This window comes from Helicobacter suis (genome assembly GCF_902196135.1).
In the GTDB taxonomy this organism is placed as follows: Bacteria; Campylobacterota; Campylobacteria; order Campylobacterales; family Helicobacteraceae; genus Helicobacter; species Helicobacter suis_A.
In genome coordinates, this window is the sequence record NZ_CABIKE010000005.1 from 1 (window position 1) to 99,305 (window position 99,305).

The 99,305-nt window shown below is 40.5% G+C and carries 102 protein-coding genes, 2 tRNA genes and 5 pseudogenes; 63 read left to right on the forward strand and 46 right to left on the reverse strand.

Going from position 1 to position 99,305, the window contains the following annotated elements:
* Window positions 1-257 precede the first annotated feature (257 nt).
* Together G6Q06_RS04030 and G6Q06_RS04035 are read left to right on the forward strand one after the other, a co-directional pair.
* The gene (locus G6Q06_RS04030; RefSeq protein ID WP_240329205.1) at window positions 258-1,751 is read left to right on the forward strand and encodes a DEAD/DEAH box helicase family protein; all 1,494 of its coding nucleotides are present in this window, start codon (window positions 258-260) and stop codon (window positions 1,749-1,751) included.
* A 14-nt stretch (window positions 1,752-1,765) separates the two neighbouring features.
* Window positions 1,766-2,443, forward strand: coding sequence for a hypothetical protein (locus tag G6Q06_RS04035; RefSeq protein WP_163565807.1), 678 nt, complete (start codon window positions 1,766-1,768; stop codon window positions 2,441-2,443).
* A gap of 45 nt (window positions 2,444-2,488) precedes the next feature.
* Here G6Q06_RS04035 and G6Q06_RS04040 read toward each other — a convergent pair whose 3' ends face one another.
* From G6Q06_RS04040 to ppsA, 3 genes are all read right to left on the reverse strand, one after another.
* On the reverse strand, window positions 2,489-2,971 hold the full coding sequence (locus G6Q06_RS04040; protein ID WP_163564519.1) for a KdsC family phosphatase: 483 nt from the start codon (window positions 2,969-2,971) through the stop codon (window positions 2,489-2,491).
* A 126-nt stretch (window positions 2,972-3,097) separates the two neighbouring features.
* On the reverse strand, window positions 3,098-3,661 hold the full coding sequence (locus G6Q06_RS04045) for a hypothetical protein (protein ID WP_240329207.1): 564 nt from the start codon (window positions 3,659-3,661) through the stop codon (window positions 3,098-3,100).
* Window positions 3,654-6,071, reverse strand: coding sequence for a pyruvate, water dikinase (gene ppsA / locus G6Q06_RS04050; protein ID WP_163533372.1), 2,418 nt, complete (start codon window positions 6,069-6,071; stop codon window positions 3,654-3,656). Before ppsA ends, G6Q06_RS04045 begins: the two co-directional genes overlap by 8 nt.
* A 184-nt stretch (window positions 6,072-6,255) precedes the next feature.
* On the opposite strand from ppsA, the gene G6Q06_RS04055 reads away from it, so the two are divergent.
* The 9 genes from G6Q06_RS04055 (at window position 6,256) to G6Q06_RS04090 (ending at window position 16,393) form a co-directional block, all read left to right on the forward strand.
* Window positions 6,256-7,986, forward strand: coding sequence for a DUF262 domain-containing protein (locus G6Q06_RS04055; protein WP_163565808.1), 1,731 nt, complete (start codon window positions 6,256-6,258; stop codon window positions 7,984-7,986).
* Between the two features lie 124 nt (window positions 7,987-8,110).
* Window positions 8,111-10,546 (forward strand): hypothetical protein, encoded by a 2,436-nt coding sequence (locus G6Q06_RS04060; RefSeq protein ID WP_163565809.1) that lies wholly within the window; start codon window positions 8,111-8,113, stop codon window positions 10,544-10,546.
* An 18-nt stretch (window positions 10,547-10,564) separates the two neighbouring features.
* Window positions 10,565-11,044: a type ISP restriction/modification enzyme gene (locus tag G6Q06_RS04065; protein ID WP_163565810.1), complete on the forward strand. Its 480-nt coding sequence runs from the start codon at window positions 10,565-10,567 to the stop codon at window positions 11,042-11,044.
* A 415-nt stretch (window positions 11,045-11,459) separates the two neighbouring features.
* Window positions 11,460-12,035 carry a cytochrome c3 family protein gene (locus tag G6Q06_RS04070; RefSeq protein WP_163565811.1) on the forward strand — a complete coding sequence of 192 codons (576 nt, stop codon included), beginning with the start codon at window positions 11,460-11,462 and terminating at the stop codon, window positions 12,033-12,035.
* A gap of 10 nt (window positions 12,036-12,045) precedes the next feature.
* Entirely contained in the window at window positions 12,046-14,547 is a 2,502-nt protein-coding gene (locus G6Q06_RS04075) for a molybdopterin guanine dinucleotide-containing S/N-oxide reductase (RefSeq protein ID WP_163565812.1), read from the forward strand.
* Between the two features lie 102 nt (window positions 14,548-14,649).
* Window positions 14,650-14,781 carry a hypothetical protein gene (locus G6Q06_RS08845; protein WP_275896950.1) on the forward strand — a complete coding sequence of 44 codons (132 nt, stop codon included), beginning with the start codon at window positions 14,650-14,652 and terminating at the stop codon, window positions 14,779-14,781.
* On the forward strand, window positions 14,768-15,259 hold the full coding sequence (locus G6Q06_RS08545; RefSeq protein ID WP_240329211.1) for a Mobile element protein: 492 nt from the start codon (window positions 14,768-14,770) through the stop codon (window positions 15,257-15,259). The genes G6Q06_RS08845 and G6Q06_RS08545 overlap by 14 nt, the downstream gene beginning before the upstream one ends.
* Complete coding sequence (locus G6Q06_RS08550) at window positions 15,243-15,956, forward strand: RNA-guided endonuclease InsQ/TnpB family protein (RefSeq protein WP_240329213.1); 714 nt, start codon at window positions 15,243-15,245, stop codon at window positions 15,954-15,956. Before G6Q06_RS08545 ends, G6Q06_RS08550 begins: the two co-directional genes overlap by 17 nt.
* Before the next feature lie 152 nt (window positions 15,957-16,108).
* Window positions 16,109-16,393 carry a hypothetical protein gene (locus tag G6Q06_RS04090; protein WP_163533260.1) on the forward strand — a complete coding sequence of 95 codons (285 nt, stop codon included), beginning with the start codon at window positions 16,109-16,111 and terminating at the stop codon, window positions 16,391-16,393.
* Here G6Q06_RS04090 and G6Q06_RS08555 read toward each other — a convergent pair.
* The 5 genes and pseudogenes from G6Q06_RS08555 to groES all read right to left on the reverse strand — a co-directional run.
* Window positions 16,366-16,503, reverse strand: a pseudogene (locus G6Q06_RS08555) (GIY-YIG nuclease family protein); the annotation flags it as partial. The gene G6Q06_RS04090 and the pseudogene G6Q06_RS08555 overlap by 28 nt on opposite strands.
* Window positions 16,504-16,507: 4 nt before the next feature.
* Complete coding sequence (locus G6Q06_RS04095; protein ID WP_163565813.1) at window positions 16,508-17,407, reverse strand: DNA adenine methylase; 900 nt, start codon at window positions 17,405-17,407, stop codon at window positions 16,508-16,510.
* 28 nt (window positions 17,408-17,435) lie between these two features.
* On the reverse strand, window positions 17,436-18,446 hold the full coding sequence (locus tag G6Q06_RS04100; protein WP_240329051.1) for an NADPH dehydrogenase: 1,011 nt from the start codon (window positions 18,444-18,446) through the stop codon (window positions 17,436-17,438).
* A 114-nt stretch (window positions 18,447-18,560) separates the two neighbouring features.
* Window positions 18,561-20,210 carry a chaperonin GroEL gene (gene groL, locus G6Q06_RS04105; protein WP_163533262.1) on the reverse strand — a complete coding sequence of 550 codons (1,650 nt, stop codon included), beginning with the start codon at window positions 20,208-20,210 and terminating at the stop codon, window positions 18,561-18,563.
* A 59-nt stretch (window positions 20,211-20,269) separates the two neighbouring features.
* On the reverse strand, window positions 20,270-20,605 hold the full coding sequence (groES, locus tag G6Q06_RS04110; protein WP_163533263.1) for a co-chaperone GroES: 336 nt from the start codon (window positions 20,603-20,605) through the stop codon (window positions 20,270-20,272).
* 178 nt (window positions 20,606-20,783) lie between these two features.
* Between groES and dnaG the strand changes: the two genes are divergently transcribed.
* From dnaG to G6Q06_RS04130, 4 genes are all read left to right on the forward strand, one after another.
* Entirely contained in the window at window positions 20,784-22,484 is a 1,701-nt protein-coding gene (gene dnaG / locus G6Q06_RS04115) for a DNA primase (protein ID WP_240329214.1), read from the forward strand.
* Window positions 22,481-23,539 carry an argininosuccinate synthase domain-containing protein gene (locus tag G6Q06_RS04120; protein ID WP_163565814.1) on the forward strand — a complete coding sequence of 353 codons (1,059 nt, stop codon included), beginning with the start codon at window positions 22,481-22,483 and terminating at the stop codon, window positions 23,537-23,539. The genes dnaG and G6Q06_RS04120 overlap by 4 nt, the downstream gene beginning before the upstream one ends.
* 11 nt (window positions 23,540-23,550) lie before the next feature.
* On the forward strand, window positions 23,551-24,411 hold the full coding sequence (locus tag G6Q06_RS04125; RefSeq protein ID WP_163565815.1) for a DUF5718 family protein: 861 nt from the start codon (window positions 23,551-23,553) through the stop codon (window positions 24,409-24,411).
* Between the two features lie 103 nt (window positions 24,412-24,514).
* Window positions 24,515-24,877 carry a serine protease gene (locus G6Q06_RS04130; protein ID WP_163499754.1) on the forward strand — a complete coding sequence of 121 codons (363 nt, stop codon included), beginning with the start codon at window positions 24,515-24,517 and terminating at the stop codon, window positions 24,875-24,877.
* Here G6Q06_RS04130 and selD read toward each other — a convergent pair.
* Window positions 24,874-25,830: pseudogene (gene selD, locus G6Q06_RS04135) on the reverse strand (selenide, water dikinase SelD); the annotation flags it as partial. The gene G6Q06_RS04130 and the pseudogene selD overlap by 4 nt on opposite strands.
* Before the next feature lie 163 nt (window positions 25,831-25,993).
* Here selD and G6Q06_RS04140 point away from each other — a divergent pair.
* The 3 genes and pseudogenes from G6Q06_RS04140 to G6Q06_RS08565 all read left to right on the forward strand — a co-directional run bounded on the left by G6Q06_RS04140 (window position 25,994) and on the right by G6Q06_RS08565 (window position 26,876).
* The gene (locus tag G6Q06_RS04140) at window positions 25,994-26,461 is read left to right on the forward strand and encodes a hypothetical protein (protein WP_163565096.1); all 468 of its coding nucleotides are present in this window, start codon (window positions 25,994-25,996) and stop codon (window positions 26,459-26,461) included.
* Window positions 26,359-26,589: pseudogene (locus tag G6Q06_RS08560) on the forward strand (FkbM family methyltransferase); the annotation flags it as partial. The gene G6Q06_RS04140 and the pseudogene G6Q06_RS08560, both read left to right, overlap by 103 nt.
* A gap of 65 nt (window positions 26,590-26,654) precedes the next feature.
* A complete protein-coding gene (locus G6Q06_RS08565; protein ID WP_240329049.1) occupies window positions 26,655-26,876 on the forward strand; it encodes a hypothetical protein in 222 nt (73 codons plus the stop codon).
* A gap of 171 nt (window positions 26,877-27,047) precedes the next feature.
* On the opposite strand, the gene G6Q06_RS04150 is transcribed toward G6Q06_RS08565, so the two are convergent.
* From G6Q06_RS04150 to fliW, 10 genes are all read right to left on the reverse strand, one after another.
* Entirely contained in the window at window positions 27,048-27,818 is a 771-nt protein-coding gene (locus G6Q06_RS04150; protein WP_205435860.1) for a hypothetical protein, read from the reverse strand.
* Between the two features lie 141 nt (window positions 27,819-27,959).
* A complete protein-coding gene (locus G6Q06_RS04155; protein ID WP_163534326.1) occupies window positions 27,960-30,326 on the reverse strand; it encodes a hydantoinase B/oxoprolinase family protein in 2,367 nt (788 codons plus the stop codon).
* Window positions 30,327-30,335: 9 nt separating this feature from the next.
* The gene (locus G6Q06_RS04160) at window positions 30,336-32,477 is read right to left on the reverse strand and encodes a hydantoinase/oxoprolinase family protein (protein WP_163533268.1); all 2,142 of its coding nucleotides are present in this window, start codon (window positions 32,475-32,477) and stop codon (window positions 30,336-30,338) included.
* A gap of 9 nt (window positions 32,478-32,486) precedes the next feature.
* Window positions 32,487-32,906 (reverse strand): acetone carboxylase subunit gamma, encoded by a 420-nt coding sequence (locus tag G6Q06_RS04165; protein WP_163533269.1) that lies wholly within the window; start codon window positions 32,904-32,906, stop codon window positions 32,487-32,489.
* A gap of 9 nt (window positions 32,907-32,915) precedes the next feature.
* Window positions 32,916-34,826 carry a hydantoinase/oxoprolinase family protein gene (locus G6Q06_RS04170; RefSeq protein ID WP_163565816.1) on the reverse strand — a complete coding sequence of 637 codons (1,911 nt, stop codon included), beginning with the start codon at window positions 34,824-34,826 and terminating at the stop codon, window positions 32,916-32,918.
* Between the two features lie 53 nt (window positions 34,827-34,879).
* Window positions 34,880-35,497: a 3-oxoacid CoA-transferase subunit B gene (locus G6Q06_RS04175; protein ID WP_163565817.1), complete on the reverse strand. Its 618-nt coding sequence runs from the start codon at window positions 35,495-35,497 to the stop codon at window positions 34,880-34,882.
* Window positions 35,498-36,193 (reverse strand): CoA transferase subunit A, encoded by a 696-nt coding sequence (locus tag G6Q06_RS04180; protein WP_163565818.1) that lies wholly within the window; start codon window positions 36,191-36,193, stop codon window positions 35,498-35,500.
* A 14-nt stretch (window positions 36,194-36,207) separates the two neighbouring features.
* Complete coding sequence (locus G6Q06_RS04185) at window positions 36,208-37,383, reverse strand: thiolase family protein (protein WP_163565819.1); 1,176 nt, start codon at window positions 37,381-37,383, stop codon at window positions 36,208-36,210.
* Between the two features lie 111 nt (window positions 37,384-37,494).
* Entirely contained in the window at window positions 37,495-38,265 is a 771-nt protein-coding gene (gene proC / locus G6Q06_RS04190; protein WP_240329215.1) for a pyrroline-5-carboxylate reductase, read from the reverse strand.
* The gene (gene fliW / locus G6Q06_RS04195) at window positions 38,258-38,662 is read right to left on the reverse strand and encodes a flagellar assembly protein FliW (RefSeq protein WP_163565090.1); all 405 of its coding nucleotides are present in this window, start codon (window positions 38,660-38,662) and stop codon (window positions 38,258-38,260) included. The genes proC and fliW overlap by 8 nt, the downstream gene beginning before the upstream one ends.
* A 128-nt stretch (window positions 38,663-38,790) precedes the next feature.
* On the opposite strand from fliW, the gene bamD reads away from it, so the two are divergent.
* The 5 genes from bamD to G6Q06_RS04220 are packed head-to-tail and all read left to right on the forward strand — an operon-like array spanning window position 38,791 to window position 43,721.
* Complete coding sequence (gene bamD / locus G6Q06_RS04200) at window positions 38,791-39,432, forward strand: outer membrane protein assembly factor BamD (RefSeq protein ID WP_163533275.1); 642 nt, start codon at window positions 38,791-38,793, stop codon at window positions 39,430-39,432.
* Window positions 39,433-39,440: 8 nt separating this feature from the next.
* Complete coding sequence (gene lon, locus G6Q06_RS04205; protein ID WP_205435861.1) at window positions 39,441-41,831, forward strand: endopeptidase La; 2,391 nt, start codon at window positions 39,441-39,443, stop codon at window positions 41,829-41,831.
* A complete protein-coding gene (locus G6Q06_RS04210) occupies window positions 41,831-42,664 on the forward strand; it encodes a prephenate dehydrogenase (protein WP_163565820.1) in 834 nt (277 codons plus the stop codon). Before lon ends, G6Q06_RS04210 begins: the two co-directional genes overlap by 1 nt.
* A gap of 7 nt (window positions 42,665-42,671) precedes the next feature.
* On the forward strand, window positions 42,672-42,938 hold the full coding sequence (fliQ, locus tag G6Q06_RS04215) for a flagellar biosynthesis protein FliQ (RefSeq protein ID WP_163533277.1): 267 nt from the start codon (window positions 42,672-42,674) through the stop codon (window positions 42,936-42,938).
* 9 nt (window positions 42,939-42,947) lie between these two features.
* The gene (locus G6Q06_RS04220; RefSeq protein ID WP_163565821.1) at window positions 42,948-43,721 is read left to right on the forward strand and encodes a UDP-N-acetylmuramate dehydrogenase; all 774 of its coding nucleotides are present in this window, start codon (window positions 42,948-42,950) and stop codon (window positions 43,719-43,721) included.
* An 8-nt stretch (window positions 43,722-43,729) separates the two neighbouring features.
* Here G6Q06_RS04220 and G6Q06_RS04225 read toward each other — a convergent pair whose 3' ends face one another.
* The 4 genes from G6Q06_RS04225 to rpoD all read right to left on the reverse strand — a co-directional run bounded on the left by G6Q06_RS04225 (window position 43,730) and on the right by rpoD (window position 48,816).
* Window positions 43,730-45,088: an FAD-dependent oxidoreductase gene (locus tag G6Q06_RS04225; RefSeq protein WP_163565087.1), complete on the reverse strand. Its 1,359-nt coding sequence runs from the start codon at window positions 45,086-45,088 to the stop codon at window positions 43,730-43,732.
* A gap of 62 nt (window positions 45,089-45,150) precedes the next feature.
* Window positions 45,151-46,467 carry an SH3 domain-containing C40 family peptidase gene (locus G6Q06_RS04230; protein WP_163565086.1) on the reverse strand — a complete coding sequence of 439 codons (1,317 nt, stop codon included), beginning with the start codon at window positions 46,465-46,467 and terminating at the stop codon, window positions 45,151-45,153.
* The gene (locus G6Q06_RS04235; protein WP_240329047.1) at window positions 46,460-46,921 is read right to left on the reverse strand and encodes a low molecular weight protein-tyrosine-phosphatase; all 462 of its coding nucleotides are present in this window, start codon (window positions 46,919-46,921) and stop codon (window positions 46,460-46,462) included. Before G6Q06_RS04235 ends, G6Q06_RS04230 begins: the two co-directional genes overlap by 8 nt.
* The gene (rpoD, locus tag G6Q06_RS04240) at window positions 46,921-48,816 is read right to left on the reverse strand and encodes an RNA polymerase sigma factor RpoD (protein ID WP_205435862.1); all 1,896 of its coding nucleotides are present in this window, start codon (window positions 48,814-48,816) and stop codon (window positions 46,921-46,923) included. The genes G6Q06_RS04235 and rpoD overlap by 1 nt, the downstream gene beginning before the upstream one ends.
* A 154-nt stretch (window positions 48,817-48,970) precedes the next feature.
* Here rpoD and tatB point away from each other — a divergent pair, with 154 nt between their 5' ends.
* From tatB to G6Q06_RS04310, 14 genes are all read left to right on the forward strand, one after another.
* Complete coding sequence (gene tatB, locus G6Q06_RS04245) at window positions 48,971-49,381, forward strand: Sec-independent protein translocase protein TatB (RefSeq protein ID WP_163533281.1); 411 nt, start codon at window positions 48,971-48,973, stop codon at window positions 49,379-49,381.
* Window positions 49,374-50,090 (forward strand): twin-arginine translocase subunit TatC, encoded by a 717-nt coding sequence (gene tatC / locus G6Q06_RS04250; protein WP_163565085.1) that lies wholly within the window; start codon window positions 49,374-49,376, stop codon window positions 50,088-50,090. The genes tatB and tatC overlap by 8 nt, the downstream gene beginning before the upstream one ends.
* On the forward strand, window positions 50,077-51,102 hold the full coding sequence (queA, locus tag G6Q06_RS04255; RefSeq protein ID WP_205435863.1) for a tRNA preQ1(34) S-adenosylmethionine ribosyltransferase-isomerase QueA: 1,026 nt from the start codon (window positions 50,077-50,079) through the stop codon (window positions 51,100-51,102). The genes tatC and queA overlap by 14 nt, the downstream gene beginning before the upstream one ends.
* The gene (rsmG, locus tag G6Q06_RS04260) at window positions 51,099-51,638 is read left to right on the forward strand and encodes a 16S rRNA (guanine(527)-N(7))-methyltransferase RsmG (RefSeq protein WP_163565084.1); all 540 of its coding nucleotides are present in this window, start codon (window positions 51,099-51,101) and stop codon (window positions 51,636-51,638) included. The genes queA and rsmG overlap by 4 nt, the downstream gene beginning before the upstream one ends.
* Window positions 51,632-51,835 (forward strand): PP0621 family protein, encoded by a 204-nt coding sequence (locus G6Q06_RS04265; RefSeq protein WP_163565083.1) that lies wholly within the window; start codon window positions 51,632-51,634, stop codon window positions 51,833-51,835. Before rsmG ends, G6Q06_RS04265 begins: the two co-directional genes overlap by 7 nt.
* Complete coding sequence (locus tag G6Q06_RS04270; RefSeq protein WP_240329046.1) at window positions 51,835-52,248, forward strand: hypothetical protein; 414 nt, start codon at window positions 51,835-51,837, stop codon at window positions 52,246-52,248. Before G6Q06_RS04265 ends, G6Q06_RS04270 begins: the two co-directional genes overlap by 1 nt.
* Window positions 52,249-52,257: 9 nt before the next feature.
* Window positions 52,258-52,345, forward strand: a tRNA-Ser gene (locus G6Q06_RS04275).
* A 174-nt stretch (window positions 52,346-52,519) separates the two neighbouring features.
* The gene (gene ureA, locus G6Q06_RS04280; protein WP_163533286.1) at window positions 52,520-53,230 is read left to right on the forward strand and encodes an urease subunit alpha; all 711 of its coding nucleotides are present in this window, start codon (window positions 52,520-52,522) and stop codon (window positions 53,228-53,230) included.
* A 14-nt stretch (window positions 53,231-53,244) separates the two neighbouring features.
* Window positions 53,245-54,954 (forward strand): urease subunit beta, encoded by a 1,710-nt coding sequence (ureB, locus tag G6Q06_RS04285; protein WP_163533287.1) that lies wholly within the window; start codon window positions 53,245-53,247, stop codon window positions 54,952-54,954.
* A gap of 192 nt (window positions 54,955-55,146) precedes the next feature.
* Window positions 55,147-55,734 carry an AmiS/UreI family transporter gene (locus G6Q06_RS04290; protein WP_163499020.1) on the forward strand — a complete coding sequence of 196 codons (588 nt, stop codon included), beginning with the start codon at window positions 55,147-55,149 and terminating at the stop codon, window positions 55,732-55,734.
* Window positions 55,735-55,745: 11 nt separating this feature from the next.
* Window positions 55,746-56,270 carry an urease accessory protein UreE gene (locus G6Q06_RS04295; protein WP_163565822.1) on the forward strand — a complete coding sequence of 175 codons (525 nt, stop codon included), beginning with the start codon at window positions 55,746-55,748 and terminating at the stop codon, window positions 56,268-56,270.
* Between the two features lie 7 nt (window positions 56,271-56,277).
* Window positions 56,278-56,973, forward strand: coding sequence for an urease accessory protein UreF (locus G6Q06_RS04300; RefSeq protein ID WP_163534312.1), 696 nt, complete (start codon window positions 56,278-56,280; stop codon window positions 56,971-56,973).
* A 23-nt stretch (window positions 56,974-56,996) separates the two neighbouring features.
* Window positions 56,997-57,596, forward strand: a complete 600-nt coding sequence (gene ureG, locus G6Q06_RS04305; RefSeq protein ID WP_006565067.1) for an urease accessory protein UreG — start codon at window positions 56,997-56,999, stop codon at window positions 57,594-57,596.
* Between the two features lies 1 nt (window position 57,597).
* Window positions 57,598-58,413, forward strand: coding sequence for an urease accessory protein UreD (locus G6Q06_RS04310; RefSeq protein ID WP_163565823.1), 816 nt, complete (start codon window positions 57,598-57,600; stop codon window positions 58,411-58,413).
* Between the two features lie 9 nt (window positions 58,414-58,422).
* On the opposite strand, the gene G6Q06_RS04315 is transcribed toward G6Q06_RS04310, so the two are convergent.
* The 4 genes from G6Q06_RS04315 to G6Q06_RS04330 all read right to left on the reverse strand — a co-directional run bounded on the left by G6Q06_RS04315 (window position 58,423) and on the right by G6Q06_RS04330 (window position 61,742).
* Window positions 58,423-59,184, reverse strand: coding sequence for an NAD-dependent epimerase/dehydratase family protein (locus G6Q06_RS04315; protein ID WP_163565824.1), 762 nt, complete (start codon window positions 59,182-59,184; stop codon window positions 58,423-58,425).
* 137 nt (window positions 59,185-59,321) lie between these two features.
* Window positions 59,322-59,888: an elongation factor P gene (efp, locus tag G6Q06_RS04320; RefSeq protein ID WP_163533292.1), complete on the reverse strand. Its 567-nt coding sequence runs from the start codon at window positions 59,886-59,888 to the stop codon at window positions 59,322-59,324.
* A gap of 9 nt (window positions 59,889-59,897) precedes the next feature.
* Window positions 59,898-60,821, reverse strand: coding sequence for a class II fructose-bisphosphate aldolase (locus G6Q06_RS04325; RefSeq protein ID WP_163565825.1), 924 nt, complete (start codon window positions 60,819-60,821; stop codon window positions 59,898-59,900).
* Window positions 60,822-60,833: 12 nt separating this feature from the next.
* A complete protein-coding gene (locus G6Q06_RS04330; protein WP_205426677.1) occupies window positions 60,834-61,742 on the reverse strand; it encodes a peptidylprolyl isomerase in 909 nt (302 codons plus the stop codon).
* A 109-nt stretch (window positions 61,743-61,851) separates the two neighbouring features.
* On the opposite strand from G6Q06_RS04330, the gene G6Q06_RS04335 reads away from it, so the two are divergent.
* Window positions 61,852-62,571 carry an EI24 domain-containing protein gene (locus G6Q06_RS04335; protein ID WP_163565826.1) on the forward strand — a complete coding sequence of 240 codons (720 nt, stop codon included), beginning with the start codon at window positions 61,852-61,854 and terminating at the stop codon, window positions 62,569-62,571.
* Here the strand turns inward: G6Q06_RS04335 and crcB are convergent.
* From crcB to G6Q06_RS04350, 3 genes are read right to left on the reverse strand one after another with little or no spacing between them, the layout of a single operon-like run.
* A complete protein-coding gene (crcB, locus tag G6Q06_RS04340; RefSeq protein ID WP_163533295.1) occupies window positions 62,568-62,945 on the reverse strand; it encodes a fluoride efflux transporter CrcB in 378 nt (125 codons plus the stop codon). The two genes, G6Q06_RS04335 and crcB, sit on opposite strands and share 4 nt — an antisense overlap.
* A 34-nt stretch (window positions 62,946-62,979) precedes the next feature.
* Window positions 62,980-63,639: a uroporphyrinogen-III synthase gene (locus tag G6Q06_RS04345; RefSeq protein WP_163565827.1), complete on the reverse strand. Its 660-nt coding sequence runs from the start codon at window positions 63,637-63,639 to the stop codon at window positions 62,980-62,982.
* The gene (locus G6Q06_RS04350; protein ID WP_231102802.1) at window positions 63,639-63,953 is read right to left on the reverse strand and encodes a rhodanese-like domain-containing protein; all 315 of its coding nucleotides are present in this window, start codon (window positions 63,951-63,953) and stop codon (window positions 63,639-63,641) included. Before G6Q06_RS04350 ends, G6Q06_RS04345 begins: the two co-directional genes overlap by 1 nt.
* Before the next feature lie 180 nt (window positions 63,954-64,133).
* On the opposite strand from G6Q06_RS04350, the gene G6Q06_RS04355 reads away from it, so the two are divergent.
* From G6Q06_RS04355 to G6Q06_RS04365, 3 genes are read left to right on the forward strand one after another with little or no spacing between them, the layout of a single operon-like run.
* Window positions 64,134-66,944 carry an FAD-binding and (Fe-S)-binding domain-containing protein gene (locus G6Q06_RS04355; protein ID WP_163565828.1) on the forward strand — a complete coding sequence of 937 codons (2,811 nt, stop codon included), beginning with the start codon at window positions 64,134-64,136 and terminating at the stop codon, window positions 66,942-66,944.
* Window positions 66,925-67,611 (forward strand): di-trans,poly-cis-decaprenylcistransferase, encoded by a 687-nt coding sequence (locus G6Q06_RS04360; RefSeq protein ID WP_163533298.1) that lies wholly within the window; start codon window positions 66,925-66,927, stop codon window positions 67,609-67,611. The genes G6Q06_RS04355 and G6Q06_RS04360 overlap by 20 nt, the downstream gene beginning before the upstream one ends.
* 6 nt (window positions 67,612-67,617) lie before the next feature.
* Entirely contained in the window at window positions 67,618-68,289 is a 672-nt protein-coding gene (locus G6Q06_RS04365) for an HAD family hydrolase (RefSeq protein WP_163565849.1), read from the forward strand.
* Here G6Q06_RS04365 and G6Q06_RS04370 read toward each other — a convergent pair.
* Window positions 68,261-69,925, reverse strand: a complete 1,665-nt coding sequence (locus G6Q06_RS04370; RefSeq protein ID WP_163565850.1) for an ABC transporter ATP-binding protein/permease — start codon at window positions 69,923-69,925, stop codon at window positions 68,261-68,263. The genes G6Q06_RS04365 and G6Q06_RS04370 overlap by 29 nt on opposite strands.
* 174 nt (window positions 69,926-70,099) lie before the next feature.
* Here G6Q06_RS04370 and G6Q06_RS04375 point away from each other — a divergent pair, with 174 nt between their 5' ends.
* The 10 genes and pseudogenes from G6Q06_RS04375 (at window position 70,100) to G6Q06_RS04415 (ending at window position 74,536) form a co-directional block, all read left to right on the forward strand.
* Window positions 70,100-70,696: a peroxiredoxin gene (locus G6Q06_RS04375; protein ID WP_163533299.1), complete on the forward strand. Its 597-nt coding sequence runs from the start codon at window positions 70,100-70,102 to the stop codon at window positions 70,694-70,696.
* A 137-nt stretch (window positions 70,697-70,833) separates the two neighbouring features.
* Entirely contained in the window at window positions 70,834-71,403 is a 570-nt protein-coding gene (gene gmhA, locus G6Q06_RS04380) for a D-sedoheptulose 7-phosphate isomerase (protein ID WP_163565829.1), read from the forward strand.
* The gene (locus G6Q06_RS08740; RefSeq protein ID WP_275896951.1) at window positions 71,396-71,521 is read left to right on the forward strand and encodes a hypothetical protein; all 126 of its coding nucleotides are present in this window, start codon (window positions 71,396-71,398) and stop codon (window positions 71,519-71,521) included. Before gmhA ends, G6Q06_RS08740 begins: the two co-directional genes overlap by 8 nt.
* Window positions 71,522-71,785: 264 nt before the next feature.
* Window positions 71,786-71,896: pseudogene (locus tag G6Q06_RS08570) on the forward strand (zinc ribbon domain-containing protein); the annotation flags it as partial.
* 86 nt (window positions 71,897-71,982) lie between these two features.
* On the forward strand, window positions 71,983-72,207 hold the full coding sequence (locus G6Q06_RS04390) for a hypothetical protein (RefSeq protein WP_163534085.1): 225 nt from the start codon (window positions 71,983-71,985) through the stop codon (window positions 72,205-72,207).
* A gap of 115 nt (window positions 72,208-72,322) precedes the next feature.
* Window positions 72,323-72,493, forward strand: a complete 171-nt coding sequence (locus G6Q06_RS04395; RefSeq protein WP_163534086.1) for a hypothetical protein — start codon at window positions 72,323-72,325, stop codon at window positions 72,491-72,493.
* Window positions 72,490-73,074 carry a hypothetical protein gene (locus G6Q06_RS04400; RefSeq protein WP_163534087.1) on the forward strand — a complete coding sequence of 195 codons (585 nt, stop codon included), beginning with the start codon at window positions 72,490-72,492 and terminating at the stop codon, window positions 73,072-73,074. The genes G6Q06_RS04395 and G6Q06_RS04400 overlap by 4 nt, the downstream gene beginning before the upstream one ends.
* Window positions 73,075-73,078: 4 nt before the next feature.
* Window positions 73,079-73,609, forward strand: coding sequence for a hypothetical protein (locus tag G6Q06_RS04405; protein ID WP_163534088.1), 531 nt, complete (start codon window positions 73,079-73,081; stop codon window positions 73,607-73,609).
* Window positions 73,610-73,813: 204 nt separating this feature from the next.
* Entirely contained in the window at window positions 73,814-73,987 is a 174-nt protein-coding gene (locus G6Q06_RS04410) for a hypothetical protein (protein WP_163534089.1), read from the forward strand.
* Window positions 73,988-74,200: 213 nt separating this feature from the next.
* Window positions 74,201-74,536 (forward strand): hypothetical protein, encoded by a 336-nt coding sequence (locus tag G6Q06_RS04415; RefSeq protein WP_163534091.1) that lies wholly within the window; start codon window positions 74,201-74,203, stop codon window positions 74,534-74,536.
* A 390-nt stretch (window positions 74,537-74,926) separates the two neighbouring features.
* Here the strand turns inward: G6Q06_RS04415 and G6Q06_RS04420 are convergent, their stop codons facing one another.
* Both G6Q06_RS04420 and G6Q06_RS04425 read right to left on the reverse strand, forming a co-directional pair.
* On the reverse strand, window positions 74,927-75,064 hold the full coding sequence (locus G6Q06_RS04420) for a hypothetical protein (RefSeq protein ID WP_163534092.1): 138 nt from the start codon (window positions 75,062-75,064) through the stop codon (window positions 74,927-74,929).
* A complete protein-coding gene (locus G6Q06_RS04425) occupies window positions 75,061-75,456 on the reverse strand; it encodes a hypothetical protein (RefSeq protein WP_163565830.1) in 396 nt (131 codons plus the stop codon). Before G6Q06_RS04425 ends, G6Q06_RS04420 begins: the two co-directional genes overlap by 4 nt.
* 56 nt (window positions 75,457-75,512) lie before the next feature.
* On the opposite strand from G6Q06_RS04425, the gene G6Q06_RS04430 reads away from it, so the two are divergent.
* Entirely contained in the window at window positions 75,513-76,280 is a 768-nt protein-coding gene (locus G6Q06_RS04430; RefSeq protein ID WP_163565831.1) for a phage protease, read from the forward strand.
* Here the strand turns inward: G6Q06_RS04430 and coaE are convergent.
* From coaE to ggt, 3 genes are read right to left on the reverse strand one after another with little or no spacing between them, the layout of a single operon-like run.
* A complete protein-coding gene (coaE, locus tag G6Q06_RS04435; protein WP_163565851.1) occupies window positions 76,277-76,894 on the reverse strand; it encodes a dephospho-CoA kinase in 618 nt (205 codons plus the stop codon). The two genes, G6Q06_RS04430 and coaE, sit on opposite strands and share 4 nt — an antisense overlap.
* The gene (locus tag G6Q06_RS04440; RefSeq protein ID WP_163565832.1) at window positions 76,855-77,616 is read right to left on the reverse strand and encodes a spermidine synthase; all 762 of its coding nucleotides are present in this window, start codon (window positions 77,614-77,616) and stop codon (window positions 76,855-76,857) included. Before G6Q06_RS04440 ends, coaE begins: the two co-directional genes overlap by 40 nt.
* Window positions 77,617-79,284 carry a gamma-glutamyltransferase gene (gene ggt, locus G6Q06_RS04445; protein WP_205435876.1) on the reverse strand — a complete coding sequence of 556 codons (1,668 nt, stop codon included), beginning with the start codon at window positions 79,282-79,284 and terminating at the stop codon, window positions 77,617-77,619.
* An 80-nt stretch (window positions 79,285-79,364) separates the two neighbouring features.
* Here ggt and dnaX point away from each other — a divergent pair, with 80 nt between their 5' ends.
* Genes dnaX through G6Q06_RS04465 form a run of 4 tightly spaced genes read left to right on the forward strand, consistent with a single transcriptional unit; the run spans window position 79,365 to window position 83,181 of the window.
* The gene (gene dnaX / locus G6Q06_RS04450) at window positions 79,365-80,774 is read left to right on the forward strand and encodes a DNA polymerase III subunit gamma/tau (protein WP_163565852.1); all 1,410 of its coding nucleotides are present in this window, start codon (window positions 79,365-79,367) and stop codon (window positions 80,772-80,774) included.
* Window positions 80,774-81,196: a tRNA (adenosine(37)-N6)-threonylcarbamoyltransferase complex ATPase subunit type 1 TsaE gene (tsaE, locus tag G6Q06_RS04455; RefSeq protein WP_163565834.1), complete on the forward strand. Its 423-nt coding sequence runs from the start codon at window positions 80,774-80,776 to the stop codon at window positions 81,194-81,196. The genes dnaX and tsaE overlap by 1 nt, the downstream gene beginning before the upstream one ends.
* Window positions 81,189-81,911, forward strand: a complete 723-nt coding sequence (lptB, locus tag G6Q06_RS04460; protein ID WP_006564056.1) for an LPS export ABC transporter ATP-binding protein — start codon at window positions 81,189-81,191, stop codon at window positions 81,909-81,911. The genes tsaE and lptB overlap by 8 nt, the downstream gene beginning before the upstream one ends.
* A gap of 1 nt (window position 81,912) precedes the next feature.
* Window positions 81,913-83,181 (forward strand): RNA polymerase factor sigma-54, encoded by a 1,269-nt coding sequence (locus G6Q06_RS04465; protein ID WP_163565835.1) that lies wholly within the window; start codon window positions 81,913-81,915, stop codon window positions 83,179-83,181.
* Window positions 83,182-83,248: 67 nt separating this feature from the next.
* On the opposite strand, the gene flhB is transcribed toward G6Q06_RS04465, so the two are convergent.
* The 4 genes and pseudogenes from flhB to G6Q06_RS04485 form a co-directional block, all read right to left on the reverse strand.
* The gene (gene flhB, locus G6Q06_RS04470; RefSeq protein WP_163565836.1) at window positions 83,249-84,316 is read right to left on the reverse strand and encodes a flagellar biosynthesis protein FlhB; all 1,068 of its coding nucleotides are present in this window, start codon (window positions 84,314-84,316) and stop codon (window positions 83,249-83,251) included.
* Window positions 84,306-84,881, reverse strand: a complete 576-nt coding sequence (locus tag G6Q06_RS04475; protein WP_163565837.1) for an NTP transferase domain-containing protein — start codon at window positions 84,879-84,881, stop codon at window positions 84,306-84,308. The genes flhB and G6Q06_RS04475 overlap by 11 nt, the downstream gene beginning before the upstream one ends.
* Window positions 84,875-85,699, reverse strand: a complete 825-nt coding sequence (locus G6Q06_RS04480; RefSeq protein WP_163565123.1) for a DNA-methyltransferase — start codon at window positions 85,697-85,699, stop codon at window positions 84,875-84,877. Before G6Q06_RS04480 ends, G6Q06_RS04475 begins: the two co-directional genes overlap by 7 nt.
* A pseudogene (locus tag G6Q06_RS04485) lies at window positions 85,656-86,200 on the reverse strand (DpnII family type II restriction endonuclease); the annotation flags it as partial. The pseudogene G6Q06_RS04485 and the gene G6Q06_RS04480, both read right to left, overlap by 44 nt.
* A gap of 330 nt (window positions 86,201-86,530) precedes the next feature.
* Between G6Q06_RS04485 and hisS the strand changes: the two are divergent.
* Window positions 86,531-87,841 (forward strand): histidine--tRNA ligase, encoded by a 1,311-nt coding sequence (gene hisS, locus G6Q06_RS04490; RefSeq protein ID WP_163565838.1) that lies wholly within the window; start codon window positions 86,531-86,533, stop codon window positions 87,839-87,841.
* Window positions 87,838-88,830: an aspartate-semialdehyde dehydrogenase gene (gene asd / locus G6Q06_RS04495; RefSeq protein WP_163565839.1), complete on the forward strand. Its 993-nt coding sequence runs from the start codon at window positions 87,838-87,840 to the stop codon at window positions 88,828-88,830. The genes hisS and asd overlap by 4 nt, the downstream gene beginning before the upstream one ends.
* On the opposite strand, the gene G6Q06_RS04500 is transcribed toward asd, so the two are convergent.
* The 5 genes from G6Q06_RS04500 to rpsT are packed head-to-tail and all read right to left on the reverse strand — an operon-like array spanning window position 88,814 to window position 92,154.
* Window positions 88,814-89,320 (reverse strand): DUF2147 domain-containing protein, encoded by a 507-nt coding sequence (locus G6Q06_RS04500; protein WP_006564589.1) that lies wholly within the window; start codon window positions 89,318-89,320, stop codon window positions 88,814-88,816. The genes asd and G6Q06_RS04500 overlap by 17 nt on opposite strands.
* Before the next feature lie 8 nt (window positions 89,321-89,328).
* A complete protein-coding gene (locus tag G6Q06_RS04505; RefSeq protein ID WP_240329218.1) occupies window positions 89,329-89,823 on the reverse strand; it encodes a YhcH/YjgK/YiaL family protein in 495 nt (164 codons plus the stop codon).
* A gap of 54 nt (window positions 89,824-89,877) precedes the next feature.
* The gene (locus G6Q06_RS04510) at window positions 89,878-90,807 is read right to left on the reverse strand and encodes an ACP S-malonyltransferase (RefSeq protein WP_240329219.1); all 930 of its coding nucleotides are present in this window, start codon (window positions 90,805-90,807) and stop codon (window positions 89,878-89,880) included.
* Window positions 90,808-90,817: 10 nt separating this feature from the next.
* Window positions 90,818-91,876, reverse strand: coding sequence for a peptide chain release factor 1 (gene prfA, locus G6Q06_RS04515; RefSeq protein WP_163565840.1), 1,059 nt, complete (start codon window positions 91,874-91,876; stop codon window positions 90,818-90,820).
* A gap of 2 nt (window positions 91,877-91,878) precedes the next feature.
* Window positions 91,879-92,154: a 30S ribosomal protein S20 gene (gene rpsT, locus G6Q06_RS04520; protein ID WP_163533842.1), complete on the reverse strand. Its 276-nt coding sequence runs from the start codon at window positions 92,152-92,154 to the stop codon at window positions 91,879-91,881.
* Between the two features lie 80 nt (window positions 92,155-92,234).
* Here rpsT and glmM point away from each other — a divergent pair, with 80 nt between their 5' ends.
* The 3 genes from glmM to G6Q06_RS04535 all read left to right on the forward strand — a co-directional run bounded on the left by glmM (window position 92,235) and on the right by G6Q06_RS04535 (window position 94,153).
* Window positions 92,235-93,566 (forward strand): phosphoglucosamine mutase, encoded by a 1,332-nt coding sequence (gene glmM / locus G6Q06_RS04525; protein ID WP_205435879.1) that lies wholly within the window; start codon window positions 92,235-92,237, stop codon window positions 93,564-93,566.
* A 41-nt stretch (window positions 93,567-93,607) separates the two neighbouring features.
* Entirely contained in the window at window positions 93,608-94,018 is a 411-nt protein-coding gene (gene lspA, locus G6Q06_RS04530) for a signal peptidase II (protein ID WP_240329225.1), read from the forward strand.
* A gap of 60 nt (window positions 94,019-94,078) precedes the next feature.
* Window positions 94,079-94,153: transfer RNA gene (locus G6Q06_RS04535), tRNA-Val, on the forward strand.
* A 76-nt stretch (window positions 94,154-94,229) separates the two neighbouring features.
* Here G6Q06_RS04535 and G6Q06_RS04540 read toward each other — a convergent pair.
* Window positions 94,230-96,080, reverse strand: a complete 1,851-nt coding sequence (locus G6Q06_RS04540) for a methyl-accepting chemotaxis protein (protein ID WP_240329222.1) — start codon at window positions 96,078-96,080, stop codon at window positions 94,230-94,232.
* Window positions 96,081-96,398: 318 nt separating this feature from the next.
* Here G6Q06_RS04540 and G6Q06_RS04545 point away from each other — a divergent pair, with 318 nt between their 5' ends.
* Both G6Q06_RS04545 and G6Q06_RS04550 read left to right on the forward strand, forming a co-directional pair.
* Window positions 96,399-98,435, forward strand: coding sequence for an HsdM family class I SAM-dependent methyltransferase (locus tag G6Q06_RS04545; protein WP_163565842.1), 2,037 nt, complete (start codon window positions 96,399-96,401; stop codon window positions 98,433-98,435).
* A gap of 229 nt (window positions 98,436-98,664) precedes the next feature.
* Window positions 98,665-99,305, forward strand: a 641-nt coding sequence (locus tag G6Q06_RS04550; RefSeq protein WP_163565843.1) for a restriction endonuclease subunit S, incomplete at its 3' end; no start/stop codon positions are given.

The following is a 99,305-nucleotide window of genomic DNA, read 5'->3' on the forward strand; positions in this document are numbered from 1 at the left end:
CCTGCAAGCTTAAGCTAAGCCGATCATTGCGTTAGAGGATTTGTACTAAACCCTGCTTTAAGCGCAGGGAAGTATCAAGCATAGAAAAATCTTAGGTCTTATAAAACTTTCTTAGAGGGGCGTTTTTTATCCCCTTTAATAGAGGCCTAAATGATGGGAGTGGTGAACTTGATAGAGAATGTGGCGCGGGCAATCCAGCTACAGATGGCATAAAAACAGCCTATCTATGGGAAAAAATCTTACAAAAAGATAGCTTATTGCATTTGATCTTACAGATGATTAAACCGGGGGTAAAATCAGGTGCTGTGATTTTTCCTAGATACCACCAATTAGATGTAGTGGGAAAATTATGCCAGATTGTGCAAAAAAAGGGCGTGGGAGGGCGTTATTTAATCCAGCATAGCGCAGGTAGTGGTAAGAGTAATTCTATTGCATGGCTAGCTTGTAGCTTAGTAAATTTAAGCAAACAAGAAAAAGTAATTTTTAATAGTGTATTAGTCATTACCGATCGCATCATCTTAGATCGCCAATTACAAGACACCATTAAAGGATTTTGCTCTAAGAAAGGGGTTGTAGAGACTATCACACAAGGGAGTAGACAACTTAAAGAAGCCGTATCTGAGGGTAAGAAGATCATCATCAGTACGATTCAAAAATTCCCCTATATCTTAGAGGATATTCCTAGCATGCGTGATAAAAATTTTGCCATTATCATAGATGAGGCACATTCTTCTCAAGGGGGCAAGCATGCCCAAAGTCTTGCTAAAGCCACAGGGAAGGGCCAAGATCAACAAGAAGATCAAGAAGATCAAGACATGGAGGCATTTTTAAACAAGGCAATTCAAGCTAAGAAGTTCCAACCTAACGCCTCTTACTTTGCCTTTAGCGCCACGCCTAAGCCTGAAACTTTAGAGCTTTTTGGCATGCAAACAGAGAAAGGATTTATTCCTTTTCATCTGTATTCTATGAAACAAGCCATTGAAGAGGGATTTATTTTAGATGTACTGACTCACTACACCACTTATAAAAGTTATGCCCAACTTGTATCTAAAATCCCAGGGAATCCACACTATGAGAAAAACCCGGCTCTTAAAAAACTTAAGCGTTTTGTTAGGAATCACCCCAAAAGCATTGAGGCTAAAACAAAGGTGATGCTTAATCATTTTTATAGCTGTGTACACACCAAAATTAAGGAGCGGGCTAAGGCTATGGTGGTTACAGATTCGCGCAAGAGTGCTCTTGAATATTTTAACGCTTTTCAAGCACAATTAAAGCAAGAAAATCGCCCACATGAAGCTTTAGTGGCCTTTTCAGGGGAGATTAACTTAAACAAAGAAGTTTACAGCGAAGCTAATTTAAATCACATGTCAGAAACACACACGCCTAAGGCCTTTGAAAAAGATACATACCGCTTTTTAATTGTGGCAGATAAATACCAAACCGGATTTGATCAACCCTTGTTACACACAATGTATATAGATAAAGTCTTAAGCGGTGTGGGTTGTGTACAAACCCTCTCGCGTTTAAACCGCACACACCCAGATAAAAAAGACACTTGTGTTTTAGACTTTGCTAATAATGCTCAAGAGATTATTAAAGCCTTTGAACCTTACTACAAACAAAGCTCTCTAGCAGAACCTAGTGATTTTAATGAGCTTTTTGATCTTAAAACGCATTTAAATAATTATGAGGTATACACAGAAAAAGAGTTAGAAGATTTTAATTTAGCTCTCTTTAACAATGCCCCTTAGATCAAATCCATGCCATGTTAGATGTAATGGCACAACGCTACAACGCCTTAGAACAAGATTTGCAACAAGAGTTTTATAGCAAGGTAAAAGCTTATATCAAAGGATACGAATTTTTAGTACAAATTCTGCCCTTTGAAGACATCTCTTTGGAAAAACTCTTTAGATTACTTGTATACCTCATTAAAAAATTACCAAGAGATAAAAATCTAGATGATGTTACCCAAGTAGTAGCGCTTGAGGATTATCGTCTGCAAAAAGAACAAAAGGCTAAACTAACACTCACAGAGCCAGTAGAGCTAAAACCCTCTAAGATAGATAGCTCTAAAAAAACCCCACAAACTCAGGAAGAAAAGCTTTCAGAAATTTTAGAGATTTTCCATAGAGAACAAGGAATTACCCTAGATGAGAATACCAAACAAGCTAAAGCTAAAACCCTAGATAACATTTTAAATAAGATGCGTTCAGATCTAACTTTCTTAGACAATCTCAAGCATGCCGATTCACAAAATAGACAAATTTCTTTTCATGATAAGTTTAAAGAACAACTCCCTAACTTGGCTGAGAAGGATCCACAACTTTATACAATGATTGTAAAAAATCTAATTGCAGAAAATCCAGATTTTAAAGACCCTATTTTGCAAAATCTCTTAAAAGTCTTTGAGGAGGGGTTGGAAGGCTTGGGGGTTAATTAGAGTTAAGACAGCTACAAAAGTTTAACAGCCAAATAGATAGCCAATTTATGATTGGGGATATTGTAAAATCAAATCAACCCACTCTCTTACCGCTCCCTCCCCTCCGTTTTTTGTTAAAACCACGATATGAGATAAATTTTTAAGACTTTCTTGGGCATTGTTAGGACAAGCCTTTAAACCCACTTGTTTTAAAAGGGGCAAGTCGTTAATATCATCGCCTATATAAGCCACTTGGGCTAATGAGATATTCTCCTGAGCACAAATAGCGCGCGCCGCTTCTAGTTTGCCCTCAGGGCTACAACCTTGATAAAGATAATCTAGTTTAAGTTTTTTAGCGCGGTGTTTTACGATGGGTGTAACCTCGCCTGTTAGAATACCGGTTTTGATCCCAGCAGCTTTAAGTAACCCAAAACCAACCCCATCTACTACACAGAATTTTTTAAATTGCCTCCCATCCTCTAAATAATACATGCCCCCGTCTGTGAGCGTCCCATCACAATCACATAAAAAAACTTTAATATCTCTCATGTTAAAGCACCTATGCCACCACATTTTTTAATATTAAAAAGAAGATTAAAACTAGAACACAAGGGGGTTTGTATTTAAACATCCCCTACTTTAAAAATTCTTGGGTACATCTCACCCTATAGCTTTTCAAATTTGAATATCCCACTCATAAAAACCTAGATCGCTTTCTTTGAGTTGGTGTTTTTGCTGCATGATTTCATAAAGCGTCTTTTTAATATCCTTAAGCCGCCACTCTTTCCCTTTAATAGCGCCCTCTAGCAAACAATCGCATACAAACTTATGGCAGTTATAGCGCTCCAATCCAGCAGTTATACGGTAGTCTAATCTTTTACCCACAGATTCTAAAGCCCTCTTTGCAACATACTCTAGCCCGCCTATAATCTGTACATATTCCTCGCCCTTGCTATTTTTCTCCCCTGTTTTAGCACACCTACTTAAAACATAAATCCCCTTATAAGAAGCCTTGTTTAAAAAACCTTGAGGAGTTGTTTGGCGCACCTCTCCATTGCTACACAATTCCACAATGCTACATTTGCCTACATAAATCCCGGAGTGCTCCATTAAATCCCCCAACAAATCACAACAAAAAATATCCCCCACCCCCGGCTCTTTTACTACACCTTGCAAGCGCCTATAAGTTTTATAAACATAATAGGCTAACCCTGCCCCCATTCCTATTTTTCTAAGCACGATTGAGTTCTTTTTCTAGCTGCACAACTTGATTCCAAGTATTAATCACAGAGTCCGGATTAAGAGAGAGTGAGGAAATCCCCTCTTTGACTAAAAACTTAGCCACCTCTATATAATCGCTAGGGGCTTGCCCACAAATGCCGCAGTATTTGCCATGCCTTCTGCAAGCCTCAATTGCCCGCCTAAACATCTCAAGCATTGCCGGGTTGCGCTCATCAAATACATGGCTAACAAGTTGCCCGTCTCGATCCACGCCTAGCGTTAACTGGGTGAGATCATTTGAGCCAATAGAAAAGCCATCAAAGAGGCTTAAAAAATCATCGGCCATGATCACATTAATAGGCAATTCACACATAATATAAAGCTCTAAGCCATTTTTACCAGACTCTAGCCCATTTTTGCGCAGGATTTCTAAAACCTTTTTTGCCTCCTCTATGGTGCGCAAGAAAGGAATCATAATTTTCATATTAGTTAGTCCCATTTGCTCACGCACCATACACAGCGCCTCACATTCCCAAGAAAAAGCCTCTTTATACAAATCAGAATAATAACGGCTCGCCCCGCGGAAACCTAGCATCGGGTTTTCTTCATGGGGTTCATAAACAGAACCACAAAGCATGCGGGCATACTCATTAGATTTAAAATCACTGGTACGCACAATCACAGGTTTAGGATAAAAGGCCGCACTAATCATGCCCATTCCCTCAGCAATTTTTTTAATAAAAAAATCCTTAGGGCCTGCATAGCCTGCAATCAAAGCCTCTACTTTTTTATGCTCATTGGTATTTTTATTGTTGTGCAAATCTACCAAAGCCAAAGGGTGGACTTTGATTTGATTGAGCATAATAAGTTCCATACGCGCTAAACCCACGCCGTGGTTTGGGATTTGAGAGAATTGAAAGGCCTTTTCAGGGTTACCAATATTAAGATAAATCTTAGTTTTTGGCTCTTCTAAGTGATCTAGGGCTGTGCGCTCTATTTCAAAATCATGGAAACCTGCATAAATATAGCCCTCCTCTCCTTCTGCACAAGAAATGGTAATATCCATACCCGTATAAAGCGACTCTGTTGCTCCCAAAGCCCCCACAATAGTAGGTACGCCAATTTCACGCGCCACAATGGCTGCATGGCAGGTGCGCCCCCCTCTATTGGTAACCACCGCGCTAGCTTTTTTCATAAGAGGCTCCCAATCAGGATCGGTGTTATCTGTGACTAAAATCTCCCCCTCTTTAAAAATATTCATGTGATCTAAACTATTAATCACGCGCACTTTGCCCGCTCCAATTTTATTCCCAATAGCCCGCCCTACAAGTAGAATTTCTCTTTTTTCCTCTGTTTTAAAGCGGTACTTCTCATACACCCGCTCTTGGCTCTTTTTTTGGCTTTGCACGGTCTCAGGGCGGGCTTGTACAATAAAAATATCCCCGCTATCTCCATCTTTAGCCCATTCAATATCCATAGGGCGATACTGCCCGGCCTCTTTGCTGTAATGTTCCTCTATGATAATGGCATAGCGGGCTAAACTCAACAAATCCGCATCACTAAGAGAAAAACTGCTTTTTTCCTTTTGAGTAGTGGGTATGGTTTTGGTAGGATTTTCGCTCCCACGGCTAGCGTAGACAATTTTTTGGGCTTTGCTGCCCAGTTGGCGTTTGATAATGGGCTGTTTGCCCAGCAAAAGCGTAGGCTTAAAAACATAAAATTCATCTGGATTAACAAGCCCCCCTACCACACTCTCGCCTAGCCCCCAGTTAGAAGTAATAAAGATCGCATCTTTAAAGCCTGTTTCAGTATCTAGTGAAAACATCACGCCCGCACTCCCTTTATCTGATCGCACCATTTTTTGCACCCCCACACTCAAAGCCACTTTAAGGTGATCAAAGCCACGAGAAGCGCGGTAACTAATAGCGCGATCGGTAAAAAGTGAGGCTAAGCAAGCCTTGATATAGTGGACTAATTCTGTTTTACCTTTGATATTTAAATAGGTATCTTGTTGTCCGGCAAAAGAGGCATCGGGTAGATCCTCTGCTGTTGCTGAACTGCGCACCGCTACATCTGCCTCGCGCATTTTATACTCATCGCTAAGCATCTTATAAGCCTGAAAGACTTCATCGCGTAAATCGGCTGGAAAAGGCGTACCAAAGATCAGTTCGCGGATTTGTTTGGATCGTTGTTTAAGCACATCTAATTCTGTGGCATCCACATTTTCTAAAAGCCTAATAATTTGCTCTTTAATGCCTCCATGTTCAAGCAAATACCAGTAGGCTTGGCTGGTGATAGCAAAACCATTAGGAACTTTAATCCCATTGGGCACGAGTTCTTGAAACATCTCCCCAATACTAGCATTCTTGCCCCCCACTAAAGCCACATCTTTATTATTTAATTCTTTATAAAAGCGGATATATTGCACGCGTACCCCTTGATTTAAAAATCCTTGATTATAACATGGGAGGGATTGTAGGCTTTTAAAATAGCGCTTTGTTACGGTAAAATCAAGCAAGCACAGATTAATTAAACCTACCTACGCACCTTGTTTTCCTGTTATAATCCTTACATATGTGGGGTGATTTTAGATTTATGATCGAGGATCAATGATGAATAGGATAAATAAAAATTTTGGCCTTGTACCTGAAACAGTATCTATTGCTAATCTTTGTAAGATGAGCCTTGAAATTCCAAAATACCAAAGACCTTATGAGTGGGGATTAGATGAGTGTGAAAAACTACTAGAAGATATACAGCAAGCTTTTGAAAATAACGATATAAATGGTCATGGCCATTTTTTAGGCTATGTTGTTATTTATCCAAAAAATGAAAATGCAGATGTGTTTGAGGTTGTAGATGGGCAACAGCGCATCATCACTTTTAACTTGCTCTTCCGTGCTTTTTATGCACATTTTCAAGAACAAAAAGACGCCAACAATGACTATGCCAAAGATTTTGGTAAATGTTTGTGGCACTATGAGAACAATAAAGGTTTTGAGTATGAACAACGCCATTTGAGAAATATTGCGAGTATGGAGAAAAAAGATGCTAGGGAAGCGTTGGGAAAAATTTTAAGCGAGGAAGTCAAGCTATTGTATTCAAAAGAGATAAAAAATAAATTGCTTTGTGTTAAAAATTACGAGTATTTCAAAGACAGAATCAAAGAACTCTATGGAGAACTTAATGAAAAAGGTAAATGGGAGGATTTTTGCAAATTTCTTTTAAATGATCTGTATGTGTTTAAAAGTAAGTGCAACAGCAAACATGTGGCGCTGACTACTTTTGGAACTCTGAATACCCGTGGTAAGCCACTTACTGAACCGTATATTTTGAAATGGCATTTGCATGAGTTTTATAAGAACAAATCTTTAGAGGCGCTTGAGGATTTTGAAAAAGACTGGGAGGAAATCAGCGAAGGATTTCATGCAGATTTTAATCTAAACTTTCTCTTCACACAATGCATGCATGCTTTTATGGCTGAGCAAAAAGATATCCAAGTTGTCTGTCTTTTATCCTTTTTTGAGGAGGGTAAAGGGAAGGAATACTTTGATAAAAAAGAGGAGTTTATGTCCTTTATTAAGATTTTGGCTAGATTTTGGAGTACCCCAGAGGATTATTTAAATGAGCGGGCATTGTGCTACTGGCGTGTACTTAATGAATTCCAAAACAAACAATGGGAGCACTTTGTAAGTTGTTTGTTATGGAAAAATAGAGATGTATTTAAAGATTTTCCCGAAGAAGAGGATTCTTCTGATCGTATCTTTAAATTATTAGAGTCCGGGTTATACCAGTTGCTAAGGATCATAATTTTACATATTAAAAAACCCACTGAGTTAAAAACCTTCCTTTTGAAGTTTAACCAAACCGTATTCCACACCATACCCTTAGTGGGTGTACCTAAGTTTCCTTCTCTTGAGGATTTTTGTGAACACTTTACTATACAAAAACCAAGACCTTTTTTGCTTTTGTATGCCTATATTCATAACGATTTTCAAGCTATCCCAGAAAAATATACCTACACGGATAAAAAGAGGAAAAAAGAAAGTCCGCTAGAAGTAGAGCACATCCGAGCTAAGTGTAAGCCGTGGGGAGGGCAATATGTAGAGCATATTGGCAATAAGATTTTATTACCAAAATGTTTGAATGCAAAAGCCAAAAATGGGAATTTTAGCCAGAAGCAAGATATTTATAAAGAAGCACCGCCTTATTTGATAGAAGTATTAGAATTAGGAAAAGATGAGCGTTATGGAGCAGAGTGGAAAGAGGAATACATCCAAGAGCGCAGTGCAAGAATTTACAAAGGTATTAGAAAGTTTCTTTTTTATGGTATGTATAAGTGATTTAAAAATATATGTTGGGGCAGTTATATAGCTAGTGATATTAAAACTACTTTAAGGCTGAATTAGAAAATCAAGGATTATTACAAAGAGGCTAAACCCTATATCCCCTTTGCTAAAGCGCTTAATGATAAAGGTCAGCGGGGCAGCCTTGCGCTATCACATTAAAACCGCACTCAATAAAAGCCACAGCATAGAGGCCTTTAAACAAAATCTTAACAGAATCGCAAATAGGGCTGAATTTAGCAACGCTACTAGAGTCTTAATTAGAGAGATTGAGCAAAATTTACCTAAGAATGTGGAGAGTGGGGGCACTCAAGTAAATAGAGAGGGGAGAGGGCTACAAAGCCAAACACAAGGGGCGGGGCAAGAGTTAGAGGGGAGGGGGCTACAAGATCAAGGGGCGGTTAAAATCCCCCATAACCCAGCCTTTGGTACAAACTTTGAGGAATTCTACCATAACCCACAAGGCGCAATCGCTAAACTTATAGAGGCTAAGGAGGGGCAAGTTGCGGGGGCATTTTATAGGGAGGATTTAGGCGATATAGATTTAGTGTGGGGAAATTCTAAAATGGGCTTAGCGCACATATTAGAAAGAAGGACACAACAATATGGGGAAGAAAAAGCTTTAAAATTCATTCAAGAATTGCCTAGAATAGTAGAACAATCAAAAGTTTATAAAAACACTACCGATAGAATTGAACTTATCACACCTGAAGAACTTGTTGTTATTGGGAAACGAGACCAAAACAGATTTATTATTACCGGGTTTAAAGATAGAAGGAGCAAAGACAGATTTAAACAATTGGATAACCCGCAGAGTTTAGACGATGCAGGTTTTGCGGATAAGTCGGTGTCAGAGCAACCTAAAAAAGTTGGTGATATTCTCTTACCCAACCAAGAGAAGCCTACCACTCCACCCCTTAAAAGTCAAGATTTTAATAACTACATTGATGTAGAAGTAATCGATCACCCTAAGCAACTCTCCTATAAAAGCGATGGACAGATTTATAAAGAGGCTAAAGCTAAAGGTTTAAGCTATGTAGAGTTTAAAGCGCTAAGAGAGCAAGAGAAAGCCACTAGAGCCCTACACACCACAAGATACATTGAGTTTAAAAAAGCTGAGAGTCAAAACATTAAAGACTTATTAGACCCTAATAAGCCCTTAAAAATGCTTAGACCTGAGCAGATCACAGAGAAATTATTAGATCAAGTTAAAAAGCACAACGCTAAGGTGTGGGTAGGGGAGTTAGAAAACCCTAAGATAATAGAAACTTTGGGAATAAATCCTAATGAAAAGCCTAAACTGATTATAGAGGGGGACGCTCTAAAACACATTGAGGCAAAACATGGGATCAATTCTACAATGGCTAAGAATGGACAACCCCCTATCACAAGTCAAGACATAGCTAACCTTAATCACCTAATCAATACCGCAGATCAATACACATTAAGCGCAACCAAAAAAGATACAAGAATTGTTGTGGGCAAACAGATTAACGGATATGTTGTAATTGTAGAAGTTGTAAGTAAAAAGAACAACCGCCTAACGCTAAAAACCATGTACAAAGAGCATGGAAAGCTAGAAAATAGCAAGGAATTTAAAGCGCCCATCAGTAACCACAAAGTGGCGAACTCACGCCCAAGTGCAAGACCGGGTGAGGACTTAGATACTGCTATGGGCAACGTTGATAATAAAACAGAAACCCTTAAAAATCAACAATCCCTAGCCGGCCTTAAAGAAAATGAAAGACCGCTTGAAATAGGGCAAACTATCCCCATGCAAAAACTAAATGGCTATTCAAGCAGTATTAGCCTTGATGATACCCACATTTACCCATTAGACTTAGTGGTGGTTAAAACTACAGATGTTAAGCCTAATATGCAGGCTAAAAGCGGGGTGCAGACCCGCACACAAACAGATTTAAACAAAGTAGCAGAAATTGCGAACAACTTTAAACCCGAATATGTGATCAATCGTGGGGGATTTGATGATCTGCCTATCATTATCCAAGACGGGCAAGTCATTGTAGGCAATCACAGAGCTTTAGGCATGCAAGAATTTAGCCCAGAGAGTAGAAAAGCCTATGAGCAAGCCATATTGAATACTTATGGCATTCAATTAAAAAATGATGAACTCCTAGTTAGAACACCCAAAGAAACACTAACAGATAAAGAGTTAATCAATCTTGCCAGTGCTAGCAATAAAGAACGCACAACCACTTTTGGGGATAGACTCATTGCAGCTATTGGAAAGTATGATGAGTATATCACCCCACAAAATCTTAAAGTTTTAAGTTTAGAAAGTAGCGATGTGGAGGAATCAGCCCTTAGAGTGGCTAAAATGCTAGATAAGCAGGCTAAAGCCCCAGATATTGAAGCGACTAACTTAGCCCTTTTAGCTCATAGTGCACGCAATAACCGCACTAGTCTATCTGAAGCCCTAGATTTTGCCCAAAAACATTTAGATCAACTAGAATTCACCCGTTTAAAAGATATGTTTGTTTTGTTTATGGCATTTTGCACCATAAAGGGTTTAAGCAAGCGTATAAAAACTTCTTAGCCAAAGAAAAATCACCGCGTGCCACTTTTAAAGGACTTTAAAAAAATCAGCTGCTTAGGCAAAGAATTAGCGCTATTACATTTAGATTATGAGAATTTAGAAATTAATAAAGAATTGCGTATTTTCTATAATAGTGTTTTAGTACGGAATTTAAAAGAAATTCCTGATAGTGATTTTAAAGTTACTAAAATAGAGTTAAAAGAAGAGCGCCTTATTTACAATGAACATCTGAGTATTGAAAATATCCCTAAAAAAGCTTGGGAATATACACTTTGTGGCAAATCTGCAATTAAGCATTACATGAATGCGCAAAAAGTTAAAGTATCTAAAAAAGCAAAGAATATTAAAGGAGATTTTATTGTAAGCGATCCTAATGATTTTTTAGGGGGTAAATATGTTTTTTTAACCTTGCTTAGAGTGATTAGTCTGGCTGTTAAAAGTGTGGATTTAATAGAGGATATTAGCGCGTGTGATTATCGGCAGGAAAAAATGCCTTAATTATAATAAAACAAGAGCAATTAAGAATCTCGCGGGTAAAACCGCTACAAAAGGCTAGCTAAAACTAGGCCACACTCCCCGCGTATTAAGCTTGTAGGATTGATAGGATCATCATAGGCCAGCGTAGCTAGGCCGATCACACATTCTCTACTCTAAGAGTGAGCCCTTACTCTAATGATTGTAGCCAAAACCTTTTAGTATGCGCCTTAATGCTTTGGCTAAGCTTGCGGGCTTTATGGCACAATCAGTAAGGATTAATAACTCAGTATGGTTATACACTAGATAAGTTATAAATCATAAAAACAAGAAGCCACCTAAGAAAATAAGAAACGTATCGCGTTTTAGGGTTTATTTTGGCAAATGCTTAAAGTTAGTTTCAAGCCTTGCGTATTAGAGTACTAAAAAGGATACCCTAATGTATAAACACACATTTTTAGCTTTGATCTTAGGAGGTTTTCTACAGGCACAAAACTTACTTTATAGCTCTGAAGTGCTTTCTTTGTATCTGCACCCAGAAGATAGCAAGGTAGCGGGGCGATTACTCCCCACCAATGCCTTTAGTGTTCTTAAAACACAAGGATCGCGCGTGTTGTTGCACATAACAGGCTATAGCAACCCTAAAGCCCCCTTTATTATCTATGCTAGCGATCATCTCCGCGTGCTTGTGGCTGCCTTTGCTAAAAACACCCCTTTAAAATTTATAAGCCACACCCCCTCAACTACAGGCAAATGGGATCAAGTCAGCATAGAAGTGTGGGCGGATAAATCTAACTTTAGCCCTGATTTGCAGGCTATGTTAATCCATGCTCAAGATCTCTTTTCTCATAATTGTGGTACTTGCCATGCCCTGCATAAACCCCAAGAGTTTCGCGCCAATGCATGGCCAGCTATTTTTAGATCCATGCAAACAAGAAGCGCCATTGCCAAAAAAGATCGCTGGCTTGTGATTGAGTATTTACAAAAAAACGCCAAAGACTTTAAAACCCCCTGAAAGGCTCACTATGTTAGATCGCCGTAAATTCCTACAACTCAGCGCCTCTTTAAGTGCTCTGCCTTTAATTCCCTCTAGCGCTTTTGCTAAAGCTACGAGCATTAAGCCCGGGTTAGTGCATAACGGCTCTGTGATTAGTGCGGCCCACTGGGGCGGACTCAAACTTAGCATTAAAGAGGGCAAAGTGATTAAAAGCCAGCCTTGGGAAAAGGTTACGGCTATGGATAACCCTCTACAGCACTATACGCCTGATTTAATCTATCGCTCCCGAGTCAAATACCCTTATGTACGCCAGTCTTATTTAAAAGACCCTAATAATCCAAAACCCCATTTACGCGGTAAAGAACCCTTTGTACGCGTGCCTTATGAACAGGCGATTAAATTAGTGGCTAGGGAGTTAAAAAAAACTAGAGAGAGTAAGGGGAATAATGCCATCTTTGGGGGGAGTTATGGCTGGAAATCAAGTGGGAATATGCACAACGCGCGTACCCTACTCCATCGCTTTTTAAATCTTACGGGGGGATTTGTAGGGAGTTTAGGGGATTATTCTACCGGAGCCTCTCAGGTGATCATGCCCTATGTGGTGGGTTCTATTGAAGTGTATGAACAACAAACCTCATGGGAAAATATCTTAGCGCATTCTAAATGCGTGGTGATCTGGGGGGCTGATCCTCTAAATACTTTGCGCATTGCATGGACAGCAAGCGATCAAAGAGGTTTAGCCTATTTTGAAAAACTCAAGAAAAGTAAAATTAAAGTGATTTGCATTGATCCAGTGCATACGGATACGGCTCTATTTTTAGGCGCAGAATGGATTGCCCCGCGCCCTAATAGCGATGTGGCGCTCATGCTTGGCATGGCTTATCACTTAGTGGCTACTAATAAACATGATAAAAAATTCCTAGAGACCTACACCACAGGTTTTGAAATTTTCTTAAAATATTTACAAGGGCAAAAAGATGGTATCGCTAAAACCCCTGAGTGGGCGAGCTCTATTTGTGGGGTAGAGGCCTCCATTATTAAAAGATTGGCTACTCTTTTTGCTAGCCAACCAACTATGCTAATGAGTGGCTGGGGAATGCAGCGGGCTGATCATGGCGAACAACCCCATTGGATGCTTGTAACGCTAGCTTGCATGCTGGGCCAAATTGGAAGCAAGGGTGGGGGCTTTGGCTTGAGTTATCATTATAGCAATGGAGGCGTGCCCACTTGCAAGGGAGGAGTGATTTCTGGCATGGATGCGCTAAGAAGAGGGGTGTGGAAAGAGGGGAAATTTATGGGGCTAGTCTCTGAAAAACAGAGTGAAGGGGGCCCGGAGTGGTTAAAAGATACTAGTAGTAGTGCAATCCCTGTAGCGCGCATTGCCGATGCTTTGCTTAATCCGGGCAAGTCCTTTAATCATAATGGGCAAAAGTTAATTTATCCGGATATTGATTTTATCTACTGGGTGGAGGGTAATCCTATCGTGCACCACCAAGATACCAATAAAAATTTATTAGGCTGGCGCAAACCCCGCACGGTGGTTATCCATGAAATTTATTGGACACCCACAGCTAAAATGGCAGATATTCTTTTGCCTATCACTTCCCCCTATGAGCGCGATGATATTACCATGAGCGGGGATTATTCTAACATGCACATTATCCCCATGAAACAAGCTGTAGCGCCCATAGCAGAAAGCAAAGATGATTACCAAGTTTTTTCCGATCTGTGCCGCCACTATGGACAAGAAGTTTTTGATCTCTACACACAAAAGGGGCAAAAACCTAAGGATTTTATCCGTGAGTATTACGAAACAGCGCGCAAACAAACTAAAAGTTTTGGGGAATTATTCACTCCTATGCCTAGCTTTGAAGAGTTTTGGGCTAAGAATACCCCTATCACATTTAAACCCACCTCTGAGAGCCAAGAATGGGTGCGTTTTGCAGATTTTATAGAAGATCCTATTCTTAATGCTTTGGGCACAGATTCCGGGCTCATTGAGATTTATTCCTCGCGGGTGGCTGGCTATAAATATCAAGATTGTCAAGGACATCCCATGTGGTTTGAACCCTCTGAGTGGCTGGGCAATGCTAGCAAGCAAGCCCCCTTTCATTTGATCTCTAGCCACCCAAAAGATCGCTTACATTCTCAGCTTTGCCAAACTCGTTTGCGTGATACCTACGCATTAAATGGCCGTGAGCCCATTCTTATTAATACAAAAGATGCCAAAAAATTAGGGATTAAAAGCGGGGATGTGGTGCGGGTGTTTAATAAGCGTGGGGAAGTATTGGCCTGCGCTGTGGTGAGTGATCATATCTTAGAGGGGGTGGTGCGCTTGTGTGAGGGTTCTTGGTATGATCCAGATAGCAAGGGTTTATGTAAATCAGGGAGTGCTAATGTATTGACTATGGATAAACCCACTTCTATGCTAGCTAATGGCAACTGCGCGCATACAGCTTTAGTTAATTTAGAAAAGTATAAAAAACCCTTACCTGCTTTAAGTGCGTTTTATCCGCCTCATATAGACTAAGCTACGAACTGGTAGAAAAGCTATTTCAAATATGGAACTAAAATCATCATCATTAATCAATGCGAGTCTAAAAGCTTAGAACAAGAACTCTTTGAGGACATCATGCAAACAATCCATTCCTTTTCTATGAAAATGGTTTCTAAGAGAAGGATTGCTAAGAAGCTCTTAATAGAGAGTAAGGCTAATCCTGATCTTATTAATGCGCTTAATGGTGAAGCAGATGACTTTAACTGAACGCCATATTATTAAGTCTAATCACCCTTGCTTTGCTAGTATTAAGAATTTCTGTCATCTGTCTAAAAATCTCTACAACTACGCTAATTTTATTCTAAGAGAGCATTACTTAGCAGGATTTAAGCTCCCTACCCCTTATGATCTTATTAATCGCTTTGTTAAAGAAGACCAGAGAGATTATAGAGCAATGCCAGCCCAGAGTGCCCAGCAGGTAGTACTGCTTTTATCTCAAAACTGGAAGTCTTATTTAAAAGCGATCAAAGCTTATAAAGCTAAACATTCTAAATTCTTTTCTAAACCTAAAATCCCTAAGTTTAAGCCTAAAAAGGGCGTTTCTATCGGTGTTTTTACAAACCAACAAATCTCACTCACGAAAGGACGGATCACTAAAATTAAATTCCCTGCAAGAGCTAATCTTAAACGGCTTATCACTAAGGTTAAAGAGACTTCTAGGCTAAATCGTGGAAGTTGTTTATGAGCAACCCACAAACAAACCACAAGTTCAAGGCGATGGTATTGTGGGCATTGATCTAGGTGTTAATAACTTCGTAACTGCAATAGATAATCAAGCTAGCCCCTTTATTATCAAGGGCGGAGGTGTTAAATCTATCAACCAGTGGTTTAATAAACTTAAAGCCTATTATGCAGCTAAAGCTAAGCAATCTAACAATTCTCTTTGGACTAAAAGACTAGGTGCTTTAACTCTTTGGCGGGATTGTAAGCTAAATGACTTTATGCATAAAGCGAGCACTTATGTGGTGGGGCATTGTTTGAAAAACTCTATCTCTACCATTGTAATAGGTGAGAATGAAGGCTGGAAGCAAAAGATAGGTCTATCTAAAAGAAATAATCAAAACTTTGCTTATATCCCTTATCAATCTTTCCTAGATAAGCTATGCTACAAATGCGAACTTGCTGGCATTAAGCTCATTATTACGGAAGAAAGTTGGACGAGCAAGTGCGATCATTTTGCTAACGAGACTATGCAACACCACGAGCAATATCTAGGTAAACGGGTTAGACGAGGCTTGTTTAGATCTAGCACTGGAAAAACCTTAAATGCTGATGTTAACGGGGCTATTGGTATTCTTAGAAAAGTATTCCCTGAGGCGGTGCAAACCCTAAGGGATAGCGGAGTAGTGTTCACTCCTGTAAAAATCTCGTTGGCGTTCTAGTAACACGATGGGAAAATTTACGAAAAATAACTTAAATATCCTTAAATGGATTATATGGTTTTTTGGACATAACAATGTGGAACTTGTTATGCGCAATCTAGCCAAAAGCGCTATTGCTAATGAGGCTGCTAAGAGCGCGCAACGTAGCCGGCATGTCTAAAGAACACTCCGGGAGCCTTTTTATTGAGCAAGGGTTGTTAGAGCTCTTAGATTTTATTGCCTACATTGAGTGCCAAAGCCGCGCGGTGATCGTAGAGCGCATACTCAAATATTATTTCATGCAACAAAGGAAAAAACATGGGAAAAAAGGGAGTGATCCAAACAAGAAAAAGCGTATGTGGAAAAGCAGCAAATCCGGAGTTTATCAAAATCCGCAAAAAGTTTTTACTAGATATAGCTATGCTAACAAGGTTAAAATACTTTGGGGTAGGGAGTGATTATTTTCATCGCTGAGTTTTTTTAGATAATGGAAGTTAAGTTTTTTGCTATTAGATACAAGTTCCACATCAGCGATTTTAAAAGCCATCTTTACCTCTGAAATACGCATGTTTTTATTCCTTGATAATTAAAAGTTCATGGGATTTTTTAACATGCCCTATATCGCCCCTTTCAAGGCGGTTTTTACCCATTCTTGTTTCTCCTTGTCCCATAGTGTATTGCCAAGAAAGTTCTATAATTTTAAAATCTTTATACGCCTCGCGTACAAAGGAACAATCGTTATAACTCAAAATAAAAGGCCCCGGGCGCTCTTTAAGCAGTTGTGCTAGTTTTTCATGCGCAAAACCATTATGGTGGATGGGGAAATTACGCATCGGATAAATTCCTTTAAACATCTTTGAATCCCCTTCTAAAAAATAAGGCGGGTCTAAATAAGCAAAGTCTGTAGGATAGGCTAATAAGACACTAGCAAAGTCTGCACATGCCACGCGTAAAGAGGGGGCATGGAAATTTTTAAGTTTGAGTAATGCGTTTTCATAGCGTTTTTTATCCGTATAAATCTTACTCATCCAGCCTAAAAACCCGGGTCCATAACTTAAGTTAAAATTAAAATAGTAATCTCTAGCTAGAGTAAGAGGGTCTAGTACGCATTCTTGTTTGTAGTGTGCTTTTAATTCGGCTTTAATGGTGTTATAGACTTCTAAGGAAGGTTCTAGGGCAAGCAAAGCCTTATAAAGACGCTCTTTGTCTTTTAAAAGCACTTGCCAGAAATTAATTAAAATATCAAAAATATCAAAAGCCAATACCTCTAAGCCAAGCTCCATTGCACAGGCAATTTCTACACTGCCCCCACCCATAAAAGGGCTAATTACTCTTTTGACATCTGGCATGTGTTCTAAGATTAACCCAACGGCTAAAGATTTACCCCCACCATAGCGCAAAGGGCTTTTACTGTAGCGTTTGTAGCGTAGTTTTTCTGAATAAAGACTTCTTAAAAATGCGCTCTTTTGCATGGATTAAAAAACACCCCCCATATAAAAATTATAAATACTTGATACGCTCGTAAGGTTTAGGAATATCTATCTCTTGTCCTAATTGCAAAGCTGCATTGAAGCACCAAAACGGGTTTTTTAAAAGCGCACGGGCAAGATAGATCGCATCAGTGGTTTGGCTTCCAATAATTCTTTGTACCATTTTAGGTTCTTCAAGCAAACCACCCCCGATTGTGGGTTTGCCTAGCGCTTCTTTAAGAAATTCTGCTGCTGCGATCTGATAACCCGGATACACTTTAATAGGCGCTTCTACCACCCCCCCACTGCTCACATCTAAAGCATCGTAGAGATGATCAAGGGGCGTAAGAAGTGTGGCTATTTTCTCGGGTGTATTGCCATCTTTATGATAATCTCTAGCTGAAACGCGTAGTAAAAGGGGTAGATCAACTGCGCTGCCAATAGCCTCTAAAACTTCTTGTAGAAAAAGCGCGCGGTTTCTGCCATAAGCATCGGTGCGCTGGTTGCTAAGAGGGGAGAGAAAACTGCTAATGAGATAGCCATGCGCGCCGTGTACTTCTATGGCATCAAAACCTGCTTGTTTGGCTCTTAGGGCTGCTTTTTTAAAATCTGCAATAACAGCCCTGATGTCTTCTTTGTCCATCTCTTTAGGCATGGCATAATGATCATTAAAACGCAAGGCTGAGGGGGCTAAAAGGGTTGTGTTTTTAAGCTCAACTTTTCTACCCGCATGGGCAAGTTGTATGGCTATTTTAGAGCCGTATTGATGGCATTTTTCTACAATGTGGGTTAGACCTTTGATATGCCCTTCTTCATAAATCCCTAAATCACCCTCAGAAATTCTAGCAGAGGCGTTGATTGCGGATGCCTCTACAATAATTAAGCCCACTTGCCCGATAGCACGGCTAATATAATGCTGGGTATGCCACTCATTCACATAACCATCTTGAGCGATGTATTGTACCATCGGGGGCATCACCACACGGTTTTTTAATTCTAAATCTTTAATTTTCCAGGGACTAAATAATTTTATTTTTGTCATTAAAGTTCCTTTCTTTATGGGTTATAAGAGCATAACTTAATCGTTTATGAAAAAATAATAGCTCACGAAAGGTACATTTACTAAATAAGACCCCCTCCTTCCCCCTCATAGGGGCTACATCATGCCACCCATACCTCCCATACCACCCATGCCGCCCATATCAGGTACAGCCGGAGTAGCGGGTTTTTCTTCTTTAACTTCATGCACAGTGGCCTCAGTTGTAAGAAGCAAACTAGAAACAGAAACCGCATTTTGTAAAGCAATGCGGGCTACTTTAAGCGGATCAATAATGCCGGCTTTAAACATGTCCACATATTCGCCATTGCTTGCATTAAAACCAAAATGCGCTTCTTTATGTTTTTCTACTTCATTGACCACCACCCCGCGATCATAACCGGCATTGGCTGCAATTTGGGCTAAAGGGGCTTTAATGGCGCGTTTAATGATTTCATAGCCTACTTTTTCATCTTCTTGTAATTCTAAATGCACTTTTTGGGCTGCACGGATTAAAGCCGCACCCCCGCCAATAACAATGCCTTCTTCAACAGCAGCTTTAGTTGCAGAAAGCGCATCATCTACGCGATCTTTTTTCTCTTTCATTTCTACTTCAGAAGCCGCGCCCACTTTAATCACAGCCACGCCTCCGCTAAGTTTGGCTAGCCTTTCTTGGAGTTTTTCGCGATCATAGTCGCTAGTGGTAGCCTCAATTTGAGTCCTAATTTGAGCAATGCGATCTTTAACCGCATGGGCTTTACCTTTGCCATCTACGATCGTGGTGTTATCTTTATCAATAACAATCCGTGCCGCCACACCTAAATCCTCTACGCTGGCATTTTCTAAGGTTTTGCCCAGTTCCTCAGAAATAACTTCTCCGCCGGTTAAAATAGCAATGTCTTTAAGCATTTCTTTTCTGCGATCGCCAAATCCGGGGGCTTTAACAGCGGCTACATTGAGCACACCTCTAAGTTTATTCACAACCAAAGTTGTAAGCGCCTCGCCCTCAATGTCTTCAGCGATAATTAAAAGAGGTTTGCCCTCCTTCATAGTGCGCTCTAATAGAGGCAAAATATCTTTCATGCTAGAAATTTTCTTATCGGTTAAAAGAATGTAGGCGTTTTCTAGTTGGGTGGTCATCTTTTCAGCATTGGTTACAAAATAAGGGGAGAGATAGCCACGATCAAATTGCATGCCCTCTACCACATCTAATTCATCTTCAATTCCTTTGGCTTCCTCTACGGTGATCACGCCGTCTTTGCCCACTTTTTCCATCGCATCGGCAATGAGCTTGCCAATTTTTTCATCAGAGTTAGCCGAAATAGTGGCTACTTGGGTGATTTCCTCTTTCCCGCCTACTTTTTTACTAGCCTTTTTAAGTTCAGCAATAATAGCCTCGCTGGCTTTATCCATGCCTCGTTTAACTTCAATAGGATTAGCCCCCGCTGTAATGTTGCGCAGACCTTCTTTAAAAATGCTGTAAGCTAGCACGGTAGCAGTTGTAGTGCCATCTCCAGCAGCATCGGCGGTTTTACTAGCCACTTCCTTAACCAGTTGTGCGCCCATATTAGCCACAGGGCAGGATAGCTCAATTTCTTTAGCCACGCTCACACCGTCTTTGGTAATGCTAGGCGCGCCATAGCTTTTTTGAATGAGCACATTGCGCCCGCGGGGGCCCATTGTAACTTTCACCGCGTCGTTGAGTTGCTTTACGCCTTCAAAAAGTTTACTGCGCGCACTGTCTGAAAACTTGATCTCTTTAGTTGCCATGGTTTGTCCTTTTTAAAATTTTAATGTGATAACACCTTTTTTAAGGTGCGTAGAAAAAACTAATGGTTGTGGTGGCTATGGCTCTCGTGCTTATTGCCCTTGTGTTCTCCATGTCCGTTGTGATGTGAATCTACTATGCCTAAAACATCTTCTAAATCCAAAACGATAAATTCTTTATCGCCTAAAACAATCTCGCTACCTTTGTATTTGCCAAAGGCCACTACATCGCCCTCTTTGAGGTATTTATGTTCCTCGCTAACTTTGTGGCTGACAGCCTTCACTACACCCATTTGGGGTTTTTCTTTGGCGTTATCTGGAATGATAATGCCAGAGGGTGTTTTCTTTTCTTCCTCTAGTCTTTCAACTAGCACTCTTTCGCCAAGTGGCTTAAACATGGAAACTCCTTTTTTGCAAAAATTAGCACTTAAAAAATTTAAGTGCCACGATTTTAGCTAAATATTGCCAAAAAGTCAAGACTTTTACTCAAACTAAAATATTTTTATAAATATATCTTAGCCGTATAGACTAAAGATTTATATTACACTCAATATAAATTTTTTGATAACAGCCACTTTGTTTAATCCATTAGTTAAAATCAAAGTTTTATGTGCTACATTCCAAATTATGATCAGCCAGGAGTCTTTAGAACAACTCAAACAAGTAGCAGACATTGTAGAGGTTGTGCAAAGTTACATTGATTTAAAAAAAGTGGGTAGCAATTACCGGGCTATCTGCCCTTTCCATGATGAAAAAACCCCTAGTTTTATGATCAACCCCTCCCGCAATTCCTTTAGGTGTTATGGTTGCTCTAAGGCGGGTAATGCCATCACCTTTGTGATGGAATATGAAAAGTTAGATTTTATAAGCGCGGTGCAAAAGCTAGCCCACATGTTTAATTTGCCCTTAGAATACACTACAGAGCAAAAACAAACCCTGCCCTCCACAGATTTATTAGAAAAAATCGCCCAGTGTTACCAGATTCAACTTAAAAAACACCCTTTGGTTTTGGATTATTTAAAACAAAGAGGGCTTAAAGAGGAGTCTATCAAGACTTTTAATTTAGGGTTTTGTACTCCCCAAAGTGTTTTAGATTTTATAAACCAAGAAAAGCTAGATTATCAGGCGCTACTTAACTTTGGAGTATTAGGCGAAGAGAATGGTAGTTACTTTGTCCGTTTTGGTAAACGGCTTATGTTTCCTATCCATAACCCTAATGGTAAAATGGTGGGCTTTGGCGGGCGGATTTTACAAGATAATCCCGGCACAGCTAAGTACATTAATTCCCCCCAAACCGTGCTGTTTAATAAATCTAAACTACTTTATGGTTACTTCCAAGCCCGCGAGGCTATTTTTAAAACCAAGCAAATTATCCTTACAGAGGGCTATTTAGATGTGATCTTACTCCAGCAGGCTGGCTTTAAAACAGCTGTAGCTACTTTAGGAACGGCTTTAACAGAAACACATATTCCTATTTTAAATCGGGGTGATCCGTCCGTGATCTTGCTTTATGATGGCGATGAAGCGGGATATTTAGCGGCTTTAAGAGCGAGTAAAATCCTCTCTTTGGAGCTTAAAAGAGGGGGTGTGGTGCTTTTAAACAATGCATTAGATCCAGCCGACATGATTGCTCAAGGTAAAAGTGCAGAACTTAAAGCGCTTTTGGATAAACCTATCCCCTTTATTGAATTTGTCCTAAAAGGTCTTGTAAAACCCTATTTTTTAAGCGATGCCTTGCAAAAACAAAAGGCTTTTAAAGAAGTACAAACCTTTTTACATGGCTTGCCTCAAGTGTTGCAGGAGGAATATAGGCCTATGGCAGCCTCTCTTTTAAAACTCCCAAGAAATGCCTTTACTTTGAAAAAAAACTCCCTACCCCGGATGCAAGCAGCAGAACGGCTTATTAAAAATCCGCTTGAGGAGATTTTAATTAAATACATGGCCTTACACCCAGAACTTTTAAAGCAAGCCAAAAATTATATCCACCCTGAAACTTTTGAGCACTGCGCGCAGGAATTTAACACCCTTTGCTTAGGGGAGGAAAGTGCACAAGTTTTAAATATCAAGTTAGATAATCGCCTACCTACCCTTTCTGAGAACTTTGAGCAGGATTTTAAAGCCCAACTTCTTTTATTTATCAAGCGCCATTGTCAAAGAAGAATTGAAGAGACTAATTACCTCAACAAAGAGCTTAACCCGCAAGAAAGGCTAGAAATTCTAGTAAAATGGCGGACTAAATTACAACAGATCAACAAAGGAGAGTTAGTTCAGATATGAAAGCATTAGCCCTTTTTAGCGGAGGATTGGATAGTTTACTCTCTATGCACCTAGTGGCCTCACAGGGAATAGAAGTGATTGCCTTACACTTTAATATTGGCTTTGGAGGCAATAAGGATAAATTAGAATATTTACAAAATGCCACTAAGCAAATTGGGGTAGAATTGTTGCTTTGTGATATCCGCGAGCAGTTTTTTAACGAGGTGTTGTTTAGCCCAAAATATGGTTATGGGAAGTATTTTAACCCTTGTATTGATTGCCATGCCAACATGTTTAAACAGGCCTTTTATAAACTTTTAGAACTCAAAGCAGATTTTGTGATCAGTGGGGAGGTTTTAGGGCAAAGACCTAAGAGTCAGCGCAGGGAAGCTATGGATCAAGTTAAAAAGCTAGTACGCGCCTTTGGAGAACAAAGCTGTTTTGATGCATTGCTTGATCGCAGTGGTCAGGATACAAATAAACCCCAGTTTTTAGATCAACTGCTTTTAAGACCCATGAGCGCTAAACTCTTAGAACCTAGTTTTATGGAAAAACAAGGGTGGGTGGATCGCAACCAACTATTAGATGTACAAGGGCGTAGCCGTGTATACCAGCTTGAGAGGGTGAAAGAACTAGGCTTAAAATATTATGAAAAACCCGGCGGGGGGTGTTTGCTCACCGATTTAAGCGTGAGTCAAAAACTCAAAGATTTACAAGCCCACCGCCAAGCTACTAAGCAAGAAATGGTGGTTCAAGATAGCGTATTAGTCAAGGTAGGCCGTTATATGGTGGTGGGCAATACACGGGTGATTGTGGCTAGAAATGAGATAGAAAATAGCAAACTAGACACACAACACCCCTTAATGGATAAAATAGAGCTACGCAGTTGCAAGGGGCCACTTGGTTTGGTAGAAAAATGTGCCAGTACAGAGGAAAAAATTTTAGCAGCTCAGATTGTGCTTGGCTATGGCAAAAGTACACCTAATCAGGTTTATGAGGTACAAGTAGGCGATCTGGCTTTTGAAGTGTCCCCCTTAAGTCGCAAGAAAGCCCAACAATATTTATTTTTACACTGAAAGGAGCATGGATGCAAGATTTTATTGGTTTAGGGGTGGTGGGCAATTTTGCAGGACACTTAGAACAAGCAGGCGAGTCGGATAATTTTATAAATATCCGCATGAAACATGTAGAAAAAGACGCGCCTAAAGGGCTTTTCCCCTTTTATATTCCGCATGCAAAGGGGTATTTAGGGCGTTATTGTTTGGATAATGAATGGGTGATTTTACCAGATGATTTAAGTCTAAATGCCCAAGCAGAGCCAGAAATCGCGCTAGAGTGTGAGGTGGTGTATAATAAAGAGCAAGAGGTGGAAAAAATTATCCCGCATTATTTCATGGCTTTTAACGATGCCTCAATCCGCAATCTTAAAGCCACTAGACTTTCAGCTAAAAAGAATTTTTCTAGGGCTTCTAAAGGCGTGGGGGCTAGATTACCCATTGATCGTTTTGTTTATGGCGGGGTGTGTAATGATTACTCCATTGCCTCTTTTTTAACACGAGATGGGCAAACCCATATGTATGGCGAAAATTCCAAACTCACTAAATACGAGTACTTTTATGAAAAACTTTTAAACTGGATTGTAGAGATGCTTAATACGCAAGAAGATGTAGGAAGTTTAGAAAATCTTAAAGAGGTGTTAGGCTCTTGTAATTATCCTTCTAAAATGCTAGTGGCCATTGGCGCTACTCCTTATATGCCCTTTGGACAAGAAAACTTTTTAAAACAAGATGATGTGATCACAATCATTGCTTATAACCACCGTCGCTACGGCATTGAAAAACTCTTAGATATGACTGCTTCTAATGAATTGCTCACCAATCCTTTAGCAGACACTTCTATCATACAACAAAAGATCGCCCTAGAGAGTGGCGATTGGCTACCGATTTAGTATTATTTTTAAATAAAGAAAGCACACAATCTTCTATATTTAAAAAATAATTAAGAGAAATTAGCGTAAAATGGCGACTAGATATACATAATGGAGAATGAACATGAAACTAAAAAAGAATCTGGATTTGCACCAGGAATTTAACAAACTGAAGGCTGAGTATTTGCAACAAGAAGCAACTTATGCGACTTATCTAAAAAAGAGTAAGAAACAGCTTTATGGCTGTAAGGATATTTCAGCCCGCTACCAATTTTTTGTTAATCGTTGCCAAGCTTATAAACCCCTCAATGATGTTTACATGAGTTTAAGACTTGTGTCTAAGCGCTGTAAAATTAGCATGCAATCTATCCGTGAGTCCTTTGAAAAATTTCGCCGTACCCATAACAATACCCTCACTTCTATCCGCCGTTACGAAGCCAAAATCCAAAAAATCAAAGAAGGTAAAAGCCCTTCAGATTGGAGTTAAAAAAGTATAAGGGGGGGGCTTTTTCTGGGCACGCATTGCCCTATTATCTGCGCCTCTATCCCTTCATCTTTTAAAATTTGTACGCATTCTTTAGCCTCGTTTTCTTTTAAAGTGGCTAATAACCCCCCAGAGGTTTGGGCATCATAAAAAAGAATCTCGGGTAAAGAGGTGTGGCTTAAAACTTGATTGCTTAAAGCTTTTTGATTGGCTACACTGCCCCCCGGATACACCCCCTGCCTAGCTAATTCTAGCGCCCCTTCTAAAAGTAAAATAGAGGCGCTTTCTATTTCTATAGAGATAGAGGGGTTTAACATTTGGCTTACATGCCCAAGTAATCCAAATCCGGTTACATCTGTGCAAGCGTGTACACTAAATTTTTGCAAAATCTCCATCGCCTTAACATTTAAAGTTGCCATGCTAATAAGAGCATGAGAAGCGTTAGCAATTACCCTTCTTTTTAAAGCGGTGGTGATGATCCCACTGCCTAGAGGTTTAGTTAAAACCAGCACATCGCCTATTTCTGCTGTATTGTTGCGCCAAAGCTCTTTTAAAACCACCCCCGTAACACTCAAACCAAATTTTTGCTCTAAATCGCTTAAACTATGCCCCCCCAAAAGAGAACAGCCACACTCATTTAATTTATCTAAAGAGCCCTGCAAAATTGCCTGTACACTCTCTTTACTCACCCGTTCTTGATCCCAAGCTAAAATACTAAGCGCACTTAAAGCGCGCGCACCCTTAGCAAACACATCGCTTAAAGCGTTGGCGGTGGCTATTTGCCCATATAGGTACGGATCATCTACCACCGGTGGGATCACATCTACACTTTGCACGAGTAAAGATCCCCCAACCTGCAAAGCGCCACAATCATCATTATCGCTAAAATCTAACAATACACCCGGAGCGCGGGGCTGTTTAAGAGGGGCTGTGATTTGTTTGAGATCTGCCAGACCTACCTTAGCCGCTCAACCCGCACAACGCACAAACTGAGTCAATGCCTCCATTTTATCTCCTCAAGAATCCTCATTATCTCACATTTGCCTTAATTTTATACAAATCTTTATCCGGTTAGAATAAACGAAAATTTTATTAAAGGAAAATCGTGTCGCTTTCTAAATGGAAAGAAAAATTTTTACTCACCCTTTATTCATTATTCTAAGAGAATGCCCTTTTTATGAGCGCATTTTAGAAGGAATTGTTACCCATATCCGTGATAAATACGGCAAACTCGTAGATGTGGGGGCTAACATTGGTGATTCGGCTGTGTTTTCTCTGATTAAAGGGGGTTCTTACTTGCTTGTAGAGGGGGCTTTAGAGTATGCTACCTTAATTGAGAACAACTTACGCCATAATGTTAAAAGCCGTCTTTATACAGATGCCAATCCGCCCCGCTTAGTCAAAAGGTACTACACTAAAAATTATGAGGGTCAAGAAGATCAAAGTTTTCTGGTTTATGCTGGATTTTTAGGAGAGGGGGATTTATCAAACTATCAGTTGCAACTCCTAGAAAATGGAAGTGCCAAACTCATCGATCGCAACACAACAACACAACAACACAACAACACACGCTTGATAGCCTCTTAGCAGAATGTGGCTTTGTTCCTAATTTTATTAAGATTGATACCGATGGCTTTGACTTTAAGATACTACGCGGTGCTTATAAGACTCTAAAAGATAATAAACCTGTACTTTTCTTTGAGTGGGATTATGTCCATCTTGCTAATCAATCCGAAGTGGCTTTAAGCATCTTTGCTTTTCTCTCTAATTTGGGCTCAAGTTGGTTATTTTTGATAATTATGGCCATTTGCTCTGTGTACTTTCTACTCAAGATACTTCCAATCTTTCAACTCTCATGGATTACACCAGATATAAGCAAAGATGTATCCCCTACTACGATGTACTGGCCTTGCACAAAGAGAGTCTTTTTGATATTGAAGAGTATAGAAAAACCTACTGGTCTAACCCCTATTTTTACGAAAGACACCCCGATCTTCTCTAAACTATAAAGAGATTAGGGTGTATAAGCAACAAGCAAAATCAAAGTCTAGTTACAGTCAAAATGGATTACCAAACTTATTTTATTTGTAATACAACACACACCAACAACGACACAAGAAGTGCCCTTTTTATTTAAAGCCTTCAAAGTAATTTATCTGACAAATGGCAGTGATTAATCCTTAAGAAGCGTACTTAATTTTTCTAAAACCACTTCAGGGATAGCATCTTGATCAATCTCGGTAAAAAAACTCTGTTTAAAATCAGGAACTATGGCCTGCTTGTTGCACCAAAACTCTGAATCTAAAACCGGAACAGCAAAATCCCCAAATTGTAATTCCTTTTCATGCCTAAAACCTACACTCCAACCATAATTCGTCGCAACATTGCTAATAGGGGCATAAGTTTCAGGTGGCAAGGACTGGCTGCGCTCATCAAATACAAGCCCGCTTACTTTAGAATCTTTATAGGAGCGTAGCCAATCTGCACAATATACAGCGGCATTTTCTATGGTTTCATTTTCAAACTCTTCGCTTGCCCCCACAGCCTTAGCCGTCATCTTAAGTAACTCTAAAGGATTGGGGAGTTGGGTAAGAATATGCATGTGTAGCGTATTTGTAGCGGTATTGATTAAAGAACTTGTGATTTCTCTTAAGCCCTCATCTTGCATAAAGATTTTAAGAGCATAGCCACTACGCTTTTTCTCGCCCATTTTTTCTACTAAATCCTTATTATTTGTGAGTTCTTCCTCTAACATCTTATCAAAACGAAGAACTAAAGCATCTGCTTTAAGCAGGGAGACCACCTGTTTCATGTAATTGCTATAAAGCACAGCATCATGCCATGGGTAGGGCTTGTGTTGCATTAAAACTTTATGGGCATAACTTCTAGCATCTACTACCAGTTTATTTTTACCCTGCTTGAGTACATCTTCAATAAAATTCATTATTTTCCTTTGAGTTCTTTAATAGTGATTATAATCAAGTAGGGATTATACACATATATATCTTATAAGGTTTGCTCTAAAGTGATTCTTTATAGCTTGAGTTTTACAATAGGGTAAGAAATCCCCCCCCTCACTCCCCCATTACACTAACTTAGGTCTTATTCCACCCTCATACTTAATTTCTAATTCCTCTACTCTTTTTTCTAGCTGGGCAATTTTGACCACATGGCGATTGGGCATCACCACTAGAGGAATATCTTTGAGTTTGCCTTTGACGCGTTTTGGTCCATGGTGATCCCAAACAGTGGCCATGAGCTCTTCTGGATTTTCCTCTCCCCAAGAGCCATAGTAGTATAAATCCTTAGGCGGCTCATCTTTAACATGTTTTTTTACAAATTCATCGTAGGGCAAGCCCCTTTTTAAACGCGCTTTTCTCTCATTCTCGCGTTTTTGTTTAGTGGCATGCTCATCTACCACAAAGGTTTCTTTATCCCACACCACCTTATAAATCTCAGAGGCCACATGTTCAGAAATCCTACCCACCTGTAAATCCTCCATGACTAACTCAGGGTCTCTCTCTAAAACATCGCCATAACCCCCGCCACAGCCCTGCGCAATCATATAAAGCTCACCCTCTCGAGACCTGTCAAACTGCAAGCCCATATGATAAGTGGTGTAAACGCCTCCTTCAAATGGGCGCTCATTCATCACCCTCTCCATAGATAGATCAAATTGTTCGGGGTCTTTTTTAACGATTTCAAAAATGTTAATGCCCTTGACCATAGCTAAAGGATAGGTTGCACACCCATAGCCTCCAAACAACCCGCACACACTAGAAAATTTTGCCCCAGAGGTAACCGTCATAAAGCCCCATTCTGGCGTATTGCGCGCCGCAACGATCATCTCATAGCCCATTCCACCACGGAATTTACCAAAGCCTTGGTTGTCGCGCACCACTCTTTTACTCACCAGTTGTAAAAAAGGCACTTCCTCCTCCATTACCTCCTGTTCGCCAATATCTGCCATCGCACAAAACAAGGGGGCTACCGCGTCCTCCCCATCTCTAAAGGCCTTTGCGCCCCCACCCATGCCATTTAAATCCGCACACAAATTCCCCACCTGTTCGCCATGCTGGGTTTCTCCGCCCCATAAAAAGTCATTGATTTGGTTAAACCAAGGCGCGATCACATTGGCGTATTTGGTATACATAGAAAATTGCAATTTAGCATAGGCGATTTGCAGGGCACTAAAGGCTCTAAAGGAGGCTTGTAAATTCTGTCCATTGGGTGCATCATAGGAGCAATCCCCCCAAGTGCCCTCATCTGAGATCACCTCAATAGGAGAAAAAGCCCCTGTACACCTTGGCAAATCAGGCCACCAGTAAGAGAGTACAGCCTGAGAGAAAAAGGCTTTAGTTGAGGCTAGTGGCGAGTTGATAGCGCGGTTGATGATCTCTTTGCCAGAGCCTCTTAAATCCACGGTCATGTGATCGCCCTTGACTGTGATCTTGCATGCAAATTTGATCAAGATATTTTCTTTGAGTGTAGAATCTACAAATTGTTGCACAGTAACCATGCCATCTGGCATTGCCTCAATGCGGCGGCGTACTTCATTTTCCACATCCTCCACCGTCATTCTAATCGCCCCTACAAAGGCATCAACGCCATACTCATCAATCATGCGATCTACAATGTCCATCACCCGGCGCACCGCCCCCATTTTAACCTTGATGTCAGCCAACATTAGCTTTGGATCGCGTGTGGAGTGTTGCAAAAAGGTAAGAAGATCTCTTCTAAGTTTACCCCTCTCTACAATTTTCATGGGAATACCGCGCAAACCATCATCAAAGGGGGTTTCTGAGCCAGAGGGCATTCCACCCGGCTCACACGCACCATTTTCGCCCTCATGGATAGTCGCACCCACCCAAGCGATGATCTCGCCATTTCTAATTACAGGAGTGAGCATGGATTGATCGGTGTTGTGCACACACCCAAAACGCGCATCGTTATGGAAAAACCCATCACCCTCATGGATACCCACGGTGGGTTCGTCCTTCCAGTATTTCATGATGTAGCGGATGGGGTGGTGTAGTACGGCTGAGAAAGCTATCACGCCACGATTAGACATGTAGCACACATCCCCACTAGCTGTATAAACCGCCACGGATAAATCCGCCCACTTAGCCCCCGGGGCCGCACCCATGCTCTCACACATTTCAAAGGCTTCATCTAGTGATCCGCCCAAACGCCTACGGATGCGGTCATAAAGCAGGGGATCACTCCCCTTAGAAAGCACTTGTTCTTCTAAAGATGTGCGTTTGGCAATAGCATGGTGGCGCATAATTTCTGGATCAGGGCCTAAAAACAGCGTGGTTTCATTCATGAAATCATCTACCCACGCTTGCTCCTCAGCACTCAATTCTTTTTTATGAGAGTGCTCATGATGGCTATGGGCATTGGGGTGTTTGTGGGCCTGTACATGGCTTCCTTGAGTTTTTTTATTTGGCATACTTTCTCCTTATTTAGAATTCACTTCGTCTTTTAAAAGCCAAGCAGCACCTTGGGGAGTGGGCTCAACCCGCCAGTTTTTTTCAATCAAATAGGTGGTGCTTTTTGTGGTGATGATAGCAGGCCCATGGATAACATATTCTGCACTCAAAACACTTTCATCATAGATAGGGGTTTCAATGGGCTCTTTTTCATCTACGAAGTGTACTTTGCGCGAGCTTTTAGCGGTGGGCACATGCCTTTTATGATCTGTATAAAGCTCTTTAAAATGCACCACATCAGTTTCAATGAAAGTTGCCACACGCACGGTTTGTACGCGCACACCGGCCTCTGGTGCTTCCACGCCCTTGCCATAGCGTTTAGCATAGACATCTGAGAAGGTGCGGATAGCATGCAAGACATCGCCCACATTGTTAATGCGATTGATATCTAAGACAACTGAAGTAGTTACTCTCTGGTTGCCATAGCGCATATCCATCTCCAAGCGGTGTTTTACATTAGAGATGTCATAACCCTGACGGCGCAAATCCTCCTTACCCCGTCTCTCTAGCTCTTCAATGTACTCATTTATGCGATCGTATTCATCAAAGAGTTTACGCCCAATGGGCTCATAAAGCACAATATAGCCACTGCGCTCATGGATGTGTAAGGGTTTCATGTTGCCAGCCCCTAGAGCGGAGAACACAGAGGCAAAGGGTGGGAATAAAATTTTACTAATGCCTGCATGGTAGGCAATTCCACAGGCATGCAAGGGTCCATTACCCCCATAAGCGACCATGGTAAATTCATCTACATTGCCCCCATTTTTGCGCAACTCCATTTCAATCCCAATGGCCATTTGTTCATCTACAGAGCGCTTAATCACCTTAGCCACTTCAATCACATCTAAATCCAGCGCATCGCATAGTTTATCCTCAATGACAAATTTGGAGCGTTTAGGATTAAGCTTGATCACTCCAGCCGCATAATTATCTGGATCTAAATAGCCTAGTAGCAAATCTGCATCTGTTACGGTAGGATTGAGTCCGCCCCTATCATAACAAGCCGGACCTGGATCAGAGCCTGCGCTCTCTGGTCCGATTTTAATAGCTTGGTGGATGCGATCATAAGTAGCAATAGAACCCCCGCCCGCACCTAGAGTATTAAGATGAATCATGGGCAAAGTTACTAGCCAACGACAAATTACTGGTTGGAAGTCATAGTGCTTGACCCCACCCTTAGGCAAAATACCGATGTCAAAAGAAGTGCCGCCCATATCCATGCACACCACATTACCGATGTCTGTGGTTTCTGAAAGGTGTTGCGAGGCGCTCACGCCACTTACAGGCCCAGAGTGGATAGTTTGCAAACTATCAGTAGAATTGCTTTGAGCCATCCCCCCGCTGTTATGAATCACTAGCATAGGTCTGCCATACCCGCTATCTCTTAAATTAGAGCTCAACTGGCTAAGTGCGTGGAACATGATTTCATACAAAAAAGCATCAATGATTGTGGTGTTGGCGCGTACATATTCGCCCTTGCGCCCAGAGACCTGAGAGCTTAAAATCACAGGAATTGCGCCCAACTCGTGGGCAGGGTATTCCTCTAAAATGGTTTCTAACACCAACTGCTCATGGCTAGGGTTTTCAGTTGCATTAGTGAGCGCAACCACAATAGCCTGCGCGCCATTATCCACCAAATCGCGCACCTGTTTTCTCACATCCTCTTTTTGCAAAGGCACTAAAATTTCACCCACACTATCCACCCTCTCTTTAACGGAGCGAACCATGCGTCTAGGCACAAGGGGATCTGGGCGTTGGGCGTTTGGCATATTGCCTTGTTCGGTAACATCTAAACCCTCACCATAGCCCTTACCACGAGAAAGATGGATGGTGTCCTCAAAGCCATGGGTAACAATCGCGCCCACTCTAGGTCCCTTGCCCTCAATCAGCGCATTTGTGCCCAAAGTGGTGGCATAGCGCACTGAATCTACCTCTTTGAGTACCTGTTCTCTGCTTAGTCCGGCTATTTTGCAGGCATTATCTAGGGCTGCATTAAAGCCTAAAGACAAATTGTGGTGGGTGGTTAGGGATTTAGACTCAATGTACTTCCCATCCCATGCAAAGAAACAATCTGTGAATGTCCCGCCGATGTCTACTGAAATTCTCTTCATAGGCACTCCTTACTTCTTGTCAAATTTAGCGCGTAGATCTGCTTGTGCGTTTTCACCAGGACCATAGTGTATAGAAGTTTCTGGGTCTTTGCCAATTTCTTTCCAACGCCTTTTAAGATCATCAATGTCCCATAACATGTCTATGGTAGGGGGGTAGTTGGGTGGGACATATTCGGTTTCAATTTGAGTCCCACAAGTGGGGCAGTAGTATTCATAAATGCGGCAAAACTTTGGATCGGGTGAAAAGGTGTATTGGTAGCGTTTGGGGTCTAAGATGGGCGGGTGAATCTCTTGGGGATTTCTATCATAAATGAGTGTGCCTTTTTTGTAGGTGTCTCTGGCATTACCAAAGTCATGCCCACAAATACGGCACAGCCATCTCTCAGTATTAAGATCGATCATTAAATATTCTGTCATCGGAACGCGCATGTTTACTCCTTAAGCTTGATCTTGTAAAATTAAATCACCATTATCGGTTACAAATAAACTCCACCCTTCAGGCACTTTAGCGGTGAAAAAAGGGCCTTCTACAATTGCTGGGCCTTCCATATGTGCCCCGGTTTTTTGTTCAACTAAAACCACTACAGGGTTATAGCGTAACCCTCCCTCTTCAAGCACCTCACGGCTATGATCTACCTTAGCTGGGGTTGTGTGTTTGGGCAAACTAGCGCGCAAACTAGGGTGTGAGAGTTCATAGCGCACATTGTAGGCTAAAATGCGTTTTTGATCTTTATCTAGTTGGATTGTATCTTTTAGATCAGAAACGCGGCATTCAGACCCATCAGCATTTTCTATCACCACTTTCCATTCATGCTTACACTCATTATAATCATAGCCCTCTTGAAACATATGCCTTTTAGCCTGTTCGCGCATTTGTTCTTGAATCTTTTCAACTTCAGATTTACTCAAATCTGTAATATCGCGCTCAAAAGTTTGGGCTACATCTGAAAAACTAATCCCATAAGCAGAAAATACCGCAGCCAGTTTAGGCACAATCACGCGTTTAATACCCGCTTTTTTAGCCGCTAAACACGCACTCATAGGCCCTCCACCTCCAAAGGCAGCTAATACGGTGTCTTTTTGTACATGTTTTTTTAAGCACGCCGCTAGCTGTTCTGCATAGGCTTGTTCTAGGGCAAATAAGGCCTTTTGTAAACTCATGCCCAAAGGTTTAGCGATTTTTTCAGTAATGGTAGAAACCGCACGCTCTTTATCCAATCTTTGTTGTCCGTTTAAATAAATATCTGGATCAATCACACCTAAGGCTACATTGACATCAGTAATAGTTGCCTCTGTACCCCCAAAACCAAAACAAGCAGGTCCGGGGGCTGCTCCTACGCTATCAGGCCCTACTGTGATAGCGCCCTTATCATTAACGCGTAGAATAGAACCCCCACCCACACCAAAGGATTTCACATCGCTAAGTTCAAAAGAAATTTGAATGCCTTCTACAGACCCGCGCCGCTCTGTTTTAATTTTATGAGCTTCTACCTCGCCTACATCTGAAGTAGTGCCCCCTACATCTACCATTAAAACATGTTCAAAACCATAGGCTTTAGCTAGGGCTTTTGTACCCTCAATGCCTCCCCTGGGGCCAGAAGAATAGGTTTTCAAAGCCACAGATTTAGCCACCCGTGAAGAGGCCCCGTCATTGCGATAAATTAGTAGGGGATTTTTAACCTTGTGGGCTTTGAGGCGGTGCTCAGCAGAGTATAAAAAGCGCTCCATAGTTGGGTGTAAAAAGCTATTTAAAATGGCTGACCAAATGCGCCTAACGCGGCTGGTATCGTTGGTAAATTCCCAAGAAAATAACACAGGTACAGATCCTAATAAATGTCTAGGAAACTGCAATAAAAACACATGTTTAAAGGCTTTTTCTGTGTCTTTATCCTTAATAGCCACCACTAAGCGTTCCGCTCCCTTATTTGTAAGGGTATTAACCGCAGCCACTAGCTCGCTTTCAATTTTATTAGAATCATGGATGTGTTGTAAAACCACTACACGAGTGCCTACAAGACTATCAAATAAATCTTGTTGGTGGGGGGTTTTGGTAAGATTGGCTGAGAGATGTGTATCATCTGTAATTAGCCCTAGTTTTGGTCCTTTTCGTTCCACTAAAGCGTTAGTGCCTTGCGTAGAAGAGTAGCGGATGAGTTCTGTGCTGTGTAATAACTTAGTAAACCCACCTTCGCCATAAATTTCTTCACTTGCCTTAGTGATGCCTTTAAAAAAACATTCTGACAAATCCACCGGTGTGGTTAGAGTTTTTGTAAAGCGCACTTCTGAACCACTCACCACGCAAATATCAGTCAGCGTTCCGCCATTATCTAAATTGACTAAATACTTCAATGTAACTCCTTGTGTTAAGATTTTTAAAATGCGATGATCTGGCTAATACCTCCTTATGGCAAGGGTACATTTTCTACGCCCTGTGCCAATTCTAAAGTGATAAACTTCCCATTTTTAATTTCAAATACTCCCAAATTGGTGATAACTTTTGAGACGCATTTAGGACCTGTTAAAGGGAGTGTGCATTGTTTGACTAACTTCAAATTGCCTTTTTTATCTGTGTGTTGCATGATCACAATCACTTTTTTAGCACTCGCAACCAAATCCATTGCTCCTCCCATGCCCTTAACCAATTTGCCCGGTATCATCCAGCTAGCCAAATCCCCCTGAGTAGAAACCTCCATTGCCCCTAAAATGGTTAAATCAATGTGCCCCCCTCTAATCATCGCAAAACTCTCTGCTGAGCTAAAATAGCTTGCCCCAACACTCTCTGTAATGGTCTGCTTACCCGCATTGATCAAATCTGCATCGGCTTGCTCTCTTGTAGGAAAAGGCCCCATGCCTAGCATCCCATTTTCACTTTGCAACATCACGCTAATCTCTTTAGGAATGAAGTCTGCGACTAAAGTGGGGATACCAATGCCTAAATTGATAGAATACCCATCCTTAACATCCTCCACTGCCTTTTGTGCCATCTGCTCACGGCTCCAGCCTATATTATTGTGATCCACTTATTCTCCCTTTTTAAGCGTCAATTGTTCAATGCGCTTTTCAAAACTACCCTTGAAAATGCGATCCACATACACCCCAGACACATGGATAAAGTTAGGATCAAGCTCTCCTACCTCAACCACTTCTTCCACTTCTACAACAGTTATTTTAGCTGCCTTAGCCATCATAGGATTAAAATTCATCGCTGTTTTATTAAAGATCAAATTCCCATACACATCTGCCTTTTTAGCCTTGATAAAAGCAAAGTCTGCCTTGAGTGCTCTTTCTAAGATGTAGGTACGCCCCTCAAACTCCTTATGTTCCTTGCCCTCTGCAACAAGAGTTCCCACTCCCGTAGGCGTATAAAAACCCGGGATACCAGCCCCACCCGCACGGATGCGCTCGGCTAAAGTGCCCTGTGGGTTAAATTCTACCTCCATTTCTCCGTCTAAAAATTGCCGCTCAAAGATAGCATTCTCACCCACATAACTAGCAATCATCTTTTTAACCTGCTTGTTTTTTAGGAGTAACCCTAATCCAAAATCATCTACCCCCGCGTTATTAGAAATGCATGTAATGTCCTTGATCCCTGTTTGACTCAAAGCTAGAATGGAATTTTCTGGAATGCCACACAGCCCAAACCCTCCAAACATAATCGTCATGCCATCTTTTACCCCGGCAATTGCCTCCTCAATACTGCTCACTACCTTATTCATGCGCTTCCCTTGATTTAAAGTCGTTGTATAAGCATGGCAACTGCTTCGCCTCCACCAATGCACAAGCAGGCAACACCTAAGTGTTTGTCATGTTTGTGCAATGCGTGTACTAAAGTGGTGAGTAGCCGCGCCCCACTAGCTCCGATGGGATGTCCTAAAGCAATTGCTCCACCATGCACATTAACCTGTTCATCTTTTAAGCCTAATTCTCTTTGGGTCAAAATCCCTACCACAGCAAAAGCCTCGCTAATTTCATACAAATCAATATCGCTAGGTTTCTTATGATTTTTTTCTAAAAGATTTTTGATAGCTGGAGCTGGAGCAACGGGGAAAAGATGGGGATCGTGGCTAAAAGAATTGTAGTCTATAATCTTTGCTAGGGGCTTACTAGAAGTGTCTTTTTCTAGCTCCTTGCTTGCTAATATGAGCATGCTCGCTCCATCGCTAATTTTACTAGCATTAAAGGCAGTGATTGTCCCCTTTTTCTCAAAAGCTGGCTTGAGTTTTAAGGCTTTCTCAAAGTCTACTCTACCCGGTTCCTCATCTACACTAACTAGCACCTCTGCTTTTTTAGTTTTAACAGAAATGGGCACCATTTCCGCATCAAAGGCGTTATTTTCTATGGCCTTAAGGGCTTTTTCATAGCTTTGTTTAGCAAAGGCATCTTGTTCTGCACGGCTCAGCTGGTGATTTTTAGCACAGCCTTCAGCAAAATTACCCATAAAGACATCTTGATAGGCATCCACCAAACCATCTTTAAATAAGCTATCTTCTAATTTAGTATCCCCCATTTTAAACCCACTCCTACTACCCATTAACAAATGCGGGGCTAAACTCATGTTTTCCATTCCCCCCACTAAAGCCACCCGTGATCGCCCTAGAGTAATGCTATCAGCCCCTAGCATCACCGATCGCAGACCCGATCCACAAACCTCATTGACCAACATGCACGCCACAGATTTAGGCAAGCCAGCATGCAAAGCCACCTGTCTAGCTGGGGCTTGTTTGAGTCCGGCACTAATGACATTACCTACAATGCAAGTATCTACTAAATTCGCATCAAATCCGCTTGCACTAAGTGCTTCTTTGGAAACTAAGCTTGCTAGAGTGGTGGCAGGGATGCTAGATAAAGTGCCCCCTAGTGATCCAATGGGTGAACGCTTGGCACCATAGACATAAACCTCTTGCATGTCTGCCTTTCTATAATCAAAGTGTAATATTATAGTATAGAGAGGTAACAAATTTGGTTAATGATGAAAAGTACAGACTATTTTCTGGTTAAGAGTAAAAGCGTGGAGATTTTAGCGGTATTTATTAACCGCAGCATGGCAGGCTTGTATTAACGCTCCTCTCACCCCTCTATCTTCTAGTACGCTTAGACCCTCAATACTCGCTCCTCCTGGGGTACAAATAGCGGTGGTGATGTCTTGGGGGCTTTGTGTGGTTAGTAAAGAGGCAAAGCCTTCAAAGCTTTTTTGTACAAGTCTAAATGCCTGTTTATAAGAAAGCCCTTCTCTAACCCCTGCATCAATAAGGCCTTGGGCTACTAAACTTAAAAAAGCTAAAGAACTCCCATTGGTAGCCATAGAAGCATCTATTAGATATTCTTTATCCACAGCAACAACTGAGCCAAAACATTCTAAAAGGGCTGTTAGTTCTTGGGTTTGTGGGGCATTCATAGGCTCTATGTACATAGTTGTAGCAGACAAACCCATAAAAGCGGCAATATTGGGCATAAAGCGCACAAATGCATTAGCAGTAAGATGTTGTTTAAGTGTTGCAATGCTAACACCGGCTAAGGCGCTTAAAACAGCGTTGGCCACACCGGTGTAGGTGAATTGGTTTAAAGCATGGGGTTTAAGGGTTAAAAAAACCACCATATCCTCTATACAAATGGTGTTACAGGCTTTGAGTTTGATGAAATCCAAACCTTCTTGTTTTAAAAAGGGTTCAATATTAGCAGGATTTCTACCGGCAATTATGATGTTATGTTGCGGGTTTAAGAAAGCGCGCATGCCTTTTAAAATGGCCTGAGTCATGTGGCCATAACCAATAAAGAGTAAATTATTCATGGACGGGCTGCTTTTCTTGGTAAAAGTTAGAAATTTTTTCAGAGATTTGATAGCGGGGGTATTTGGTGCTATCTAAAATAACTTGAGCCATGAGTTGGTGATCAAAATTAAAGACTAGAGGCGCTAGAAAATTAATGGTAGATTCTTTAAGGGGGGTTTTAATGACCATGATGTTGGCGATCAAAATATTTTTGGCTGTATCTAAATTAAGTAGAAGTTGCAAGGCTAGGGGGATTTCAAATTCATAAGCGCGCAGGGCAAAGGGATTAACTAAAGTAAAAGTGGGCGTGGGTGCATCTGTATTACGCAAGCGCATAAAAATCTCATCAATTTTTTCTAAGTCCATTGTATGAACATGTTCAAAACCCAAAATAGGGGATTTTACACTAAAATGCATCCCAGTCCTTGAAATAATTTATGCGCTTGGTTTATTAAGGATTTTACTACAATCCACACCGAAAAATCAATTAGTAACCTATGGGATTTTTGGTATAATGGTGGTTTCTAAGCAAATTAAGGAATGAAATGCGTGTATTTTGGTGTTCACTGGCTTTTACAATCCTGTTTTTAGGGTGTGCTAAAAAGGCTAAAGAATCCATCTATAACCGCCCGGCAATCTTTTGGTATCAGGGTATTTTGCGTGAAATTTTATTCTTAAACTTAGAAACAGCGGATAATTACTACTCGTCTTTACAAAGCGAACATATCAATTCGCCCCTAGTGCCAGATGCCATGATTGCCTTAGGGCAAGCCCATTTGAAAAAGAAAGAGTTTGTATTGGCTGAGTACTATTTTGATGAATATATCAAGAGATTTGGTAATCAAAGTAATATTGATTATTTGAAGTTTTTAAAGTTGCAAGCCCGCTACTATGCCTTTAAAAACCACAGCAAGGATCAAGAATTCATGTCTAATACACTTGGTATGTTAAATGACTTTGTGGACAAATACCCCAATAGCCGCTTTCTTAATCAGGTAGAATACATGCAAGTTAAGTTTATTTTAGGGCAAAATGAGCTTAACCGCGCAATTGCTAATGTGTATCGCAAGCGCCACCAAAAAGAGGGGGTCAAGCGTTACATGGAACGCGTAGATGAGGTTTTAGAAAAAGAAACACATCCCAAGAGATCTTACATGCCTTGGTATGTGGCAATATTTAACTGGTAAGGGTGAAAATGACAGATAAGTTTCCCAGCGTTGTACCTGTAATCATTGAAGAGGATACCTTTATGTATCCTTTCATGATTGCACCTATTTTTATCCATAGTGAAGCTAATATTAAAGCGGCTAATAAAGCAACTCAAGAAAAAAACGATCTTGTCTTTGTAAGTTGTGTGAAAGCCAACCACGATGGCTTAGATCAAAATAAGTTTTATGATGTGGGGGTGATTGGTTCGATTGTGCGCAAAGTGGTTTTACCAGATAATCGCATGAAAATTTTGTTTCAAGGGATTTGTAAAGGAAAAGTGTTGGGCATTGAGTCTCAAGACCCTTTAGAGGCGATGGTAGATGTTATCACTTATAAGGAATATGATACCGATAAAATCAATGCGATGGTTGATATTTTAAAAGAAAAAGTGGCCAATTTAGCCAATATCAGCCAGTTTTTTCCACCGGATTTACTCAAAGCCATTGATGATAATAGCGATCCAAACCGCATTGTTGATTTAGTAGCCTCTGCCTTGCGTCTTAAAAAAGATCAGTCCTATGCTCTTTTTGCTAACGATGATACGGAATGGCGTTTGTTAAATCTCATTGATTTAGTGATGGAGGAGATTAAAACCCAAAAATTACAAAAAGAGATTAAAAGCAAGGTGCATAGCAAAATGGAGCAGGTTAACAAGGAGTATTTCCTTAAAGAACAGCTTAAACAAATCCAAAAAGAACTAGGGATTGATAAGCAACGCGATGAGGAAATCCAAGAATACACCCAAAGACTCAATGCTATCGAGCCTTTTATCACTAAAGAAATACACAAGGAAATTAAAAAACAAATTGAACGACTCAGCCGTATCCACCAAGATAGTTCAGATGTGGGGATTTTGCAAAATTACATTGAATGGGTACTAGATATTCCTTTTGGGCAATATAGCCAAAAAAAGCTCTCCATTAAGGAGGTAGAAAAACAACTCAATATCGATCACTACAGCCTAGAAAAACCCAAAGAGCGCATCGTGGAATATTTTGCCACAATGGAATTATTGCGCTTAAGAAAACAGGAAAATAAGGATATTAAGGGTACGATTTTATGTTTTTATGGCCCGCCTGGTGTGGGTAAAACAAGCTTAGCTAATTCCATCGCGAAGGCCATCGATCGCCCGCTTGTGCGCATCGCCTTAGGAGGGTTAGAAGATGTCAATGAGTTAAGAGGGCACCGGCGTACTTATTTGGGTTCTATGCCCGGGCGCATTGTACAGGGTTTGATTGAGGCTAAAAAGATGGATTGTGTGATGGTTTTAGATGAAATTGATAAGGTAGATAGAAGTATACGAGGCGATCCAGCTAGCGCGCTTTTAGAAATTTTAGATCCAGAACAAAACACCAACTTTAGAGATTACTACACGAATTTTAATGTAGATCTCTCTAAGATCATTTTCATCGCTACGGCTAATGATATTGCTACTATCCCCGCTCCACTGCGCGATCGCTTAGAATTTATTAGTGTCTCTAGCTACACGCCACAGGAAAAAGAACAGATTGCAGCTAACTATCTCATTCCTCAGGAGCTTAAAAAACATGCGCTTAAACCAACTGAGGTGGTGTTTAAACCGGAGGCCATTAAACTTTTGATTGAAAAATACACCCGCGAGGCTGGGGTAAGAGGTTTGCGGCGCACGATTGCTACGATCATGCGCAAATGTGCTAAAAAGATTTTACACACCAAACAAGAAGATGAAAAGAAAAGAGGCAGAAAAATCACAATCACAGAGGAAAATATCCCTGAGTTCTTAGACAAAATTGTTTTTGAGATCGATCCGATAGATAAAGAGGATGCGATAGGAATTGTCAACGGTTTAGCATGGACAAGTGTAGGCGGGGATGTACTAAAAATTGAAGCGATTAAAATCAAAGGCAAGGGTAATTTAAAACTAACAGGGAGTTTAGGCGAGGTGATGAAAGAATCGGCTTATATCGCACATTCTGTGGTTAAATTGCTCTTAGATGAGGAAGTGATCAACGCTAAGAAGAAAAAAGCCAAAGAGAGTAAAATTTATAATCTCTATGATATTCATTTGCATGTACCCGAAGGGGCAACCCCTAAAGATGGCCCTAGTGCGGGTATTACAATGGCTACTAGTATTGCCTCTATCTTGTGTGAGAAAAAGGTACGCTCAGATGTGGCAATGACAGGAGAATTAACTTTAAGCGGGCGGGTACTACCTATTGGTGGGCTTAAAGAAAAACTCATTGCTAGTTTTAAGGCTGGTATTAAAACTGCCTTGATTCCTGAGAAAAACTACAAAAGAGACCTTAAAGATATTCCACAGGAAGTCCAAGATCACATGGAAATTAAAGCGGTGCAGACAATTGAAGATGTTTTAAGCGTTGCTTTGATCAATCATTAATGCAAGTTGGTATTATCGGGCTAGGTTTAATGGGGGGGTCGATGGGGCTAGCCTTGCAGGAGGTGCGCGCACAACTAGGTATCAAGCGCATTTTAGGCTATGATAATAATCCCTTACATGCACAAATGGCGCTTAATCTTGGGCTAGTAGAGGAGTGTGTAGACTTAGTGAGTATTAAGACATGCCAAGTGCTTTTTTTGGCCATTCCTTTAGACGGGATTATTCAAAGCTTGCAACAATTAGAAGTGAATCAAGAAACAACCATTATTGAATTAGGCGGGGCTAAGATGCAAATTATTAAATCTATTCCGCCTAAAATCCGCTCACAGGTTATCACTAGCCACCCTATGTGTGGGACGGAGTTTTATGGTCCAAAGGCTGCGCTAAAAGGGTTATACCGCAATAAAATTGTCATCTTAGTAGATTGTGAGCAAAATAAAGCCAAACACCTAGAACGGGCTAAGGATATTTTTAGCGCCATTGGCATGCAAATGGTAGAAATGGACGCACAAGCTCATGATAGCCATATTTCTTTTGTAAGCCACTTACCCCATGTGATTAGTTATGCATTGGCTAATGTTGTACTCTCTCAAAAAAGCCCACAAACTATTTTATCTTTAGCTGCAGGCGGATTTAAGGACATGAGCAGGCTTTCTAAAAGTTCGCCTATCATGTGGAAAAGCGTGTTTAAACAAAACCAACAGCATATTTTAGAGGCTATGGATATTTTTATTAAAGAGATCAATCACGCTAAATCTATGTTAGAAAAACAAGACTATGAGGCCATGCAAGAGTGGATGGCATGTGCTAACAAATTACAAGAATTCATGTAGGAGTATTATGCAAGCCCAGTTAATGAAACTAGCCATTGAGACCTACAAAATTACCTTGATGATTTCTTTACCCGTTTTGTTAGTGGGTCTAGTGGTGGGGCTACTTGTAAGCATTTTTCAAGCCACCACCCAGATTAATGAGATGACTCTTTCTTTCGTGCCTAAGATTTTAGCCGTGATTGCCGTGATTATTTTAACAATGCCTTGGATGTTAAACATGCTCTTAGACTACACCTCCACCCTTTTTAAACTCATTCCTAAAATTATTTCTTAAAATTTTCCCATGGAAGTGATAGATTTTTCCCGGTATTCTAGTGTCAAGATCGGGAGTAAGGTTAAAGTGAGGGTGATTAGGCAATGTGGGGATTATGCGGGCTTATTCATCATAGGTTTAGCCAATAATCTTTTAGTCTCCTCTAAGGCTAAAGATTTGGCTATGTTAGATACCTGCTTTGATTACATTATAGATTGTGGTTCTTATATAGAAGTGGGCGCACGCACTAGCGCGCAAAAACTCTTTGGTTATTTTAGAGATCATAATTTATATGGGCTAGAATTTTTAGGGGCATTGCCCGGTAGCGTGGGGGGGCTTGTTAAGATGAATGCGGGCATGAAAACTTATGAATTTAAAGATATTTTATTAGAGGCTAATATTAATGGTAAGTGGTTAGGGGTAGAAGAACTGCATTTGACCTATCGTTCTAGCCAGATTGTAGGTGTTATTTTTAAAGTGCGCTTGAAAAAGATCCCGGGTTTTCGTATAGAAGTGCTTAAAGCGTGCATGATCATGCGTAAAAACCACCCTAAAAAGCCTAGTTTTGGGAGTTGTTTTAAAAACCCACCCGGAGATTTTGCGGGGCGATTACTAGAAATGGCTGGGTTAAGAGGTTTTAATTTAGAGCATGTGGGTTTTGCAAACACCCATGCTAACTTTTTAATTAATCTAGGGGGCGCTCACTTTGAGGAAGCCATAAAACTCATTACCTTAGCCAAAGAGCGCGTTTTAAACGCCTTTGGCATCACCTTAGAAGAAGAAGTGTGTATAGTAGGTCTTTAAAATTACCTCTAATTAAGTGTTTCTAATTCCTCAGGCGATAAATCTTGATAAAAACGCTCCAAATGAAAGTCAACGCCTAAATATTGCGTAATTTCTTGAGAGTCCACTAACGCATTTTCTAAACAGCTGGTTGCGCCCGGGGAGGGAGTCATGTTAAAAGTAATGCCCTGATGAGTCATCACCTTTTTTTCGCCTAATTCTAATTTTTTCTTGGTGCGATCCAACACCTGAGGGCGTACTTCACCAAATCCATGTGCATAATGCAAATCGCTTAAAGACAAAGAAGGGATGATCTTACGCGCGTCGTTTAAGAATTTGCGTTTACCGATGTAGGGGATTTCAAAAACCATGTTTTTAAACACATAATTTCTAATATCTTTTTCAGAGAAAAGATCAAAAACAATGCCCAAAACATCTTTATTACAATCCATTTTAAAAAGCTCCCAACTAATTCCCCCAAAGAGACATTTATTGCGCTCTAACTTAGGCATAGCTAAAGCGGTGGGCCCAATGCGGGTTTTTCCTTTAATCACCACATCTGGATCGCCATGCAAAGCAGCAAAGGGGAGTTTAGGGTTTTGCACGGTATAAACCTTACCGCGTAGTAAATCAGGCACAAAGTAAAAACTCCCCGCCACAGGTAAACAACCCAAATCTAAACCATAACCCATAGACTGGGCTAATGGCAAAGAGTAAGAGCCGGCATTGACGAGTACAAATTTAGCATAGACTTCATCAGATTCATGGGAAATAAGCGCCCAATCGCCTAAGCGTTTTTCAATTTTTTTAACCTTGAAGTTAAAGAATACATGGTTTTGAGGCTTAATTTGCATGGCCTCCTCCACAAAGTTTTGGCTTAAAAGAGCAAAATTCATCGCACACCAATCTTTTTCAAACCCACTTCCCACCACATTTTCGGGGCGATCTAGGCCATGATCTTCAACAATCACCTTAGGTTCAATTTCTTTAATTTTAGCCTTATCAAAAAAAGTTAGTCCGGGATAAATTTCTTGGAATTCTTCATGCCGCTTAGCAATAAAGGCACATTCTTTATCGCCCACTCCAATGGCCATTTTCTGTGTTTCAAAGATCACCTTATTTTGCAGCTCTTTATTGAGCGCATAATAGCGCACTTTATAAGCGGCTAATTTAACCTTGCGCGCCTTTTGTGCTGTGTAGTTGGTTTCAATAGAGCCATCATGGATGGTTTGTGAGTTGGCTTTAGCATTAGAGCTAACTTTAGCCAACGCTCCATTTCTTTCTACAATCGCAATTCTTTTAAGATCGGTGTATTGACTTAACACCCAAAAGGCCGCACACCCAGAAACACCACCCCCCACAATCACCACATCAAACTCATTATTCATCGCTTTCCCTTTTACGCAGAATGGCGGATTTTAGCATGTTTTATACCCAAACAATTTAACCATTAGAGACTTTGGGGTGTATCGGGTAAATTAATAGCATAGTTGTATAAATCTGACATGCCCCGTATGCGATCAATGAGTAAATTTGAATGGGCTAATAACCCTTGGTGTTCTTTACCCAATTTAAGGGTTGTGATCACCGCTTTACCAATATTATAGGTGTGTTTTTTAGATAGCCTAGAGACAGAGATAGCCCACACATTATGCGCAACAATGGCTCTTCTGTGGCGTACGCCTAAATAAAGCATGATATGCCCCTTGAGCCAAAGAATGGTAGCAAAGGGGGTTGCATGTTTGATAATATAGGCTTCTTTACTTCTTGCTTTCATATGGCTTAAATCCACCATATTATTTGCATAACGCACCTGAGCAAGGGAATTTCTAGGTAATAAAATACCAAAATTAGCAAAACTATCTCTCATAAAAGCTGAACAATCGCGGTTTTGATTGGCTCCCCCCCAGCCATATTTTTGGCCTAGCATGGTATCAATCACAGCTGCCATCACTCTAGTATTAAGAGGTCTGGGGAAAGTTGTGAATTTTTTAGAGTCCATGTAAGTGGGGATAAGTTTAACAAATCCGTTTGTATCTTTAGCGTAGGTATAAACCCGTGTAAGCATATGGGGTACTTGGGCAAAAATTTCGCCCATGTGTGCATAGCTTACAAAATGTCTATAAGAATCGTATAAGGGGATTTTATCTTGGGTGGGAGTGAGGTAGTTTTTAAAGTTTAAAATTTCTTTGATTGTATTAGGAGTGATGCGGGCTAGATTTTCTACTTTGACCCACCCATAAACAAAACTGCTTTGGATATGTGCGTAGGTTTTAGTGGTGTTGTAATGGGTGATAAGCACCGGCGTACCCGCAAAGATCATGGAATTTTGCCAGCGATCAAAGGGATAATCATCTTTGCTACGGTAATAAGCCATATCTGTAGGCACAGCGCGTACAGAACTATCAGTAACCACAATGGCCTTAATTGCAACGCTAGGATAATGGGCAGTATCCATACTCTTGAAAAGATCTTGCAGGGTTTTTAAATCATAAGGATCTCCTCCCTCTTTATATCCTATTGTATTTAAAGTATCTTGCATCCAAAAAACTTCTTTTTGATCTTGCATGATGGCCATATCCACCCAAGGGGAATACCATTGTTTTAGATAAAGACTTTTAAGTTTTTTTCTAGATGGAGAGGGTAGCGTGTGCTTGGGTAAATAATAAGTGGCCTTTTGGGGGAGTTTAAGCAGATCAAGCAGGGGCTTTTCTTTGGCAGACACGCCCACACATAGCGCTAAAACAAGAAGGATTATTCTAAGCATGGTAGCTAGAAAGCAAGGTTTTTACGCCTAGATCAATCATTTTATAGACCTCTTCTAAATCCTTCTCTTGGGTAAAAGTATAGGGGTCTGGAATATCCACACCACCTAGCCCAAAATCCCCCAGTTTATAGACATGTGAGTGAACAATGTGGAGATCACTTAGGGCTTTAATATTACTAGTATCCATGACAATGATCCAATCATAAGAATTAGCTAGACTTTGCGTGATAGGCTTACTTTTAAAATGGGCGATGTTTATTCCGTGTTTTTGAGCAAGTTTAATAATGGGTGGGTGGGGCGACTGCCCTTGATGAAAAGAGGAGATGCCCGCAGCATCTACTTTTAAATCCAAGCCCTTAACCTTGATAATATGCGTAGCAATGCCCAGAGCCAGCATGGAGCGGCAAATATTGCCCAAGCATAAAAATAAAAGACTCTGGGGCGGGGCTATCATCAAATGCGCAAATAACTTCTAAGCAAACGGCCATACTGAGGACTGCGCAATTTCTTAATCGCGCTGCTTTCAATTTGGCGTACCCGCTCTCTGGTTACATTGAGCTCTTTACCAATTTCCTCTAAAGTGCGATCGCTCTCATCTTCTAACAAACCAAAACGCATGCGAATCACTGACTTTTCGCGTTCATTGAGTTGATCAAGCACGCCATCAATTTGGGCTTTCAGATCTTCGCGCATGATGTGCTCCATAGAACCAACCACATTTTTATCCTCCACAAAATCCCCAAACTTGCCATCATCATCATTACCCACCGGCGATTCTAAACTAATGGGCTCTTTAGTGATTTTAATCACATTTCTCACTTTATCCAAAGGCAAACCCACTTCTTTAGCCACTAAATCCAAATCTGGCTCTTTGCCATTTTCTTGCATGTATTTGCGCATGACTTTATTAATGCGGTTGATAGTGTCTATCATATGGATAGGGATACGGATTGTACGGGCTTGATCGGCAATTGCGCGGCTAATAGCTTGTTTGATCCACCAAGTGGCATAAGTAGAAAACTTGTAGTTTTTCTCATGCTCAAACTTATCTACGGCTTTCATCAGGCCAATATTGCCCTCTTGAATGAGATCTAAAAAGGGTAGCCCGCGTGAAGTGTAGCGTTTAGCAATGCTCACCACCAAGCGCAAATTAGAGCGCGCCATTTTATTTTTAGCCCTATCTGAAATCAATTTACCCCGTTTGATTTGGCTTAAAATCTCTTTTAATTTACTAGGTTCTAAATTAAACCCGTCCTTGCTAGCTTCTTTAGTTTGGAAAAGCTTTTTAATCTCCATATAAACGCCAATCATAGTCGCCTCTGGCATCATCGCAATGATCTCCTCACGGCTCATTGTGGTGATATTTTTGAGGATATTTTTATGGTTTTCAATCAAGCTTTCATTAAATAAAGAGAGCTTATATTCTAGCCGTTTTAATTCCTTTTCAAAACCATCATCGTTTTTAAGCGAGGTTTCCATAGCCTTAACTAGCTCATTGATAAGCTTGCTAGTGGGCCCTAAATCATAAAGCTTTTCTTTAAGAACGCGGCATTTATAAGCTAGAGTTAAGGCATGCAAAAGCGGATCTTCTTGTTCCTCTACGGGTGTGTTTAAAAGTTTAAGCCATTCTTTTTTAGCCTTGTTTAAAGCTTTAAAACTTTCAAGCACTTCTTCTACCCGCTTTTTATCCTTATCAGAAGAGTTTCTTTTAATCTCTGGTGTGTCCTCTTCCTCACTATCCTCTATTTCAACATCTTCATCTTTCTTAGCCATGCTCCCTTCATTATCAAAATTTCTAAATAGCTCTTTTACGCGCCTTTCGCGGTTGATTAAAGCCTCTTTGTAGTTATAGATAAAGTCAATCAAATAGGGCACAGAACAAATGGCATCTAAAATAATATTTTCGCCTAGCTTAATTTGCTTGCTTAAATACACCTCTTCCTCTTTGCTTAGAAGTGGGATTTCACCCATTTCGCGCAAATACATGCGCACAGGGCTATCACTTCTTGACCACTCTGGTAGTTCCTTTTCTTTGATAAAATCTAAGTTTTCCTCTATATCGTATTCCAAGACTTTAGATTTCTTGCGCAAATTTTTATGTTCAAGAGAGGATAAGGAAGTGTGAGCGTACTCAGAGGAGTGGACAAGGGTTTTATGATACTTAGCCACTAGCTCCTTAATTTTTTTGAGCTGAGAGGTAGTGGGGATTTTTTGGATCACATCAATAATGCGTTCATAAGAGACGGTAGAATGGGGTTCTTGGAAAAGTTTTTCTAATTTCTCTTGGGGAGAATTCTGTTTATTAGAGATGTTATTTTTAGTTGCTTTATTAGGGTTTTTGTTTTCCATTTTGGGTATCCTTGAATGTGTTTGCCAAGTTCCTAGTAGGAACCAACTTTGACTAGAAAGAAAAGCTTATTTTATTAAAATCTAACTTATAAAAGAATTAAAAGTATAAAAGAGTGGTGTGCTATAATGGGAACATCTATTAAGTGAGGTGTGTATGTTTGGGATGGGATTTTTTGAGTTGGTGGTGATCGTGGTGGTGGCCATTATCTTTTTAGGGCCTGAAAAATTTCCTCAAGCCATGCTAGACATGGCTAGGTTTTTTAGAGCGGTTAAAAAGGCCCTTAATGAAGCCAAAGAAACCCTAGATAAAGAAATCCACATTGAAGAACTCAAACAAGAATCACTGGAGTATAAAAAGCGCTTTGAGGAAAGCGCTAAACCTCTTATCAATCTCAAACAAGAGCTAGAGGAGGTAAAAGAACTCAAAGAAGTTCAGGATTTTAAAAGCACCCTTACAAGCATTGCTACACAAAATCCATTAGACTCTTTATCTCAAGAAGTAGAGGTAGATGAAAAACCTAAAGTTAGTCTAGAAAAACCCCCTGTAAGTAAGTCCCATGCTTGAGGATCTCAAACCCCACCTAGAGGATCTGCGTAAGCGTTTATTGATCTCTATTGTTGTATTAATTGTGGCATTTGCTCTGTGTTTTCATTTTTGGCAAATTATTTTTGAATGGATCAAGACTTCTTATCAAGGTAAATTAATCCAAATCTCACCCATTGAAGGCATTATGGTGGCTATCAAGGTGAGTTTTTTTGCGGCCTTAACGGTGTCTATGCCTGTTATCTTTTGGCAAATGTGGCTTTTTATAGCTCCCGGGCTTTATAAGAATGAAAAAAAGATGGTACTACCCTTTGTATTTTTTGGGAGCGTGATGTTTGTCGCTGGGGCGTGTTTTTCTTATTATGTGGTTTTTCCCTTTGTAATTCACTATCTAGCCACCTTTGGAAGTGCCATGTTTGAGGCCAATATTTCAGCTTCTAGTTATGTGAGTTTTTTTATGCAACTGATCTTAGGCTTTGGTATCGCGTTTGAATTACCTGTATTAGTCTTTTTTCTAGCCAAAATAGGTTTGATCACTGATGAAAGCCTTAAGGGGTTTTTTAAGTACGCCATTGTGCTTATCTTTGCTATAGCTGCCATTATCACGCCCCCAGATGTGATGAGTCAAATTTTAATGGCTCTGCCTCTCATGGGTCTTTATGGTTTTTCTATCTTAATTGCTAAATGGGTTAATCCTGCCTCCAAAGAAGAAGAAAATGAGCATTCCTAAAGAGTTTCTGCGCGCTAGTTATACCTATCATCTGCCAAAGCATCTTATCGCCTCACACCCAATTAAACCCAAAGAGGAGGCAAAGCTTATGGTCTATGAGCGCACTCAAGATCGCCTCACCCATACCACCTTTGCGCATCTCTTTGAATTTTTCCCTCAAGATGCGTTAGTTGTTTTAAATGATACTAAAGTGATTAAGGCTAGATTATTTGGGCGCAAAAAGAGCGGTCATTTAGTAGAAATTTTAATCCACTACCCCAAAGATGCTTGTTGTTTAGTACAAATCCGGGGCAAGGTACATGTAGGCTTAGTTTTGCAATTAGATCATGGATATTTTTGCCAAGTACTAGAGGTACTTCCAAATGGCATGCGTTTGGTGGGCTTTTTTAAAGAATCCGGGCATTTTTTAGAGTGGGCAGAAGTTTTAGAAATGCTAGAAATCTTAGGGCATATGCCCATTCCCCCTTATCTTAAACGCGCCGATGAAATTAAAGATTTACAGGACTATCAAAGCGTTTTTGCTAAAAATTTAGGGGCTATTGCTGCACCTACGGCGTCTTTACATTTTTCAGAAAGCACTAAGGCGTATTTACTCTCCCACTTTAAGCACGCCTTTTTAACTTTACATGTAGGCGCGGGCACTTTTTTAGGGGTGGAATGTGAGGATATTAGAGAACATGGCATGCATTCTGAATTTGTAGACATTCCTCTAATCACGCAGCAAGCTCTAGATGATGCCCCTTATATTTTATGTATCGGTACAACGACTTTAAGAGCAGTAGAACACTATAAAAGGGGTTTTAAAACGCCTCATTGTGATTTATTCTTGCATGCGGGTAATCCAGTTAAACATGTACAGGCCTTATTAACTAATTTTCATTTGCCCCAATCTAGCTTAATCATGCTAGTAGCCTCCATGTTAGGGCTAGATAAATGTTTAGAACTCTACAAACAGGCAATTAAACACCACTATCGCTTTTACTCCTATGGCGATGGAATGTTGATTTTATGAAACCCACACTAAAGCGCTTTGCGACTTTGCTTTTAGAGTGGAATTGTATACACAATCTAAGCGGAGCTAAGAGTTTAGAGGATATAAAAACACATATTGATGATAGCATTCGGGTTTTAGATTTTATTAAACCCTTTGATACATGTTTAGATATTGGTAGCGGTGCGGGGTTTCCAGCTTTGCCTTTAAGTGTATTTTGCCCCCATGCGCGCTTTATTCTAGTAGAACCTAATATCAAAAAAAGCGCCTTTTTACACCATGTAAAAAACACACTTGCCTTAGATAATTTACAGATTAAACGCGTCCGGATTCAAACACTTAACCCTTTAGAAATTGAAAGAGTAGATTTAATCACCTCTAGGGCTCTAATGCCTACTCAAGATTTACTAGCCTTAGGCATGCCTTTTTTAAAATCCGGTGGGTATTTTTTATTTTATAAGGGTAGCCAACTAGCTAGTGAGATCACCTATAACCCGCATGAATGCTTTGTATATGGCAAACGGGTTTATTTTTACCATAAAGGAAAGCCATGTTGAAATTCTTGCTACTACTCGCCATTGTAGGCGGGGTTGTTTGGTTTTTGCGATCTAAAAAACCCAAAGAAAATAACTCCCAGCAAGTTGAAAATCTTTTAGAATGCGCTCACTGTAAAACCTATATCTCTAGCCGTGAGGCTTTATTTAGCAATGGGCGCGCGTATTGTAGCCAAAGTTGTTTACAAAGAGAGATTTAATGTTAGTTTTTGGCCACCCCAAAATCCCATGCCCGCAGTTTATACAGGTAGAACAAGTAGAGCAAATCGCTAAGATTAGTGCTAAACACTGCATTTATTTTAAAGCCTCCAGCTTGTATGCCTTTGATTTGGCAAATCACTGCACCAAGCAGCAGGTAAAATATGCGGTGGGTATAGAAAATCTTAAAGAATTTGTATGGATGGTAAATTTCAAACCAGCCTATTTAGTGGTTTATAAGAAGCCGGAAAACTACCAAAGCTTAGCAGATGACTATTTATTAGACGCGCGGATTTTATGGGTGATTGATCATGAGGAACAGGTACTTGAGGCGCTTAAAATGAAAATAGATGGGGTGATCTTTAGCCAAATCTTATCATTTAACCCCATAGTTAGCCAAGATATGCTAGAGTGATCGCTTTTTGGAGAGATGTCCGAGCGGTTGAAGGAGCACGCCTGGAACGCGTGTAAGGTGCAAGCCTTCAAGGGTTCGAATCCCTTTCTCTCCGCCATTTCAATCTATTTTCTCCGCTTTTCTTGTTTATTATATTGATAAGACTAAATCACAATAAATAATATTATCTTTGGTAACAATAATACCAATGTTTGTTAGTCAAAAAAGACTAGAATACGCCCCGTTGGTGGTTTACGCCGTCCAATAAATATTTTATATAGAGGAGTTTAGGATGAAACTAACACCTAAAGAGCTGGACAAGTTGATGCTCCACTATGCGGGCGAATTGGCTAAAAAACGCAAAGAAAAAGGCATTAAATTAAACTACACAGAAGCGGTAGCATTAATTAGTGCCCATGTAATGGAGGAAGCCCGCGCAGGTAAAAAAAGCGTGGCAGATTTGATGCAAGAAGGTAGGAATTTGCTTAAAGCAGATGATGTAATGCCCGGTGTTGCCCATATGATTCATGAGGTGGGCATTGAAGCAAATTTTCCCGATGGAACTAAACTTGTTACCATCCACACTCCTGTAGAAGCCGGAAGCGATAAACTCCACCCCGGGGAAGTGATCTTGAAAAACGAAGACATCACTTTGAATGCTGGTAAAGAAGCTATCGAACTCAAAGTGAAAAACAAAGGCGATCGCCCTGTACAAGTAGGCTCTCACTTCCATTTCTTTGAAGTCAATAAACTGCTAGACTTTGATCGCGAAAAAGCTTATGGCAAACGACTTGACATCGCCTCTGGTACAGCTGTGCGCTTTGAACCTGGCGAAGAAAAAACCGTGCATTTGATTGATGTAGGCGGCAATAAACGCATCTATGGCTTTAACGCTCTTGTAGACAGACAAGCCGATTGCGATGGCAAAAAACTAGCCCTCAAACGCGCAAAAGCAAAACATTTTGGCACTGTTAACTGCGGTTGCGATCACGAAAATAAATAAGGAAAGGACAAGCGATGAAAAAAATCTCTAGAAAAGAATATGTTTCTATGTATGGCCCCACTACAGGCGATAAAGTCAGACTAGGCGATACAGATCTGATTTTAGAAGTAGAATGTGATTGCACCACTTATGGCGAAGAAATTAAATTTGGGGGCGGGAAAACTATCCGTGATGGGATGGGCCAAACCAACAGCCCCAGCAGCCATGAGTTAGATTTAGTGATTACTAACGCCCTAATTGTAGACTACACCGGGATTTATAAAGCTGACATTGGCATTAAAGATGGCAAAATCCATGGCATTGGTAAAGCCGGCAATAAAGACATTCAAGACGGCGTTTGCGATCGCCTTTGTGTGGGCCCTGCTACAGAAGCACTAGCTGGTGAGGGTTTAATTGTTACAGCCGGCGGGATTGATACCCACATTCACTTTATTTCTCCACAACAAATCCCCACCGCTTTTGCTAGCGGCATTACAACCATGCTTGGAGGCGGAACAGGCCCTGCTGATGGTACTAATGCGACAACTATCACTCCAGGCCACTGGAATTTAAAAGAAATGCTCCGCGCTTCTGAAGAATACGCCATGAATTTAGGCTACATGGGTAAAGGTAATGTTTCTTATGAACCCTCTTTAGTTGAACAACTTGAAGCTGGCGCTATTGGCTTTAAAATCCATGAAGACTGGGGCAGCACACCTTCAGCTATCCACCATGCTCTTAAAATTGCTGATGAGTATGATGTACAAGTGGCTATCCACACCGATACTCTTAATGAAGCTGGTTGTGTAGAAGACACTTTAGAAGCCATTGCAGGCCGCACTATCCACACTTTCCACACAGAAGGCGCAGGCGGTGGGCACGCTCCAGATGTGATTAAAATGGCTGGAGCTTATAATGTTCTACCTGCCTCTACTAACCCCACTATCCCCTTTACCAAAAATACCGAAGCCGAACACATGGATATGTTAATGGTTTGCCACCACTTGGATAAAAACATTAAAGAGGATGTGGAATTTGCTGACTCTAGGATTCGCCCCCAAACTATCGCCGCAGAAGATAAACTCCATGACATGGGCATTTTCTCCATTACAAGCTCTGACTCTCAAGCTATGGGGCGTGTGGGTGAAGTGATTACCCGCACTTGGCAAACTGCGGATAAAAACAAAAAAGAATTTGGTCGCTTGAAGGAAGAAACAGGCGATAACGACAATTTCCGCATCAAACGATACATCTCCAAATACACCATTAACCCCGCTATCGCGCATGGTATTTCTGAATATGTGGGTTCTGTAGAAGTGGGCAAATTTGCAGATTTGGTACTTTGGAGTCCTGCTTTCTTTGGCATTAAACCTAACATGATTATCAAAGGCGGCATGATCGCACTCTCTCAAATGGGTGATGCCAACGCTTCTATTCCTACTCCCCAACCCGTTTACTACCGCGAAATGTTTGGCCACCACGGTAAAGCCAAATTTGATACCAACATCACTTTTGTGTCTCAAGTGGCTTATGAAAACGGCATTAAACATGAACTTGGCTTACAAAGAAAAGTATTGCCTGTGAAAAACTGCCGCAATATCACTAAAAAAGACCTCAAATTCAATGATGTAACCGCTCACATTGAGGTCAATCCTGAAACCTACAAAGTCAAAGTAGACGGGCAGGAAGTTACTTCTAAAGCTGCTGATAAAATTAGCTTAGCTCAACTCTACAACTTGTTCTAGTTTCTTGGTTTTTTAGTCCCCGTAAGAAGGGGGCTTTTGTGCCCAACTCTTGCGTTTAAATGGGGTTTAAAAACCCTGTGTTTTGTGCTAACTTAAAAGGGTGGGGGGTTTACTTTCTTAGTTTATAATGGGAGTTACAGAGGATTCTTCCGTTTTAAACGGCAAAATCTCTAGTTTGTTCAAAGGATAGGAATGCTAGGACTTGTGTTATTGTATGTTGCGATCGTTTTGATCAGCAATGGTGTGTGCGGGCTTACTGGCGTGGATCCCAAAAGTAAAGCCGTCATGAACTACTTTGTAGGTGGGATCTCTATTGTTTGTAATATAGTGGCTATTGTTTATTCCACTTTCCACTCCGCTCCACTTGTAGCCGGACCAGAAGATATACAACAAGTATCACAGCACTTAATTAACTTCTATGGTCCTGCTACTGGTTTGTTATTCGGTGTTACTTACTTGTATGCAGCCATTAACAATACCTTTAATTTAGACTGGCGTCCTTATGGGTGGTACTGCTTGTTTGTAACCATCAATACAATTCCTGCCGCCATTCTATCCCACTATTCTGATGCGCTTGAAGCCCACCGCTTTTTAGGCATTACTGAGGGTGATTGGTGGGCCTTTATCTGGTTGGCTTGGGGTGTGCTCTGGTTAACTGGTTGGATTGAGGAAGTGGCTAAAATTAAATTGGGTAATTTTGTCCCTTGGCTTGCTATCATTGAGGGGATTATAACCGCTTGGCTTCCTGCTTGGCTTCTCTTTATTGAGCACTGGGTATAAGAAGGCTAGCTTTGCTAGTAGAAACCATTTTAGGCAATATCCATAAGAGAGATTGCTCTAAAGGGCTGGATTTTGTGGATCTAGAATGGTTTGATAGCCAAAAACGCATGGGGCGCTTTATCTCAAGGGGAGGGGTGGAAGTGGTGATGAAACTTAATAACCCTTCTAAAGCGGGTTTGTACGATGGGGATATTTTATTTGAAGACACCTATAAGATTATCGCCATTAACATTCTCCCCACAGAGGTACTTTGCGCCTACGCTTCTAATACGGATGAAGTGGCTAGAATTTGCTATGAAGTGGGTAACCGCCACGCTTCTCTTTATTATGGGGATCAACCTTTGAGTTTTAAAACTCCATTTGAAAAGCCCATGCAAGTACTATTTGAAAAATTGGGTGTTAAACATGGCGTTTTAAAAAGCAAATTAGATGCCTCTAAACGCATTTCTGTAAGTACTCCCCATGCTAATCCCTTAGATATTAAACCTATGAAGTTTATAAACAGCGCAGATTTGCAAATTGTGATCAAAAAATAGGACAGCCATGCACGCGGATTTTTTATTGCTCCAGATCAATGATGCCATGTTTCCCATTGGCAGTTACACCCACTCTTTCGGGCTAGAAACCTATATCCAACAAAAAGAAGTTAAAGACAAACAGAGCGCGCTTGCTTATTTACAGGCTAATCTCTCTACCCAATTTTTATACACCGAACTTTTAAGCCTCAAACTAGTTTATACGCATGCCAAAGAAGGAGAACAGCATACAGAACCCCATTTAGGGCATATTTTAGATATTGAGGAGCGCGTGTGCTTAGCCACACCTCCCTTAGAATTGCGCCAAGCCAACCAAAAACTAGGTAGCCGCTTTTTAAAAACGCTTTTGGTTTTAGATTTGCCCTTTAGCCCCTTTTTTAAAGCCTATGCTAAAGCCACTACAACCCCCACGCATGCTAGCAGTTACGGGGTTTTTTGTGCTTCTATGGGATTTGATTTAGAAGTTAGTTTAAAACATTATCTTTACGCCCAAAGTTCTAACATGGTGATTAATTGCGTTAAAACCATTCCCTTAGCCCAAAACGACGGCCAACGCATTTTACTTGCCTTGCAAGAGAGCTTTAAAGATATTTTAAATACTTTGCAATCTTTAGATATTTCACATCTATGCGCGGCTAGTGTTCTTAATGATATTAGAGCCATGCAACATGAAGATTTATACTCTAGACTTTATATGTCTTAATCTCTACATTTCAAAGGAATAACATGGTTAAAATTGGTGTTTGTGGGCCTGTGGGTAGTGGGAAAACAGCCTTAATTGAGGCGCTTACCCGCGCGATGAGTACAGATTATAGTATCGGGGTGGTTACTAATGATATTTATACCAAAGAGGATGCTGAATTTTTATGTAAAAATTCGGTCATGCCAAGAGAGCGCATTATCGGGGTAGAGACCGGAGGTTGCCCACACACCGCTATTAGAGAAGATGCCTCCATGAATTTAGAAGCAGTAGAGGAGTTGCATCATAAATTCCCGGATATTCAATTGATGTTTATTGAAAGCGGAGGGGATAATCTTTCTACCACCTTTAACCCCGAACTAGCAGACTTTACAATCTTTGTTATTGATGTGGCTGAGGGGGATAAAATCCCAAGAAAAGGCGGGCCGGGCATTACGCGATCTGATCTACTCATCATTAATAAAATTGATCTAGCGCCCTATGTAGGGGCTGATTTGGGTGTGATGGATCGCGACTCTAAAAAAATGCGCGGAGAAAAACCTTTTTTATTTACCAATATCCGCAATAAAGAGGGCTTAGATCGCGTCATAGGCTGGATTAAAAAATACGCGCTTTTAGAAGATTAAAATGGAGCAAATAAGCAGTTATCCACAAGAATCAAAACTCTATCTGAAAACCAAGATAGGGCAGAATGGCCGTTGTATCATTGAGGATAATTATTTCACCCCCCCCTTTAAGCTCATGCCTCCCTTTTATGAGGGAAATCGCGCAGAAATTATACTTATTGCGGTGAGTCCGGGAATGCTTAAGGGGGATGCGCATGATATTAAAATAGAGGTAGGCGAGCACTGCCAACTTAAGCTCTCTAGCCAAAGCTTTGAAAAAATCCAAGATACAGAAGATGGCTATGCAAGCCGTTATACCCAAATCCAAGTAAAGCCCCATGCCTTTTTAGATTTCTCTCCCCTACCTCTTATTCCTTTCAAAAACGCGCATTTTCAAAACCACAGCTCTATTATCTTGCACCCTGACTCACAACTGCTTTATAGCGAAATCATCACCGCCGGGCGCATCGCCCATGGCGAAACTTTTGCCTTCAAACGCCTACACTCTACGCTTAATATCTCTTATCAAGAAAATAGCACTACAAGACCTCTTTTTTTAGATAATACCCTGTTAGAGCCCGCGTACATGGATTTAAAAAACCCTTGCATGTTTGGAGGCTTTACCCATTATCTTAATGCCATTCTTTTTACCAAAAGCCTGTCCCTAGAAGATATCAAAACACTCATTGAGCAATCTAAGCTTAATGCGGGGGTGAGTACACTACCTGTAAGACTACCAGAAGGCTATACCAGCCTCTGTATCAAAGCCCTAGCCTGTGGCTCAGAACCCTTATTAAACCTGCGTAAGGCAATATCCCAACTGCTTTTAGTGAATTAAACCAACGGGTTATTTTGTTGGTAAGCAAAATTGCGCGTCCCATTCTGGGAATGTGCTACAAAATTTGCTAGTGTCTAAGCGTTTGTCTTTATCAGCAACATTATAAACACCGCTTTTATCACTTTTTACTGCTAGAAATGCGGCAAACACGGCAGCATCAACATGGAGGGAGGGGGCAAATTCTACAGGCGCTTTGTAGCCAGAGTCTGCGCCATAAAGCCAGCCATTGCGCAAGATAATGGCCGTATCAAACTTGCCATTAAGCACTTGTTGTTCAAGGCTATAAACAGCTTGAGCCGTTTGGCCATAAACCGGATCATTAAAATCAAGCAATGGGGATTCTTCTGTGTGGGGTTGGTTACTTGGAGCATAGACAAAAGCAATACTTTGTGCGATAAATTTTTTGGCGTTGGCTTTTTCTGCTGCACGCACGAGATTGCGCGTACCCTCATCACGGATACGGGCGTTGCGCACTAAAGCCTCTGGCATTTTATCAGCAGGCAAGCCATCTGGCAGGTCTGTAAGTTGGTGGATAACAATCTCAGGCTGTATTGCCATAATAGCCTGCTCTAGTGTGTCTATATCAAATACATCTACAACAACAGGTTTTACACCAATGCCAACAAGGCTATCAACTTTTGTAGTTAAACGGGTTGTGCCAAATACGGGATAGCCAGCCTCCACTAACATTTTTGCCAACGGATAACCAATAACACCGCTTGCACCTGCTAAAAAAATAGTCTTGTCTGAAAACTCTTTTTTCCGGAACATAGCAAACCTTTAGTGTTTGATATACTCCTCGCGCTCTTAAGCTAGAGGATTGAGCGACAAATTTAGCATGCGCCTTAAACCCGCTTAACTTAAACTTGCGGGCTTATAGCGTAGTTTGTAACTTCTCTAGTTGAGTCTTAAACTTTAAGCTTTTCTAAATACTCCCCAGTTTGGGTATTAACTTTAATGACTTCCCCCTCTAACACATGAAAGGGTACTTGCACCACTGCCCCGGTTTCTAGAGTTGCGGGTTTTTTGCTTGCGCTGGAGGTATCCCCTCTAAAATTAGGCGGAGTTTGCGTGATTTTCAACGCCACCACCTGAGCCACTTCTACCGAAATAGCCTTTTCATTATGAAAAAGCACATCTACCTGCGAACCTTCTAACATCCACTTAGGCGCTTCACCCACTTGATCGCTACTTAACCCAATCTGCTCATAACTTTCTGTATCCATGAACTGATAAGCCGACCCGTCAAAATAGAGAAACTGCATGGGTTTTTGCAATAAATTAGGCTCTTCGCATTTATCCCCCGCGTGGAAAGTTTTTTCTATCACTTTGCCATCTAAAAAAGATTTAATTTTAGCCCGTACAAAGGCCGCTCCCTTGCCCGGTTTGACATGTTGGTACTCTACAATGCGATAAGGCACGCCTTGTATCTCAATTTTTAGATTTTTTTTAAGTTCACCCATTCCAATGGCCATGCATTCTCCTTAAATTTTATGCGCACTACCTAAAATCTGCATGCGCTCCACAATCACAGCTTTTACCGCTTCAATCCCCGGATTAAAATACTTGCGTAAATCAAACTCGCTAGGGTTTTCCTGCGCCATTTTGCGCACCTGAGCGATGAAGGCTATGCGCAAATCTGTATCAATGTTAACTTTATTCACTCCGCCTTGAATAGCCTCCTTAATAAAGCTAAAGGGCACACCCTTACTCCCCTTTAAATCCCCACCAGTAGCTAAAAAAGCCTGCCTTACACCCTCAGGAATAGAACTTGCCCCGTGTAGCACAAGCGGGATATTGGTGCGCTTTTTGACCTCTACTAGCCGATCAAAATCCAATTTAGGCTCGCCTTTGAATTTAAACGCCCCATGGCTAGTGCCAATGGCTGGAGCTAAATAATCCACATGGCTTTTTTGGACAAATTCTTCGGCCTCATTGGGGTTAACTAACACCGCTTCTTTTTCATCTACTGAAATATTATCCTCTATGCCCATTAAACGGCCTAATTCTGCTTCTACGCTTACCCCATGCGCGTGGGCGTATTCTACAACCTGTGTGGTGAGTTCTAAATTTTCTTTAAAAGGGTGGTGGGAGGCATCAATCATAACAGAGGTAAAGCCCGCATCTACTGCCTTTTTACAGCTCTCAAAGCTAGTTCCATGATCTAAATGCAAAGCCACAGGGATTTGCGGGTAGCGTTTAGACATGGTGTGTACTAGACTTAAAACCATGTCTATTCCTAAATACTTGATCGCCCCCTCGCTAGCCTGCACGATCAAAGGCGATTGAGCGCTATTGGCTGCCTCAAAAATAGCCCGTAACATCTCTACATTGACAAAATTAAACGCCCCTACTCCATAGCCTTCTTTATGGGCTTTGCTAAGAATTTCACTTCCCTTCACTAGCATTTAAAATCCCTCTTAATCTTGGACAATATTAATCCGCACATTTTTACGCAATTTTTCTAATTCCCCTTTGACATATTCTTGGAATTGGTGTTCTTTAAGAATGCCGATAATGGTTTGTCTAGCCTGTTCAAAGGTAGGCGTTTTGGGCTCGTTTTTACTCATCAGATAGATAACATGGTAGCCAAACTCTGTTTTGACGGGGATTTTGGTGTAGCTACCGGGTTTGAGAGCAAAAACAGCATTAGAAAACTCAGGCGCCATTTGGTTTTTTTGGAATTTACCTAAATCCCCCCCATTTTTGGAGTTTTTCGTATTAGGATCAATAGATTCGCGGTTAGCAATTTCAATAAACTCTTTTTCTATACGGGTTTTAGGGGTTTTATTAAGCTCAGAGATCACCCGTTTAGCATCGGCCTCTGTTTTGACAAGAATATGTCTTGCTTGGGCTTCTTGTTGGACAAATTGCGCCTTATTGGCTTGGTAATATTTCCTGAGTTGATCTTCTGGAATATCCTCTTTGCCAATTGCCTCCGCCTGATGTTTAGCCCAAATTTCTACAAGGAGCTGTTTTTTATAGCCAGCCATTCTTTTAGCAAATTCTGCTGTATCATCTAATTTTTCTTTTTTAGCTTCTCTTTCAATCAATAGATTATTAATTGCTTGTTCAAGCAAGGCTTTTTTTTGTTCGGGTTTAAGTTTATTGAAGTCAAAATTTGGGTTGCGTTGTTTGATCACATCAAAATCATTTTCTGTAATGCTCACCACATCGGGTTTTTCAGGCCTACTATGTCTTCCATGTCTGCCTTTCTTTTTAGTTGTTTGTGTATCCGGGAAAGTTACCGTGGCTAAAGTTTTAGCCCCAACAATCCCTACACTAAGAATACCCGTTAATACAAAACCCACAAAGCTTTTTTTAACCATAAAGTTCTCCAAAGTATTGTAAAATGAGACCTCGCATGTGCAAGGTATGAAGAGGGCATTCTAGCATGCTAAACTTAATAAAAGCCATGTAATTAAAGAAAGAGGAAGTATGAACACACCACTACAAACGATTAAACAAAGCTGGAAAGATTTTTTAAGCTGGAAGATGTTGGCCCTTAATTTAGGCCCTGTTGTACTTGGTCTACTCTTTTGGGGTATTTTGCTCTTTTATTTTGGGGGAAACTTGGTACGCATCTTAGAGGGTTTTTTGCCCACTAGTTGGTATCAATACGCCCACACCAGTGGTTTACTACCCGCCTTGTTCTTGCTTGCTTTTAAACTTTTTGCCTATGTTTTACTCGTGCTTTTAGTGCTGGTTTTAAGTTTAGTGGGTAATCTTTTTATCTCTCTTTTTTATACCCCCCTTGTAATTGCCTCTTTACACAAACGCTATTACAGCGATCTAGCCTTAGAAAATTTTGGGGATTTGAGCCGCAATATCCAGCATTTTTTAAAACAGCTAGCTTATTTATGTTTGTTTTTGGTGGTGTGCATTCCGCTTTATTTTATCCCTTTTATTGGGGTGTTTATCTCGCTTATCCCCCACTACTTCTTTTTTAAAAATACCCTACTTTTTGATGTGGGAAGCTCTATTTACAACGAACGAACCTACCAAAAAATCCTCATAGACTACAAGGTGATTAACCACAAGATCGCCATTGCAGCCTACCTTTTCTCTCTTATCCCTGTTTTTAATTTCTTTGCTACTTTGCTCCAAACCATCATTCTAGCCCGCCACTTTTTAGAAATTAAGGCTCATAAAGCTTAGCTAAAAAACTTGGCTAGCCCCCAGCCTAAGGCCACGCATAAAAAGCCTAAAAGGTTACTCCCTAAAACATACACAAGAGCTTCTAAAAGAGCCTGTTTTTGCAACAATTTAAGCGTGTCTAGCCCAAAGGAGGAGAAAGTCGTAAAACCCCCTAAAACACCGGTAATTAAAAGCGCGCTCATTTTATCACCAAGCAAAGATTTAGCGGCTAAATGCCCTAAAAAGCCAATCACAAAACAACCGATGAGATTGACGCTAAAAGTGCCAAGAGGGAAACTCTCCCAGATTAAAAAACGCGTAGGCATCATTTTACCCACAAAGTAGCGCAAAGAAGCACCAATAGCCCCGCCTAAAGCAACCCAAAAAACCAGCATTTAAACTCCTTGTTTTTTTAATCTTAATACAAAATCAGAGGGTTTTAGCCAATGTAATACAATCCTGCAAGCGGGGTTTTGGGCTTACAAGGGCGTGGATATTTGGCCCAAAAGTTTTAAAGGTACTCTCTCCTAAGGCAATAGCAGTATAGGAATGATCCCAGCTAAAGCAATGACAAAAGATTTTATAGGCACTAGGCGCGCTAAAGATCAGCACAGAATGAGGCTTTGGTTTATCTGTGAGTTTAAGGGGTTTGTTTTCATAGACAATTAAAGAGGGCAAATGATTAAAAACAGAAGAGGCCACCTCTTTAGCGCGTACAAAAAGGGTATTTTTGGGGAGGGTGATTTCTTGAGCCAAATCTTTAGCATGGCCACCTTGACCCACAAACGCCACGCAAAAGCCTAAATCTTTGGCAACTTGAGCGCTTTTTTCTGCTAAGACAAAAACAGGGAGAGTTTTTAGAAAATCAAGTGCTTTTGTTTCTAAAGAATGTGTGAGAGCTAGGGGGGCGTGTTTGGAGGTAAAAAGCAAAGCCTGCATATTTTGAATAAAAAGAGGCGGGCTAAGAGCAGAGCTTAAAAAACCCTCTTTGTAGACAAGAGGCAAGTAAATAATTTCACTACAAATTAAATTAGAGATAGCCACATCGCCTACATAGGGGGTTATTCCCACCACTACAATAGGGCGCATTAGCCCTCCACCACCTCCAAGCCAAAAGCCTTAAAATCCTCAAAATTAGCCTTAAGAAAATAAATATTTTCTACCCCCGCGCTGTGTAATAGATCTGCATATCTTGCAGCCGTGTTTCCATGCCAGCATTGCAATAAAATTTTTGTCTTTGGGGAGGAGAGGGCAAAATCTTTAATGGCCTCTAAATCCTCTAAATTTTTGGCCTCTTTGAGGTGTGCCTCTTGGTAAGATTTTGCATCGCGGATGTCTAAAATGCAATAATCCTTAGGGTTAAAATCTTGCAAATCCACGCAGTAGTTAGCCTCTTTTATCATAATTTTCCTTATTTAGTGAAGTGGCGCGCATTGTAGCATAAAAGGGTTTTATTCTACCGGCTAAAATAGGATTTTTGCCAAAAAATTATCCAAATTGAGAATGTTAGCACACCCATAGATGAGAGCCAAAGTGTGCTAAAAGTGGTAAAATATTTTCCCATATCAAAATAAAGGTTAACCATGCAAGAGAACTACGCTAAATTTTATGAAGAAGCCCAACAATTCTTAGGCGATCGAATCTATAAAGACTATCTGCGCCGCCTAGTTTATGGCACAGATGCCTCATGTTATCACTACATCCCCCAGATAGTGATTAAAGCCCTTAATGAAACAGAGATCATTAAGATTTATGCTTTGGCTCAAAAATATAAAACCCCTCTTACTTTCAGAGCAGCGGGTAGCTCTTTATCAGGGCAAAGTTGTTCTGAGGGAGTGTTAGTAATGGCTAGTTTAGGCTGGCAAGAAATTAAGCCAAATGGTGAGAGTATCCGTTTGGGTTGTGGCGTGATTGGTGCACAAGCTAACTATGCGCTTAAACAAAGCCAGCAAAAAATCGGACCCGATCCAGCCACGATTGCTACAGCGATGATAGGGGGGATTTTAGCCAATAATGCTAGCGGTATGTGTTGTGGGGTTAAACAGAATAGCTATCAAACCCTTAAATCTATCCGTGTGATTTTAAGCGATGGCACGCTTTTAGACACTTCTGATAGCGCTAGTGTAGAAAATTTTAGAAAAAGCCATGCCAAACTCTTAGAAGGTCTTTTAAATTTGCGCCAAGAAATTTTAGACGATGCAGAATTGCACGCTTTAATCCACAAAAAATACCAAATTAAAAACACCACCGGTTATGGCCTTAACTCTTTGATTGATTTTGAAGACCCCATTGATATTTTAAGCCATTTATTCATTGGATCGGAGGGGACTTTAGGCTTTATTGCCTCTTGTGAACTTGTTTGTGTACCGGATTTACCCTATAAAACTTGTTTGTTACTCTTTTATGAAACTTTAGGATTAGCTATAGATGGGGTGCGCATTCTAGCACAAAATGCGGATAAAATCAGCTCAGCTGAGGTGATGGATTTTGCGTGTTTAGCTTGTGTACAAGGGCATGAGGGCATGCCAGAAGTGCTCCAAGAAATTAAACCCGGCTATGCCTGTATTTTGGTGCAATTAGAGCACAAAGACCCTAAAATTTTAAACAAAAACACCAAAGCCACCCTCAAGGCACTAGCTAGCGCCCCTACGATTTTACCCATAGCCCAAAGTTCTGATGAGAGCGAATATAGCAAGTGGTGGAAAATCCGTAAAAGTATGTTCCCGATTGTAACAGGTAGACGGCGCGTGGGGGCAAGTGTGATCACTGAAGATCTATGTTTTACAATGGATAATATCAAAGAAGGAATTGCCTCTTTAGAGCAACTTTTAGAAAAGCATGGTTTTAAAGATAATGGCGTGATTTTTGGGCATGCTTTAAGTGGCAATGTACACTTCGTCATCACCCCGCTTTTATCAGAAGAATCTGAAAGAGAACATTTTGAGGGCTTAGTATCAGACATGGCACATATGGTGGCCTCTTTACAAGGTTCGATCAAAGCCGAACATGGCACAGGGCGCATGGTTGCTCCCTTTGTAGAGCTTGAATGGGGCAAAAAGGCTTATAAGATTTGCCAACAAATTAAAGCCTTGTTTGATCCAGAAAAAATACTCAATCCAGATGTGATTCTCTCAGATGATCCACAAATCCATACCAAAAATTTAAAGTTAAGTACCCCCATTGCTCCGGAATTAGAACCTTGTATGGAATGTGGGTTTTGTGAGCGCATTTGTCCTAGCCGTTATCTTTCCCTCACCCCAAGACAGCGCATTGTATTACAAAGAGAAATTGTGCACTTACAAGAGCGCGTTAAAAACGGGCATGTATCCGATCAAGCCATGCTAAAAGAATTATTAGAAGGCTATGATTTTTTAAGCGATGAAACTTGCGCGGCTTGTCATATGTGTTCTACACTCTGCCCACTGGGCATTGATAGCGCCACTATCGCACTTAAAAGCCGCCAAAGAGTTAAAGCACCTAGTTTAGCTAAGGTTATTTTAGAGCATATGGATACAACCGTAAATGCGCTTAAAGTGGGGCTTAGTGCGGCTAAAATGGGTCAAGTTGTTTTAGGCTCTACTAATTTGCAAAAACTAGCTTTAAAAGCCCATGCCAAACTAGGCACGCCAGCGGTTTCAAAATACATGCCACAGAAAAACACCTATAAACTACATGACAAACCGGCTAAAAAGAATGTGCTTTATTTTTCTACCTGTATTAACCGCGCCTTCGCGCCCTCTGCTTTCATGCCTGATAAACGCAGTTTACAAGAAGTCTTTGAATCGCTATGTACTAAGGCGGGTTATGGCGTGATCTATCCTCAAGAGTTGCCCAAATTTTGTTGTGGCAAAGCTTTTATCAACTATCAGGATTTAAGCATACAAAACCAAGCCAAAAACGCCCACTTATTACACACTCTCTCCAGAAGCGGAGAAGTCCCCATTGTGCTTGATCACAGCGCATGTAGTGCTTATCTGATTGAAAGTTTTAAGGATCAAGGTCTTTTAATTTATGATATGCCTATTTTTATTAAAGAGGTTTTACTCCCTTCTTTAAAAATACAGCCCTTAGAGGAGAATGTGGCGCTTTATACTATGTGTTCTGCTAAGAGACTGGGCTATCAAGAACCGATGCGATCTTTAGCGCGGGCGTGTTCACGGGGTGAGATTATTGAGCATGTAGATACAGGTTGTTGTGGCTTTGCGGGTGATAAGGGCTTTTTAACCCCTGAACTCAACGATCACGCTTTGATAGACTTAGTTCGCTTTTATGAGGATAAGAGTGTTAAACGGGGCTTTTGTAGTTCAAGTACCTGTGAAGTGGGCTTAAGCCAACATGCCAAAATTCCCTTCCAACACATCGCGTACTTGGTAGATGCTTGTGCGCAATCCTGAGCATTTAGCCATTATTATGGATGGTAATGGGAGGTGGGCTAAACAACAGGGTAAGCCTCGTACCTATGGCCACAGAAAAGGCGTGGGGGTTTTGCGCAATATCACTATCTGGTGTGCACAAAACCAAATTCGCTATCTCACCCTGTATGCTTTTTCTACAGAAAATTGGAGTCGCCCCCAAACGGAAGTGGATTTTTTAATGGGTATTCTTAAAAAGTATCTGAAAGAAGAACGCGCCACCTATTTAGAAAATAATATCCGCTTTAAAGTCATTGGCGATTTGAAGAAATTTAGCCCCTCTTTGCAAAAGACAATTTTAAATTTAGAACAAGAGACGACGCATAATAATGCGTTGACTCAAGTTTTAGCGCTTAATTATGGTAGCCGTGATGAGATTGCCCGGGCATGCATTAATCTAATTAAAAAAGGAGCAAAGGGGGATATGCAACATCTAATCGCACAACATTTAGATACGGCTGGTTTACCCGATGTGGATTTATTGGTACGCACTGGAGGGGAAATGCGCCTTTCTAACTTTTTATTGTGGCAATCTAGTTATGCGGAGCTTTTTTTTAGCCCGGTGCTATGGCCTGATTTTACGCCTGCGCATTTACAAGAGATCATTACTCTATTTAACCAGCGGCAACGCAAATTTGGTAGGGTGTGAGAAAGGATTGCTATGTTAGTGGTTATCTGGGATTTTGATGGGGTGATCTTTGATAGCATGCATTTAAAGTGTGAGGGCTTTAAAACGCTCTTTAAAGAGCATGCAAAGGCAAATCAAGAAGCATTAAAGGCTTTTGAAGATTACCACTATGCAAGTGGTGGGATAGGCCGCGCTGAAAAGATCGCCTATTTTTATAACTACATTTTAAAACAACCCCTAAAGGCCACCCAAATACAAACCCTTGTAGATGAATTTGGACAAATCATTACCAAAGACCTTTTTTCAAAAGAACACTTAAATCAAGATGTGTTGCATTTTATTAAAGCCCATTATCAAAACTGCACTTTTCATATCGCCTCTGCGGCCTTACATAGCGAGTTACAGATTTTGTGTGAATTTTTAGGCCTCTTGCCCTATTTTAGAAGCATTGAGGGTAGCCCTCCTTCTAAGGCTAAAGTTTTGGCTAATTTGAAAACCACCTATGGTTACACAAGTCAAGAAATGCTTTTAATTGGGGATAGTAAAAGCGATTATGAAAGCGCACGGGTAAATAACATAGGCTTTCTAGGCTATAACAGCGCACTTTTACAAGATATGCTCCCACAGGCCTATATCACAAGTTTTCAGGGGCTAGATTTAAAGACTCTAGCTAAGAAAGCTGGCTTAAATCAATTTTAACATCACATCTTTCAATGGTACTAAGACGGTGGGCAATTACAAGTAAAGTTTTATCCTGCGCAATGGCATAAATTTCATCCATGATTTTTGTTTCTGTAGAGGTGTCTAGGGCTGAAGTGGCCTCGTCTAAAACTAAAACTTCAGGATCATCATAAAGCGCACGGGCAATACCGATGCGTTGTTTTTGCCCCCCGCTTAGATTAATCCCCCCCTCACCTATGCGACTCTCTATTCCATTATGTGTACATAAAAAATCATAAATACATGCCCGCTTGCACGCCTCAATCACTCTTTTTTCATCTAAGGGGCTACCACAGGCTACATTGTCTGCTACAGTGCCATCAAAGAGGTAGATACTTTGCGGGATATAGCCTATTTTTTGCCGCCAACTGCGGATATTTTGAGAATCAAGGGGTTTTTCATCAATAAAAATTGTGCCTTTATTCGGGTAAAGAACCCCTATGATGATGTCTACAAGGGTGGATTTGCCACAGCCACTAGGGCCAATAAAGGCAACCTTTTGCCCCTTTTTTATCGTGAGGTTGATATTTTGTAAAATGGGGTGGCTTCTTCTATAGGCAAAGTAGATATTTTGCAAAATGATATTTTTAGAAAAGTACAAGGGCAAATCCCCCTCCTCTTGAATGGGGCGCTTGAGTTCTCTATAAATATTGGTGATCGCATGCTGGTTATAAAGAATGGTGTTAAAACAGCCTAAAATTCTGCTAATAGAGGGGAGCATGCGATAAAGCGCTAAGGCATACATGGAGATAATGGGTAAGACCATTTTAGCATCGCCGTATTTGTGTAGTACATAAACTACCGAGAGAATAAGCAAGCTAAAACCCACAGTCTCTAAAAATTTAGTAGGAATGGCTTGCAAAGTCTGTGTGGTGGTTTGGATTTTAGCGCGGCTTAAACTGCTTTGACTAAAGTCGCTATGGGCTTGTGGAAGCTTATCCTTGATCTTTGTGATTTTAAAGTTTTGAAAAAATTTGTGAACCACCACATCAGCGCCAATGTTAGAGGTGGTGATTTCCTGCCCTTTTTTTTGGATAATCTTAGCAACATACTTACTAATAAAAATCACCTGTAAGATCAAAATCACACTCAAAACAAGAGTCATTTTCCAATTAGTCAATACAAGCATGCTGTAAAGAAAAAGAATGGTGGTGATCTCTGTAAAAATACCAATCAAAGCGCCAAAGCTTTCTAAAACTTGGGAACTTTTGCTGTTAATGGTGTTTCTAGTTTGGTTAGCATCCATCGTGATGTGTTCTAGGTAGGAGATTTTTAAATAACGCATGAATAGTTGTTGGGCTAAATCGTGGCCTTTATGGGAGCTAAAGCGGGTATAAAGGTAGGTAAAAAGCAAAGAATAGCCCATGCGGAAAAGATAAAGCCCTACTAGCATAAAAGCAAAGAGATAAGCAAAATGCAAAGGACTTGAAAAGTGTAGCGCCTCATAGATAGCATGGCCATAGCGGTTAGAAAGGATAAGATCAGGGGAGCTAGCAAGGGTGATAAAGGGCATGATCATGCTAATAGAGAAAGTTTCTATTGTGCTTAAAAGAATAGAGCCTAAGGTGAGCCAAACTAATGTCTTTTTGTCTCTTCTGTTGGTGAGGGCAAACATTTGAGAAATGGTGCGTAAAAAAACCTTGATAGTACCGGGGTGCTTTCTTTTCAAAGATCGTCCTTAATGAGAAATAGCAAAGATTATACTTGATCCTTGATTATTTAGATAGATTAGTCTATAATCCGCCTTTCGGTTTTACCGAAAATCCAATCATATTTGAAGGAGTTTTTGATGTTAGTAACCAAGTTAGCCCCCGATTTTAAGGCCAGTGCGATTTTACCTAATAACCAAGTAGATGAGCATTTTGAGCTTTCTAGAAACTTAGGCCAAAATGGCGCCGTACTTTTCTTTTGGCCTAAAGATTTTACCTTTGTTTGCCCTTCTGAGATCATCGCCTTTGATCACCGCGTGAAAGAATTTCACAAACGCGGTTTTAATGTCATTGGTATTTCTACAGATACTGAAGTGGTACACTTTGCTTGGAAAAACACCCCTGTAGAAAAGGGTGGGATTGGACAAGTTTCCTTCCCTATGGTAGCAGATGTTACTAAAGACATCGCTAGGAGCTATGATGTTTTATTTAACAATGCCATTGCACTGAGGGGATCTTTTCTCATTGATAAACACCAAAGAGTACGCCATGCTGTGGTCAATGACTTCCCACTAGGCCGTAATGTAGATGAAATGCTACGGATGGTTGATGCGTTAATTTTCTTTGAAGAACATGGTGAAGTTTGTCCTGCAGGCTGGCAAAAAGGTGATGCTGGCATGAAAGCCACCCATGAAGGCGTGGCTGAATATCTCAAAGAACACGCTAGTAAACTCTAATTAGTTGTTTAAGGCTGTGGGGAGTGTTTCCCCTTAGCCTTATGATTTTGCGTTGCCCTTGATTTTTGTTAGTAAAAGCCCCCCTTTGTCTATCAAAACTTAAGCAAAACACGCTGGTAAAAATTTTGGAGGTATCCATGCAAAATTTTATTGAAAAGGAATTTTTAACCCATATCCAAATAGCCCAAGAAACTTTAAAAACCTTAGTTCAAGAGATAGAAAAAGTTGCACTCTATTTAATAGAGACGCTTAAGCAAAGGCATCAAATTTTAATTTGTGGCAATGGCGGGAGTGCAGCAGATGCGCAACATTTCGCAGCCGAGCTCACCGGACGCTATAAAAAAGAGCGCGCTGGGTTAGCTGCCATTGCTTTAAGTACGGATACTTCCGCACTCACAGCCATTGCTAACGATTATGGTTATAATTTTGTTTTTGCGCGCCAAGTGGAGGCTTTGGGCAAAAAAGGGGATTGTTTGGTGGGTATTTCTACGAGTGGTAATTCTGAAAATGTGCTTTTAGCGCTTAAAAAAGCCAAAGAGTTAGGACTTAGCACCTTAGGCATTAGTGGGCATCAGGGAGGCAAGATGCGCACTCTGTGTGATTTTAATCTCATCGTGCCTAGCACAGATACCCCTAGAATCCAAGAGATGCATATTTTGATGATTCATTTGCTTTGCGATCAAATAGAAAAGGCGTTTTGTGAATAGAGTCGTTTTAGATAGCCGCTTTTTTCTCATGTGGCTAGTGGGCGTTGTAGCTAGCTTTTTCTCTGTAGAGGTGCAGGACTGGGGGGGGGTTACATGTAGTCAAAGTTTGCTTTTATAGCTTTATTGTTTTTTATCCCTTATACTTTCTACTTAGTTTTATCCCCTATCCACGCGTTATAACCTTTCTTAAAAATACCCTGCTCATTTTAAGCTTAATTTTTGCCTTTGTGGATTTTTTTGCCTCTTGGTATTTTCACATGGGTTTTACCCCTTCTTTAGTGAGTACGCTTTTAAACACTAATGTTAGAGAAAGCCATGAGTTTTTGATAGGCTTTATCAATTCTCTAAGACTTGTTCTAGTTGTGGGACACTCAAAGAGGATTTAAGCCTAAAGGATAGGGTACTTAATTGCCACTCTTGCAGCCTTTCTTTGGATAGAGATTTAAATGCAAGCATAAATATACACAGAGTAAGGGCTCAACTCTTAGAGTAGAGGCTGTAAGACCCGCCTAGCGTTCAAGCCTTGATGATCCTCTCAATCCCGCAAGCTTAACGCTATGGGGGGTATGTTAACCCATATTGAATTTGATCGTGAGAAAATTAGAAAAGATTTTGGAAGTTTTGCCTAAATTTGCTAAGGCTTATAAAATTAGTTTTGGTATTCTTAGATACCGCCTTGATAATCCTTTCTACAACAGAATGTTGGTTTCAGATAAAGCCTTTGAAGCCTTTAGATCAATGGAGGCTGACGGCTACGCGCGCATTTTTGAAAGTTCTTTTAAGCAACAAAATGCTAGACTCTAAATCCTTAATGAGTTTGGCCTAGTTGGTAATCCTTCATGCAATACAGCTAGGCCTTAACCCTTGTTAAATCCTTTTCAAAATTCCATAATGCGCTATCTTAAAATAAGGATAGCACATGGAAAATCTCCCTAATTTATCCCCACAAGATAAGGCTATTTTGCAGGCATGCAAGGATTACTACCTTGATCAAGGTGCGCAAGACCCAGAGATAGAAGTTGATGAGGAGGAGGATGAGGCACTTAGCAGTGGGGAATATAAGGAAGAAAGAGAGGGAGAATATCAATGAGTGATCAACAAGCGATCTTAGAAACTAGCGGTAAATGTGAGCCTAATATTAGTTATGCGCTCATTGAGGCTAACCGCGTGAAAGATATTTTCAAGGGAAGTAGTCTACCTAGCTATAACGCACAACAAATAAAATTATTTGCCCTCCCTGTGGGGGAGGAGTACAAGTATGCTATTGGACAAGCGCTTAATGAAAGCGGACAACTTGAGGAGCTCAGCCTAGATCAAGCTAAGGCTATGCAAACTAGCAAAGTTATAAGTGCCTTTGAGCTAGAGGTGGCTAGAGTGCAAAAGGAATATATCCCCTTAGATGAAGTGCTAACCTATGAGTTGCAGTACCAAGAGGCGTTAGCAGGAATTAGTGCAGATACTCCCTTTATTAACGAGTTAGCTAAGGTTAAAGGTGAAGATCGCGCTGATCTGATCAATAAAATTAAGACTAAACATGAGGCTTACACCACTAAACTAGCTACACTACTAGGCTTGAAAGCTAAGGCCGTTAAGCAAATTGAAAACGCTAGCAACTTTGAGGAAGTACTTAAGATCAACTACAGCGCCCCTACAGAGGAACAACCTACCTAAATAAATGCCTTTAGTCTTTGATAGAGGCGATAAGAAATATAAAGCTTATGTGCGGGATTGGACAGCGCATTATAAAAGGCTTTATTGTGAAACACGGGATAACTACAATCTGCTCATTGATGACTATACTTGTGAATGTAACGCAATTAGAACAGCTAAGGCAAAGGCTGATGAACACTTTCAGGTATTTGTTGATGCCTTTAGTGGTGGCAATATTGGTAATATCATCGCGGCATTTATTAGCGCCATTGTAGGTATAGGCTTAGCTATATTTACCGGTGGGACTAGTCTATTAGCAACTATTGTTAGCACAACAGCGGCTGTAACAAGTGCGCTTACCGGCATTGTTGGAAGTATTGCTATGGGGGTGCTTAATGAGAATTCTAAGAATGCTATTAGATACTATCAAAACACAACTAGCAACATTGGTATCGCCACGCAGATAGCCAAAGGCCAAACAAGCTGTAAGACCCTATCATTAATAAAGTATGCAATATTTGTATTTTGCGCTATAAAGTCTTTAACTTGCATATAGGCTGTAAGACCCGCCTAGCTATCAAGCTTTGATGATCCCGTAATCCCCTAGCTTTTAGCTATGGGGAGTATGCCAAAAGAGCAAACCGCCAATTCTACATAAGCATAGTATGCCAATCAAGATGGCCGCGCTCGCGGTGTGCTAAGCGTGTTTTAAGGCGTTTTTCTATACACTCCCCCAAGAACAAGTATAAAAGGTAGGGACATGACAGGAGAGGAATTAAAAGCCTACATAGAAAAATACATGCCTAAAGAATTACGGGGCGTTACTTTTGAGGCTGAACCGCAATTTTATACCCGCTTAACAAAAGCTTCTTTTATCTACTTCAAAGGTAAACACGCTGGGGAGTGGAGAGCCAAGCCGAGGAGCGCAAAGTAAGACAATATGTACTAAAGCACGTGGGCGGCTTTGATCTCACCAAAAGAGGCCACACAGAGGCAGAAAAACGCCAAATGGTACAATTCCTATGGAGTACGCAGCGTGATTTTGCGATCGCAGTAGTGGTACGCATTCTTTTAGAAAGTAGGGGCTTATGAAAAACTTGAAAAGCCTAGACATGTTGACAATCTAGTATTAAAGCTAACCCGCTGGATGAAAAGGGATAAGCTTGATCCAATCAATGGCCTAAAAACAAAACCCCGCGACATGTCAAAATACCGCAAGATTAACCCTGATCTAGTGCGTGAAGCTATTCTAGCAATAGGCAGCAGTGCCCCGCGCAAGGGCTATAAAGCCTACTACAACTACTACATGGAGCGCGAAAGAGAAACACGGCCTGACTTCAAGCATAGCTTTAATATTTTCATGTTGTGGTGTGATCGGATTATCAAGAGTGATAAGAAAGTACAAAGCGTATTGTTAGCGCAGTATCTAAGAAAAAAAGACATTTTGAAGGCCGTTAATAACGGGACACGCCTTAACTGGTAGCCCACGCTCAAGGCTAGGAGTTTAGCAGGCTGTAGCGCCTCCGCTCTAGCAGACTACCGCCACACAGCGCGGGGCTATTTTTTAACCCTGATTTGTTTTTTTTAGTTTCACGCCCTAGCTAATCTACTTAAGCTAAATACTCTTTAGCCCTATTTAACAGCCATTCAATGGGCGTTGAATATTCAACAAAAAGCGTTGAATAACCATTAAATAGCGTTGAATAGGCGTTTACTAGCGTTGAAAAATTTATATTTTTGTTGAGGTACAGCTCATTCTAATCGCACTATTCAACAAACTTAAGCGCTTTTCAAATGCGATTCAATGCGCATTCAATCCCACTTGAACGCGCCTAGATTTAGCAGTTTGTGGCGCTGATAGTCTAAACCGCGCCTATTTAAACGCGCCTAATCTTGCGCGCTCTTTTTGCTTTTTGGCATAGATCAAGCGCAAACGCTGGCCGCCATAAATGGCGCGCAACTCCTCCAATTTGTAAGTCTTGAAAGTCTCAAAACCTAGCGCCGCCCTCATTGCCAACCACTAGGGATATAGCCCGCGTTATTAATCGGGCGGTAGCGCTCATTGGCTTCTGTAATTTGTTTCTCATAGACTTTGCCTAAACCAACAAGTAACTTAGTGGTATCTTGTTTAGTGAAGTAGCGCGAATTTTTCTTACACACATGTAAACAAAACTCTTCTAACTCTTGCAAGCCCCACCCTAATTCTTCGCAATACGATCTAACTTTGCGGGCTTGTTTGGGTGTGGGGGCAGATACGCCGCTTAGATTTTTAGAACTAGGCGTTTCAAAATACTCATTCAAAAAACTAGCCCATTCATTGTTTGCATGCATGCGCTTATACACCGGGTGCACATGGATTGACTTGAGTAGAAAGAGTCTGTACTTCTTTTGTTTTTGCGTCATGTCTAATCTTAGCAAAATGCGCAAAAAGTGAGCTTAAAACATCTTATTCTTTGGTTATGCAAGTTGTGATCTCACCTATCGGACAAATTAGTGGCATTGACGGGCGAACTTTTAAAATTGAATCAAAAGTTTATGAGACCCTAAAGGCTAATAAAATAGATTTACCGATTGAATTAGACCACACAGGCCCCGCGATTGGCTGGATCAAAAATTCTAGTTTAGTGCTTGAGAATGATCAAATTTTAGGACAGGCTGATTTTAACAAGGCCGGACAAGCCGCCCTTAAAGATCGCGCCTATCGTTATCTTAGCCCCACTTATTTAGTTGATGATGATAATAATGTGATCACAATTACCGGGCTAGGTTTGGTTAACAAGCCAAATATTCTAAAACAAGCGTTAAATTCACTACAAGGAGCATACATGAACGAACTACCCGAAGAAACAGAAAACACAGAAAACACAGATCAAGACTTTGATCTTAAGCTTGAGATTGAAAAATTCAACACCCGTTTAAGCGGCATTGAATCGCAATTAAACGAGGTTTTAAGCGCGATTAAGGAACTTAAAGAGAACAAAGAGGACAAGAAAGAGGAGGAGCAAGAGGAGGATGAGGAGGCCACGCTAATTGAAGCCCACCAAAGTGTACTAAAAACGCTTGAGGAAAACAACTCCGTTTTACCAAAACGCGTGCCATTCTTAAAAAAAATGTGCGGGGCTAATGTGTTCCCGCGCTTTGTTGAGTTATACCAGCTTGAAGCCAATAGCCTCTATAACACTAAAAAGATCAAACTAGACAAAGTAGAAACTAGCTACAAGTATTAGCTTACTAGATTTTTTTGGATAAATATTTCTACTTGCTCTTGTAGATGTTTGAGGTCTTTGGAATTATCTAGCACAAAGGGAGCTAAAGATTTTTTAAACTCTATATCTAATTGGGCACTCAGGCGCTTTTCTATCTGTTCTAAATCTAAATGGCTATCTCGCTTTTGTAGGCGCTCTATTTGTAAGGCTCTGGGTGCATAAACAAGCACGATCTGAGAAATCCCATAGTTTTTAATCCCCTCAATTTCATAATAAAGCGGAATATCTAAAAAATAAGGCTTATTGTGCTTTTCTAATTCTTGCGCACTTTTAAGCATTTGTTCGCGGATTTTAGGGTGCAAAAAGGCCTCTAATTTGGCGCGGGCTTCTTGGTTATTAAAGATAAGCGGGGCGAGTTCTTGACGGCTAATGCTTTGCTTATCTGTAAATATTTTTGCGATCTCTTGATTATGCGCTTCAAAGAGTTCATGTGCAATTTTATCTGCATCTAGTACACTAAACCCATGCAAACTTAAAAGATTACCCGCTGTGCTCTTGCCTGTGGCTATCCCTCCGGTGAGTACAAAGGCATGTTTCAATTCTTTAAAAGCCCTTTGTAGGTTGGATAAAACCAGTTAGGCTGGGCAAAAGCGGCTTGGTGTAGTGTGGCATTATAGTGCCTCAGATCTTCAAGCATATCTATTTTTTGTAAGATCATATCTGCCTCTGGGTGGAAATGTTTGGAGGCAAAGAGAAAGTAAGCAGGTGTTAAGGAATAGGGGTTAAAAAAGGGCATGATCACTGCAAAAAAGGGCGCTAGTGCCTCTAAAGTGTTTTTAAAATTTTGCTGTTTTAAGAGTGGGTGGTAAGAGGCACAGATTAAAATCCCTTGCATGCTTAGCATGCGTTGCAAACCATCTATTTGGTGGGCATTTAGTGGACTTAGAGAAATGATCAGATCGTACTTTTTAACCTCTAAGTCTAAAATTTGGCTGTAGTGCTTAAAATGAGGGTGATCACGGGTTTCTTGGAAGTGTGCAAAAAAAGGCGCGAGGGCTTCTAAAATTCTATACTCCTCTTGCACAAAATCCACCTGCAAATCATGCTTAAAGAGCTCAAAGGCCATTTCTAAATCAAACCCCCCCACTACAAGTACATTTTGCCCCCCAACAAGCACGCAAGCCCCCACATGGGCGAGTAATTCGCTTTGCATAAAAGAATCCTTTTGTACAAATAACGCCTCTTGTGATCCGCTAACACGCCCTATTAGCCCTAGTTCTTCATTTTCAAGCACCTGTAAAACACACGCCTTACCCCTAATTTCTTCTAAAAGAGAACCTTCTAAATGTTGTTGCATTTAAAATTCCTTGCGTGGGTCTTGAGCCCCATACATAATGTGGCTTTTAGAATCAATAACAATAGCATTTACATCTCCCATGAGTGGTTTAACCACAACCTTATAGCCCATTTTCTCTAAATTTTCCTCTACATCTTTTACCATTCCAAAGGGTTCGGTGCGGATTTCATCCGGTAGCCACTGCATATGAAAGCGCGCAGCCCCCACAGCCTGCGAGATATTCATGCCATGATCAATAACATTACTAATCACTTGTAGTACCGTTGTGATGATACGCGCCCCGCCCGGACTGCCCACCACCATAAAGACCTTATTATTTTTAAGCACAATAGTAGGCGACATAGAACTAAGAGGCCGTTTATTAGGCTCTATTGCATTGGCATCTCCACCTATGACCCCGTAGAGATTTGGCGTACCTGCCTTAATAGAAAAATCATCCATTTCATCGTTGAGTAAAAAGCCCGCTTTATTAATAGCTGCTGCACTCCCATAAGAGGCATTAATTGTGTAGGTAATACTCACCGCATTCCCCCATTTATCAGCTACAGAATAGTGGGTGGTGTTTTGCCCTTCATGGAGTTGTCCTAAGCCCGGGTGAACTTGTGTACTAGGGGTGGCCTCGTTAGGTTTGATATTTTCATAGATTTTTTTAGCATAGGCCTTACTAATGAGCTTTTCAAGCGGAATATTCATAAAATCTGGATCGCCCATGTAAACCGATCGATCCGCATAAGCTTGGCGCTCGGCTTCGGCCATGATATGGATTGTTTGACTCGAACCAAAGCCTAAATCGTGGATATTGGTATTTTCCATTGTGTTTAAAATTTCAATTAGATGCGTGCCTCCTGAACTAGGCGGTCCCATTGAGATGATTTTATAACCTCTATAAGTACCCACCACCGGTTTGCGCCACACCACTTTATAACTAGCTAAATCTTTTTTAGTGATAATCCCTCCGTTTTTGCGCATATCCTCTACGATGAGATCGGCTATTTTGCCGCGATAAAAGGCAGAGGGGCCTTGATCTTTGATAAGAGTGAGGGTTTTAGCTAAATCCTTTTGTACGAGTAAATCCCCAGCCTTATAAGACACCATTCCTTTTTTTAAAAAGTATTTACGGCTACTAGCATACTTAGAAAGGCGAGGCTTTGCCTCTAAAATCGTCTGCCCTTGTCTTTCTGTAAGCCTAAAACCATTTTGGGCTAGCTCTATTGCTGGTTCTATCAAAGTTGCCAGTTTACGCGTGCCATATTTTTCTAACATTGCACTTAAACCCGCCACAGTGCCCGGCACCCCTGCGGATAAATAGCCATCGGTGCTTAAATTAGGAATCACTCTTCCATTTTTATCTAAATACATGTTTTTACTAGCCTTCATAGGCGCTTTTTCGCGAAAATCTAGGCTAATATTTTCGCCATTAGCTAAATGGATTAGCGCAAAGCCACCCCCGCCGATATTGCCTGCTGCTGGGTGTACTACTGCTAAAGCATAGCCAATAGCCACCGCTGCATCAATGGCATTACCGCCCTCATCTAAGACTTTTTGCCCAATTTTATCTGCTAAAGGATGGCTGGTTAGTGCTAAAGCTCTGCCTTTAATAGGGGGCAAAGTGGCTGCAAAAATAAGCCCTAAACCCAGCATCACCACTAAAAATAAACGACCCACCATGATCTCCTTAGATTTTAAAAAATACGCTGATTTTAGCATAAGTTATTTGAGAAACCTGCTTCTTTAGGCTATAATGCTGCATTAATCCTAAAGGTGTGCCCTTGACTCTTGCGCTTAAATACCGCCCCAAGCATTTCAAGGATTTAATCGGACAGGAAAGTGTTTCTAACACTTTAAGCTTAGCTCTTGATCACGCGCGTTTAGCCCATGCGTATTTGTTTAGTGGTTTGCGCGGGAGTGGTAAAACTAGCACAGCACGCATTTTTGCGCGGGCTTTGCAGTGTGAAAAAGGGCCTAGTAGTATACCTTGTGATAGCTGTTTAAATTGCCTAGATGCCCTTAAAGATCGCCATTTAGACATCATAGAAATAGATGGCGCGTCTAACCGGCGGATTGAAGATGTACGCAATATCATTGAACAAACCAAGTATAAGCCTAGCTTAGGTCGTTTTAAGATTTTTATGATTGATGAAGCCCACATGCTCACTAAAGAGGCATTTAATGCGCTATTAAAGACCTTAGAAGAACCCCCCGCGCATGTCAAATTTATTTTAGCCACCACCGACCCGCATAAATTACCCGCCACTATTTTAAGCCGTACCCAACATTTCCACTTCAAAAAAATCGCCCCTAAAGCCATTGTACAACGCCTCCAATCTATTTTAGATCAAGAGGGGGTTTCTTATGAGCAAAGTGCTTTAGAGATACTAGCTAGAAGTGGGGGGGGGAGTTTACGAGACACTTTAACATTAAGCGATCAGGCCATTAGTTATACCAACCAACATATCAGCGCGCAGGGTGTAAGCCAAATGCTTGGCATGGTAAATACACAGATTTTAGAGGATTTTTTTAAGGCTATAGTGGAGTGTAAAGAAGATGTTTTAAAAGACAAGTTAAAAGTGTTAGAAGAGTATGAAATTTCTATGGTTTTAGAGGAAATGGGGGTTTTTTTAAAAGAGGCGGTACTACAGGGCCGTTTTTCTTTAAAATTATCTAGCCTCTTTATTGAGATTTTAGCTAGGGCTAAAGAGCTTTTGTACTGGGGAGCAGATGGGGGATTTGTACTAGCCCTTAGCGCCCTTAAAATGCAAGCTAGCCAAGAAACCAACACTTCTTTAACAACACCACCCCCTCAACCTAGCCCACAAGAATTATTCACTCAACTTATTAAACAACTCTACCAAGATAACCAAGAGTTGGGTAAAGTTTTTGAGCGATTCATTACATTTCACTCTTTTTCTGAGGGTGTTTTAAAATGGCATTCTCGTGCAGATGAGCCGGCTAAAAAGATTTTAAACCAGCATTACCATAGTTTGATCGAACCATGTATACAAAAATTCTATGGTAAAGGGGTGAAAATAGAGGCTGTTAAAGTGCAGGCTAAGCCAGAAACAGGGATTGGCCACGCGTTTATGCAAGATCACCAAGAGCTAATGAAAGCCATGCAGGAGAATTTGGGTACTACAGATTGTGAGGTTGAGGATAGTTAATGTTAGACATGCAGGCTAATTTGAATCAAATTGATCAAGTTGTACTAGCCTTAGAGGAGTACACCCAAACTCTTCCCTGTATCTTTTTACTACAAGGCGATCTAGCCAGTGGTAAGACAACTTTAATCCAACATTATTGCAAAGTCTTAAACGCCCCTCTAGCCACTTCGCCTACTTTTACTCTCTTGCATGTTTATCAATCCCCTACTCTTTGTATCTACCATTATGATTTTTACCTTAAAGAAGTAGAGGAGTTATTCACTTTAGGCATTTTAGAAAATTTAGAGCAAAAAGGGGTGCATTTTATTGAGTGGGGAGGAGAGGCTCTACACTCTTTATTGCGCTCTTTTGGGCTTGATCTCTTTATTTTGAGTTTAAAGCGCACGCAACATACATGCCATTATAAGTTAAGACATGGATAAATTAAGAGCGGAGAATCTAAGCAAACAGATTAAGAAAACAAAAATCGTCTTTGATGTTTCTTTGGAAGTAGAAAGCGGGCAGGTGGTGGGTTTACTTGGGCCAAATGGTGCAGGTAAAACCACGACCTTTTATATGATTTGTGGTTTGTTACAGCCCAGCGGAGGCAAGGTGTATTTAAACGATCAAGACCTCTCAAGTTATCCCTTGCACCAGCGATCTAACATGGGCATAGGTTATTTACCCCAAGAGTCAAGTATTTTTAAAGATTTGAGCGTACAGGATAATTTGATGCTAGCAGCCCAAACCACTTTTAAAACTTCTAAAGAGGCCTCTTCTAAAATTGAAGAAATGCTAGAGGCCTTTAATATTCAAGGGATTAAGGATCGAAGGGGTATGTCTTTAAGCGGAGGGGAGAGGCGGCGAGTAGAAATTGCTAGGGCGTTGATTAAAAACCCCAAATTTATTTTATTAGACGAGCCTTTTGCGGGGGTTGATCCTATCGCGGTGTTAGATATTCAAAAGATCATTGAGCATTTAGTGGAGAGAAAAATAGGCGTGCTTATCACCGATCACAATGTACGCGAAACTTTAAGCGTGTGCCACCGCGCGTATGTGATTAAAAGCGGTACTTTGCTAGCCAGTGGCAATAGTGCCCAGATTTATGAAAATGCCTTAGTGCGTAAATACTATTTAGGCGAGCATTTTAAGGCTTAATATGGGATCACTACGCGCTAGATCTTTACTTAAAAATAAACTCTCTGCAACTTTAAAAAGCTGGTTACCCATTTTACAAAGCGATCCTTTAGAGCTTGAGGAAACTTTGCAGACTTGTGCTAAGGATAATCCCTTTGTGCATGTACAAAGTGGCTTACAGGAGGATTTTAGCGCGTTTAAATCCAAGATACAGCGCCCTTATTCTTTAAAAAGTGCTTTGGGCACTAAAATAGAAATGTTAAGTACCTATTCTAAAACTTTATATGAAAGCTTGCATGAGCAAATCCTCCCCCCTCTTTTCCCAACGCCTCTTTCGGTACAAATTGCTAATGACATTATAGATAATCTCAATAGCGAAGGGTATTTTGAGGGTGATAGTACGGTGCAAGCTATGCACTTAGGGGTGAGTGCTAAAACCTATGAAAGTGTACGCCAGCGCTTTGCTTATTTAGACCCCCCGGGTATTGCTGCATGCAATATACAAGAGAGTTTTTTATTCCAACTAGATCACCACGATGAACTAGATACGCCCATTTATGATCTTTGTATCAAAATTATCCACAATTTAGAAGATCATAAAAATTTTAGCCATTTATCCCATTACACAAAGGCTATGCAAATCATCACTTCTTTTAAAAATCCTCCCGCCCTAGATTTTAAAGAAAATCTACCCCCCGTCATTCCGGATATTTTAGTGCTTGAACAAGAGGGAAACATTTATGTACAACTCAATGATAGTTATTACCCAAAGGTGGTGATAGAGCAAAAGCATATCCAGGAAAATAGCGCCTATTTGCGTGAAAAACTTAAAGAGGCTAGGGATTTAGTAGATGCCTTACAAATGCGCCGGCAAACTATCCAAAAAATTGGCTTAATGCTAGTGGAGTATCAGTACGATTTTTTTAAAGGAAAAGCCATTAAGCCTATGCGTTTGGTAGATATTGCCAATGAATTTGGCTACTCGGCTAGCACGATCTCTAGGGCAATTTCTAATAAGTATTTAGCATGCTCGCGGGGGGTTTTCCCAATTAAAAGCTTTTTTACCACCGCCTTAGAGGGGGATATTTCTAATGCCTCCATTAAAGAATTTCTTTTAGAGTTAATTAAAAATGAAGATCACCAACAACCCATGAGCGATTTACAAATCCTAAAATTAGTAGAACAAAAATTTGGGCTAAAAATGGTACGCCGCACCATTACAAAGTACCGCAAACTTTTAAACATCGCTAGCTCTTCAGAACGCAAAAAACTTTACCGCCTATCTCTCTAACTAATTTTGGTGGAAAATCCCACTTTAGCGGGTGATAGAGAGTACCCTTAGGCTAAAAATATCTTTATTAGGTACTTTGTTGTTTTTTACGCATTTGTTCAATATGGGCAACTTGAGCAAAAACAATCGCCACTGCTTCAAAGAGCACCTTAGGAATCACCTCATCTACATCCACCTCTTTATAAAGTTCACGGGCTAGGGCGGGATTTTCTATAATTTCTACCCCATGTTCTCTAGCAATGCCTTTAATGCGGATGGCTAAGTGATCAATGCCCTTAGCCACCACCACAGGAGCCGGATCTTTTTCCTCAAAGCGCAAGGCAATAGCATAGTGGGTGGGGTTAGTTACAACCACATTAGCGCTAGGAATAGCTGCCATCATCTTGCTCATGGAATTTTTAAGCATGAGTTGTTTGATTTTAGCCTTCATTTCAGGGTTACCTTCTTGTTGTCTGTACTCATCTTTGATCTCTTGCTTGCTCATTTTTAACGACTGGATATACTGCCTGCGTTTGAGTAAAAAATCTAATAAAGAGGTGATTAAGAATAAAAATAACAAACTCGCAATAAGTTCTAAAGCCTTACTCCTAAACCACAATGCCTGATCTCTAAAGTTAAACCGCGCCACCCCGCCTAACTCATCTATAAACGAATACACCAGTACAAAACCTAAAACAAAGGCAATACAAACCTTAGCTGTGATGAGTAGCCCCTCTAAAAGCCGCTTGAGACTAAAGAGATTTTTAAAGCCATGGATGGGGTTAATTTTCATCCATTTAGGCGCAACAGCCTTAGGGCTAAATAAAAAGCCAAATTGCAACACATTAGATAAAAACGCCACTAAGGCTAGCAAACCAAGAATGGGTAATAAAATCCATAAAATATCTTTGAGTAATTGCAGCGCAAGAACATGCAGGTTATGGGGCGTGAAATCTAAAGCCATGTAGTGTAAAGATTGTCTAAACATGCTTTCAAAGCCATCTAACCAAAATTTAAAAAGAGCAAAGACCCCCCCAAAACCAGCTAATAAGCCTAAAAACCCTAAAACCTCTATACTTTTAGCAACATTGCCCTCCTCACGGGCTTTTTCAATCTTTTTAGCTGAGGGGAGTTCTGTTTTTTCCTCATCTGTCATGGTTATCCTTTAAATGCGCTAGGGCGTTTTGGTAATCTATATAGGTGTTGCAGTTACTAAACTCTAAACCCTCCTCTACCTCTAGGGCTAAACCCCGAGCAAGGATTTGGCGCATGGGCGTATTGATCTGTAAGTGTTGTAAAACCTCTAGCATGCTAGGTTGCCAACACCCGATTAAATAAAAGGTTTGTGCACTTTTAGCATAAATCACGCCTGCTTGAGAGATACAAGCACAGAGTGCATTAATCGTTTTCTGGCCTACAAGGGGCATATCTACTGGGAGAATAAAAATACTTTGCTTAAGTGTTTTAAGAGCGCTATAAACTCCAAGTAAGGGGCTAAACAGATTAATCTTTTCATCTAAAATATAGTTAGCTTGGAGTGCATAGGGTTTTTTAGCGCTGATATAAACTTGGTTAAAAAGACGCGCCATTTTAGCATGTTGGTAGGCCAAAAGGCTAGGATAAGTGCCAAAGGGAAGCAAAGCTTTATCTTGTTGTTTTCCTTGAACCTGCATGCGCGCGCTTTTGCCTCCGGTTAAAATCACGCAAGGAATATCTAGCATTCTAAAACCCCCATTTTTTGTACTAGTTTTTTAAAATCCTCTAAATGCACTTCAAGCTCTTGCCTGCGCTTGATAGAAAGTTTAATAAAATCCTGCTCTTTTTCCATGCCCACAAAAGATCGCCCCAAAAGATTAGCCGCAATGCCTGTACTGCTCGATCCACTAAAAGGATCGCCAATTAAACTTTCTTCTGTACTAGCCATTAAAAGCAGGCGTAAAAGCAGATTTAAGGGTTTTTGGGTTGGGTGCTTGCCACATTTCTTTTCAAAAGATGCAATGGAGGGCAGAGTCCACACATCGCGCATTTGTTTACCTTGATTTAACGCTTTCATGCGCTCATAGTTAAAGATATGGGCATGTTTAGGGCTTTTTCTAGCCCATAAAATCTGCTCACTCGCATGCACTAAAGTACGGCAGGAAAAATTAGGCGGGGGGTTGCTTTTATGCCAAGTGATTGTATTTAAAAGTTTAAAGCCTAGAGTTTGTAACGCCAGCCCCAAAGAAAAGAGATTGTGCTGGGTGGCGCTGATTAAAATAGAGCCACTGGGTTTAAGCGCCTCTTTGGCAAGCCTAAGCCATTCTAAATTAAACGCATGGATTTGATCAATTCCCTCTAATCGATCCCAACTGCCTTTATTCACACTTACAATCTGACCGCTTTCAATGGTGAGGCCATTATTAGAGAGAAAATAAGGCGGATCGGCAAAGATTAAATCAAAGCACTTTGGCATATGTGCCAAGATTTCTTTACAATCGTTGTGGTAGAGAGTGAATTTAAAATCTTTGCTTACAAAAATGGGTTGAGGTTTTGAGTTCATCTAGTAGCCTTTCTAACTGACTTAAATTATAAATACACACATTCTTATAAGCTTCCTCAAGCTTATTTTGAGCGCTAAGCCACCCTTGCCCATCTGTGATCCAAATAAAGCGTTTCTGTGCGTGTTTTTTAAAGTGTGAGGCAAGTTCTTGATAAGCTCTGGCCACCTCATTAAGTTTACTCCCTCCACTGCTATAAAAATTACACTCTATAAAATAAATCATCTGAGCCCCAAAAATCACAAAATCAAATCTTTTAATATCCTTACCAAAACTCCGATGCAAATCCTCAAACTCCTTTATACTCACTTGTGTTTTAAAATTTAGCCCCGCTTGCTTAAAAGTATGTTCTAAATATGCCTCCATTAATAAGCCACTGCGATTTTTACGCGCCTATCTAGTCCTACTTCAATACCAAAAATAAAATCCTCTAAATTGTGGATATGCCCCGAACTTAAAATATCTAAAAACCCACTTTCTTTTAAAAAGGCACAAATCCCCGTAGCACTATCTAAATAACTTTATAAAACAACTCATCAAAGCCTTAGAAAAACGACGGATAGAAAAAATTAAAGTTATGGGTGTGCAAGAAATAGAGGCCTATACTCAAGTAATAGATCAATAAAGTTAAATTTAAGGGGCATTAAATTCTTATTTAAAAGGTGTTTAACCCCGCTTAAATGAGAGTGTGGTTAAAAATTTTAAAACATTGTATCAAGACTTTAAAAACGAGAGTATAAAAAAGCTAAAAAGTCTAAAAAGAGGCCTAAGAGGAGTTAACACGGATTAAAGAGCTAGGGTGTTATAATCACTCATTCCAATAAAGGACTTCCATGATCACCCCAAAGACCCTGAGTGGCTTTAAAGATAGACTGCCTAAAGAGGCGATGGCTAAGGGCGCGGTGCTAGAAAAATTAGCCCGCGTGTTTAGAAGTTTTGGCTTTGTACCCATTGAAACCCCCCATTTAGAATACGCTTCCATTCTCACACAAGAGGAAAGCGAGATTCAAAAAGAACTCTATCTTTTTAAAGATCATGGAAAACGAGAAGTGGGTTTGCGCTTTGATCAGACCGTGCCTTTAGCCCGTTTTATCGCCCAACATAACCATGTTTTAGGCCTGCCCTTTAAGCGTTATGCGATTGGCAATGTCTTTAGGGGGGAGCGTGCACAAAAGGGGCGTTACCGGGAGTTTACCCAGTGTGATTTTGATTTTATCGGTAGCTCTAGTTTGTTATGCGATAGCGAGATTATCCAAGTGATTATTGCGAGTTTAAAAGCCCTAGATTTAGAGGAGTTTTGTGTGTGGATCAACCACCGCAAAATTTTAAATGGCCTATGCCAACATTTTGGTTTGCACACTCAGGAGGAGATCACCGCCTTTTTAAGAATCATAGATAAGCTAAATAAAATTGGAGAGCAAGGCGTTATCTTAGAACTCAAGGCCTGTTTTCCTCTCATGGATTTTCAAGCCTTCCTAGAAATTATCAACACCAAACAACAAGAAGACCCCCTAGAATTTTTTAAAAGTGTGGCCTATCTTAAAGCTTATAACCCCACTTTAAAAGAAGGGTTAGAAGAATTAGAGGCGCTTTTTAAATTATTACTCTCTTTAGAGATCAACCCCGATCACTTTAAAATAGATTTTTCTATTGCTAGAGGGCTTGGTTATTACACAGGTATTGTCTATGAAACCACCCTTAACCAGCTAACAAGTTTAGGTAGCATTTGCTCAGGGGGGCGTTATGATAATCTTTCTAAAAGTTTTAGTCTTAAGAATTTTCCGGGTGTGGGCGCGTCCATTGGTTTAGATAGGCTTTTAGTTGCCCTAGAGGAATTAGAACTAATAGAAAATAAATCCACTAGCGCTAGGGTATTAGTGGTGTGCATGGATGCAAGCCACTTTAGTTATGCAAGCCAAATAGCCCAAAATTTCCGCCAAAGTGAAATCAATACCGAACTTTACCCAGAAATTGGCAAGCTCAAAAAACCCTTTAGTTATGCTAACCAAAAGGGGCATGAATTTGTGGTGGTACTAGGTGAGGAAGAGGTGCAAAGAGAAACTTTAACTTTAAAAAACATGACAACAGGTGTACAATTTAACCACTTGAGTTTTTTAAGGGTTTTAGCGATGGTAAAAGAATGAAAACCTATAACATTGCCTTAGTGGGTGCTAGTGGTGCGGTGGGTGCTGAGATTATTTCTGTTTTAGAGGAGTATCAATTCCCCATAGGTCACTTTTACCCCCTAGCTAGTAAACGCAGTGCCGGGCAAAAAATCAAGGCCTTTCAATCAGAATACAGCATTTTAGAAACCACCCATGCTAGTTTTACCGGTATTGACATTGCCTTTTTTAGTGCCGGTAAAAGTGTGAGTGAGGTTTTTGCGCCTAGTGCGGCTAAGATAGCTTTAGTGATAGATAACACTAGCCATTTTCGTTTACAAGAGGATATTCCCTTAGTTGTACCTGAAGTGAATATCCGAGATTTAAATCACTGCCCTAAAAATATCATCGCTAATCCTAATTGTTCTACGATTCAAATGGTGCAGGTTTTAAACCCCTTGCATGAAGCCTTTGGCATTACACGGGTAGATGTGAGTACTTATCAAGCGGCTAGTGGAGCGGGTAAACGAGGGTTAATTGAATTACAAAACCAAATGGCAGGCGATCAAACTTGTGAGGTTTTCCCCCACCCTCTAGCTTTAAATGTAATTCCTCAAATTGATGTCTTTTTGCCCTCTGGTTATACTAAAGAAGAAATGAAAATGGTGCACGAGAGTCATAAAATCATGCATGCAGATTTTCCAATTAGTGCAACTTGCGTACGAGTCCCCGTGCTTAGAAGCCATAGCGAAAGCCTTAGCATTCATTTTAAACAAGAAGTACAAGCCACTCAAGCTAGAGAAATTTTAAAGAAGTCGCCTAATTTAGTGATCATAGATGATCCTAGCAAGGGTTTATATCCCATGCCCATTACGGCTAGTTGTTCTGATCAAACCTTTATAGGGCGTATTAGAAATGATTTATTTGATTCTAAAATTTTGCATTTATGGTGCGTAGCCGATCAATTACGCGTAGGGGCAGCCACTAATGCGGTAAAAATTGCCTTAGAGTGGATTAAAACGCATCGCTAGGGAGTTGTTTAAGGGTTTGGAGTACTTCTGAAAAATTGGGTTTTGTGATGCCATGTTTTTTTAGATAGTCTTCATCTAGTCTTTTCCAGATAAAGGTTTTACCAAAGAATCCGCGCCGATCTAAACTTGGTAAAAACTTTAAATCCCCATTCTTTTTTTGTTTGATCTGTACATAGTAGGTACGCCCGTCATAAAAATTATAAGCCCGCCCCCCTGTGTAGGTATCCCCACATGCACGGGTTAATTTGTATAAAAACACCGTCCCCTTATCACTACGGTTACGCAAAGCCGGGTTTTTATTATAAATATCTTTATTGGCTTTAGAACCATCTACATTGGCAATTCCATAGGCATAATACTTATCCCCATATTTAAAAAATTCCACATAAGAGGCTTTCATGTATAAAAAAGCTTGGGTTTTATAAATGCCATCTAACTCAGCCAAAAGGGGCGTGATAGCACCCGCGCAAAACAAACAAAACCACTTCATACAAAACTCTAAAGCTTAAATTTAATCAGATTAGTGGGGACTTTAGCCACGATTTTATAAACTAGGCCTTTTGTGTGCGCTGCTGTAGCGTGTGCATCTTGGCTAAATAAAATGGCTAGCATGCCCGCATCCAAACGCAAAGAATAACAACTTTCACTCATTTTATAGGTCTGTTTATCTAGGCTAGAGTCATAAGGTTGCTTTACTTCTAAATCTGTGCTATCCCCTAGATATAAAAGTTCGCTACCCTGCACCATTAGCAAAAAATCTACATGATCTTGGTGGGTTTCTAGTAAACCTAAAGAAGGTGTATAAATAATCTCTGCCGCGCTCATGCCTTGATCTAATTCTTGTTTAACTACTCCTTGTTTTCTTTGTAGAAAAGCCTGATGCTTAGAACTAGCCGGGTCTAACATTGCCTTTAAATAGGCATAAAGAGACTCTAACTCTTGGGTTTTAGAAAATAAAGAGGCTAAAGAGACTAACTTGCCAATAACTGCCATTTTATCTCCACTGGTTTTAATCTCAGGATTTTAATCCGAAAAGTCCAATGGAGTTTAAACCTCTTGGTGTACAAAAGCTAGGGCTTCTTTTAAGTCTGTAAGGGTGGTGATGCTATAAGTGGGCTTAGCGCTAAGCCGTTTGTTAAGATTTTTTAAAACACTCGTACCAAATTCTACATAATAAGAGGATCGCTCCTCACACACCTGCACACATTCGCTATAGCGCACAGGTTGGACAAGTTGGATTCCAAGACATTCAAGCGCGCCTTCTTTATCTTGATAAACCTGTGTAGTGGCATTAGAAAGTACGCCAAAGTGATAATTATTGTATAAACTTTCTTGTAAAAGTGCCCTAAAATCCTCCACCATAGGCTCTAAAATAGGGCAGTGGCTCACCACATTCATCGGTAAAAGCACACATTTTTTAGCCCCCAGTGTTTTAGAATTAAGATTTTGCAAAAGAGATTTAGGCCCAGCTAATACAACCTGTGGGCCATTAAAATTAGCCACATACAGCAATTGCCCCTCTTGTTTAGCTTGTTTGCAATAATCCCCTAAAACCTGCGCATCACCCCCTAAAACAACCAACATGCCAAGCTCTTCTTTATAAGCGCTACAGATCTCCTCCATGCGCTCTCCTCGTTTAGAGACTAATTTTAACCCCCTTTTTAAATCTAGCGCCCCACTAGCTGCATTAGCACTAATTTCACCCAAAGAATGCCCCAAAGCTAGCAAAGGTTTAACAGATCCGCCCAACTCTTGCATAAACACCTCAAAGGCCACCATAGAAACTAGAAAGATCGCGCTTTGTGCATAGGTACTTTTGTTTAGCTGTGTATTCTCACTCTGTAAAAGCTTAACCATATCTGTTTGTAAAATATCGCTAGCCTCTTGATACATCTCTCTAGCCAAATCAAAATTTTTATAGATTTCCTCGCCCATGCCCACATGTTGTGAGCCCTGTCCACCAAATAATGCAACCATTCTTATCCTTTCACCCCTCTAATCCTTGTGCCTGCGCATGCGCGATTAAGGGCTCAATCACCGGGTCTAAATTACCCGAAAGCATGAGCTCCTCCAAACTATAAAGCGTTAAATTAATGCGGTGATCGCTTAAGCGGTTTTGGGGGTAGTTGTAGGTGCGAATCCGCTCACTTCGATCCCCGCTACCCACCTGCATTTTACGCTCGGCTGAGTGGGCTTGTTGTTGCTCTTCAATTTGTTTTTCATACAAACGGGCTTTGAGGATTTTTAAGGCCTTATCGCGGTTTTTATGCTGGGATTTTTCATCTTGCATGGATACACTAATGCCTGTAGGGATATGCGTGATGCGCACGGCTGAATCGGTGGTGTTTACACATTGCCCCCCATGCCCTCCAGCGCGAAATACCTCAATACGCAAATCGCTAGGATTAATATTAATCTCTACATCATCTGCCTCAGGCATAATCGCTACAGTGATAGCTGAGGTGTGGATACGCCCTTGTGATTCAGTCTCTGGTACGCGCTGTACGCGGTGGGTCCCGGCTTCAAATTTTAGTCTTGAATACACCCCCTGCCCTTTAATGAGCGCAATCATTTCCTTATACCCACCCACGCTATTTTCACTAGAGCTAACAATTTCTACTTTCCAACGCTTTAAATCTGCATAACGGCAATAGGTTTTAAACAAGTCGCCTACAAAAATCCCCGCCTCATCGCCCCCTGTACCGGCGCGTAGTTCCAGATAGATATTTTTAGAATCGTTTGGATCTTTTGGAATGAGCAAGATTTTAATGTGATCTTCTAAATTCTTGCTTTGCTCCTCTAGGCTTTTAAGCTCCTCTTTGGCTAACTCGCCTAGTTCTTTATCCTCTAATAGCGCCTTATTTTCTTGGATTTGATCTAAAATCTTTAAATAGCGCTTAGCCGCTTGGGCTAATTCCTCTAAACTGGCTTGTTCTTTGCTTAATTCAGTGAGCCGTTTGACATCGTTTAAAACTTCAGGTTGGGTTAAGGAAATGGCAAGCGCATCATAACGCGCCACAACCTCCTTTAATTTCTGGGATAACACGATTAAGCGTTAGCTAGGGCGATCTTTTTAACACTTGCATTCAAGCGCGAAACTTTCCTAGAGGCGGTGTTTTTCTTTAAAACGCCCTTACTGACAAATTTATGTAGTTCTTTATTAGCCACTTTAAAAGCTTCTTGGGCTTTGGCTAGATCGTTATGTTCTACGGCTTGGCGTACGGCTTTTACAATATTTTTAATGCGGGTTTTATAAAAGCGGTTGCGCTCGGTGCGTTTAGCGGTTTGGCGGATGCGTTTTTCTGCGGATTTATGATTAGCCATAGCTTAATCCCTTTATCAAAAATAATATGGCAAGATTCTATCTAAAAAAGCATTAAAGACTGATTAACTTAGGAAAACGCATGGTTTTTGGTACAGATGGGGTGCGGGGTAAGGCTGGAGTTGAGATCACCCCGATGTTTGTCATGCAATTAGGCATTGCGGCTGGATTGTATTTTAAATCACAGGCAAGGAGTAATAAAATCTTAGTGGGCAAAGACACCCGCAAGAGTGGTTATATGGTTGAAAGTGCGCTTGTAAGTGCTCTGACTTCAGTAGGTTATGATGTGATTCAAATAGGGCCTATGCCCACACCTGCTATTGCTTTTTTAACCGATAACATGCGCTGTGATGCGGGGGTGATGATTAGCGCTAGCCATAACCCTTTTGAGGATAATGGGATTAAATTTTTTGATCGTTTCGGCTATAAATTACAAAGACAGAGCGAAATTGCCATTGAAAAGATCTTTGCTAATACACAACAAATACAGAGCAGTTGCCAGTGTGGGGTGGCTATTGGTAGTTCTAAACGCATTGATGATGTAATCGGGCGCTACATCGTGCATTTGAAAAATTCCTTCCCCAAACATTTAAATTTACAGGGCATGCGGGTGGTGATTGATACGGCTAATGGAGCGGGTTATAAAGTCGCGCCCATTGTCTTTAGCGAGCTAGGCGCGGATGTGATTGTGATTAATAATGAGCCTAATGGGAGTAATATTAATGCCCAGTGTGGCGCGCTTTATCCTTTAGAACTCAGCCAAGAAGTCAAACGATACCGCGCAGATTTAGGCATTGCCTTAGATGGCGATGCCGATCGGCTGGTAGTGGTGGATCATTTAGGAGAAGTCGTACATGGAGATAAGCTTATTGGGGCATTAGCTACCTACCAGCACAAACAAGCCAAGTTAACTAGCCCACAAATTGTAGTAACCACAATGAGTAATCTTTCTTTGCAGGAATATTTAGAAAAACAAGGAATATCTGTTTTACATTGCAATGTGGGGGATAAATTTGTGAGTGCGTGCATGCAAGAAAATGGGGTGAATTTTGGGGCTGAACAAAGCGGGCATATCATTTTAGGCGATGCAAAAACAGGCGATGCAATCATGAGTGCTTTACAGGTAGCTGCTTATATAGTTGAAAGTCAAAAACCAAGTGCTGAGGTGCTTAACCCCTTTGAATTAACCCCCCAAATTTTAGAAAATATGCGCGTTAAAACCAAAAAACCCCTAGAAAAAATCCATGGCTTTAAGGACAAACTTAAAGACCTTGATACAGAGGGGATTCGCCACCTGATTCGTTATTCGGGTACAGAAAATATTTTACGCATTCTCTTAGAGGGCAAGGATCAACACGCCTTAGAAAAACACATCAAAGATTTACGGACTTTTTTCCAAGAGCATTTAACTTGAAATCCCCCATTTTTGCCTTTATTTTAGCCTTTATTGGGGCTATGCTAAGCGATCAAGTGCTTAAACAAATGATTTTAGCTGGCTTGCGCTATGAGGGACCGGTGATCTCTATTGTGCTAGCTTATAATGAGGGTGTGGCTTTTTCTATGCTGCATTTTTTAGGGCCTTATCTTAAATACATCCAAATTATTTTAATTGGGGGTTTAGGTTTGTTTTTATGGCAACAAAAAGAGCTTTTTAATCTTAATGCCTTGCCCTTTGGGTTGATTTTAGGCGCGGGTAGTTCTAATCTACTTGATCGCTTCATACACGGGCATGTAATTGATTATGTCTACTGGCATTATCAATTTGATTTTGCAATCTTTAATTTAGCCGATGTGCTCATTGATGTAGGGGTTGGGTTAATTATCCTCAAACATTTTAAGACAAAGAATAAGCAAAAGGGGGTATAATGGCGGCTTTTTATGCGGCGGTTTTTATAAAAATTTCTAAAAATTTCTGCGCAATTTAAGGGTCGCGTAGCTCAGTGGTAGAGCACTACCTTGACATGGTAGGGGTCGCTGGTTCAAATCCAGTCGTGGCCACCATAAAATAAATTAAGCTAAGAAATACACCAAAATCCTAAGTGGGCGCATTATCTCGATCTTAAATTACAACTGCTCATTAGAATTTAAATGTACTTAAAAAACTATTTGAATCAAGAGTTTGTTTATGCAAATCATCAGAGGATTTTTGCATAGAATCGTTGATTTTTAATAAATCTTGCACGCACAAGGCGATCTTATCTACATTTTCAAAAATGCTTGCTGTGTGCTCATTTATTCTATTAATGTTGTTGAGATTGACTAAAGAGTGATCCACTGCATCCACGATGATAGAGGAAAAATGATTGATATGGCTTTGCATATCACTTGAGTGCTGGGCTAGGGCTTGCATTAATGAGAGGCTGTCTTTTCTTTCTTGATTAAGCTTGGCAATGGCTTCTAGGATATGTTTGACAATAGATGTACTTTCTGTAATGTTTCTTTGTGTCCTTTCAGCCAGAGCCCGCACTTCATCAGCTACCACCGCAAACCCGCGCCCATGCTCGCCTGCTCGTGCGGCCTCAATAGCGGCATTTAAAGCAAGTAAATTGGTTTGATTAGCAATCTCTACAATTGCATCTAGCACACTTTGTATATCTTGCGCTTCTGTGGATAAAAATTGCATGTTGGTAACACTCTGTTCTTCGCTAGCTATACTGCGCTGGATATGTTCATCAATCGCAGTTATAGCTATCTTAGTCTCAGAAACATTTTTTAACACACTCTCCAAAAGCTCCCTAGTGGAAACAGATACCGCCACGCTTTCGCTTAATATTTGTCGGCTAGAGTGGCTTAAATCCGTGTTATCACGGCTAATTTGCTCTATTTGTTTGGAGTTTGAGTCTAACCCTATAGAAACATTGCTTAAAGTTTTGGAGATGGCTATATTGTCTTGTACCTGCCTAGAGATTTTTTGTAAAGTGCCTCGTGTGTATTCTATAAAGAGGTTTACAGATCTAACCATCAAGCCTATTTCATCATTAGCCTCAATGCTAATCGTATCGGTAAAAGTTTTATTGTTTGCGATGTGTTCTAGGGTCTTATTAACTTTGTTTAATCTCCTAGAAATACGGCGCACTATCAAGAAAAGACAAGTTATGATTACAGAAATTAAAAACACTTGAAAGGCCAGCAAAGATGCAAAATAATAAGTGTTCTTTGTAATGGTAGCCTCCGTGATCTTTGTGATATTAGCGTTGATACTATCCTCTACCTGTTTGAGTAAATCAATCTTTTTTGTGATGGTTTTAAACCAAACATTTGGATTAACACCAAATCCCCCCACTGAATATTTTGAAATTAGTATATGGCGCATTTTTTCCACATCTTTAAAGCTAGAATCCTCAGAAATACGATGGAATAACGCCACACTCCGTGCATCTGCAAAGAGTAGGAAAGTTTTTTGAAAAACTTCTTGCTTAGCTATTAAGGAAATAAAGTTAATGTAGTTAGGATCAACCGAGTCATTTGCAACAAAAATACGATTAGCTGTAGCCCTTTCTAATCCAGATTCCTCTTTGGCATAAAGAAAACTAATATAGCTTATGAGCGCATCAGAGACTTGGGAGTTATGGACAATTCTAATGGATTTAAGCACGCTATCCAGAAATATTGTAATGATCTGGGTAAAGTATTGCATTGTGCTATCCACAATCGCCCTTTTATCCTTAGATTCCATAGCGCTGCGGATTTGGGGCAATTTGACTAAAAGATCTAATCCTTTTTGTAAAGCCTGCACATAGCTAGTATCCAAACCCGAAGTAGAACTTAAAAATCTTTTAAGATCGTCTAATTTTGTATCTGTATGCCGTCTTTGCTCTTGTAACTCACTGGCAAACTGCACCCCACCACTAGATAAAAAACCCGCACTCATTCCTCGTTCTTTTTGCATTTCATGTACAAGCGAGGATAAGTATTGAGATGCCTTCATTTGGCGCGCCAAATCTTGACTACGCTTCAAAGTATCATAAGCGTTATACGATCGCCAAAACATAAGAATCAATAGGAAAACCATAGGAACAGAAACGATTAATACAATTTCATCCCGCAGCTTCAAATTATTAAACAAGTGTAGCAAAGCCTCCGATTGATAAGGCAAATTAAAAAAATAAACCAATTGGATACTATCAACTGGTAATAAATAATGTCAAAACAGCGCCCATTAATAAGTTCTTATCTAGTTTGAAATAAATTAAAGAACCCCTTAAATTCAATCTTTTATAATGTTGCCTTTTAATGAGAGGAAAACATGCCCAGCCAAGAAGAACGATTAGAATATGAGATTAAAAAAGAATTAGAAGAACTTAAGATTAGGTATTACAACAAGACAGAAGCCATAAATGAAGAAATCAAATACGCCCTAGAAGAAGCCCCTTCTAAAGGCGGAGGGAGTGGGCGCAATTATCCCGATCTTAAATTATGGGTAAGTACTAAACAAATGCGCCATATCCCGGTGATGATAGAGATCAAGGGACTTAAAGGGCGTTTGGCTAAATTTAATAAAGATTTAAGCCTTGAATCAAGCACCACAGCCATTAAAAATTACGCCCTCAATGGGGCAGTGCATTATGCTGATGCGATTCTAGATTATAGCAGCTGTAACGAGGTCATTGCCATTGGTATTAATGGCTATGAAGAGGCGAATAAATTGCATAAAGAATACGCCTTTTATTATTTGCAGTCTAAAGCTTTAGCCGTGCCCCAAAAGATTGGTGATTTTAGCGATCTCTCTATCCTAGCTAATTTGGAGGCATTAGAGTCTAAACTAGGTACGCTCACTTTAAGCGGAGAGGTACGCGCTAAGACTATTGAGGATTTAGAGAGCCAAACAGAAACCCAGCTTAACAAGCTTAACCAGTTTTTACATGATGAAATTTTAAATCTTGACCCCAATGATCGCGTGGCTTTGCTTGTAGGGATGATCATGGCAGCTAGTGGGGTTGCTCATAAAACTTCTCCACTCAAACTAGGGGATTTAAAGAGTGAACAAGATAAAGATGCCCATGACGGACATGAGTTTTTAAAGAAAATTAAAGCTTTTCTAAACGCCAAAAACTTACCCCCAGAGAAAATTAGCATAGTTGTTCATGAACTCCAAAAAGTTTTTATCCACTCTAAGCTATGGCAAACTAACACCTACACCAGAGAAAATATAGCAGAAAGCCCGCTAAAAACCATCTATTGGCGGTTTTTAGAGGGAGTTTTTCCTTTGGTTAAAAAACTTAGCCAAGCTGATATTGCGGGTAAACTCTTTAATGTGCTTACTAAATGGCTAGAAGTCCCCGATAGCGAAAAAAACGATGTGGTGCTCACCCCTAGAATAGTTGTGGATTTAATGGTAAACCTAGCCGAAGTTAATCAAGATTCTTATGTGTGGGATTATGCCACCGGCTCAGGGGCATTTTTAGTTTCTAGTATGAATAAGATGATTCAAGATTGCACAGAAAAGATACTTAACCAAAAAGAGAGAGAAAAGAAAATCGCCCATATTAGGGCCTACCAACTACTAGGCATTGAAAAACGCACAGATATTTATTTGCTTGGGGTGTTAAATATGCTCTTACTAGGCGATGGGAGTGCAAACCTACTACACAAGGATAGCTTAGTAGATTTTCAAGAAAAAGAATCTATCAGGTATGAACAGGGTGATTTGAAGGGCGAGCCTTTTAAAGCTAATGTCTTTTTGCTTAATCCTCCCTATAGCGCTAAGGGTAAGGGCTTTGTTTTTGTAGATCGCGCTTTAGAGAGAATGACTAGCGGGCGGGCGGTGGTGATCATCCAAGAAAATGCAGGCAGTGGAAACGGGCTACCCTATACAAAAGATATTTTAAAGAAAAACACCCTATTAGCCAGTATTAAAATGCCTTTAGATTTATTTGTGGGTAAATCTAGCGTACAGACGGCTATTTATGTTTTTGAAGTGGGCAAACAACACAATAAAAAACATATGGTTAAATTTATTGATTTTAGCAACGACGGCTATATGCGCGCGGCGCGTAAAAAAGCAAAAGCGAGCACTAATTTAAGAGATGTGGACATGGCCAAAGAACGCTACGCTGAACTGATTAATATCATTGTACATGATCACGATCCTAAACTGTATAAGGATCACTTTATTAAGGATACTATCAGTTTGGATGGCAAGGATTGGACTTATGCCCAGCATCAAAAAATAAACACCAAACCCCAAATCACAGATTTTAAAAGGTGTGTGGCTGATTTTCTAACTTATGAAGTTTCTTTAGTACTAAAGGGGGATTCGCTCACACAAGAGGCTAAAATTTAGCTTAATTCGTGGTTTTAAAAAGATTGATATAAAATAAAACGCCCGGGAACGCTACACAAACCCCGGGCAGAAAGGAGCGATCAGCGAACCTCTGATCGTAATCCTATGCGGGCGTTGTGCCTTAAATTCTCTATATTTTGGCTAAAGTGAGTCTAAAAATCAAAAAAAGATAGCTAGGATCGCCCCTCCGGGGGCACCTTTGATATTTTTCTAAAACATAAGGGTAAGCATGGGTATTTTAAAAAGTTTTGAGGAATTATTAGCTCTAAACTGGCAAGAGGTAAGAGTAGGGGATTTATTTAAGGTAGAATCTAGCAATAAGATATTACATGCCAACCAACTTAAAGAAATTGTAGATGTTCCTCAAGAGGGTTATTATCCTTATGTAGTTAGAAGTGCGCGTAATAATGGAATAAAAGGGTTTATTAAAGAGGATACAGCCTTTTTAAATCCGGGTAAGAGTTTAAGTTTTGCGATGGATACCTTTAGCGTCTTTTATCAAGAGAGGGATTATTTTACAGGGAATAATGTCAAAATCCTAGTTCCTAAATTTGATCTTGATAGATACAAGGGGTTATTTATTGCTACCACCCTACAAAAATCTATCGCCCATCTAAGTTGGGGGACAAATTGTACAATTAGTGATATTGAAACAATGCGCTTTTCTCTTCCCCACCTCCCCACCGGAGAGATCGCCTTTAAAGCTATGGAAGTCTTTATTAGAGAAATTCAGGCGGAGCGCCTGAGAGAAATTCAGGCGTATTTAAAAGTAACTGGATTAGAAAACACCACTTTAACAAAAGAAGAAGAAAACGCCCTTTCTCTTTTTACACATAACTTTGATTCTTGCGGGGGGGGGGGGGGGGGGAA

Coding starts and splice junctions, on each gene's coding strand:
- G6Q06_RS04035 (WP_163565807.1), top strand. CDS start 1,766: ATGTTAGATGTAATGGCACAACGCTACAACGCCTTAGAACAAGATTTG.
- G6Q06_RS04040 (WP_163564519.1), bottom strand. CDS start 2,971: ATGAGAGATATTAAAGTTTTTTTATGTGATTGTGATGGGACGCTCACA.
- G6Q06_RS04055 (WP_163565808.1), top strand. CDS start 6,256: ATGAATAGGATAAATAAAAATTTTGGCCTTGTACCTGAAACAGTATCT.
- G6Q06_RS04060 (WP_163565809.1), top strand. CDS start 8,111: ATGATAAAGGTCAGCGGGGCAGCCTTGCGCTATCACATTAAAACCGCA.
- G6Q06_RS04070 (WP_163565811.1), top strand. CDS start 11,460: ATGTATAAACACACATTTTTAGCTTTGATCTTAGGAGGTTTTCTACAG.
- G6Q06_RS04075 (WP_163565812.1), top strand. CDS start 12,046: ATGTTAGATCGCCGTAAATTCCTACAACTCAGCGCCTCTTTAAGTGCT.
- G6Q06_RS08845 (WP_275896950.1), top strand. CDS start 14,650: ATGCAAACAATCCATTCCTTTTCTATGAAAATGGTTTCTAAGAGAAGG.
- G6Q06_RS08545 (WP_240329211.1), top strand. CDS start 14,768: ATGACTTTAACTGAACGCCATATTATTAAGTCTAATCACCCTTGCTTT.
- G6Q06_RS04090 (WP_163533260.1), top strand. CDS start 16,109: ATGTCTAAAGAACACTCCGGGAGCCTTTTTATTGAGCAAGGGTTGTTA.
- G6Q06_RS04095 (WP_163565813.1), bottom strand. CDS start 17,407: ATGCAAAAGAGCGCATTTTTAAGAAGTCTTTATTCAGAAAAACTACGC.
- G6Q06_RS04100 (WP_240329051.1), bottom strand. CDS start 18,446: ATGACAAAAATAAAATTATTTAGTCCCTGGAAAATTAAAGATTTAGAA.
- groL (WP_163533262.1), bottom strand. CDS start 20,210: ATGGCAACTAAAGAGATCAAGTTTTCAGACAGTGCGCGCAGTAAACTT.
- groES (WP_163533263.1), bottom strand. CDS start 20,605: ATGTTTAAGCCACTTGGCGAAAGAGTGCTAGTTGAAAGACTAGAGGAA.
- G6Q06_RS04120 (WP_163565814.1), top strand. CDS start 22,481: ATGAAAGCATTAGCCCTTTTTAGCGGAGGATTGGATAGTTTACTCTCT.
- G6Q06_RS04125 (WP_163565815.1), top strand. CDS start 23,551: ATGCAAGATTTTATTGGTTTAGGGGTGGTGGGCAATTTTGCAGGACAC.
- G6Q06_RS04130 (WP_163499754.1), top strand. CDS start 24,515: ATGAAACTAAAAAAGAATCTGGATTTGCACCAGGAATTTAACAAACTG.
- G6Q06_RS04140 (WP_163565096.1), top strand. CDS start 25,994: ATGGAAAGAAAAATTTTTACTCACCCTTTATTCATTATTCTAAGAGAA.
- G6Q06_RS04150 (WP_205435860.1), bottom strand. CDS start 27,818: ATGAATTTTATTGAAGATGTACTCAAGCAGGGTAAAAATAAACTGGTA.
- G6Q06_RS04155 (WP_163534326.1), bottom strand. CDS start 30,326: ATGCCAAATAAAAAAACTCAAGGAAGCCATGTACAGGCCCACAAACAC.
- G6Q06_RS04160 (WP_163533268.1), bottom strand. CDS start 32,477: ATGAAGAGAATTTCAGTAGACATCGGCGGGACATTCACAGATTGTTTC.
- G6Q06_RS04165 (WP_163533269.1), bottom strand. CDS start 32,906: ATGCGCGTTCCGATGACAGAATATTTAATGATCGATCTTAATACTGAG.
- G6Q06_RS04180 (WP_163565818.1), bottom strand. CDS start 36,193: ATGAATAAGGTAGTGAGCAGTATTGAGGAGGCAATTGCCGGGGTAAAA.
- G6Q06_RS04185 (WP_163565819.1), bottom strand. CDS start 37,383: ATGCAAGAGGTTTATGTCTATGGTGCCAAGCGTTCACCCATTGGATCA.
- proC (WP_240329215.1), bottom strand. CDS start 38,265: ATGAATAATTTACTCTTTATTGGTTATGGCCACATGACTCAGGCCATT.
- fliW (WP_163565090.1), bottom strand. CDS start 38,662: ATGCATTTTAGTGTAAAATCCCCTATTTTGGGTTTTGAACATGTTCAT.
- bamD (WP_163533275.1), top strand. CDS start 38,791: ATGCGTGTATTTTGGTGTTCACTGGCTTTTACAATCCTGTTTTTAGGG.
- lon (WP_205435861.1), top strand. CDS start 39,441: ATGACAGATAAGTTTCCCAGCGTTGTACCTGTAATCATTGAAGAGGAT.
- G6Q06_RS04210 (WP_163565820.1), top strand. CDS start 41,831: ATGCAAGTTGGTATTATCGGGCTAGGTTTAATGGGGGGGTCGATGGGG.
- fliQ (WP_163533277.1), top strand. CDS start 42,672: ATGCAAGCCCAGTTAATGAAACTAGCCATTGAGACCTACAAAATTACC.
- G6Q06_RS04220 (WP_163565821.1), top strand. CDS start 42,948: ATGGAAGTGATAGATTTTTCCCGGTATTCTAGTGTCAAGATCGGGAGT.
- G6Q06_RS04225 (WP_163565087.1), bottom strand. CDS start 45,088: ATGAATAATGAGTTTGATGTGGTGATTGTGGGGGGTGGTGTTTCTGGG.
- G6Q06_RS04230 (WP_163565086.1), bottom strand. CDS start 46,467: ATGCTTAGAATAATCCTTCTTGTTTTAGCGCTATGTGTGGGCGTGTCT.
- G6Q06_RS04235 (WP_240329047.1), bottom strand. CDS start 46,921: ATGATAGCCCCGCCCCAGAGTCTTTTATTTTTATGCTTGGGCAATATT.
- rpoD (WP_205435862.1), bottom strand. CDS start 48,816: ATGGAAAACAAAAACCCTAATAAAGCAACTAAAAATAACATCTCTAAT.
- tatB (WP_163533281.1), top strand. CDS start 48,971: ATGTTTGGGATGGGATTTTTTGAGTTGGTGGTGATCGTGGTGGTGGCC.
- tatC (WP_163565085.1), top strand. CDS start 49,374: ATGCTTGAGGATCTCAAACCCCACCTAGAGGATCTGCGTAAGCGTTTA.
- queA (WP_205435863.1), top strand. CDS start 50,077: ATGAGCATTCCTAAAGAGTTTCTGCGCGCTAGTTATACCTATCATCTG.
- rsmG (WP_163565084.1), top strand. CDS start 51,099: ATGAAACCCACACTAAAGCGCTTTGCGACTTTGCTTTTAGAGTGGAAT.
- G6Q06_RS04265 (WP_163565083.1), top strand. CDS start 51,632: ATGTTGAAATTCTTGCTACTACTCGCCATTGTAGGCGGGGTTGTTTGG.
- G6Q06_RS04270 (WP_240329046.1), top strand. CDS start 51,835: ATGTTAGTTTTTGGCCACCCCAAAATCCCATGCCCGCAGTTTATACAG.
- ureA (WP_163533286.1), top strand. CDS start 52,520: ATGAAACTAACACCTAAAGAGCTGGACAAGTTGATGCTCCACTATGCG.
- ureB (WP_163533287.1), top strand. CDS start 53,245: ATGAAAAAAATCTCTAGAAAAGAATATGTTTCTATGTATGGCCCCACT.
- G6Q06_RS04290 (WP_163499020.1), top strand. CDS start 55,147: ATGCTAGGACTTGTGTTATTGTATGTTGCGATCGTTTTGATCAGCAAT.
- G6Q06_RS04300 (WP_163534312.1), top strand. CDS start 56,278: ATGCACGCGGATTTTTTATTGCTCCAGATCAATGATGCCATGTTTCCC.
- ureG (WP_006565067.1), top strand. CDS start 56,997: ATGGTTAAAATTGGTGTTTGTGGGCCTGTGGGTAGTGGGAAAACAGCC.
- G6Q06_RS04310 (WP_163565823.1), top strand. CDS start 57,598: ATGGAGCAAATAAGCAGTTATCCACAAGAATCAAAACTCTATCTGAAA.
- G6Q06_RS04315 (WP_163565824.1), bottom strand. CDS start 59,184: ATGTTCCGGAAAAAAGAGTTTTCAGACAAGACTATTTTTTTAGCAGGT.
- efp (WP_163533292.1), bottom strand. CDS start 59,888: ATGGCCATTGGAATGGGTGAACTTAAAAAAAATCTAAAAATTGAGATA.
- G6Q06_RS04325 (WP_163565825.1), bottom strand. CDS start 60,821: ATGCTAGTGAAGGGAAGTGAAATTCTTAGCAAAGCCCATAAAGAAGGC.
- G6Q06_RS04330 (WP_205426677.1), bottom strand. CDS start 61,742: ATGGTTAAAAAAAGCTTTGTGGGTTTTGTATTAACGGGTATTCTTAGT.
- G6Q06_RS04335 (WP_163565826.1), top strand. CDS start 61,852: ATGAACACACCACTACAAACGATTAAACAAAGCTGGAAAGATTTTTTA.
- crcB (WP_163533295.1), bottom strand. CDS start 62,945: ATGCTGGTTTTTTGGGTTGCTTTAGGCGGGGCTATTGGTGCTTCTTTG.
- G6Q06_RS04345 (WP_163565827.1), bottom strand. CDS start 63,639: ATGCGCCCTATTGTAGTGGTGGGAATAACCCCCTATGTAGGCGATGTG.
- G6Q06_RS04350 (WP_231102802.1), bottom strand. CDS start 63,953: ATGATAAAAGAGGCTAACTACTGCGTGGATTTGCAAGATTTTAACCCT.
- G6Q06_RS04355 (WP_163565828.1), top strand. CDS start 64,134: ATGCAAGAGAACTACGCTAAATTTTATGAAGAAGCCCAACAATTCTTA.
- G6Q06_RS04360 (WP_163533298.1), top strand. CDS start 66,925: ATGCTTGTGCGCAATCCTGAGCATTTAGCCATTATTATGGATGGTAAT.
- G6Q06_RS04370 (WP_163565850.1), bottom strand. CDS start 69,925: ATGTTTGCCCTCACCAACAGAAGAGACAAAAAGACATTAGTTTGGCTC.
- G6Q06_RS04375 (WP_163533299.1), top strand. CDS start 70,100: ATGTTAGTAACCAAGTTAGCCCCCGATTTTAAGGCCAGTGCGATTTTA.
- gmhA (WP_163565829.1), top strand. CDS start 70,834: ATGCAAAATTTTATTGAAAAGGAATTTTTAACCCATATCCAAATAGCC.
- G6Q06_RS04395 (WP_163534086.1), top strand. CDS start 72,323: ATGGAAAATCTCCCTAATTTATCCCCACAAGATAAGGCTATTTTGCAG.
- G6Q06_RS04400 (WP_163534087.1), top strand. CDS start 72,490: ATGAGTGATCAACAAGCGATCTTAGAAACTAGCGGTAAATGTGAGCCT.
- G6Q06_RS04405 (WP_163534088.1), top strand. CDS start 73,079: ATGCCTTTAGTCTTTGATAGAGGCGATAAGAAATATAAAGCTTATGTG.
- G6Q06_RS04410 (WP_163534089.1), top strand. CDS start 73,814: ATGACAGGAGAGGAATTAAAAGCCTACATAGAAAAATACATGCCTAAA.
- G6Q06_RS04415 (WP_163534091.1), top strand. CDS start 74,201: ATGAAAAGGGATAAGCTTGATCCAATCAATGGCCTAAAAACAAAACCC.
- G6Q06_RS04420 (WP_163534092.1), bottom strand. CDS start 75,064: ATGAGGGCGGCGCTAGGTTTTGAGACTTTCAAGACTTACAAATTGGAG.
- G6Q06_RS04425 (WP_163565830.1), bottom strand. CDS start 75,456: ATGACGCAAAAACAAAAGAAGTACAGACTCTTTCTACTCAAGTCAATC.
- G6Q06_RS04430 (WP_163565831.1), top strand. CDS start 75,513: ATGCAAGTTGTGATCTCACCTATCGGACAAATTAGTGGCATTGACGGG.
- G6Q06_RS04440 (WP_163565832.1), bottom strand. CDS start 77,616: ATGCAACAACATTTAGAAGGTTCTCTTTTAGAAGAAATTAGGGGTAAG.
- ggt (WP_205435876.1), bottom strand. CDS start 79,284: ATGGTGGGTCGTTTATTTTTAGTGGTGATGCTGGGTTTAGGGCTTATT.
- tsaE (WP_163565834.1), top strand. CDS start 80,774: ATGTTAGACATGCAGGCTAATTTGAATCAAATTGATCAAGTTGTACTA.
- lptB (WP_006564056.1), top strand. CDS start 81,189: ATGGATAAATTAAGAGCGGAGAATCTAAGCAAACAGATTAAGAAAACA.
- G6Q06_RS04465 (WP_163565835.1), top strand. CDS start 81,913: ATGGGATCACTACGCGCTAGATCTTTACTTAAAAATAAACTCTCTGCA.
- flhB (WP_163565836.1), bottom strand. CDS start 84,316: ATGACAGATGAGGAAAAAACAGAACTCCCCTCAGCTAAAAAGATTGAA.
- G6Q06_RS04475 (WP_163565837.1), bottom strand. CDS start 84,881: ATGCTAGATATTCCTTGCGTGATTTTAACCGGAGGCAAAAGCGCGCGC.
- G6Q06_RS04480 (WP_163565123.1), bottom strand. CDS start 85,699: ATGAACTCAAAACCTCAACCCATTTTTGTAAGCAAAGATTTTAAATTC.
- hisS (WP_163565838.1), top strand. CDS start 86,531: ATGATCACCCCAAAGACCCTGAGTGGCTTTAAAGATAGACTGCCTAAA.
- asd (WP_163565839.1), top strand. CDS start 87,838: ATGAAAACCTATAACATTGCCTTAGTGGGTGCTAGTGGTGCGGTGGGT.
- G6Q06_RS04500 (WP_006564589.1), bottom strand. CDS start 89,320: ATGAAGTGGTTTTGTTTGTTTTGCGCGGGTGCTATCACGCCCCTTTTG.
- G6Q06_RS04505 (WP_240329218.1), bottom strand. CDS start 89,823: ATGGCAGTTATTGGCAAGTTAGTCTCTTTAGCCTCTTTATTTTCTAAA.
- G6Q06_RS04510 (WP_240329219.1), bottom strand. CDS start 90,807: ATGGTTGCATTATTTGGTGGACAGGGCTCACAACATGTGGGCATGGGC.
- rpsT (WP_163533842.1), bottom strand. CDS start 92,154: ATGGCTAATCATAAATCCGCAGAAAAACGCATCCGCCAAACCGCTAAA.
- glmM (WP_205435879.1), top strand. CDS start 92,235: ATGGTTTTTGGTACAGATGGGGTGCGGGGTAAGGCTGGAGTTGAGATC.
- lspA (WP_240329225.1), top strand. CDS start 93,608: ATGCTAAGCGATCAAGTGCTTAAACAAATGATTTTAGCTGGCTTGCGC.
- G6Q06_RS04540 (WP_240329222.1), bottom strand. CDS start 96,080: ATGAAGGCATCTCAATACTTATCCTCGCTTGTACATGAAATGCAAAAA.
- G6Q06_RS04545 (WP_163565842.1), top strand. CDS start 96,399: ATGCCCAGCCAAGAAGAACGATTAGAATATGAGATTAAAAAAGAATTA.